We start from the raw sequence: 115,343 nt of genomic DNA on the forward strand, positions 1-115,343 counted from the left end.
TTCTGCAGCACTCGGAATGGCGATTGCTTCCAGTTTAAAAGGTGATTTCGAAAAAGAACACATTGCAGTTATCGGCGACGCATCAATTGCCAGCGGAATGGCTTTTGAAGGCCTCAATCACGCGGGAGTTACCGATGCTAATATTCTAGTGATTCTAAACGATAATGCCATTGGAATTGATCCAAGCGTGGGAGCTTTAAAAAAATATCTGACTTCGGTTAAAACCGGAAAAAATCCGAGGCAGAACAATATTATCAAATCCTTAAATTTTGATTACTCTGGCCCAATTGACGGTCATGATTTACCGCTTTTGATTGAAGAATTAAATCGACTTAAAAAGATAAAAGGCCCTAAATTTCTTCATATTGTAACTACAAAAGGAAAAGGTTTACAGCAAGCTGAGGAAAATCAAGTAAAATATCATGCTCCTGGAAAATTTGATGCTTCAACTGGTGAAATTCATATAAAATATGAAGAAAACCTGCCTCCAAAATATCAGGATGTTTTTGGCCTAACGATTCTGGATTTAGCGCGAAAAAATGAAAAGATAATCGGAATTACACCTGCAATGCCATCCGGAAGTTCTTTAAAATTTATGATGGAAGAAATTCCCGAACGCGCCTTTGATGTCGGAATTGCAGAACAACACGCCGTAACGCTGGCTGCCGGAATGGCAACTCAAGGAATGACGGTTTACTGCAATATCTATTCGACTTTTTTACAGCGTGCCTACGATCAGGTTATTCATGATGTTGCACTGCAAAATCTACCTGTAATATTTTGCCTTGACAGAGCCGGTCTGGTAGGCGAAGATGGTGCGACACATCATGGCGTTTTTGACATTGCATACCTGCGATCAATCCCGAATATGATTATTTATGCACCTATAAATGAAATAGCGCTACAAAATATATTGTACACTGCCCAATTAAGTCTGAATAATCCTATAGCAATTCGATATCCGAGGGGACGTGGAGTCGTTGCAGACTGGGAAGTAAATAATTTCGGACGGTACAAAACCGTTAAAATCGGAGAAGCTTCCTGCTTGAAAAACGGAACAAAAACAGCTGTTTTATCAACAGGAACTATCGGCAATAATGTTATTTCTGCTCTTAACGAATGTTCTAATCCTGAAAACATCGCCCATTATGACTTTCCGTTCATAAAGCCTTTAGATTACAATACATTACATCATATTTTTACAAACTTTGAATCTATTATTACAATTGAAGACGGCGTAAAAAACGGCGGTTTCGGAAGTGCAGTTTTAGAGTTTGCGGCATCAAATAATTATAAAAACAAAATGCAACTTTTAGGTATTCCTGACCATTTCATCGAACATGGAACAGTGAACGAGTTGCAACAAATTTGTAATGTCGACGTTAAAAGTTTAATAAATCTTTTTTCAAACGAAGCAAAATAAGTATTTTGCAGCGCCAAAAAAAAACTAAAATAAGCCTAATGAAATTATTGCGTTCTACCCTTTTGCTTTTATTGCTTCTGTGTACTTCTAATAACTTTGCCCAGATTATACAAACCACTTTAAGTCCCAATCAAGCGCCAAAACCGCCTTCTAACTGGACCAAAAGAAATCAGCTTGGTTTTGATATTTCAGAGATTGCTTTTGTAAACTGGAGCGCGGGGGGAACAAGTTCTATTTCAGGCTTATTTAAGGGAGAATTTAATAGAACCTATGTTAAAGACAATCATAAATGGGTGAACGAACTTATTGTAAAATATGGTTTAAATAAGCAGGACGGAATTGAATTACGAAAAACCGATGATGCCGTTCAGTTTAACTCTACATACGGTTTTAGAAAAGATACTGCTTCAAACTGGTATTATTCATCTAAATTGAATTTCAATACTCAATTTACAAACGGTTACAATTATCCTAACAGAGATATTGCGATTTCCAAACCTTTTGCACCTGCTTATATCTTTCTGGGAGCTGGAGCTGAAAATTCTAACAAACAAAAAAACAGAACTTTCTATTTCTCTCCTATTACGTTAAAAACAACTTTGGTTTTAGATCAATATCTTGCCAATCAAGGAGCATTTGGTGTTAAAAAAGCAACTTACATCTCTGATCCTTTAAATCCAGACACAAAAATTCTGATTGAAGAAGGTCAGAAAGTAAAAGCCGAATTTGGTATTCTTTTTACTGGCTACATGAAAAGCGAGGTTTATAAAAATGTTTTCTACGAAAACCGACTAAGTCTTTATACCGATTACTTAAACAAATTCGGAAATGTAGATATCGATTATGATACGCGCTTGGATTTGGTTGTAAATGCTTATGTAAAAGCAAACATTGGCGTTCATTTGATTTATGACGATGATATTAAAACAAAAAAAGATGTAGTTGACCCTACAACAGGAAGCAAAACACAGGTAAATGACGGACCAAGAATGCAGTTAAGACAAGTACTGGGAGTTGGTTTGGTTTATGCTTTCAAATAATAAATATTTCTGATAAGTTTGCTTATCACAATTCATAAGAAAGGAGCTGTCTTTTTGAGATAGCTCCTTTCTTATATACATTTTTAAGGAATTTAACGCTTCTTGCGTCCACTGATCATTTCGTACAATTCAAGTGCATTTCCGTCTGTCAGAAGCGAAACATAATGACAAATATGAAGCAGGCGCTCGTACAAACTGCCTTTCTCTAAATGATGTTTTTCGGGAAGCATTTTTAGAATCAGCTTATCGTAATTTGACGCGTTCCCATCATATTTATTATTAAACGCTGTTATAAATTTATCTAATAAAGTCTGAATGATTTGATAGCCAACTATTTCTTTCTCAATCACTTCTCTACTCTGGTAGATTTTATCGATACTTAACTTAATAATATCGTCCATCTGCGCTTTGTATTTGCTTTTTTCTGTTAAAGCAAAAGGGAAATTCCCTGCCAAGATTGCTTCTTCATTTTCAATGAAAACATCAACAGCATCATTAATCAAAGCTCCGATGGCCAAAGCACGCAAATAGCTAATTCTGTCTTCTTTGGTTTCTAGCATATTGTATTTCTCAATACCAATATTATCTTTTACCAGTTTAATAAGATATTCAAGAGCATAATCTTCAGAAACCAAACCGAGATTTATTCCGTCTTCAAAATCAATAATAGTGTAACAGATATCATCGGCCGCTTCCACCAAATAAGCCAAAGGATGTCTTTCAAACCCTAAATCACCTTCTTCTTTGTTTGGAATCAAGCCCATATCTTCGGCAACTTCTTCAAAGAAAACTTTGTCTGTCTGAAAGAAACCGTATTTTTTATCTGCAATATTATTGGTCGGTTTTTTAGGAAGACTTTCTTTTGGATATTTCATAAAAGCGCCCAAAGTCGCATACGAAATCCTAAGTCCGCCTTCAATTCCTGGACGACTTGCTGTTAATACCGAAAATCCATTGGCATTTCCTTCAAAATCAATTAAATCCTGCCATTGTTTTGCGGTAAGTTTGTCTTTGTATTTTAATCCTTTTCCACTCGAAAAATACTCTCCAATCGCTTTTTCCCCCGAATGCCCGAAAGGAGGATTTCCTATATCGTGTGCTAAAGAAGCAGCCGCTACAATTGCTCCAAAATCGTTCATATGATAACCGTGAGCTTCTTTCAAATAGGGATATTTTTCGATGATTTTTTTTCCGACCAAACGCCCTAGAGATCTTCCTACAACAGAAACTTCAAGACTGTGCGTCAATCGGGTATGTACGAAATCGGTTTTAGAAAGCGGAATAACCTGGGTTTTATCCTGTAAAGAACGAAATGCGGCCGAAAAGATAATTCGGTCATAATCGACCTCGAATCCTAAACGTGTATCATCTTGTTCTGCACGTAATCTTTTGCTTGTATCGCCTTGTCTTTTTAATGATAAAAGTTGTTCCCAGTTCATTTTTTAATTTTAGATTTCTGATTTTAGATTTTAGATTTTTCATCTAAAGGTCAAAAATACGTTTTATTTTAGGATAATATTCAATAAAAATAGGGCAACAGATTAATTTGAAGCAGAAAATTTACGTTTTCAAAAGTACGTTTTGTCCCGCTATCCGCTATATCTTTTTCTGTCTAAAGAAGCCAGAAAAAGGATATCGCTGCTATCGGGGCTAGACAACAAACTTTAGTTTTCAAAAAATCTTTAGCAAAAAAAAGCGCTACAATTTGAAGCGCTTTTTTTCATGTTTATGTAAAACCTAAGTCTAGAAGTTTTTTGAAAGACCTATTGAAAACGATTGTCCGAAATTGAATCCAAATGTTTTTGTTTTGTAACTACTTCCAGTTGCACTATCACTATCCAAAGACGAATAATTTAATCCGCCAATATTAAAATTCAAACCAAAACCTTTTGAAATATCAATAAAAATTGCGGGAGTTACGCTCGCATAAAATCCATTGCTATCATTATAAGTTTGTCCCACTGCACTTGTAAATGTTTCTTTTCTGTTGCGATAACCAACACCCAAATCTGCATAGGCAGAAAAAATAGAACCTAAAGGCTTGCTATAACGTACAAATCCACCAAAGCCATAAACCTTATCTCTATATTGACTTCCTTCAAAAGAAGTTTGTTTAACATTTATAAAATTACCTTCAATACCTGCTGTCCAGTTTTCATGAAACTGATACCCGATTTTAGGCTGGATACCAAAGCCGTTTTGTTTATTTTCTGAATTGAAACCTGAATTCTTTTGAGAATTGTACGATACATTTCCCATAACCAAAACAGATCCTTTTTGAGCATTTGCGTAACCACATAAAGCTAACGCAAGAATAAGTAACATTTTTTTCATAATTGTATATGTTTAAAATTTTGTAAGTATTTCGCAACAATAATGCCGTTATTCCCTAACTATTCTAAACCACATTTACAAAGTTTTGACTAACAATATTTTAAAAGAAAAGTTTACATATTCTTTAACATAATTCTTACAATAAACAAAAAAGCATCTGCTGATGCAGATGCTTTTCTGAAATTGAATTTATAAAACTTAAGACTAGAAGTTTTTAGAAATTCCGATATTGAATGTTTGACCGAAATTGAAGTAGAAATTACTAACATCAGCACCATTGTTATCGTAGCTTAAAGTTTCGAATCCTAAACCTCCAATGCTGAAGTTAAGACCAAAACCTTTTTTCATGTTGATGAAAAGAGCTGGAGTTACATTTGCGTAAACACCATCTGCTTTAGATTTGAAAAAGCTGTTTCCTGGACCGTACTCTTTGTATTTTTGGTTTTGAGCACCAACTCCCATATCTGCGAAAACAGAGAAAGTTTGGTTCAACGGCACAGAGTAACGTACGAATGCTCCAATTTTGAAACCGTTAAGTTTTTCTTCAACATTTCCGTTATCGTTTGTAGAAGAAGTTACTGCAAATTCACCCCCAACTGTCCAGTTATCGTGGAACTGATAACCTACTTTTGGAGAGAAAGTAAATGAGTTAACTTTTTCTTCGCTAAATTGAAATTCTGTTTTTTCAGAAGCGTAAGAAATGTTTCCACCAACTAAGATTGTCCCTTTTTGTGCATTTGCAAAACTACCGATAGCTAAAAGAGCCATCACTAAAATTTTTTTTGTCATGTTTAATTTATTTTTGTTGAATTTAAGTTTCCTTTAACAATAACGATGCCGTGAATTAAGGGTTTTAAGTTTTTTTTATGATTACTTTAAAATATAAAATACTGTGGTTAGAATTATTTTCTGTTTATTTTTGCAGTAAATAAAAAGTCATGTCGATAGTAGTAAACAACATATCAAAAAGTTACGGAACACAAAAAGCGTTAAACTCAATTTCGTTCTCTATACAAAAAGGAGAAATTGTTGGATTTTTAGGCCCAAACGGAGCCGGCAAATCTACCTTGATGAAAATTTTGACCACTTATTTACTGGCAGACGAAGGTCAGGCCCTTGTAAATGGTCACGATGTCATGACAAATACAAAAGCAGTCCAACAATCAATTGGGTACCTTCCAGAGCATAATCCGCTGTATTTGGATTTGTATATTCGTGAGTATTTGGCTTTTAATGCCGATGTTTATAAAGTTCCGAAATCAAGAATCGAAGAAGTTATACAACTGACAGGACTGACACCAGAAAGCCATAAAAAGATTGGACAATTGTCTAAAGGTTACCGTCAACGTGTAGGACTTGCAAATGCTTTGCTACACGACCCTGAGGTTTTGATTTTGGATGAGCCAACTACTGGTCTGGATCCGAACCAGTTAATGGAAATTAGAAATGTGATTAAAAATGCGGGGAAAAATAAAACTGTTTTTCTCTCAACACATATTATGCAGGAAGTTGAAGCCATCTGCGACCGTGTCATAATTATTGACAAAGGACAAATTGTAGCCGACAATAAATTAGATCATTTAGTTGCCGCAAGCAAAGAGCAGGTTATTGAAGTCGAATTTGACTACAAAGTTGAAGAGCAACTACTGGCTAAACTTCAAAATATCAGTTCATACGTCAATACACATGACATGACTTGGGAACTTACTTTTGTTACCGAAAAAGATATGCGTCCAGCAATTTTTGATTTTGCAAGCGAAAACGGCTTAAAAACCTTGCAACTCAATCAAAAGAATAAAAACCTCGAAGCTGTTTTTAGAGAAATCACCAAATAAACAGCCATTTTACGATATCATTTACATAAAAAAGCGATTTGTTTCTAAACAAATCGCTTTTTTAATAGGTAATTATTTCCTTTTTAAAACTTGCTAAACTCTCTTTTTCAATCGCTTACTAAATAGTATTCAAATTAATTTTATTTTTATTTAGACTTATTATAAATAGTTATTATCTTTGGCATCAGAAACTTCAAAATGCCACGTCATGATTTATATACTCCTTTTAATAAAAAAAGCTTTTTCTGCTATTTTAAATCAACTTCTAAATCTTCGAAAAAGAATTTCAGAAAAACTAGAACAGCTTGTTCTTCAATAATTCTTAAAACTCAGGATTTTATTCTAAACAAAATTTAGGATAGCAAATTAAACAGCATGAAAAATTTAATAACCTCCATTATGCTTGCTTTTTCGGTATATGGATTCTCGCAGGAAGAAAAAGAAAAAGACAGTATCATCGAAACGAGCATAAATGTTTTAGATGAAGTTGTGTTGACAAAAAAGAAAGTGTTGTACACGCAAAAATCAGACAGACTTGTTTTTAATGTAGAAAACAGCATTGTATCTGATGGCGGTACGGCTCTAGATGTGCTTTCGCGCGCACCAGGAGTTGTGGTTTCACAAGATGGCGATTTATCATTGCGCGGACAGCAAGGCGTTGCGGTTATGATTAACGGAAAACTGACACAGCTTTCGCAAAAGGAATTGGCCAATTATTTAAAATCGACCGCTTCATCCAATATTAAGCAAATAGAAGTAATTACAAATCCTTCTGCAAAATATGATGCTGCGGGAAAAGCCGGAATCATCAATATCATTCTAAAAAAACCTAATGCTTCGGGATTAAAAGGAACTGCGTTTGCCAGTTACGGAAGAGGTAGAAAAAACAGAAACAGTGCTGGTTTTAATTTAAATTACAATAAAGACAAATGGGGCGTTTTCGGTAATTACAGTTATACTTTCCGTGGTGAAGAGGAAAAGAAAAAATTCAACCAAACTCAATTTACCGATGCTACGCGCGAAGAAATTGCGACAAAGAATAATCAAACTTCTATCACAGACGAACCTTTGACTTCTAACAATTTTAAAATCGGAACGCAGTATGAAGTTTCACCAAAAACCAATTTAGAGTTTTATGTAGATGCGAAAATCGGTAGCTATCAAAATATGGCCGACGGAACTAATTTCTTAACTGATGCTGCAAATCAACCTATTTTTGACGCCGTAACTTATAATAACAGCAAAGAAAAATGGAATGATTACACCTACGCGTTTTCGGGTCTTCATAAATTTGATAAAGAAGGACAAACCCTAGCATTTGATTTTGAATACGAAACTTCAAAATTTAGATCAAACCAGTTTCAAAGTGCCGATAACACAGCTTCATCTGCAACTGTCAATGATCGTAGAGGCTTTATTCCTTCTCAATTAAAAGTATTTAGCGGAAAAATAGATTTTGTAAATCCGATTAAAGAAAAACAATCGTTAGAATGGGGTTTCAAAGGTAGCATCAAAAACAATGACAACCCTTCTGTTTATGAATACAACGAAAACAATCAGTGGCTAATCGATTTTAATTCGACCAATCATTTTGAATACAATGAACAGATTTATGCAGCTTACATCAATTACAAATATCAGTTGGATAAACTGAATATTCAGGGTGGTTTACGAAGCGAATATACTGCAATTGACATCAATCAGAAGACCTTAAATGAAACACATAAAGACGATTATCTGAACTGGTTTCCGAGCATTTCGTTAAAATACGAATTAACAAGCAGCCATTCGGTTCATGCTTCATACAGTAAAAGAATCAACAGACCTAGCCAGTTTGACCTGAATCCGTTTCGTTTTTATGATGACTCTTTTAATTATTCGCAGGGAAATCCAAATTTAGTTCCTGAAATTACAAACGCAATGGAAATTGGCTACGCTTGGAAAAGCAGTTTTATGGCATCGGTTTATTTTAACAAAACAAAAGATGTTTTTACAGAAGTGTATAATTACGACCCGAACGCCAATACAACCGTTACTACCGAAATCAATGTTAGTAAATCATATAATTACGGCATTAACATTACCAATAGTTCTGAGCTTAGCAAATGGTGGTCTGTAAACACGCTTTTTAATGTATTCGAAAATAAATTTATGGCAAATGTACTTAACAGCTCTACAATTGACCCTATTATGACGGTTAATCTGAATGTTCAAAATTCATTTACTATTACCGAAACCCTTAAAGCCGAGGCAAATGCGCAATACCAGTCGAAATCTAATCTTGGAATTTACCAACGTGATGCCTTCTTTGATTTCAGCATCGGAATTTCGAAACAGGTTTTGGCAAAAAAAGGAACTATCAAACTTAATGTCACTGATATTTTCAACACCAATAATTTTTACATCAAATCTGTAATTGCGCAGACAAGCCTTGATAAAAAATACGATTTGGATAATCGCATTGCAACCATCGCTTTTACCTATAGAATTTAAGATTATTCATTCTTGAATATTGTTTTTTGTTTTTTTTTGTGTTAGTTAAAAAGAGCCTGTTTTTCCTTTCAACAGGCTCTTTTGTTTTTTAAATTAATTCTGAAAACACGGCTTTCATTTCTTCAATTACAATTTTGATATCATTTTCGGTGGTTCTCCAATTTACAAACGAAGCGCGTATTCCTTTTTTATTTTGATAAAAAGTCGGTGTCATAAATACTTTTCCTGTATCGTTTAATTTTACTAGAAAGTCATTTACTTTATCCTGATTTTCGTTTCCTTTCAAAGTAAAACAAACATTGTTTAATCGGATTGGTGCAAGGAGTTCGAAATGATCTTGTTCAATAAGAGCATTTCCGAAATGGAGTGCCAAAAGCGTACTTTTTTCAATCAAATCCTGAAAACCTTCTTTACCGTACGCCACCAAAGAAAACCAAACCGGTAAGGCTCTTAAACGGCGTGAATTTTCTGGAACTACATTCAAGTAATTAAAATTTTCTAAAGCATTTCCTAAATAGGGAGCATTTGAATTCTGAAACGTTTCAATCTGCAGATTTATATGTTGTTTTCTAATTAAATAAAAAGCACTTTCATAAGGAACATTCAACCATTTATGACAGTCAATTGTAATGCTGTCTGCTCCTTCCCAACCCTCTACCAAATGTTTGTATTTTTCTGAAACAGCAGCAAATCCGCCAAAAGCACCATCAATATGCCACCAAAAATTGTGTTTTTCTTTTAGTTTAGAAATTGCCTTAAAATCATCAAAATCGGCTGTATTTACAGTTCCTGCACTAGAAATCAAGATAAAAGGTTTTCCGTTTAAGGCCTTTATTTTTTCTTCTAAATCGGCAATATCCAAAGCTTCACGATTGCCTTCGATTGTTTTTACAACCGTATAATTCTGGCTTCCGATTCCTAACATCGACAATGATTTTACGGAAGAAGAATGCGGAGTCGCTGTTAAAATATTGATGGTTTCAGAGATTCCGTTTTTAGCAAAATCTTTTCCAAACTGTTTTCCAAACCATTGTCTGGCAACTCCCAAACTGGTAAAATTAGACATTGTTGCGCCCGTAACGAATCCGCCCAAAAATGAATCCGGAAGTTCTAATAATTGCAGCAGTAAATTAATCGTTTCAAATTCTATTAAAGCCGAATTTCCTCCCTGAGATGTTACAGACTGTGTATTTTGATCGTAAATCGATGCTAACCAGTCACCAGCGATAGAAGCTGGAGTCGATCCGCCCGTAACAAACCCCCAATAGCGAGGTCCTGGTGATGAAACCAATAAAGGAGCTAATCGTTCTTTAAACTCTTTTAAAGCTTCATCGGAACCTAAACCTAATTCGTTCAAGTTTCGTTTAGGATTAATTGTATTTTTGTTTGAAGTTGAAATATTTTCTAGATTATTCAAAAATTCGACTCCTTGTAGTTTTGCCTTTTCTAAGATATTTTCGAAGTTATTTAAATCGTGTTGTAATATTGAATTCATAGTATAGAGTATTAGATTTCATACTGATTGACTCAGATGAAAACAGATTTTATATAATTTTTTATTTGAAGAACTGCTGATTTGGTCTCGCACAGATTTTGGACTCGAGCGATAGCGAACATGCGGAGCGATTTAAGATTTGGGATTTTTAAAATCTAGTTACCATTTTGTTTTTTCAGAAAATCTGGAAACCATCATAGAACAGATTACATCTCCGTTGGCATTTAACAGAGTAGCAATTGGATCAACCAAAGTTCCAAGAATCATCGCAACCGGAAGCGCTTGTTCCATCGGAAAACCGTAAACTGTTATGGCTAGGATTTCACCAATATAACCTCCGTTCGGAATGCCGCCTTCTACAATCGAAACTACAACTGTAATTCCTAAAGCGAGCAGAATTGTCATAGGATCTGAAAAATCTTTCCCAAACATAGCAAACAAAAAAGTTATTTTTAAGATGGACGACATGCTCGAACCGTCTTTATGTAAAGGAGCTCCAAGCGGAATCACTAGATTGCGTACGTGTGCCGGAATTCCCATTTTTTGTGCTGCTTCTAAATTGGCTGGAATAGTGGCAATACTACTGCAAGTTCCCACTGCTGTTAGAGATGGCGTAATATTGTTGCTCCAAAAAACTTTAAAAGCTTTTTTTCCGCCAGCAACAAACGCATATAAACTAAAGAACACAAAGAAATAAAAAATACAGGCTCCGTAATAAACCGCCATTGGTTTTGCATAAACTCCTAGTAATTGTGGCCCAAAAACTCCAACTTGATAAGCAAAATAAGCTCCCAAACCTATTGGTGCAGATTTCATGATGATATTCAAAAGCTGTTTCATTACCTCGTTTCCTGAATCTAAGAAACTCTTGAAAGCATTCCCTTTTTCTCCTGATTGTAATGTGGCAAAACCAACTAAAAAAGAGAAAATAATCAATGCCAGCATGCTTTTTCGAGACAATAATTCGAAGAAATCATTGGCTGTAAGCAGTTTTGCAATCTGATCTCCAGCTGATCCTGATGTTACTTCTTCAAATGGAACTTTTGCAATAGCAATATCTTCATGAATCGGAAAAAGATAAACGGCACAAATCATTACAATTGCTGAAATCAAAATCGTAGCCAGAAAAACGAGAATCATGATAACAAACAGTTTCCCTAATTTTTCTGTTCGTTCTAAATTAGCAATCGAAGAACCAATAGTGAAAAAAATCAACGGAATAATGGCTGTGAAAAGTAAATTCAGAAAAATATCTCCCAACGGTTTTATGATCAGTACATCTTCTCCAAATACCAATCCGAAAATACTTCCGATTATGATACCGCCAAGAAGCCATAAAATACTGCTGTAACTCTGCAAAAAATTGATTTTCTTAACTTCCATAATTTGAGATCAGAAAAGATTAATAATAAGGAATGAAAGTACTCAAAAAACTGCGAAGATTTTTTTTGCCACAGATTAAAGTGATTTACACAGATTTTAAAATGAACAAATTAATTAGTGGAAATTTGTGAAATTAGTGGCAAAAGAAAAAAATCTTTTTTAATCTGTGTAATCTGTGGCAAAAAAAATCTATTTCTCCAACACAATAGTAGTAAAAGCTCTCTCGACCAATTCGCCGGTTTTGCTTTTTACTTCTTCTGTCTGTGTTTCGGTATAAACGATTTTAAAATCTGATTTTTTGATTAATTCCTGCGCTTTTTCGGTACTGTACAATTCAAATTCGAATTGCGTAAAAGGCAGTTTTTTCATAAAATCTTCTTCGGCAAATGTCAAACAGAAATTCCCGTTTGGTTTTAGAACCCTGTAGATTTCCGAAAGTAATTCTTCGGGTTTCTGCCAGAAATAAATCGTATTTACAGTAAATATTTTATCAAATAATTCGTCTTCAAACGGAACTGCGTTTCCGTCATAAAGTGAAAAGAAAGCCTGTTTTTGAGAAACAAAATTTCGATTGATCTGACGTGCTTCCTGAAACATTAGTTCCGACATTTCCAGACCGTAATATTTTAGTTTTTCGGCTTGTTCAAACAAAAATTCTACGTGGCCTGCGTTTCCGTGGCCTAGTTCCAGAATTCGGTTTTCGTTTGACATATTTAGATTCAGAATCGAATGTTTGGTCATATTGATGTTTGTTTCGTTCATCATATTTCCCATTTCGATTCCTTTTTCTCCCGATGGATGTTTTAATTGAGAGGCTATCGCTTGTAGTTCTTCTTGTTTCATGACTCGAAAATTTAAACTTCTAAATTAAACAAAATCCTTTAGCAATTTGTTATTGCTTGGGGTCAGATTCCAATTAACGTTTGTTTTTGTCATTTCGACGAAGGAGAAATCTCCACGAGAAGCTCGACAAAGATTGGATTCTCTTTGCAGAGTTACTTGCGAAGATTTCTCCTTCGTCGAAATGACAAAACACGCATTATATCAAGTAAAAAACTAAAAAACCTGACTTGCAATCTGGCGGATGTTCTCAGATTTACCCATTGAATAATAGTGTAAAAACGGAACTCCAGCGGCTTTTAATTCTAATGACTGCTGAATCGCCCATTCGATTCCGACTTGTTTGATTTCAGCATTATTTTTGCATTTATCAACAGCATCGATTAAATCTTCTGGTAAATCGATTCTGAAAATCTGTGGTAATACTTGTAAATGCCTTTGAACCGCAATTGGCTTAATTCCAGGAATAATCGGAATTGTAATGCCCATTTCTCTTGCTTTTTCTACGAAAGCAAAATATTTAGCATTGTCAAAAAACATTTGTGTTACGACATAATCAGCACCTGCATCTACTTTTTCTTTTAATCTTTTTAAATCCGATTGTAAAGATGGCGATTCTAAGTGTTTTTCAGGATAACCCGCAACTCCAATACAGAAATCTGCTCTGTTGTCGGTATCGATTACTTCGTGAAGGTATTGTCCGCAGTTTAAATTTTTAATTTGTTTAACCAAATCAATTGCGTAATGATTTCCTCCTGCTTTCGGCACAAAAGACTGCTCATCTTTCATAGCATCTCCGCGAAGCGCCATCACGTTGTTGATTCCTAAATAATGACAATCAACCAACACGTATTCGGTTTCTTCTTTGGTAAAACCACCGCAAAGCAAATGCGGAACCGTATCTACATTGTATTTATGTTTTATAGAAGCGCAGATTCCAAGCGTTCCCGGACGCATACGAGTCAGTTTTTTGTCTAAAAGTCCATTACCTTTATCAATATAAATATACTCTTCACGAGAGGTTGTTACATCAATAAACGGCGGATTAAACTCCATTAACGGATCAATATTATCGTATAATTCCTGAATGCTTTTTCCCTTTTGAGGCGGAATGATTTCAAATGAGAATAATGTTTTTCCTTTGGCGTTTTCTATATGTTCTGTTACTTTCATCTTTTTTTGTTTCAAGTTTTTCTAAGTTTCAAGTTTCAAGTTACGTCCGAACCTGAAACCTGAAACTTGAAACTTTTTCTTTTAATCTGCTATATTAGGATTCAACCATTTCATTGCGTAATCAGTTGGGACATTGCGTCGTTTGGCGTAATCTACAACCTGATCTTCTTTTATTTTTCCGAGTCCGAAATAGCGGCTTTTCGGGTTTCCGAAATAATATCCTGAAACCGATGAAGCTGGCCACATCGCCATGCTTTCTGTCAACGTAACTCCAATTTCTTCGGCTACATTTAAAAGTTTCCAAATCGTTGGTTTTTCCAAGTGATCCGGACAAGCTGGATAACCTGGAGCCGGACGAATTCCTTTATAATTTTCTTTAATCAATTCTTCGTTGGTTAAAGATTCTTCTGAATCATAACCCCAGAAATCTTTACGAACTCGCTCATGAAGATATTCGGCGAAAGCCTCAGCAAAACGGTCCGCAAGCGCTTTAACCATAATTGAATTGTAATCGTCTAGGTTTTTCTCATATTCCGCCGCCCATTCATCTACACCAAAACCAGTTGTTACGCAGAAAGCTCCCATATAATCTTCTATTCCGCTGTCTTTTGGCAGAATAAAATCAGCTAATGCGATGTTTGGTGCACCTTTTGTTTTTTGTGACTGCTGACGAAGCGTTAAGAATTTCTCCAACACTTTTCCGTTTTCATCACGTAACTCGATATCGTCATCATCAACCTGATTCGCAGGAAAAATTCCGTAAATACCTTTTGCTTTTAGTTTTTTCTCTTCCAGAATTACTTTCAGCATTGCCTGAGCATCGTTAAAAACAGATGTCGCTTGTTCTCCCACAACCTCATCCGTTAAAATTGCCGGATATTTTCCGTACAATTCCCAAGTCTGAAAAAACGGCGTCCAGTCGATATATGGAACCAAAACATCCAATTCAACTTCGACAATTTGTTTGCCAATTACTTTAGGCTTAGTTGGTGTATATTCCGACCAATCCAATGGTAATTTATTTTTACGGGCATCTTCAATCGTCAGGAAGTTTTTATCTCTTGAACGATTTAAAAATGTTTCTCTAAAAGAATCATATTCTGCACGAATATCTGCCGCATATATTTTTCTATTATGATCTAACAAGTTTCCTGCAACAGTAACGGCTCTAGAGGCATCGTTAACGTGAATTACAGTTTCTCTATATTGAGGCGCAATTTTCACGGCCGTATGCGCGCGCGAAGTCGTTGCCCCACCAATCATAATCGGGATTTTAATTCCTTGTTTATCTAATTCTTTGGCCAAATACACCATTTCGTCAAGCGAAGGCGTAATCAATCCGCTTAATCCAATAATGTCAACATTATGTTCAATCGCAGCCGAAATAATTTTTTCCGGAGGCACCATAACACCAAGATCTACAATCTCATAATTGTTACACGCCAAAACCACCGAAACGATGTTTTTACCAATATCGTGAACGTCGCCTTTTACAGTTGCCATCAGGATTTTTCCGTTTCCTTGTTTGTCTCCCGCTTGTTTGCTCGCTTCGATAAATGGCAGTAAATAAGCCACCGCTTTTTTCATTACACGAGCCGATTTCACCACCTGAGGCAGAAACATTTTTCCGCTTCCGAATAAATCTCCAACCACATTCATTCCTGTCATCAAATTGATTTCAATAACTTCAATTGGTTTTGTCGCAGCCAAACGTGCTTCTTCAACATCTTCTTCAATAAAAGCATCAATTCCTTTTACCAATGAATGTGTAATACGCTCCTGAACAGTTCCAAAACGCCATTCCTGAACTACTTTTTCATCGCTCTTTGCTTCGCCTTTTACATTTTCTGCAAAATCCAAAAGTCGTTCCGTAGCATCGTCACGTCTATCTAAAATTACGTCTTCAACGTGTTCTAATAAATCTTTCGGAATATCATCGTAAATCGTCAACATTTCTGGGTTTACGATTCCCATTGTCATTCCTTCTTTAATCGCGTGGTATAAAAACACCGAGTGCATAGCTTCACGAACCGTGTCATTTCCTCTAAAAGAGAACGAAACGTTACTCACTCCACCACTGATATGCGCGTGAGGTAAGTTTTCACGAACCCATTTTGTTCCTCTAAAAAAGTCCAAAGCGTTCAAGCGATGTTCTTCCATTCCCGTTGCAACCGGGAAAATATTCAAATCGAAAATAATATCCTGCGGAGGAAACCCAACTTTGTTCACCAAAATATCATACGAACGCTGACAAATCTCCACACGACGATCGTAATTATCGGCCTGACCAACTTCGTCAAAAGCCATAATAATTGCCGCCGCGCCGTAACGTTTGATTAATCTCGCATGATGAATAAAAGCTTCTTCGCCTTCTTTTAACGAAATCGAGTTTACAACGCTTTTTCCTTGTACTACTTTAAGACCGGCTTCAATGATTTCCCATTTCGAACTGTCAATCATAATTGGCACTCTCGAAATATCTGGTTCTGCCGCAATTAAATTCAAAAATTTAGTCATCGCGGTAACACCATCAAGCATTCCTTCATCCATATTAATATCGATGATTTGTGCTCCACCTTCCACCTGCTGTCTTGCAATATCAAGCGCCTCGTCATATTTCTCTTCCTTGATTAATCTCAAGAATTTTCTTGAACCTGTTACGTTTGTACGCTCACCAACATTCACGAAAACACTTTCCGGCGTAATAATCAACGGTTCTAATCCTGATAATACAAGGTCTCTTCTTTTTTCTGTCATTTTTTTCTAAGTTACTAAGATCCTGAGATACTGAGGTTCTAAGTTTTTTTTATTCTATTTCTTTCCTGCGGGGTTTTTAGAACCTTGTAGGTATTTCTTCTTTTTTAATTCAAACCTATCAGAATCGATAGGTTTAAAAAACTATTATTTTTTTAAATATTTTGGGCGTGTCCCTCCGGGTCGGGCTATCCGTTACAAGTCCTCGTCTCGTCAAAAGACGAGACTGCGGGCTTTTCACTTCTATCCCTCACGCGGTCTCGGTTTCACAAGACGATTTATGAATTTTAATTTTTATTATTTTATTCTTCCAGCAATTTATCCAATTGATTCTGAAGCGTTTTTTTATCTGGTAAATACAATTGATATTTGCTCAATAAAACCTTGTTTGTAATACTATCAGTAGCATATTCAACCAAAATATGATTTTTGTGTGCTCCCAATACAATACCAATTGGCTCATTATCTCCTTCAGTTGCTTCTTCTTTTTTGAAATAATTCAGATACAAATTCATTTGACCAATATCCTGATGATCAATTTCGCCTCTTTTCAAATCTACCAAAACAAAACATTTCAATATTCGATGATAAAAAAGCAAATCCAAATAAAAATGTTTTCCCCCAATGCTCATTCGGTATTGTCTGCCAATGAACGCAAATCCTTTTCCCATTTCCATAATGAACTGCTGTAAATTGGAAATGATTTTTTCTTCCAGTTCATTTTCTAAATATTGATGTTGTTCAGGAATATTTAAAAAATCCAATACAAAAGGATCTTTAATTAAATCTTCTGCATTTTCTACAATGTGTCCTTCTTTAGCCAATCTCAAAACGCCTTCTTTGTCTTTGCTCAAAGCTAATCTTTCAAACAATGAACTCTTCATTTGACGTTTTAATTCTCTTACACTCCAACGTTCATGTTGACATTGTTTAGCATAAAAATTAATTTCTAATTCCGAGTCAGCTTTTAAAATTTCAAAATAATGACTCCAAGTCAATAAGTGAGACAGTGTCTCACTTATTGGAAACGATAGATATAACTTACGCATGTATAAAAGATTAGATCTACTAAACCCTTTACCATAGGCTTGTACCAAATCCTTTGAAAGCCTTTCAAATAATTGACTTCCGTATTCAGCTTTTTCATTTCCTTTTTGCTCAAACTCTACAATGTGCTGACCTACGTACCAATAAGTCTGCACCAAAATTGTATTGACTGATTGTACAGCTTGTTGCCTTCCCTGTTGCAACAAACTACCAATTTTATCGATAAGTTCGCTATAAGGTTGTTTCTCTAAACTCATAATTAGCAATTAATACCTTCATTAGATCATCATTCAAAAACCGGCGCAACTCTCGGTTTATAATCCTTTGCAACCTCAGCCATTAATCGAATATGATCCGGAGTTGTTCCGCAACAACCTCCAATGATATTGATTAAATTATCTTCTAAATATTCTTTAATGAAAGCCTGAGTTTGTTCTGGTGTTTCATCGTATTGACCGAAAGCGTTTGGCAATCCTGCATTTGGATGTGCTGAAACATTAAAACTTGTATTATGCGCTAATGTTTTTAAATACGGTTTCAGCAAATCGGCTCCAAGAGCGCAATTGAATCCTACGCTTAATAACGGAATATGAGAAACGGATATCAAAAACGCTTCAACAGTCTGTCCGGAAAGTGTTCTTCCTGAAGCATCTGTAATCGTTCCTGAAACCATGATTGGAATATCAAGATTGCGTTCTTCTTTTACTTCTTCGATAGCGAAAAGTGCTGCTTTTGCATTTAATGTATCAAAAATCGTTTCTACTAAAAGTAAATCACAGCCACCATCCATTAAGGCTTCTGCCTGTTGTTTGTACGCAATTCTCAAATCGTCAAATGTTACGGCTCTGTAACCCGGATCGTTTACATCTGGAGACATACTTGCGGTACGGTTTGTTGGTCCGATTGAACCGGCTACAAAACGTGATTTTTCCGGATTTTTTGCGGTAAACTCATCAGCTACTTGTCTTGCGATTTTAGCCGATTCGTAATTTAGCTCGTAAACCAAATCTTCCATGTGATAATCGGCCATACCGATTGTTGTTCCTGAAAAGGTATTGGTTTCTACAATGTCAGCGCCAGCTTCGTAATACGCAGCGTGAACATCGCGGATCGCCTGCGGTTGTGTTAGAGATAGTAAATCGTTGTTTCCTTTTAACGGATGCGGGAAATCTTTGAAACGCTCTCCTCTGAAATCTTCTTCGGAGAAATTATAGCGTTGCAACATTGTTCCCATTGCTCCGTCTAGGATTAGGATATTTTTTTTTATTGCTTCTTTTATCGTAATTGCCATGTTGTATTTGCCGCTAAGGCGCTAAGGCACAAAGCTTTTTTTATTTTTAATTTTGAAGGCTCTATTTACCTTCGATATTTTTTTACATAAATTCCAAAAGTGCACTATTACTGGCTCATTAGCCCCGATTGAGCCGGTATCCTCGTAATGAAATGGAGAGATATAGGCGAAAGCGGGAACTATTGACTGCAAAAATGCGCCAATGATTCGCTCCTGATACAGCATCTGTTTCAGTAATATTGTATGTTGTCTGGAAAAGTTTTGAGAAATACGAGTATGTATTTGTGTTATCTATCTTTAATACTAGAAAATGTCGTATAAAGTAGAATTTAGCACCTTCTTTATGATAAAGGGTTGCTAAGGTTTCATCGGGTCTATCCCTCCGCCTTTCGTGATAACTGACAATAATTTTAAGAACAGTGCAAAGGTATGAAATAGGGTTTCGATTTGCAAATGTTTTTTTAAAGATGCTGAGACTCTAAGATACTGAGTTACTAAGTTTAAAGTTCGGATCTTATTTTTCAAATATATCCCAGAGTTTTAACCACGGGGAACGTATTGTGATTATGCGTTGCATCTATTCGTTGTGTTCCAGTGGTTGAAACCACTGGCTATGTTTCATATGTTTTGTTTTTTATAAAAAAATTGAGATTTACTTTGCGTTTTTTTGCTTAATCAATAGTTCAGCTTCAGAGGAGCATAATATTTATAGAAAACGATTAACAAACCAAATGAAAGCCCAGCGGAGCGACACATCTATAATATGTCGCTCCGCTGGAGTTTTTTTTGCGTACAGAATTTTTTCTATTCTATTTTTATGCTACTGAGATTTTATGTACGGAATAAAAAAGCCCAAACATTTAAAGTTTAGGCTTTCTATTTTTTACTTTTCCACTCAAAAAATGAATGTATCGTTCAATAAATCAGATGGTTTATTTAAAAACTTCTGTCCCATTTTAGAAATGTATCAATGACTTCCTGATGATCTGTAAATTCCTTATCTGCCATGCTCATCTCATTGTCAATTTTTGCCTCTTCTTCTAGTAGTTTTTCTTCATTCCAATTGTTCATAATAGATAATTTATTTAATACTTTCTTAAAGTTACCACTTTTTAACTGGTTATTCAAATACTGAAAACTATTTTTTCATTTTAATGCAAAGCTACTAAGCTTCTAAATGACTAATATTAACTTGAAGTTGCTAAGATGTTAAGGTTATAAGATGTTTTTACTGAAGATGTTTTAATAATGAAGCCTATTTACTTTGATTAATTACATTTTTCTGATTTATTTAAAATACTAATAATCAACATTAAGCACTCGAAATCTTGTTTGAAATCACGCACAATTTAGAATAAAAAAAGCCCAAACTATAAAAGTTTGAGCTTTCTATATAAAAATCTTAGTGTCTTAGCAACTTAGACTATCGCTTTAACAACGGCTTTTGGTGCTTCTTTACGAGTTCCGTCGAAACCGTCTACTCCTGATACTGTTGTATATTTCAATACGTATTTTTTACCTGGATTGATGATTCCGTATGCCGCCTGGCACATTAAAGTTGCTTCATGAAATCCGCAAAGAATTAACTTTAATTTTCCTGGATATGTATTTACGTCTCCAATAGCAAAGATTCCTGGAATGTTGGTTTGGTAATCTAATGCATTGTTTACTTTGATGGCATTTTTCTCGATTTCTAATCCCCAGTCACCGATTGGACCTAATTTTGGTGTTAATCCGAAAAGTGGAATAAAATAGTCGCAATCAATTTTACGGTGTGCGCCGTTTTCTTCTATATCTAAAGATTCTACGTGCTCTGCTCCGTTGATTCCGATAACTTCTGCCGGTGTGATTAGTTTGATTTTTCCAGCTGATTTTAATTCCTGTACTTTTTCTACAGAATCAAGAGCTCCTCTGAATTCATTTCTTCTGTGGATTAAAGTTACTTCTGAAGCTACATTTGCCAAGAAGATGCTCCAGTCTAATGCTGAATCTCCTCCTCCTGCAATAACAACTCTTTTGTCTCTGAATTTTTCAGGATTTTTGATGAAGTATTTTACTCCTTTATCTTCATAAAACTCGATATCTTCGATAAGTGGTTTACGAGGCTCGAAACTTCCTAATCCTCCTGCGATTGCGATAACCGGCGCGTGGAATTTAGTTCCTTTGTTTGAGGTTACAATGAATGTTCCGTCTTCTTGCTTTTCAACTGTTTCTGCACGTTCTCCTAATGTAAAACCTGGCTCAAATTGTTTGATTTGCTCCATTAATCCGTCAACTAAATCTCCGGCTAAAACTTCTGGAAATCCAGGAATATCATAAATTGGTTTCTTAGGATATAATTCTGAAAGCTGTCCTCCTGGTTGAGGCAATGCATCTAAAATGTGGCATTTTAATTTTAATAATCCTGCCTCGAATACGGCAAATAAACCTGTTGGTCCTGCTCCAATTATAAGTATATCTGTTTTAATCATTATGTTGTTGTTTATAATCATTCTTAATAATACAAAGAAACGAATAATTTATTCTTTAATCAATGATTTTTATCATTCATTTCTTTCGAAATTTCATCCATCGGATTGATTCCGACGTTATTCAATTCTATGTGTCCATCGGGTTAAAACCCGACGCTACAATATAAATCGTTCCTTCGGAACTTTTGTTATTCTTTATTTTTTAATGAAGAGGTAATCTCATTCATTCTTTTAACCTTTTCTTCAAAATTGCCTTTTAAGGTTTTTCGGTATTCATTCAGATTCTCAACCATTTGATTGATATCTTCCGGAATTACTTCTTCGAAAAACTCACGCAATCTCTTTGCCGTTGTTGGCGATTTTCCGTTTGTCGAAATGGCGATTTTCACATTTCCTTTTGTTACGATTCCGCCTAAATAATAATCACATAAATCCGGCGTATCGGCGATATTGCAAATCAAATAACGTTTTCTCGACAATTCGTAAACTCTTTTATTCACTTTCAAATCGTCTGTACAGGCAATTACCATGTGACGTTTTTTAAGCATTTTCTTTTTGAACTTCGCTTCCGTCAATTTAATTGAAGGATGATTTTCGGCTAAAACTTTAATTTCTAAATGAAAATCTGGCGCTACGACCTCAACATTTGCATTTGGACTTGACTTGAGCAAGAATGAAAGCTTTTCCAGACCTACATTTCCTCCGCCTACAATTAATACATTTAAATTGTGAAGCTTTAGAAATATTGGATATAATTCGTTTTGTTCCATGTTAATCTTTTTTCTTCTAATCAAAATTAGAATAACCTACGAGATGTTCCTAACGGAAAATTAATATTAATTGGAAACATTTTTTCTACCGATGAGATGTTCCTAACGGAACATAATTCTATCGAATTTCTTCTTTTGATAGAAATTCTTCGTAGAATCCTTTCAGTTTATTGCTTTCTCTTACAACTTCTCCAAGAACAATAATCGCTGGTGAGCCTAATTCTTTTTGTTTTACAACTTCTAAAATCGAATTTACTGTTCCAACTCCTACTTTTTCTTCTGTGGTTGTTCCGTTTTGAATAATCGCAACAGGCAAATTTCCTTTGTCTTCTTTTTGAAACAAATCGATTATTTGAGGCAATTTGTGCATTCCCATCAAAATCACAACGGTTGCTGATGATTTCGCTGATAAGGCAATATCTGAAGATAATTTCCTATCAGAAGTTGTTCCCGTAATTGCCCAAAAGCTTTCTGAAACTCCTCTTTTTGTGATTGAAATTCCCTGACTTGCAGGAACTGCAACTACAGATGAAATTCCGGGAACTACTATGGTTTCTATTCCGAAACTTTCTGCAAATTCCACTTCTTCGCTTCCTCTTCCAAAAATAAACGGATCTCCGCCTTTTAATCGAACTACATTTCCGTATGTCAAAGCATTATCTACAATCAATTGATTGATTTGATCCTGCGTGTAAGCATGATTTCCGATTCTTTTTCCAACAAAAATTCGGATGGCATTTTTGGGTGCGTAATCCAGAATTTCTTCATTGGCCAAAGCGTCGTACAAAACCACATTTGCTTCAGCCAATGCTTTTACAGCTTTCAGCGTCAGTAAATCGGGATCGCCCGGACCTGCACCAACTAAAGTTATTTTGGGTTTTATATTATGCATTTGCTAATTCCTGTGCTCTGAAAGTTTCGATTTTGTCAAAGAAAACTACTGCCTGAGCAATGTAATCTTTAGCGAAAGCTTCAGATGGTTCATTTTTATTGATTTGGTAAACCAAGTCTTTAAAAGTTGAGTTCAATTCAATTTTACTAGTTTCGATGAAAACAGTATCAAACAAGTCTACAATTCCTGCGTGGTGATTTGTTTTTTGGTTTTCTGACAATAACAATGCTTTTGCTCCATTTACAAATCCAGCATAAGCATGATAGATTGCATCTGACCATTTTTTCTCGTCGAAAGATTCCTGAGCCAAGATCAATTTCTCTTTAGCTTCAAACAATAAAGTCGCAACTAAATCGATCACTACTCCGGCACATTCGCCAACTCCAACTGCTTTTACGTAATTGTCTGCGTTACCCCAATCCACAAAATCGGCTTCTGTTAAATTGGTTACATCTGCAAAAGGTTTTAAGATTTCGTAGAAATATTTTTCTCCTTTTGTATCATAATAATCAAGGAATTTTTGTCCGCTTCCGTTAGCATCAAAATCATTTAAAATGGTACGCAATGCATCTGGACCTCTACGACTAGGCACTTTGATTACTTTATCAGCAAAACGTCCAGCGCCATTTCCTAATCTTCCTCCGCCAAGTAAAACCTGCAGAGCCGGAGCTACCAGTTTTCCTGAGTTGATAGACATTCCTTGGAATCCAATTGCAGACATATTATGTTGTCCGCAGGCATTCATACAACCTGAAATTTTAATTTCGATTTCGCGGTTGTTTAAATACTGAGGGTATTCTGCCGTTAAAACTCTTTCTAATTCTTCTGCAATACCGGTACTACTTGCAATCCCCAAATTACAAGTATCAGTACCCGGACATGCCGTAATATCTCCAACTGAATTATATCCTAGCTGAACAAAATCCAACTTCGCTAATTCTTGATAAAAGAAAGGTAAATTCTCTTCTTTTATGTGACGTATTACAATATTTTGACGCAATGAAAAACGTAATTCATTTGCTCCGTAATTCTTAATTAAATCGGCTAATAATCTCGCTTTATCCGTATAAAAATCTCCTAATAAAACTTTGATTCCGATAGCGTAATAACCGTCTTGTTTCTGCTTGATTACATTCGAATTTTTCCAAGCTTCATACGCTTTTGTATCTTCGATTGTAACTTGCGGAACTTCTAATAATGGTTCTGGAATTGGACCATCAAAAGCAGTTGTATCAATTTCGTATGTCTCAAAAGCAATGGCTTTTTTCTCTTGTTCAACCAAATCAAGGAAAACATCTCTTCCCATTTCTTTGATTAAGAATTTCATACGCGCTTTCATTCTTTTTGCTCGCTCTCCGTATCTGTCGAAAATACGAATGATTCCTTCTGCTGTTGGAATGATTTCGTTTACAGGAACGAATTCTGAAAGCAATTCTGCATGTGCTGGCTGAGATCCTAAACCTCCTCCGAACATGATTTTGAAACCTTTTTGTCCGTCTTTAATTTTCGGAATAAATCCTAAATCGTGCAAGTAACTCAAAGCCGTATCTTCGTCTGAAGAAGAGAACGAAATTTTGAATTTACGCCCCATTTCCTGACAAATAGGGTTTCTTAACAAATATTGAAAAAGTCCGTGTGCATAAGGCGAAACATCAAATGGCTCGTTTACGTCAACTCCAGCTAATTCGCTTCCTGTAATATTTCTAACTGTATTTCCACAAGCTTCACGAAGTGTAATATCATCTTTAGCCAAATCTGCCCAAAGTTCTGGTGTTCTGTCTAAACTCACATAGTGAATCTGGATATCCTGACGCGTTGTAATGTGCAAACGCCCTGTAGAATATTCATCAGAAACCTGAGTAATACGCACCAATTGCTCGCTGGTCACTTTACCGTAAGGCAATTTGATACGAATCATCTGAACGCCTTCCTGACGCTGACCGTAGATTCCACGCGCTAAACGAAGACTACGAAAACGCTCATCATCAATTTTTCCTCCACGGAATAAATGAATCTTTTTTTCTAATTCGATAATCTCCTTCTGAACTACCGGATTTTCTATTTCTGTTCTAAAACTTTCCATTTCTCTTAGTTTGTAGTTAGTTGTTGATTGTTTATAGTTGGTTGTTGACAGTAGAACTATCAACTAAAAATTACAAACTATCTAATGAAACCTACTCCTGCTGTTGTGTTTGTTGCTGTATCAATTAAGATGAAAGCTCCGTTTGATTTGTTTTCGTTGTATGAATCAAAGTATAACGGTTTGCTTAATTTGATCGTTACTTCTCCAATTTCGTTGATTGCCAATTGTGAAGCTTCTGTCGTTCCAGAGTAATCTGTAGCAATTGTATTTTTAATGCTTTCTACTTTTGCTAAAACTCTGTTTGTATTGTGTTGTACCAAATATTTTGTTCCTGGAACCAGTTTTTTGCTGTCCATCCAGCAAACTGTTGTGGTAATATCTTTTTCAATTTTTGGAAGCTCATCTGATTTTACAATCATATCACCTCTTGTTACATTGATATCATTTTCTAATTCGATTGTAATTGAGGAACCTGCAACAGCTTCGTCAAATGATTTATCGAAAAAGTGAATTTTAGATACTTTTGATTCGGTTAAAGAAGGAAGAACCGTTACGGCATCTCCAACTTTGATTGAGTTTCCGTATAATTTTCCAGCGTAACCTCTAAAATCGTGGTATTCTTCTGTTTTTGGACGAATAACGGTTTGAACTGGGAAACGTGCTTTTCCTGCTTCAAAAACATCAGAAGCATGTAATCCTTCTAAATGTTCTAATACAGTTTGTCCGTCATACCAAGGCATATTCTCCGATTTGTCCACAACGTTTCCACCGTTGATTGCACTTAACGGAATGTAACTTACGTTTTGCTCTTTGAAAGTACTTTTTGCATTTAATGCCTGGAAATCGGCTTTGATTTTATTGAAAACTTCCTCAGAATAATCAACCAAATCCATTTTGTTAATGGCAACAATTACCTCTTTTACTCTCAATAAATTATTGATGAAAAAGTGACGGTAAGTCTGCTCAATAACTCCTTTTCTGGCATCAATTAAAATGATAGAAACCTGAGAAGTCGAAGCTCCTGTAACCATGTTTCTTGTATATTCTACGTGACCCGGAGTATCGGCAATAATGTAACTTTTCTTCGCAGTCGAAAAATAAATATGCGCAACATCAATCGTAATTCCTTGTTCTCTTTCTGCTACTAATCCGTCAGTTGCCAAAGAAAAATCAAGATAATCGTATCCTTTTTGTTTACTGCTTTTTTCGATTGCTTCTATTTTGTCAGTCGTCAATGATTTTGTATCGTACAATAATCTCCCGATCAAAGTACTTTTTCCGTCATCTACACTTCCTGCTGTTGCTATTTTTAAAACGTCCATCTTATATATTGTTTCAGGTTTAAAGTTTCAGGTTTCATGTTCTCTCGAAACTTTTAAATCTGTATGTTTTTGTTCTCTTGATTCTAACTTTTAATTTTTAATTCTCGATTTTTAATTGAATTAGAAGTATCCCTGTTGTTTTCTTTTTTCCATCGCCGCTTCAGAACGTTTATCATCGATTCTGGCTCCTCTTTCAGAAATCGTTGATTCTCTGATTTCGCCTACAACTTCTTCAATTGTTGCTGCGTAAGATTCAACTGCTGCGGTACAACTCATATCTCCAACGGTTCTGAAGCGAACAATTCTTTCTTCGATTTGTTCGTCTTCTTCTTGGTACACAAAAGGAGAATGTGACCAGATTAAACCGTCTCTCAAAAAAACTTTTCTTTTATGTGAAAAATAGATTGATGGAATTTCGATGTGTTCTTTTTCGATATAACTCCAAACATCTAATTCTGTCCAGTTTGAAATTGGAAAAACACGAACGTTTTGCCCATTTTCAATTTTTCCATTCAAAATATCAAACAATTCAGGTCTTTGATTTTTTTCGTCCCATTGTCCGAAATCATCACGAACAGAGAAAATACGTTCTTTCGCTCTTGCTTTTTCTTCATCACGACGCGCACCACCAATACAAGCATCAAACTTGAATTCTTCAATTGCATCCAAAAGTGTTGTTGTCTGCAAGCTGTTTCTACTAGAATATTTTCCTGTTTCTTCTACCACTTTTCCTTCATCAATAGCATCCTGAACATTACGAACGATCAACTCTAAACCTAATTCTTCTACCAATTTATCTCTGAAAGCAATTGTTTCAGGGAAATTATGTCCCGTATCAACGTGCAAAAGAGGAAACGGAATCTTAGCAGGGAAAAATGCTTTTTGCGCCAAACGCACTAATGTGATAGAATCTTTTCCTCCTGAGAAAAGTAAAACCGGTTTGTCAAACTGTGAAATTACTTCTCTGAAAATGTATATCGCTTCACTCTCTAAAGCGTTTGTTTTTAATACTGAACTCATTGTTTTTTTGTTTGATATTTTTTAGTTTCAAGTTTTAGGTTTCAGGTTTCAAGTTCCCTGATCTAAAAATCTCCACTCTTTATTCTATTCTCGTTATTCTCTCTTTAACGGATAAAAATCTATTGTTTTTATCCACATCTCCCCCGGATTAAAATCCGGCGTTACAATATGAATCGTTCCTCCGGAACTTTAAATCTATATTCTTTATTCTATTCTCTTTATTCTTTTTTAGCACTGTGAAGCCCGCATTCTTTATGGCTTGATTCCCACCACCATCTTCCGGCTCTGATGTCTTCTCCGGGGAAAATGGCTCTTGTACATGGTGCGCATCCAATGCTTACAAAACCTTCTTTGTGAAGTGCATTTTGAGGAACATTAAACTCCTTCAAATGATTTTCAACTTCTTCTAAAGTCCATTTTAGCAACGGATTGAATTTGATGATTTCGAAGTTTCCGTCGTATTCAAACAAATTTAAATCTTGTCTGTTTTCCGATTGTTCTGCTCTTAAACCTGTAATCCAAACTGAGTTTCCTGCCAAAGCTTTTCTCAGTGGAACCACTTTTCTAATAAAACAGCATTCTTTTCTGTTTTCAACCGAATCGTAAAAGCTGTTTGGTCCTTTTTCCTGCAATAGTTTTTCTACTGATGCCGCTTCTGGAAAATAAACTTCAATCTGCTTTTTATACTTTTTTAAAGTTCTATGAAAGACATCATACGTTTCCTGAAACAATCTTCCGGTATCTAAAGTGAAAACTTTGACTACAATATCATTTTTGAAAATAAAATCAGTAATTACCTGATCTTCTTGTCCAAATGAAGTTGAAAAAGTAACCTGATTTGGATATTCCTCAGCTAAAAAATGCAAAGTTTCTTCCAAAGAGAAGTCTTTTGTTTTTTCTAATAAGGTCTGTACTGTTGCTAAACTCATTTTAATATTTTTACTCTAAAAACCTATTATCCTATCGGCTTAGTAGATTACTATGCAAAAATAATACTTATTTATAAATTACAAAGCGATTTATGGATTTTTTTAGTCTAAAAAACTACTGAAACCCAAACAATTAATACAAAACTTACATTTTAGCATTAAAAATAGCTTAATATCAAAAAACATATTAATAAGTAATCTACTGATAAACATTACCTTAAAGAGCTTATTCAAAATATTTAACAAATAGTCTACCAAATCGATAGGATTATTATAAATTACTTCCTATTTTTGGCAAAAATTTTATCATATGGATTTTCAAATAGGACTAGTAATCGCAGGTTTAGTTGTCGGATTTATTGTTGGTTTAACTGGTGTAGGCGGCGGTTCGCTTATGACTCCTATTTTATTATGGTTTGGTATTCCTCCAACAAAAGCTGTTGGGACCGATTTGCTTTATGCAGCATTTACAAAAGCTGGAGGCATATTTGTACACAACAAAAAAGGAAATATCAATTGGAAAATTACAGGCTGGCTAACTTTAGGAAGCGTTCCGGCAGCCCTTATAACTTTATGGATTTTAAACAGCATCAAAACAGATATTGAAACTATAAATCGTGTAATAAAAGTTAGTTTAGGATGGGCTTTATTGTTTACGTCTGTCGCAATTATCTTTAAAAAGAAACTTTTAAATTTTTCTCAGAAACACGCTGGTGACAAGTTTCATAGCGAAAGCACCACTCAAAATATGCTGACTATCGGAATTGGTGTTTTGTTAGGAGCTACCGTAACATTGACCTCTATCGGAGCTGGAGCACTTGGAACCGTAACTTTATTTTTCCTTTATCCGCTTTTACCGACACCTCGTTTGGTTGGAACCGAAATTGCGCACGCCGTTCCGTTAACACTTGTTGCGGGAGTTGGACACGCTTCTATGGGAAATCTGGATTTAATTTTATTGGGACAATTATTATTAGGATCACTTCCAGGAATCTTCATCGGGAGCTTATTGAGTGGTAAAGTTCCAGATCAATTTCTTAGAAATGCAATTGCCATAATGCTTTTTATGGTAGGATATAAATTGATATTTTAAGACATTTTTTTAAACCATATAAGTTCATTTTAGACTTTGCGCAAAGCTTGAAAAATGAACTTATATTACTTATGTGGTTTATTTTTTTTAAAAAGCGATATCTGCTAAAGAATTGCTTTCTAATATCTTAAGTGTATTATCGCGAACTTCGGTCATTAAGCGTCTTGCCGCGCAAGTTGTTTCATCATCGCAATCATCGCATCTTTCGTAGAAATTATGACTTGCACATGGCAATAATGCGATCGGTCCTTCAAGAATTCTGTAGACTTTTGCCATACTGATATCTTTCGGGTCTTTAATTAGATAATAACCGCCTCCTTTTCCCTTTTTGGCTCCAAGAAAACCGGAATTTCGAAGCAACAGCAAAATACTTTCCAGAAATTTGATTGAAATATGTTCACTTTTAGCGATTTCAGCAATTTGTACAGGTTCATTATTTTCTCGTCTGGCCAGATAGGTTAAAGCTTTTATTCCGTATTTCGTTTTCTTTGAAAGCATTTTTACATTTTAGATTGCCGTTCCCTCAACTATCGGGATAGATTTCGGATTATTCCTTAATCAAACTAACACAAATTATTAGAGAACAAAAATAGACTTTTTAAATGAGAAATGACAGAATTAAAAGTTAAATTCTACTAATCCTATCAAATTACTTCATTTTGTCCAATTAAATTAAATTCTTTAAATATTTTAACTTCTTCCGCCAAAGCTTTTTTGTTAACTACATAAGTTCCTGAAATCGAATCATGCCAACCTCTGCTTGAGCTTGATAAAAAAGTAAGCGCATCAAAAGGAATTATCCTGCAAAGACTTCTTTTAAAAATTGTTCCAAAAGATGGCCTTTCTCCATTTTCATCAACGACAATTGTACCTGTAATAAGCTTACCAAAAGACTGTCCCATAAGACCTTCTGTAACCGTGTAATAAACAACTGCAAGTAATATAAAAATTACCCTGCCTTCTAAATCGCCAATCGTATCAAGCCAAATTAATAATCCATTCATATCAAAAAGACTCGCTACGATTGCCATAACAAAGCCAAAAATGAACACCAGTATAAGGATAAAAATATTATCTAATAGGTAGTTTAGAAATCGAACTGCTCCTGACACCAGCAGTTTCTGATCCAGAATATAAGTAGATTTATTCATGTTTTATTTATAATTTTAAAGGTTAAAAATAATTTATTTTGGTTCTTTTTTTGACAAAAATATACTTTTTATATATACGAACAACAAAACAAAAAAAACGATTTTTAACAGTAATAAATCTACAGTTAAAAATCGTTTCCTACACTAAGTGATTGAAAATCTAAAACTAACTAAGTGCTTGCTTCAAATCAGCAATAACATCTTCTACAGTTTCTAAACCTACTGAAACACGGACCAAACCTTGTGTGATTCCTACTGCCAATTGATCTTCTTCAGACAATTTGCTGTGTGTTGTAGATGCCGGATGCGTAACTATCGTTCTCGTATCTCCAATATTTGCAGAAAGCGAACAAAGCTTGATTGCATTCAGGAATTTTCTTCCTGCCTCGATACCGCCTTTAATTTCGAATGCGATAATATTTCCACCTGCTTTCATTTGCTTTTTAGCGATTTCATATTGCGGATGCGATTTCAAGAACGGATATTTTACGCTGTTTACATTAGGATGGCTTTCTAAAAACTCAGCTACTTTTAAAGCATTTTCGCAATGTCTGTCTACACGAACTGCCAATGTTTCTAAGCTTTTTGAAAGAACCCAAGCATTAAATGGCGCTAACGCTGGCCCCGTATTTCTAGAAAACAAATAAATCTGTCTGATTAATTCTGCATCTCCAACTGTTACTCCGCCTAAAACACGCCCTTGTCCGTCTATTAATTTAGTAGCAGAATGAATCACTAAATGTGCTCCAAATTTAATTGGCTGTTGTAAATAGGGTGTTGCAAAGCAGTTGTCGATTATCAAAATCAAGTTGTGTTTTTTAGCAATATTCCCTAACAATTCTAAATCGATTACATCTACACCAGGATTTGTCGGAGATTCAGCGTATAATATTTTAGTGTTTGGCTTAATGAAACTCTCGATTGTTTCCGGTTTATTGATTTCGAAATACGAAGTTTCGATATTCCATTTTGGAAAATAGGTCATAAACAAAGCGTGAGTCGAACCAAAAACACTGCTCGCAGAAACAATATGATCTCCAGAATTTAATAATGCTGCGAAAGTAGAATACACCGCGGCCATTCCGGTAGCAAAAGCATAACCAGACTCGGCACCTTCCATTTTACAAATCTTATCTACAAATTCTGTAGTGTTCGGATTGCTGAAACGGCTGTAAATATTTCTTTCTTTTTCTTCTGTAAAAGAAGCTCTCATGTCCTCTGCATCCTCAAAAACAAAGCTTGATGATAAGTATAATGGAACGGAGTGCTCTAAATATTGTGATCTTTCTAATTGTGTTCTGATGGCTTGTGTTTCAAAACCAAATTCTTCTGTATTCATTGTGTTGTTTTGTTTTTGTTTTTTTTGTTTCAAGTTTCAGGTTTAACGTTTCAAGTTGCTACTATGTGTTAAAATCAAAACTCAAACAGTAAAGAATTGTTCATTTTCTAATTATCTAATTTCCTAATTGAACAGTTCTCTAATTAACTCATTTTCTAATTTTACAAAGCTTCGTTATTCAGGACAACTTTGTAGCTAATGGTTGCTGTTGGCTCAACTGTTTTGGCAACTGAACAGTATTTCTCAAAAGAAAGTTGCGCTGCTTTTTTTGCTTTTTCCGGATTGATTTCTCCTTCTAAATAGAAAATCACATCGATTTCTTTAAAAGGTTTTGCTTCTTCAATCTGAACTCGTGTTCCTTCAACCTCAGCGTTAAAAGAAGTGATTTCCTGACGCTGTTTCTTTAAGATTGAAATCATATCAATAGCACTGCATCCTGCAACACCCATTAACACCAATTCCATTGGACTTGCACCTAAATCGCTTCCGCCAAATTCGGCTCTGCTGTCAACGTCAACTATATGGCCGCGCTCATTTTTTACTTTGAAATGAAATGCGTCGTTTACTCTGTTTAAAGTTACTTTCATGGTATTTATTCCTAAGTTATTTGTCTTTTTTGTCTAATTTATTCCAATATTCTAAAACCTGTTTTTTCGATTCTCCATCTAATGTTTTAAAATTATCAGAGAACTTATCCGTTTTAAAATCGTCTGAAACACTTGCTTCTATAGTATAAAATTGATCTTTTTGCGAAAAAATCAAATGAACAGATTGTTGCTTAAAATCTTTGTCATAAAGTCCGTAAATAAAAAGACCGTCAATGCTTTTGTCTTTATTGCAATCCCAAAATGCTTTTCTGCTACCCCAAGCAGAAATGATTCCGTTATGATTTACTTCCATAATAGATTTTACAATCCATTTGCCATTGACTTTTGTAAATCTTTGAAAATACATTTTGTCAGGAATAGCATTCTTTTCGATTTTTGAAAAGATAAACACATTGTCCTCATTCCCAACCGAACTGACTTCATCTATTTGAATTGCTCGAATTCCTTTATAAGGAAAAACTTCCTGTGTATAACTGTCTTTATTTCTAACAACATTAGAAATTTGAGCAGTCAAAATATTTGAAAACAATAACAAAATGAAGATCTTTTTCATACTTTATATTTAATTATTAAAAATGTAAAGTTAAGATTTTTCTTTCTTCCTATTTATCAACAAATCGTTTTTACTCTTTATCGGACAATCTCAAAATATCTCCAAAAACTCCTCTTGCCGTTACCGCAGAACCAGCACCAGCTCCTTGAATAACGATTGGTCTATCTCCGTACGATTCTGTGTAAATTTCGAAGAACGAATCAGAACCTTTTAAGCCTCCTAAAGCTGTATCTGATGGAACCGAAACTAATTTTACTTCCAAATTTCCTTTGTCGTTCTGCAAATCTCCAGACAATTCACCAATATATCTTAAAACATGGTTTGGCTTTTGTTCTGCTTTTATTTTCTCATAAATTGGATCAAATTCTTTTAGTTTCGATAAGAAATCTGCAACATTTCCTTCACGCAAGTGTTCCGGAATTAAATTCTGAATTGAGATTTCTTCAAACTCATTTTGCAAATCTAATTCTCTAGCCAAAATCAATAATTTTCTTCCAACATCATTTCCGCATAAATCTTCACGCGGGTCTGGTTCTGTATATCCGTTGTCAATAGCTTCTTGCAAGATTTCGCTGAAAGGCGCGTCTTTTGCAGAGAAATTATTAAACAAATAACTCAATGTTCCAGAGAAAACTCCTTTGATTTTAGTGATGTTTTCTCCTGAAAGATGCAATAGTTTAATTGTGTCGATTAACGGCAATCCAGCACCAACGTTGGTTTCGTACAAATAATTCTTTTGGTTTTCTTCCAAAGCTTTTCTGATTTCTTTGTAAAAACCATAGCTCAATGTATTGGCTACTTTATTAGAAGAAATCAAATCGAAGCTGCTTTCTATAAGCGAAATATAATTTTCTACAAACGATGCACTTGCCGTATTATCAATCGCAATCAAGTTTTCTAAATGATGCTCATTCGCGTAGGCGATAACATCATTAATAGTATATTCTCTTCCTTCTTTCTGAATTTCATTTTTCCAGTCAGCAGTTACTCCATTTTTATTTAAAAGCACTTTTTTAGAATTTGCAATCGCAAAGACATTCAGTTTTACTCCTTTACGTTTTTCGATTGCTGCTTCAGATTCCAAAATCTGATTGATTAAAGTACCACCAACTAATCCGTGACCGAAAACTGCAATATTAATCTTTTTAGAAACTCCGAAAATTTCTCCGTGAATTACGCTTAAAGCTCTATTTAGTTCTGATTTTTTAACTACCAAACTCACGTTTTTTCCTGTAACGGTATTGTTGAATAAAATCGGGACAATTTTATTTTTAATCAAAGCAGTATAAGGCTTGTGGAAAGTGCTCAAATCTTGGCCAATAATCGAAATTACCGAAACATTATCGGTAACTGTAATCTGGTTTACATCTTTAGAATAAAAATCATTTTCGAATTCTTTTTCTAATTCAACCATTGCCGTTGTTGCTTTTTCTGTAGCCACAACCAAACCGATTCCTCTTTCTGAAGAGCCTTGCGAAATAATACTTACCGAAATATTATTGTCTCCCATAACCTTAAAAATACGGGCATCAACTCCGGCTTTCCCAAGTAATCCGCGTCCTTCTAGATTTACAAGCGAAACATTTTCTAAAACAGAAAGCGTTTTGATTCCTTCTTTTGTTGAATCTGAAGTAATTAAAGTTCCTCTGTTTTCGTGGTTGAAAGTGTTTAAAATTCGAAGCGGAATATTTTTTTCTAATAACGGAATAATCGTTTTGGCATGAAGGATTGTTGCCCCAAAATTCGCCAATTCGTTTGCTTCGTTAAAAGATAAAAATTCGATTTTCTTCGCATCTGCAACCAAATCAGGATTTGCAGTGTAAATTCCGTCAACATGCGTGAAGTTCTGTAACTCTTCCGCATTTAAATAATTTGCAATTAGAGAAGCGGTGTAGTTACTTCCGTTTCTCCCTAAAGTTGTGGTGTCGTTGTTGTTGTTTGAACCAATGAAACCTGTTACAATATTTACGGTTTTCCCGTTATGTTCTTTAAAATAATTAATTACGTTTTTCTTAGAAAGCTGTTCCAAAGGCTGTGCATCACCAAACTTCGAGTCGGTTTTTAGCAAATGCCTAGTATCCACAAAATTGGCTGGAATTCCTTTTTCAACCAAAATAGCAGTCAATAATTTAGCCGAAAGCAATTCTCCTTTAGACAAAATCTGATCTTTGATTTTGTTGCTGTAATCTCCGATAAGACTTACACCTTCAAAAAGCTTATCCAATACATTGAACTCTTCCGACAAATCTACCTGCGGATAATCTGAAATCTGGTATTTTTTAAAGTTTTCAAGCAATTCTTTGTAACTACCGTTTTTTGCAGCAATACTCAAGATGAACTCCAATTCGTCTGTAGCATTTCCGCGTGCAGAAACCACAACGGCAATCTGTTCGCCTTGATTTACTTTATCTGTAATGATTGAGACAACTTTGTTAAGCCCTTCTCCGTTTGATAATGATTTACCTCCAAATTTTAATACTTTCATTTTATTTTTTTATGGTTTCTGCCTTAAAAATGCCGGCAAGTAAATAGTCTAATTGTTTGTACTCGATTAAAAAAGCGTCATGTCCGTGAACCGAATCAATTTCGCTGTAAAAAACATTGTCTTTAAACTTCTTCAATTCCACGTAGGTTTCTTTGTTTTCTTTTGCTGTAAAAAACAAATCTGAATTGATTCCGATAATATGAATTGAAGCTTTGGATTTAGATAATAGATTTTCGAAATTCTGCGTATTTCTAGTAATATCAATTGTTTTAAGAAGCTGATTCATGAGCTTATAAGACGAAAGCTGATATCTTTGCTGCAGTTTTTTTCCATGATGCGCCAACCAGCTTTCGATATTAAAAATCAAAAGATCCTGATTTATGGTGCGCTGAAATTTTTCTTTGAATGATTCAGGAGAACGGTAACACAACATTGCATGAATTCTAGCATCTTCAATAGGTTTAGAAGAGTTGTTAAGAATCTGCTCCTGAAGAAAACAGTTTGCAATAAGCCAGTCTGTCGATTTCCAGTCGCTCGCAATCGGAATTAAATGTTCTGTGATATTTGGCGCTAAAGCTAAAGTTTCCCAAGCAATGCCACCACCGACAGATCCGCCAATAATGGCAAAAAGTCTTTCTATATTCAAGATTTTCAATCCTTCAATAAAAATCCTTGCCACATCTCTAGCCGTAAAATCAAGATGATTTTCTACAATAAAAGAAGTGTTTCCGTTTCCAGGAACATCAAAAGCCAGAATCGTATAAACAGCAGTATCAATCGTTTTTCCTTCGCCAATTAAATCGCTCCACCAGCCATTTTCGCCAGTCACTTCTGCATTTCCAGTTAATGCGTGATTAACCAAAACAATAGGTGCGCTGTGCAGAGGCTGTCCGGCAAGCGTAAAATTTAAAGGCAGGGAATGAAAAACTGCACCACTTTCTGTGATGAAATCTTGAATTATAATGGGACTTGGTCTATTTTCCAATTTTCAAATCTATTTTTTTTGATTTGTATGTGGAAATATTAGAAAGAAAGTCTAGAGTAAAACTAGAAAAATTCTTGTTGTTATCTTTCCACGTTGGGCGTGGTAGAATGCAGCACCTTCTTCGAATTAACGAAGGGTTGCTAAGGATTCATCGGGTCTAATCCCTCCTCCTTTCTTTATAACATTTTCAATACGTTTTTGAACTTAACGGTGCAAATTAACTACTAATTTCTCAAACAAGCAAATTTTATCGAAACTGATTGATCGATTTCTTAAATATAATTCAACGAGAAACTGTTGTATGCAAAAAATTACCGAACAATTTGCCCAGTAAAATTAAGCAGGTTTTACCCTAATTTATGTCACTTTCTATTTTAAATAAAAAGCGTTTCATTTTCTTTTGAATACATCAAAAACAATAAAGAATTCGGTGTTTTTTTGGTCGCATTTTCAGCTGTTCCATTCATGCCAAATCTTGGGTGCGCCAATTCTTCTGTAGGCGGCGGATTGTTTCTTTTTGTCCTTTTGTTTTTCAAATTAGAAATCTTTTTTGCTAAGTAGTTCAATGTGCTCATGATATTTAAGTTTTAGTAGTTGTTTTATAATCTTTATTTCTATTTTATGTTTTTGTTAAATCCGTTTCGGGAATAAAAAAACCCTTTTGGAATTTCAGATACCAAAAGGGTTTAAGTTTTTAAACTCATTTATACTTTTAGTATCATCAGACGGGTGCGCAAATAAATGCGACAGCAAACATCTTGTTCACCTGTACGGATTTGTTCATCTGTGATTTATACTTTGTTATTTTTAAAAAATTCTGCATTTCTAATAATTTAAAAAGCCTCTCAAAATTATTTTGGGAGGCTTTGCATATAAAATTTGTTTCTTACAATTCTTTTAAGCAATAGACACCCCTACCTCGGTAATAACCGAAATGGCATAAAACATTTTGTTGACTTTCAAGTTCATTTGATTTCTAGTAGTTTTTGGGTATAACAAATATGCAAATATTTTTTTTATTATACAAATGAAATTCAGGAATTTAATTACAAAAATCGTTAAAAAGTGCTTTTTATCGTTAAAAAACATCTTACAAAATTCAAAAAATGGCAACTAAGAGTAAAAAACCTACAAAAACCAGCGTTTCATAAGCAATCCAGTATCACTCTGTCAAAGAACAATCTTAAAAACATTTACACTTTTAAAGCCACACGGCTTCTTTATTCTTTATTTTTTCGGCAATTTTCAAAATATCTGTTATGATTCCTCTCGAAATTGCCTGTTTACATGGAGACGCACTTCGAATCACAATCGGAATATCGGCATATGATTGCGTATAAATTTCAAAAACCGTATCACCTCCGTTTAGTTTTCCTATTGCAGAATCTACCGATTCAGAAACCAGCTTGGCTGTAAGAGAATTCTTTTCGGCATCAAATTCTCCTATATAGCGAAGCACATGATTTTCTGCTTGTGTAATCTTGGCGATTTTAAAAGACTTATCGAGTGCATCTTTATTCAGTACTCCATTTTTCTCCAAATGATTTTCTGTTATAAAAGGAAGAATTTCGACATCAGAAAGTTCAAAATCTTTTCCTATTTCTCTCGCCAGAATCAAAAGTTTTCGCGCTGTGTCGTTTCCTGATAAATCTTCCTTAAAAGTGGAGCGCATTAAACCGAGCAAGCTTGCATCTTTCAATACAGAAGAAAACGAAACATCTTCTTCAGAAAACCTATTAAAAACATAACTCAGATTATCTGAAAAAACGCCTCTGATTTTTGTGATTTTCTCGCCAGCGTAATACAAATCCCTTAAAGTCTGTAAAATCGGAATTCCGGTGTCTACCGATGTTTCATACAAAAACTCTTTGTCGTGTTTTTTAAGATTTTCACGAATTTCTTTGTACAAATCAATCGGAAGCGTATTTGCATTTTTGTTGACTGCCACAATATTAAATCCGTTTTCAATCAAAGTATTGTAATGGCGAACCAACTCATTGCTGGCAGTAGCATCGACGGCAATCAGATTTTCGAACTCGTTTTCTTTGGCAAATTCTATAATATCCTCCACTTTAAACGGCACGGCCAATTGCAGAAAATTGGTTTCCCAAGAATATCCCACTCCTTCTTTTTCAAAAAAAGCAACCGTCGAATTGGTTATTATTGGAAAATGAAAGTCGACGTTTTTACTCTGAAGAAAAAACTCCTGACTTTCAATAATCTGATTAATCAAAGTACTTCCGATATTTCCAATTCCGAAAAGAATGATATTTATTTTAAGCTTTGACATAATTTTTAATTTTTTTCAACCATATAAATAATGTAAGTTCATTTTTGAAAAAATGTACTGTAGAGACGCACCGCAGTGCGTCTGGCTTTGTAACGCAAAAAATATTTAAATGAACTTACATTACTTATATGGTTTAATTTATAATGGTGTCTTTCATAAAAAATTACCTTTAGCAAAACCACTCGCTAAAGGCAATCTTTCAAACAAAAAACAAAAAAACCTAGTTTTTATTTATGCTGTACTGCGATTGCGTTACGCTTACAAATACAGCTTCAAGATCAGCAATCAAATCTTCGAGATCTTCAATTCCGACAGAAAGGCGAATCAAATCTTTTGAAACTCCTGTTTCGATTTGTTCCTCATCTGTCAATTGCTGATGCGTGGTGCTGGCTGGATGAATAATCAGTGATTTAGTATCACCAATATTGGCGAGCAAAGAGAATAATTTCGTCTCGTCTACCACTTTTTTAGCGGCATCAAAACCTCCTTTTAATCCAAAAGTGATAATTCCACTTTGTCCTTCTGGCAGATATTCTTTAGCTAAATCGTAATATTTATTTGATTTCAGTCCTGGATAATTTACCCAAACAACCTCATCTTGTTTCTCTAGCCATTCAGCCAAAGCCAAAGCATTTTCGCTATGCTTCTTGATTCTAATTGGAAGTGTTTCCAATCCTTGAATAATCTGAAAAGCATTAAACGGACTCAAAGCAGCACCAAAATCACGTAAACCTTCAATTCGTACTTTTGCAATAAAAGCCGTATTTCCTAAAGCTTCATGATATACCAATCCGTGGTAACCTGCCGATGGCTCAGTAAATTCAGGGAATTTTCCGTTTGCCCAATCAAAATTTCCAGCATCAATGATAACGCCTCCTAATGAAGTTCCGTTTCCAGCGATATATTTAGTTAAGGAGTGAATTACAATATCGGCACCGTATTTAATTGGGTTCAATAAATAAGGCGTCGCAACTGTATTATCTACTATAAATGGCACTTTGAATGCTTTGGCTTGCGCCGAAATTCCTTTTAGATCCAAAACATCTAATTTTGGATTCCCAAGAGACTCCACAAAGAAGGCTCTCGTATTCTCTTTTGCAGCTTTAGTAAAATTCTCTGGATTTGAAGGATCTACAAAAGTGGTTGTAATTCCTAATCTTGGAAGCGTAACTTTTAAAAGATTATAAGTTCCTCCATATAAACTGTTCGATGCTACAATATGATCTCCAGCCTTTAGCAAAGTTAATAAAGTAGTCGAAATGGCCGACGCTCCAGAAGCCGTTACTACAGCTCCGATTCCGCCTTCAAGTGCTGCGAGGCGCTGTTCTAAAACATCGTTTGTCGGATTATTTAATCTTGTATAAATAAATCCCGCTTCTGCAAGTCCGAACAAATTAGCCGCATGATCGGCATTATTAAAAACATACGATGATGTCTGATAAATAGGTACTGCTCTAGTTCCTGCATTTTTAGTAACATCGTGTCCTGCGTGAAGTGCGTTTGTTGAAAATTTTGGTGTGCTCATGATTTCTTAGTTTTTTAGGTATTGTTAATACGTTTATATATTGATATTGATTTACGAATCTGATTTAAGCAGAGAGATCTTCCGCTTCTTCTTCAAGATCATACAAATGAAACAGTAATGATTTTTGAGTTTTAATGCGCTGTTCTGGATTGTATTTTACTGTTTCTGCTGATTCTTCAGCATTATTATTTAAAGAATTATTTCTTAATAAGTATTGAAATGCGATTGTATTTATATCTAGTGTTTTCATGATTTTAATTTTTTAAGTAATGAAATAAAAAAAGCCCTTTCGGATGGCTTACCAAAAGGGCTTATAGTTGAAACTATAACAAAGATTCTATCTTTCACTTTCGGCAACAGCAGGACGGGATACACATTGGCATCTTACAACACATCATCATTTTATTTGCTGCTGAATTTTTCATTTTGATACTTGATTTATTATTTTGATTACATAAAAAAACCTCTGCTGTTGGGCAGAGGTCTTATTGTTATTTTTAGATTTAATTACTAAACAATAGCGCGCTCTGCGGATAAATCCGACATCATACAGCACATATTTTTAATAATTAGATTCATTTTTCTTATTCGTTTGTTTGGCAAATTTGAGAACTTTTTTTGAAACCACCAAACAAAAATCAAAATAATTTCTATTACCCCATCAAAATACTATGCTAATGTTAAATTTCTGCTATAAAAAATAAAAAAAGTTGAACTTTAATTTGCAAATCAAAATGGTTTTATACCTTTGCACGCGAATACAGAGGAAAAATTTGAACTGATTGCAACCTCTTCATAATGAAATGGTTCGTTATGAGTACTGGAAAGTTTTAGTTTCGGTATTAAAAAATGCTAAAGCAGCAACTCTCCTTTAGCCTTTTTTGCAATTTTTCTCCTCGCTTAATTTTAATTTTAATCATTATTATGGCTTATTTATTTACGTCAGAATCTGTTAGTGAAGGGCATCCAGACAAAGTTGCAGATCAAATTTCGGATGCATTAATTGACAACTTTTTGGCATTTGACGCTGATTCAAAAGTAGCTTGTGAAACTTTAGTTACAACTGGTCAGGTAATTTTGGCAGGTGAAGTAAAATCGAATACTTATCTTGATGTTCAGCAAATTGCACGTGAGGTAATCCGTAAAATTGGATATACTAAAAGTGAATACATGTTTGAGGCGAATTCTTGTGGAATTCTTTCAGCAATTCACGAGCAGTCTGCAGATATCAATCAAGGTGTTGACAGAGCTAAGCCAGAAGAGCAAGGTGCTGGTGACCAAGGAATGATGTTTGGTTACGCTACAAACGAAACTGAAAACTTCATGCCATTGGCACTTGATTTATCTCATAAATTATTACAAGAATTAGCAATCTTAAGACGTGAAAATAACGAAATAACTTATTTACGTCCAGATGCTAAATCTCAGGTAACTTTAGAATACAGCGACGATAACAAACCAACTCGTATTGATGCGATTGTTATCTCGACGCAACACGATGATTTTGATGAAGAAGCTGCAATGTTGGCTAAAATCAAAAAAGACATCATCGAAATCTTGATTCCAAGAATTATCGCTAAAAACCCAGAGCACGCTCATTTATTTAACGATAAAATCAACTACCATATTAACCCAACAGGAAAATTCGTTATCGGAGGACCTCACGGAGATACTGGTTTAACAGGAAGAAAAATCATTGTTGATACTTACGGTGGAAAAGGTGCTCACGGCGGTGGTGCATTCTCTGGAAAAGACCCTAGTAAAGTAGATAGAAGTGCTGCTTATGCTACACGCCATATCGCTAAGAACTTAGTTGCTGCTGGTGTTGCTGACGAAATCTTAGTTCAGGTTTCTTACGCTATTGGAGTTGCTGAGCCAATGGGAATTTTCATTGAAACTTACGGAACTTCTAAAGTAAACTTAACTAACGGTGAAATCGCTAAAAAAGTAGAAGCTATCTTTGATATGCGTCCTTACTTTATTGAGCAAAGATTAAAATTAAGAAATCCTATTTATAGCGAAACTGCTGCTTACGGACACATGGGACGTAAACCAGAAACAGTAACTAAAACTTTCTCTGCTCCAGGCGGAAACGAAAAAACTGTTACAGTTGAATTGTTTACATGGGAAAAACTTGATTTTGTTGACCAAGTAAAAACTGCATTTGGATTGTAATTCAGTCTAAATTCAAAATATAAAAAGGCTGTCTATTATTTTTAGACAGCCTTTTCTATTTAAAATCTATACATATTGAACGCTGATGAAACAGATTTACTTCGTAAAGATGCGGATAAAAACGGATTTTTTTATTAGTTTATTTTTACAATTATTATGATTATTTATATCCAAAAAAAGGCTTTCTAAAAATCTTAGAAAGCCTTTTTATCTAGTATAAATTTGATTGAAATATTTAAAAATCCGGTTTTATCCGCGTTTTCGCGATAGCGAGTCCGTTTTATCCGCGTCTTAAATTAGAATCAAATTAATATTTTCTATCGTTCCAATTTTACATTTGGCAACGTTTTAGGACGGCCAGGATCGTTAGATAAAATCCATCCTGTGCGATACATCCATTCTGTCATTTTGTGAAGTTTTACGTAATCAATGTTTTCAGATTCATCCATTGGAGTGTGATATTGACTATGAAGTACGCTGGTGTAAAAAACAGACGGAATTCCTCTTCTCGCATAAGGAAGATGATCAGAACGGAAATAAAAATACTCCGGATGTTCTGGTCTGTCCCAAAGCTTATCCAATTCAAATTTAGGGCCTTCGTCATTGGCTCTTTTTGCAATCGCTACTAAATCTGATGAATTTTCGTGAGGAGAACTAGACCCTAATAATGCTGCCTGATTTACATCATTTCTTCCAATCATATCACCGTTTAAAACCGCAATAATATCTTTTTCAGGAACTGTTGTATGTGCAGAATACCATCTTGAACCTAATAAACCACGTTCTTCTGAGCCATGAAACACAAACAAAGCTGTTCTTTTTCCTGGCTGTTTTTTATAGGCTCTTGCAATGGCCAACATAGCCACGCAAGTACTTGCATTGTCGTCGGCTCCATTATAGATAGAATCCTGACCGTATTTTTGGCGTACTCCGTCATGGTCTTGGTGTCCGCTGAAAAGCACATATTCATTTTTCAATTTTGGATCAGTTCCAGTAATTGTTCCCACAATATTAACCGAAGGATATTTATATGTTTCTGAAAAAACCTGTGCCACTAAATTTTCTTTCGTGTTTTTCAGAAAATCCAGCTGGTCGTTATGCAACCAAAAAACGGGCATAGTTTCAGTCAATTTATCACGAAATCCTTCTATTCCGTAAATACCTCTTGTCATTTGAGGCTCTACCTGAGACCAGCTTTTTTCGGCCAATTCATCTGTAACCATAATCAAGGCTGCAGCGCCTTTTTTAACTAATAAATCATAATATTTATTTCGTACCAAACCTGGATAACGTCTGTCAAAAAGGGAAATGTCATCGGCAATTCCTTCTTTAGAAGCCAAAAGCACTACCGCTTTTCCTTTGATATCTGTTTTTTCAATAGACTCCTTAGTTGCTGCTCCCAAATAAATTAGTGGAGCATTTACTGAAGTATTAGTAGTTTCTGCAACCAAAACTTCTTTCCAAAGTTTAAATTCTTTTTGGCCGATTTTAAATTTGGTGTTATTGGTCACCTGATGTCTGTACATATCAAAAAACTGAAAAAAAGTACCATCATCACCAGCTGGCGACATTCCGGCTTCTTTAGCTTTATTGGCCAGCCACATCGAAACTTTTAATTCGTCTAATGTACCTGCTTCGCGGCCATTAAAGTGGTCGCCAGCCATTTGGTACATATCTGTTCTAAGATCTTTTTCAGTTATTGCCGTAACTAATGGTTTTTTAACCGCTTGAGCAAAAGCAAAACTGCTCGAAACAAGTAAACCAAGGATCAATTTGTTTTTCATAAGTTTAAATTTTAGTATTCAAACTTAAGCAATTTTCGCAAAAAAACTCACTTTAATCCTTATTAAAACTATAGATTTTAAATCAAAATACTGTTTTTACTTAGAAATTTTCAAGAACAAAAATCAATTATCTCTATTTGTTTTTTAAATGAATTTTAATTTCCTTTATCCGAAATAACCTAATAAATAAATGAGTCGATTCCCCTCCATCAAAAATGTATTAAAAGCAGCTCAAAAAACAGTATTCAGATTTCCATTAGAAATCGTAACTGCGATTACAGGAACTGTTTTTGCTATTATTCTCAACGAATTAAAATACAGCGATCCTGACAAAGAATTTTATATAAAAGCCTTAATGAGCTGCTGTTTATGTTTGGTTTTATTTCTATCTGTTAGTTTATTTTTTTCGGCAGCAAAAAAGAATATTCTTTTGCGCTATGCAACTAGTCTAATACTTGGCGGTCTTACCACGCTTTTTATTTTCAGCTTTCATAAGGACTTTACAGATGTAGAGGTACAACAGTTTTTTGTGCTTAATATTGCTTTCCACTTATTGGTCTCGTTTGCAGGTTTTTTACCAAAAGCTTATAATCAGGACGAATTTTGGGAGTTCAACAAACAACTTTTTCTTAGAATACTTACGTCCGTTTTATACAGCATTGTTTTGTATTGCGGTCTGGCACTTGCAATTTTAGCGGTTGACAAGCTTTTTAATGTGGAATTTTACAAAAACATCTACGTACACGTATTTTTGGTTATCACTGGGATTTTTAACACTACTTTCTTTTTAAGCGGTGTTCCAGAAACGGCTAACAACGATGCACCTTTGGTCTTAAATTATCCTAAAGGACTTAAAAACTTTACTCAGTATGTGCTACTGCCTTTAATAAGCCTTTATCTTGTTATTTTACTTTGCTACGAAACAAAAATCCTAGTAACCCTTTCGCTTCCTGTTGGCTGGGTTTCTTATCTTGTTCTGGTATTTGCCATTTTCGGAATTCTTTCTTTTTTACTAGTTCATCCTATTGCAGGAGAAAACAGCAATTTATGGATGAGAAGCTTTAACCGTTGGTTTTACTTTCTTCTGATTCCATTGTTGGGATTGCTTTTCTGGGCGATTTTATACAGAATAAACCTTTACGGATTTACGCATGAACGTTACTACGTTTTCTTATTATCGATATGGCTAACAGTTGTTGTTGGTTATTTTTTAATTCAAAAAAATCCAAAAATAAAATTCATTCCAATCAGTATGTGTCTCGCGGGATTGTTGTCTATTGCCGGACCGCAGAGCGCTGATTCTGTTTCTAAATACAGTCAACTTTCTCGATTTGAAAGTTATATGAAATTTCCGGCCTCGAAAAAACTAACTTTTGAAGAAGAAAAAAATTTAAGCAGTATCGTAGACTTTCTCAATGAGAATTATGGTGTCGAAATCATGATTCCGCACGCCAAAACAAAGCTTGAAGCGCTTCTAAAAAAAGAAAAAACTCCTAGTGATGATCTAATAATGGAAGCTTTAGGTTATACTTATGTTCCGTATTATGCTACAAAAGCAACCGAAGACAATCAAATCTATTTTGCTTATTATGAAGACTCAGATAAGGTCGAAAACATTCATGGTTATGATATCTCTTTTAGAACTTCGAGCAATAATGATTTTGACTGTGAAAAATGTACCGAAATAGAAGGTAAAACGTATTCGATTTCGACAAAAGGAAAAGAATATGGAATTGCCTTGAAAATCAATGGCGAGTTAATTAAGCTGCCGATTATTGATTTTATAAATAAAAACGGGGCTTTTTCAGTCAATTCTACTGATGAGAAAGTAACTCAAGTGGTAGAAAACACCAAATACAAAATTTTAATTACCTATCTAAATGTGAATGGTGAAGTTAAAAAAGGAAAAAAGATTATAGATGATTATCAAATAAAATTAATGATTGCTATTAAAAAGTAAAAAAGAACCCGGCAGAATTTGAATCCTGCCGGGTCTTTTTTTATGAACTAGGGATTTTAGTAAGTCCCTTTTTTCATTTTTTCCAATGTATTTCTAATATCATCAGCCGTTTGGAAATCAACATCTACATTCAAGAATTTTACAGCCAGAGTCTGCGTTTCTAACGCTTTTTCTTTTTGTCCGTCCTTAAAATAAAGCTGCGCCAAAGTATCTAAATAATAAGGATTGTTTTTAGTTACAACCAAACTATATTCAGACCATTTAATTGCGCTTTTTAAGAAAACACTATTTTGAGGCTTCAACACCACCGACCATGCCGCAGTATTACATAAACTAGAATTGTAATCCTTAAACGAATTCCATCCATCATAAGAATAACTTGAAGAAGAATCCAAATTTGTAAAAAGAGCATCGAGCCTTTCTATCGGACTTTCTTTTTCTGAAGTAAGCTGTGTGTCAAAATAAGCGCTGAACTCTTTTAAGAAAGCGGTATTTGAACCGTCTTTTTCTTCGATTTGGCTCATAAAGTCAAAATAATTTCGGTACGAATCAAAATTTCCATTTCCTGAACTTACTATCTTTTTATAAATCGAAACTACTTTATCCTTGTTGATTTCTCCTGAAACTCCATCTTTAGATACATACAAATTTTGTTGTAAGGCAGAAGAAATCTCTGTATAGATATTTCCTAAATAATGAATTTCATCTTCTTTAGAAATAAACTCTTGACGTTTTTCTTCAATGCCAACTGCGTGTTTCAACAAATAATCTATCGCTAAGAAATCAGTGTCATTCAAAATCCTATCTTCATTAAAAAGTTGTTTTGTAAACCCTTGATTTTTGATTTCTTTTACAATAGTTTCTACCAAATACATGTCTGGCTTAGTATCTTTTTGATGCGCCTCTATCAGCTTTTTCCAAGCTTGCGAGACTTCTTTTTTATCCAAAGTAACTTTAGTCATTGCAAAATCTGCTTCATTACTATTTTCTAAATCATATTCTGACAATAACTCTAAAGCAGCAGTAAAACTAAAAGCTTTAATTAAATCTGCATCTGAAGCTTTTTGATTCTTAAAGGTGTTGTTAAGTACAACTAAAGCATTAACACGTTGAAGCTTACGATAGAATTCTCCATAATAATAAAAATCGTATTGCCTGTTCGAAAGTGTAGATTTTGCTTTTGCCAAAATATCTCCATTGCTGTTTACAACTACAATACTTGGCTCGCTGTCAATCTTATTGCTTTTCAACCATTTTTTATCCTCTTTTCCAGCTAAGTAGTAATTAAAACGATCGAACATTGCATTGTATTTGTCATACATATTATAAGAGACCTCTTTTTCCTGATTTTTTATAAAAGCGTCAAATTCGGTTTTTGCAGCAGCATTTTGACTATCCGTATAAATTACTAAATATTTATTGTCACTTTTTTTGGTAGATGTCAAAGCGCTTTTTAAATTGTTTTCAATCTTTAATTTAAAATCAATTTGGCTTGGCGCGTATGAATCTACAACGGTAGTTGTGGCAGTGTCGCTGTCTATAATTGGACTGTTCCCAAAATCCTCATTTAATAAAGTTGTTTCTTTTCCTGGATAAGTCCAGTTCGTTAAAACCTGACTCTCAAGCGGTATTACTTTGGATTTTTTTTCTGGCTTTACATCTTTTTCATTTATAAATACCAACGGATTTCTTCCTGCTTTTTCAGATATGTTAAGCTGATTTGTTGTTTTATCAAAAACTCCTGTAAGATTCAAACTTCCCATTAAATTCGGATTGTAAGCAATTTTAATCTCAGAAACATCTTTTGGAAGTTCAAATTTAGAAAGTGTAGTTTTTTCACCATAATAACCTTCATTTACTAAATATAAAAAGTCGGCTCGATCAATTTCAAAAGTCAAATCAATCTGCTCATAATTCGGATTAACCTTACTTTGAATGTCTGAAAGTTTTTGATACGAAACTGGCTGTGTCCCGTTCTGTGTCCCGATGTAAAGTGAATAATAAGAAGGGTCTAAAAATGTAACTTTAATATTTTTTGCTTTTTTATCAACTTTAAAATCCAAGTCAAAAACATTTTTATCAGTTTCTTTATTAACGAACAAAAGCGAATCTCCTTTTATTTCATATTCTCCAGAAAAGAAAACCAATTCAAATTTATGATTCTCCAATAAGTTTAATTTAACCTGCTGTCCTTTCTCAGTAGTAATGTAAGTCCCTTTTTCGATAGTCTGAGAAAAAGAAATGAATACAAATGAAAAGAACATTAAAAAACTCCATACAAAACTGCGCATAATAAATATTTTGGTGATTAATAACGGTTGTAAAGATATTTCATTCAAACCGAAATCAATCAGAAAATCGCAAAATACATGTAAAGAAAATACTATAAATTATATTTCATAGAGAAAATTATATACCGCGGCTGTACTGTGTACTGTGAAACTCTGGTAGAAAACTGCGTAAAGTTGTCATCGTTAAGATATCTTGTATTCAGAAGATTTGTGGCCGAAATTTTGTATTCCCATTTGCTGTCTTTTTTTTGATAAATCAAGCTTGCGCTCAAAAAATCGTACTCATTGTCAACGGATTTGTTTCCATTGTAATAATGATAAAATTCATACTCCGAAACAAAAGCAAAACTGTTCAGGAAATAATAATCCAACCTTGCAAAAGGCTTGTCTGTATAAAAAGTCGAACCGCTATACTTATTGATCATGAGATTATATCCAAACTCAATATTAGGGAGATTTTTATAATTTGTAGACGCCTTTACGGTATAATTCTGAACAAAACTTTCGGTAGTGGCCAATTTTTCATTTTGAATATTATTGAATTTTGACCAATTAACACTCGCAGTTGCAGATGCTTTATAATTTTTCAAGAAAGAACGTCCGTAACTTCCCATTCCGATAAAAGTTTCATCAGCCAGATTTGAGTTGTATGGAACAGAAGTTTGGTTAATTCCGTCAAAATCAGCTTTGGTTTTTATAGCATCCACTTTTCGAGTGTAAGTCGCATTGGCAAAAATATTTTCAAAATTAAACATATTGTATTTGAAATATCGAAGCGTATGCACCTGTGATGTAGCATTTTCTAAAAAACGATTTCCATGAAACAAACTACTGTAATCTGACAAAACTTTTCCTGCCGCCAATTGGTTGATGTCAGTAAAATCATTCGTAAGCGAAAAATTATAGGTTAATGTTTCTGATTTTTTAATCTGATACAATGCAAAGAAATCAGGAAGCACTTTTACAAAATTCTGAGAAAAATCGGTTCCGAGTTGTGCATTTGTCATTTGGTATGAATGCACGCTTACTCCTGGAGTCAAAGTAAATTTTCCGGTAAGGATTTTATAATGAAATCCTAAAAAAGCATCGTTAAAACGATAATCAACATCATTGTTATTTTCTGAGTCATCAAGGTCGTTTCGGTTTCCGTTATCCAAAATCTGAAAAATATGTGAATTAAAGTTTTGGTATGAATAAGTATTTCCTACCGTAACATTAATGTTGCTTTTTGGAGTTACCATGTAATAGTAATCCAATTTGGTGTCTATTTTATTGGTTTTTACAAATCGATCCTGATTAAGGTCATTACGTTGCTGACCTAAAACATAATCCGTCAACACAAAGGGTAATGTGCGCAGATTGGCATTGTAAAAAGGATTTTCATCTTGATACAAATGCTGCATTTCAAATGCAAAAATATTTTTACTGCTTTGTGTATAATACAAACTCAGATTTTGATTAATCGAGGTTGGATTTTGTTTTTTTGTCGTAAAAATTGTTTCTGAACCAGAAACACTGTTTACAATCTGCTCACGAAGTAAGTCTGAATCTTCTTCCTGTTTGGTCAGTTTGGTAAGAACATCATAATCAAACTGAAACTTTTCGTTAGGTTTGTAGGTTGAACTTAATTTAAAAAGCCCTAAATTATTTTTCTGATGCGTCTCTTCCTCTCGTCTCTGCTGGTCGCCAGAATCTAAAATGGTCGTCTGTGATTTGGTTTCTAAATCTGTTTTTGAAGTCGATAGAATTCCAAAACCGCTTAAAGTCCATTTTTTTGTGGGAGAATACGAAAAATTTGTAGCTCCGAATTTGGTTTCAATTTCTTTGGCGCGGTTATTTCGCAGAAGCGAAATTCCTAAATCATTTGAGGAAACATTAAAATTACTGCCTCCTTTTTTCATCATATTCTTAAAGCCTCCTGTAAATTTAAAATAGTCTTGTGCCGTTAGAGGAAGTTCGCCAATATTATTAAAATTGGTAATTAAATTGATGCTGTATTTTGGACTGTAATAAAATAACTTCGGATTGATAATATATCGACTGTCCAATTCTCCTACTCCAGTTCCGGCTGTCACATCTCCAAACCAAAAGTTTTTCTTTCCTTCTTTTAATTTGATGTTCATTGCCAGATTATCCTGGTCGTTTTCTAAACCTTTTAGCTGGCTTATTTCGTTGTAATTTCTTAAAACCTGAATTTTATCAATAGCATCTGCAGGAATGTTTTTAACACCTAATTTAGTATCTCCGTCAAAAAAATCCTTTCCTTCGACCATCAATTTGCTGACTTTTTTGCCTTCAACTTCAATTTCTCCGTCGGCATTTACCTCAACTCCAGGAAGCTTTTTAAGAACATCTTCCAGCTTTCTTTCGGTTCCCGATTTAAAAGAATCTGCATTGTAAACTATAGTATCTCCTTTTATAGAAACAGGCATTTCCCGAACAATTTCTACACCTTCCAGTTCTATTCCTGTGCCGTCGAGCACGATATTCTGAATCATGTTTTCACCTTTGGTAGAAACCTGAATTTCCTTAGACTTCATTCCGAGGTAACTTACTTTTATTGTATAAGCAGTATTTGGTTTTAAAGTCAGCTGAAATTTGCCTTTGTCATTGGTGATTCCGTACGAATCCATTGCTTTTGTACCGTTATTAATCGCCATGATATTGGCCATCTCCAGCGGATTTTTTTGTTCGTCTTGAATAAAACCATCAAAACGGATGCTTTGGGCAAAAGTCATACTCGTCATTAGGAAAACAACGAAAGCAAATATATTTTTCATGGAAAAAACTAAAAGATGAAATGCTAAAAATTAACGTCTGATCATTACTGGACCGCCATCACGTCCACGGTTCATTTCTCTAAACTCTTCCATTTTTTTGATTACCGTTTCGTCGTAATCTTTCTGAGAAATCACTTTTCCTTTTGTTGGCGCTTTAATTGTGGCTTTGTCTTTAGCGTTCAAAACAATTTTCGAACATAAAATAGTCGTTCTACCGTCGTTTACTTCCAAAATTAGCCCAGGAAGTCCCCAGTAGTTCTCTGGCCCTTGATTAATCGGGATTTCTGGCGAATACCAGGCCGTAATTACAATTTCTTTTGGTAGTTCAAAATTATCCTGAAAATTGGTTTTGGTTTCTCCAGATGTTTTCTTCGGATCTTCTTTTTTGTCTTCAGGTTTTTTATCGTCGTTGTTTTTAGGTCTTAAATTTCTAAAATCAGTTTTACTTGCTTCTTTTACCGCCGTTGCTTTATAACAAGTGTAACCGCCAATCTGCTTGGTTTCCTGTTCCAGTTTCCAATTCAGTTTTGGCAGGGAATCGACAACCAAAAACTCTTTTCCCATAAATTCTTTATCAACTGTATAGGTTTTGGCTTTTACATCTTTATAAAATGTGCCACCGCCGCCCATAAACGAATTCATCATAATACGCATTCCGCCTTGCTGGCCAGGAGCATCAAGTTTTTCTTCTTCTTTATAAATTGAAGAGGATTTATCAAAATTGAGAATAAATGTTTTTTCGAGCATTTGTTTCATACGCTCTTCCATATTTTTCTGCATTTCGGGTGTTATATCACGATTAGCACGCATTCCTTCAAATTTAGGTGCCTGCGTTTTTGATTCGTAAACCGCCATTCCCTGAAAATCTTTCTGAGCCTGAACCTGTATTCCTGTAAAAACCAAAGTCAGGAAAAAATATATCTTTTTCATTTTGCTGTTTTTTTAATTTCGTAAATTCAATAAAACCTACACTCAAATGTATTATTAATTTTACAATCGTAAAAATTAAATATATCAATAGGTATAAGACATAGACAAAACTGTCTACAATTTAGACTATTACGATTGAAAAAGGTTTAAGCCTCAAAAAACAATTTCTAAGGCGGTTTTTTGTAATTTGGTTCTCCAGAAAACCGATTCAAGATGCGTTTTACATCATCCAAAATTTTAGTACAGATATTTCTTTTCCTGACCTCTGCAATCTCACAATCGCAAAACTCAGGCATAAGTCCGGTTCTTATTTCTCATGAAGCCATTACTGCAGATGTATTTTGCGGTTATGATTCTTTCGGCTATTTGTATCAGATAAAAAACAATGTTTTCAGTAAAATAAAAGGAAAAGAAGTTTTTGAATATAAAAATGTTTCTTTAGGAAAAATTACAAGAGTCGATTTACAGAATCCTTTGAAGATTGTGTTGTTCTATGAAGATTTCAACAGTATCGTCTTATTAGACAACCAATTAAACAAAATAAGCGAAATCAATTTTTCGCAAAACCCAAATCCGATTGATGCCAGCGCCGCCGGAATGTCGACTCAAAACCAATTGTGGATCTACAATACGCTTAACCAGCAAATTGGCCTTTTTGATTATTTAAAAAATGAATACAAGATTGTTTCTATTCCGCTAACAGAACCTATAAAATATTATCAGACCGATTTTAATACTTTTTATTGGATTGACAAGAAAAAACAATGGTATTCTTGTGATATTTTCGGAAAAATTACGACTTTGGGCAAAATTCCTGAATTTGACAAAATTGAAATCGTAAGTTCCTCTCAATATCTCTTCAGCGTTGGCAATAAAATCTATTTTTCGACTAATACGAAAGCGGATTCTGACACATTTTATGAAATTAAAATTTTAGAAAAATCGTTTGACAAATTCTATTACAAAGACCAAATTTTATCTATTTTTACATCTGCAGATATCACAAATTATAAAATCGTAACACCGTAATGCACATAGCAATAGCAGGAAATATAGGCGCAGGAAAAACAACTTTGACTAAATTATTAGCCAAACATTTTAAATGGGAACCTCATTATGAAGATGTAGTTGACAACCCTTATCTTGATGATTTTTACCATCAAATGGAGCGCTGGTCTTTTAATCTTCAGATTTATTTCCTCAACAGCCGTTTCCGTCAGGTACAGCAAATTCGCGAGAGCGGTAAAAAAGTTATTCAAGACAGGACTATTTACGAGGATGCCTATATTTTTGCGCCCAATTTGTATTCGATGGGTTTGATGACAAACAGGGATTTTGAAAATTACACTTCTTTGTTTGAATTAATGGAATTACTTGTAAAACCGCCAGATTTGCTGATTTATCTGCGCAGTACAATTCCTAATCTTGTTGGGCAGATACACAAACGCGGACGCGAATATGAAAACTCTATTTCTATCGATTATTTAAGCCGTTTGAACGAAAGATACGAAGCCTGGATTCAAACCTACACAAAAGGAAAATTATTAATTATTGATGTTGACAATATTAATTTTGTTGATAATCCTGAAGATTTAGGAAACATCATTAATAAAATTGATGCCGAATTGAACGGGTTGTTCTAAAATATTAATTTCACATTTACACTAAATAAGAAATGCCTCTAAAATTTTAGAGGCATTTTTCGTTTTAAGAATCTTTGTCAAAATTTTAAACTTTGACAAAGCTGTTATTTCGCAGCTTCAACTTTTGCTAGAACTTCTTCTTCAGTTCCTTCAAAAACTTCTGTGGTTGTTTTACCATTTTCTGTTTTAGTAACAGTTCCAGTAGTTTTTCCGTTTATATTTTTAACCTCAACACGAACAGATGCTTTTTCATATTTGCTCGTATCAAAACAATCTGTTTTTTGGTATTTTCCAGTAGTATCGAAATGAGCTAAACATTTAGCCGTTTCTTCTTCAGAACAGCCTTTTTCTTTACACATTTTAATGCATTCTTCTTTTGTCATTCCAGACATATCTCCGCATTTAGAAATTCCGGCATGCATCTCTGTTTTGGCACAACAAGAAGCTTTTGCAGCGATATCTGACGGCGCATGACCTTCTCCTAAAATGGGAGCAATAACCAATCCGATTAAACAGGTTAATTTAATTAAGATATTCATTGAAGGCCCAGAAGTATCTTTAAATGGGTCACCAACAGTATCTCCAGTAACCGCTGCCTTATGCGCATCAGAACCTTTGTATGTCATTTCACCATTGATCATCACACCTGCCTCAAAAGATTTTTTTGCGTTGTCCCAAGCACCTCCTGCATTGTTTTGGAAAACTGCCCAAAGAACGCCAGAAACTGTAACTCCTGCCATATATCCTCCCAACATTTCAGCAATTAACTGATTGTTATGCGGGTAAACCAATTTCCCTAAAAGAACAATAGCGATTGGAAAACCGATAGTTAATATTCCGGGAAGCATCATTTCGCGTAAAGCGGCTTTGGTTGAAATCTCTACACATTTCCCATATTCTGGTTTTCCGGTTCCTTCCATAATTCCTGGAATTTCTTTGAATTGGCGACGAACTTCATAAACCATGTCCATTGCCGCTTTTCCAACAGAATTCATCCCTAAAGCAGAAAAAACAACTGGAATCATTCCACCGACAAAGAGCATTGCCAAAACTGGAGCTTTAAAAATATTGATTCCATCAATTCCTGTAAAGGTTACATAAGCTGCAAATAAAGCTAATGACGTTAAGGCGGCAGAAGCTATAGCAAAACCTTTTCCTGTCGCTGCAGTTGTATTTCCTACCGAGTCTAAAATATCGGTTCTCGTACGCACTTCTTTTGGTAATTCGCTCATTTCTGCGATTCCTCCAGCATTATCAGAAATTGGTCCGAAAGCGTCGATTGCCAATTGCATTGCTGTTGTTGCCATCATGGCTGAAGCTGCTAATGCTACTCCATAAAACCCTGCTAAAGCGTAAGAAACCCAAATGGCAATAGCAAATAATAATACCGTTGGAAAAGTAGAAATCATTCCGGTCGCCAAACCTGCAATCACATTTGTTCCAGCTCCTGTAGATGATTTTTGAACAATTGCCAAAACTGGCTTTGTTCCTAATCCTGTATAATATTCGGTTACAGACGAAATAGCGCCACCGACTACTAGACCTACTAATGTAGCGCCAAAAACGCGTAGTGAAGAAATCGCCTTAGTTCCTTCTCCAAAAAACGTCATTTGCATTGTTTCTGGCAACATATAGTCAACCAAAAAGTAACATGCAAAAGCCGTCAAAACAATCGAAACCCAGTTACCTATATTTAGTGCTTTTTGTACTTGTGCTTCTCGGGCATTATCATCTGAGATTTTTACTAATGTTGTTCCGATTATAGAAAATAAGATTCCGAAACCAGCGATTGCCATTGGAAGCAAAATTGGCCCGATTCCTCCAAAAGCATCATTAATGCTTCCGCCCATATCTTTAATCACGTAGTTTCCAAGAACCATCGCTGCTAAAACTGTTGCTACGTAAGAACCAAATAAATCGGCTCCCATACCTGCAACGTCGCCCACATTATCTCCCACATTATCTGCGATTGTTGCTGGATTACGAGGATCATCTTCTGGAATTCCAGCTTCTACTTTACCTACTAAATCGGCACCAACATCGGCCGCTTTTGTGTAAATTCCTCCTCCAACTCTAGCAAATAAAGCGATTGATTCTGCTCCTAATGAAAATCCTGCCAAAGTTTCTAAAACAACGGTCATCGTCTCAGTATCTTTCCAAACTCCATCAGAAAAAAGATTAAAGAAAATGATAAAGAAGCTTGTTAAACCTAAAACAGCTAAACCAGCTACACCCAAGCCCATTACAGTTCCTCCGCCAAAAGATACTTTTAAAGCCTGAGGTAAACTTGTACGTGCAGCTTGAGTAGTTCTAACGTTTGTTTTAGTTGCTATTTTCATTCCGATATTTCCAGCATAAGCTGAAAATAATGCACCAAAAATAAATGCAATTACGATTAATAAATGTGTTTTTACACCTGGAATAAAAGTGATTCCTGCCAAAGCTAAACTAGCAATAATTACAAATATGGTTAATAGTTTGTATTCGGCTTTGAGGAAGGCTAAGGCTCCTTCGTAGATGTAATCTGAAATCTCTTTCATTTTACCGTCTCCAGCATCTTGTTTTAAAACCCAAGTCCTTTTTATTCCCATGAAAAGTAATCCTAAAACTGCCATAATTATTGGCAGGTAAATCATAAATGCATTCATAATTATTAATGGTTTTGGTTAATAGTCAACAATCTAACTGAAACGAATTTAAACAAAAAAGCAATACTCCTGACGGAGTATTGCTTTTTTTATAATAAAATGCTGTCTAAATTATTTAATGCTAAATAATCCTGCTGGTTTATTTTCAATATCATCAAAACGTTTCGTACACTCAGCAATAATGTCGTAAGCTTCCTTAACGTCTCCCCATCCTTCAACATCTACTTTTTTGTTTTCAAGATCTTTATAAACTTGAAAGAAATGCTCGATTTCTTTTACCAAGTGAGGATTGATATCAGAAAGATCATTTAATGAATTCCAGATTGGATCTGAAACTGGCACACAAATGATTTTCTCGTCTGGACCTTTGTCATCTGCCATGTGGAAAACACCGATTGGCTTAACTTCCATTACACATCCAGGAAAAGTTGGTTCGTTTACCAAAACCAATACGTCAAGTGGATCACCGTCTAAAGCAAGAGTTTCAGGAATAAATCCGTAATCTGCAGGGTACATCATTGAAGAGAATAACATTCTATCAAAACGCATTCTTTTGATTTCAAAATCGTATTCGTATTTATTTCTGCTTCCTCTTGGTATTTCGATCAATACGTCGAAAGTCGTTAATTTGTCTGCGGTCATTTTCGTTTTTTATTGTTTCTATAATTTCGGTTGCAAAAATAACTAAAGAATCTATTTTTACAATAAAAAACAAGGTTAAATTATCTGTATAAGATTTAAAAAACAAGCATTTAATAGGTAATATTTCTATTTCTTTTTTTCAGGTAATAATGCCAGAGCAAATAAGTCGCATAAGAACGATAAGGGCTCCATTGTTCTGTATGATTTTCCATTTCTTGTTTATCATAAATATTCAATAATTCTTTTATTGTATTTATAACTGCTATATCTCCAAGCGGAATCAAATCAGGCTCTTGCAGGCAAAACATCAAATAAATATCTATTGTCCAATTGCCAATACCTTTTAGCTTGATCAGTTCTTGACGGACCTGTATTGCTGTTTTTGATGCGAGACTTTCAATATCCAAATCTTTGTTTAAGACTGATTCTGCTAAAATCTTGATGTATTTCGTTTTCTGACGGCTTACTCCCAGATTTCTAAATTCTTCATCAGACAAGATTACCATCGTTTCTGGATTGCAGGTTGTATAGGCTTTGATTTTCATGAAAGTGGCTTTCGCCGAATCTATTGAAACTTGCTGCTCCAATATCAACAAAACCAGAGTCTCAAAACCTTGCGGACGTTTCGGAATTGGAGGTAAGCCATATTTTTCGATTATTTCGAGAAATATTGGACTTTTAGACGAAAGAAAATCAATAGCTTCTTGCATGATGATTATTTTTAAAGTAATCAAAATTAAGAAAATGTAATTAGTTCTCGCAAAGGCGTAAAGTTTTAGTTTCACGCAGATTTTGCAGATTTAAGCTGATTTAATTTTATTATTCATCTGTCTTAAAATTCAGAAAAAGCTCTCGCAAAGGCGTGAAGGCGCAAAATTTATCTCTCGCAGATTTTGTAGATAAAGCAGATTATTTAAATCTAATTCATCAGCTTAAAATTGTAAAATCTACGTGAAAATTTAATAAGAAACAAAACTTAGCGAATTGGCGTCTTTGTGGCAATAAAAAAAGCCGCAAAGAATATAAACCTTTGCGACTTTGTTACTTTGAACCTTTGCAACTCTTATAATCAAATAATCTCGCAAAGACATAGAGACGCAAAGTTTTTTTATCTCTCGCAGATTTTGCAGATAAAGCAGATTATTTAAATCTAATTGATCAGCTTAAATCTGTAAAATCTGCGTGAAAATTTAACAAGAAACAAAACTTAGCGACTTGGCGTCTTTGTGGCAATAAAAAAATCGCAAAGAATCTAAACCTTTGCGACTTTGTTACTTTGAATCTTTGCAACTTTTAAGAATTAAAAATAAAACCCAAAAGACCCTTTAATTGCAAATTTATGAGCGTCTGGCATATCCAGATAATTTCCTCTCCAAGAAAAATCAATACGGAAAACTTTGAAGATGTTTCCAATTCCTGCGTGGTATTCCCAGTAGACTTTTTCAGGTGCATTATACGGCAAACCCGAAGCGTTTATAGCACGATTGGCATCAGAAATTGTTCCGTGAACCGCTCGTACGCCTACAAATTCTCTCCAGTTTAATTTTCTCATAAATGGAACTCTGGCGAATAATCTTCCTCCAAAATCATGATTCCATTGTAGCGTTGTATATTGATCTGTAACGAATTCGTAAAAATTAAGATTACTGAATGTATTTTCTATCGTAAAATACGTTTGGTTACCCGGAATTACACTCATTAATCCTAACGGAATCGTACCAAAAGTTTTCCCGGTTTCGATTGTAATATTGGTTCTTCCCAAAGGCCCGATGATAATTGGCTGTCTATAGAAAAGCTGAATTTTTTCGTATGCAAAATCACTTTCAAAAACACCTTTAAGTCCGTAGCTGAAATTTACAAAGAAATGACTAAATGGACTGTCAACTAAATCTCTTTCGACACCATAACCAATTGTTTTTCGGTTTGGCATATATTCAAACTGAATGTTGGCTTCTGACTGCTTAACATCACTTTTTACAACTCCCGTCGGATTTGCAGTGCTCGGCAATGTGGTGTAATAATCTAAACTAAATGTTGGTGAAGCCGATTCTAATGTTCTATAAGAAAATCCAGCCTGAACGATAAAATTCTTTTTAGGCTCCATTTCGATAGAAACGTTACTTAAATTAATATTCGTCAGTTTTCCGTTGCTTCCTGTTGTAAACAATGCCGACGAAGCAAAACTTCTTCCTAAAATATCGTTTGTAGTGGTTAAACTGGCACCAATCTGTTCTATATCACGTCTATTTCCTCCCGAAATAATAAGACGTCTTTTCTTGTCAAGCATCCATTTTCCTGAAACACCATATTTGAATTTATTATCATCAAATCCATATGCAGTGTAAGCCTGAAGACGCCAAGGATCATTTGGTCCGAAATAAGTTCTTCCTCCTACTCTTAACCGAAGACCTTCGACTTCGTTATAACCAAAAGTGGAGAAAATAGGTCCAAAATCAAAATTCTTAAATTCGACATAACCGCTCCCTAAAATCGAGACAATATTGTACAACTGTTTAAACCGCTTGACGGTCTGGAGCGTGTCGAGCATTTTATAAATACCCGCTTCATCCTTATTTAATTTTTCAAAACGATTTTCTTCCCAGAATTCGGGCGGTCGCTCATAAACAGCATTATCTATAAAGTTGACTTCTTCTTTATAAAATTTCTCTGGTTTCTGAATATTGAATTTATGATTACGATATAAAGTTGTTCTTTTTCCATAAACTCCTTTAGATTTTTCTTTTTTATTCAAAGCAAAATCAGACATCATATAGTCGCGTGTGAGAAGAAAAACCGAATCATTTTCTACTTCAAATTCCTGCTCTATATAAATATCTTTTACCCAGTTAATATTGGCGCTTTTGGTTACGCCCATATTAATTTTCTTAATTGCAAAAGTAGTATCGTTTACCCAGAAATCTCCTTTAAAAGTCAATTCGTTCTTTCGTCTCGGATAAAAAACAATATTATAGCACCATTTCTTATCAACAAATGCACTGTCTTTCAAGACATAATTGTACACATCAATCCCTGTTCTCGAAAGCGGACTGGTAAAACTCTTGTCAAAAAACTTAAGGTGATTGTCGTAAATATTATAGTCGGAATAAAGATCTTTTACGAAAGATAAAATCTGTTGGTTTCCGTTAAAACCAGACATTTTATTTCCTGTAATGTTTTCTTTTACTTTCTTCAATTTATTATCGCCATAAACATCATAAACCGATTCGTTGATGAAAATCGGAAGATAGGTTTTTCCGGTAACATCAGAAGTATCAACATGATTAAAGACAAACTCCATTCCTTTAAAAAGTTTGTTTTTCATGAAAGCACTATCGATTGTGTTCATATCAAACTCTACTTTTTCATACTTCTGCATTTGATATTGATTGAATTGGTAAAGTCCGTTTTTACGTTTTCTTTCCCAAATTTTTCTCAAAATATCCAATGCTGGATTATTCTTTTTAGAGGTTTTTCCGGTGTAAATTACAACTTCATTTAAGGCTTCTGCTTCACCTAAAACAATTTTAAAATTATAATTTACTGCTTTTTCCAGCGGCACTTCTTTATCTGAAAAACCAGCAGAACTTACAACTAAAGCAGTATAAGTGTTAGGAGATTCCAAATAAAAACGTCCGTCTTCATTAGAAACAATTCCGGTATTCGAGCCTTTAAAAACTATATTCGCAAAAGGTATCGGCTGATTAGATTTGTCCAAAACAATTCCACTCACCTTAGTTTGTGCAGTAACAACATTTGCAAAAGCAAATACGATATATAAGAGAAGCAGCGTTAATTTGTTCATTTTGAAGAAAAAAAAAACTTCACCAATCCAAAGTTGTCTGATGAAGTTTTATGAATATTTTGTTTGCGTATTATTTATACAATACTTTCTTAACTGCTTTTACTACATCACCAGCATTTGGCAACCATTCTTTTAGTAAAACAGGAGAGTAAGGCGCAGGAGTATCTGCAGTTGTAATACGTTGAATTGGCGCATCTAAGAAATCGAAAGCCTGTTCTTGTACGATATAAGTGATTTCAGAAGAAATACTTGCAACTGGCCAAGCTTCTTCAAGAATCACTAAACGGTTTGTTTTCTTAACCGATTTTAAGATTGCCTCTTTATCCATCGGACGAACTGTTCTTAAGTCGATAATTTCACAAGAAACCCCTTCTTTAGCTAATTCATCAGCAGCGATAAAAGCTTCTTTTATGATTTTTCCGAAAGAAACGATAGTTACGTCTGTTCCTTCACGTTTAATATCAGCAACACCTAATGGAATTGTATATTCTCCATCTGGCACTTCACCTTTGTCACCGTACATTTGCTCAGATTCCATAAAAATAACTGGATCGTTATCACGGATAGCAGATTTTAATAATCCTTTTGCATCGTAAGGAGTTGAAGGAACCACAACTTTAAGACCTGGAGTATTTGCAAACCAGTTTTCTAAAGCTTGTGAGTGAGTAGCTCCTAATTGACCAGCAGAAGCTGTTGGTCCGCGGAAAACGATAGGCACATTAAATTGTCCTCCTGTCATTTGGCGCATTTTAGCAGCATTATTTATAATTTGATCAATACCAACTAAACAGAAGTTGAATGTCATATATTCTACAATAGGGCGGTTTCCGTTCATGGCAGAACCTACTGCAATTCCTGAGAAACCAAGCTCAGCAATTGGAGTGTCGATTACTCTTTTTTCACCAAACTCAGCAAGCATTCCTTTTGAAGCTTTGTAAGCTCCGTTGTATTCTGCAACCTCTTCTCCCATTAAATATATGGATTCATCGCGACGCATTTCTTCGCTCATCGCTTCACAAATGGCCTCTCTAAATTGTATTGTTCTCATATTTTTTATTGTATGTTGAATTTTCTGAAGAGCAAAAATAAATATTTTAAATAACTTAAAAGCAAAAATTGAATTTAAAATCGCACGAACTGCTGCACATCTTTAGCTTTTAACTTTTTTATGTTTATTTTGATATTTACGAAATCGATATAATAACGTGTAATCCACACTTAAACCCCTAAAAATATTTTTTAGACAAACTTTTATTTATTTGTGTAATTCTTGTTTTTCCAAAATTCATTCATGAAAACGTACAAAATCAAAAAATAGTATTTTTTATACAAAACTACAATCTGTGTCAACGGTTCAATTATTGAAAAATTCCTAACAATCAGATAACATGAGTGCTTTTTCATTTTTAGATTCCGATGAAAATCATTCAAAACCACACAATCTGCGAAATCGTAATAGTTTTGAAAAAATATTATGCATGCATAGTATAATTATTCCAAATTAAATTCTAAATTTGTAAAAGCATATTAATAAATTCAAAATATATACTTATGAAAATACTAGTTTGCATCAGCCATGTACCTGATACTACTTCAAAAATCAACTTTACCAACGGTGACTCAGAATTTGACACTAACGGTGTACAATATGTAATTAATCCTAACGACGAATTCGGTCTTACACGAGCTATTTGGTTCCAAGAGCAACAAGGAGCAAATGTAACGGTTGTAAACGTTGGAGGTCCTGATACTGAACCAACATTGCGCAAAGCTTTGGCAATTGGAGCTAACGAAGCAATTCGTGTAAATGCAAATCCAACTGACGGATTTTTTGTTGCTAAACAATTAGCAGAAGTAATTAAAAATGGTGGCTACGATTTAGTAATTGCTGGAAAAGAATCTTTAGATTACAACGGAGGAATGGTTCCTGGAATGATTGCGGGTATTTTAGGTTCAAACTTCTTAAACTCTTGCACAAACTTAACTGTTGACGGAAATAACGTAAAAGCAGTACGTGAGATTGACGGCGGAAAAGAAACTGTAAGCACTACTCTGCCTTTAATTATCGGCGCTCAAAAAGGTCTTGTTGAAGAAAAAGATTTACGTATCCCGAACATGAGAGGAATTATGACTGCTAGAACTAAAGCGCTTACTATTCTTGAGCCAGTTGACGCAGCAATAAACACAAAAGCGGTAAAATTCGAAAAACCAGCTCCTAAATCAGCAGTAAAATTAATCTCTGCAGATAATTTAGACGAGTTAGTTAATTTATTACACAACGAGGCTAAGGTGATTTAAGATTGTAGATTTTAGATTGCAGAACGCAATACTAAATCTAAAATCAACATTTGATTCACTTCAAAATCTAAAATCAATAATCATTTTTAGATTTCAATTTTCAAAAATCTGAAATCTAAAATCTAAAATCTGAAATTATTATGTCAATATTAATATATGCAGAATCTGCAGAAGGAAAATTTAAGAAAGTTGCTTTCGAATTAGCTTCTTACGCTAAGAAAGTAGCAGAATCACTAGGAACAACTGTTACAGCTTTGACTGTAAACATTAGCGATGTAAGCGAATTAGCAAAATACGGCGTTGATAAAGTTCTAAAAGTTAGCAATGACAAATTAGCTGGTTTTAACGCAAAAGCTTACGCTGATGTAATCAAACAAGCTGCTCAAAAAGAAGGAACAAAATTGGTTTTACTTTCTTCAACTACAGACAGTATTTATCTTTCACCACTTGTAGCGGTAGCTTTAGAAGCTGGTTTTGCATCAAATGTGGTTGGGTTGCCAGTTGGTACTTCTCCGTTTCAAGTAAAAAGAAATGCTTTCTCAAACAAAGCTTTCAACATTACAGAAATTAGTACAGATGTAAAAGTTCTTGGTTTGGCTAAAAACTCTTACGGACTTGTTGAAAGTGCTGGAGCTGCGACAGCAGAAGATTTTAACCCAACAATTGGCGATGCTGATTTTGGCGTAAAAGTAGAATCTGTAGAAAAAGTATCTGGCAAAGTTTCTATCGCTGACGCGGATATCGTAGTTTCTGGCGGACGTGGATTGAAAGGTCCTGAAAACTGGGGATTAATCGAAGATTTAGCATCTGTTCTAGGCGCCGCAACTGCATGTTCTAAACCAGTTTCTGACTTAGGATGGAGACCTCACAGCGAACACGTTGGACAAACAGGAAAACCAGTTGCGACGAATTTATATATTGCAGTTGGAATTTCTGGAGCTATTCAGCACATTGCAGGTATCAACTCTTCTAAAGTAAAAGTGGTTATCAATAATGACCCAGAAGCTCCTTTCTTTAAAGTTGCTGATTACGGGGTTGTTGGAGACGCTTTTGAAATCGTACCTAAATTAACAGAGAAATTAAAAGCTTTTAAAGCACAACATTCTTAAGAATTTCTCTTCAAAAATATTGCTGCCTAAAAACAAGATGTTGTATCTTTGTTTATAGGCAGCTTTTTTGTTCCATATTTTTTGATTAAAATTGCAGCTTTATTTTCCAATCAAAAAAAGTATCAAAATGAGGCGCTAAGTGCCTTTTTTACAAACATATATGAGTCTAGTAAAATTATCCATAAAAGGAATTTCATACAGTCAAACTCAAAATGGCGCTTATGCCTTAATTTTGAATGAAGTTGACGGAGAAAGAAAATTACCAATTGTTATTGGCGCTTTTGAAGCTCAGTCGATTGCTATTGCCTTAGAAAAAGAAATAAAACCACCACGTCCGTTAACACACGATTTATTTAAAAATTTCGCCGAAAGATTTGATATCGTTGTCAAACAAGTCATCATTCACAAACTTGTTGATGGTGTTTTTTATTCCAGTTTGATTTGCGAGAGAGATAAAATCGAAGAAATCATCGATGCAAGAACTTCAGATGCTATTGCTTTAGCTTTAAGATTCAATGCTCCCATTTTTACTTATAAAAACATTCTTGACAAGGCGGGGATTTATCTAAAATCAAATACAGCCGAAACAGATTCAGGTGCACAAGAAATAGATGATGTACTTTCTAATCCTGAAACTTTTGGAAGAGAAGAAGAAAGTAATCAATCTGGGGATTTATATTCAAAACATTCTTTACAGGAATTGAATGAGCTTCTAGACCAAGCAGTCTCTCAGGAAGACTATGAAAAAGCCGCCAAAATCAGAGACGAAATTTCAAAAAGATAATTTTATGTTTTATCGTTAAAACCGCTAAACGACAAAACAATTAACAGAACAACAGAATAATGAAACAGTACTTAGATTTAGTAAAACACGTTTTAGAAAACGGCAATCAAAAAGGCGACCGGACAGGAACCGGAACAAAAAGTGTTTTTGGCTACCAGATGCGTTTTGATTTAAGTGAGGGTTTCCCAATGGTTACAACAAAAAAACTTCATTTAAAGTCAATCATTTACGAATTGCTTTGGTTTTTAAAAGGAGACACTAATATCAATTACCTAAAAGAAAACGGAGTAAAAATCTGGGATGAATGGGCTGATTCAAACGGAGATCTTGGTCCTGTTTACGGTCATCAATGGCGTAACTGGAACAGCGAAGAAATTGACCAGATTTCTGAATTGATTACCGAATTAAAAACAAATCCGAACAGCAGAAGAATGCTGGTTTCTGCGTGGAATCCTTCGGTTCTGCCAGATACAAAGAAATCTTTTGAAGAAAATGTTGCCAACAACAAAGCCGCATTGCCTCCATGTCATGCATTTTTCCAGTTTTATGTTGCCAGTCCTGATTCTGAAAAAGGAGAAACCAAAGGAAAACTTTCCTGTCAGTTATATCAACGTAGTGCCGATATATTTTTAGGCGTTCCGTTTAATATTGCCTCGTATGCATTATTAACCATGATGATTGCACAAGTTTGCGATTTAGAACCTGGTGATTTCATTCACACGTTTGGAGACGCACATATCTACAACAATCATTTTGAACAATTGGAACTACAATTGACGCGAGAGCCAAAACCATTGCCAAAAATGATTTTAAATCCAGAAATCAAAAACATTTTCGATTTCGATTTTAACGATTTTACACTTGTCGATTACGACCCGCATCCTGCCATTAAAGGAAGTGTTGCAGTATAAATAAAAAAATCCGCTTATTATTTAAAGCGGATTTTTTATACCACTACTACTCCGTTTTCGCTTCCAGCATAATCATTCCATTTGTAGAAATCGGCTTCAGGATCATTTACATAATTTCCGTCAATTACGTATTTAAATTCGTAAATCCCGTCTTTTATCAAATCGTAAGTTGCTTTAAAAGTTCCGTTTTTCAACTTGCTCAAAGTCCCTTCTATAACGTTCCAGTTATTAAAATCACCAACAACTGCAGCCGAATCGGCATCTTTGGCATCAATAGAAAAGGTTACTTTACAAACCGGTTTAGTTTTAATAAATTGTTTTTTCAAAGACATAACTACTTAATTTTTAGATTCGTAAGTTAAAATTAAACAAATTCAGCCGAACATTGAACACCTCTTTGCCGATTTACGATTATGCGAAAAACAGTGCGTAATTTTAGTCAATTCGACAATTAAACCTGTGCAAAATTTTGTATTTCAAATTCTTACCCGTTTTTTAGCCAAATATTCTAGCTTCAAAATGATGAGTTTTCAAAATAAATTTTAACTTTATAATCTCATTTATATCTTTATGGAAAGAGAAGTTCACGAACAATACGAGTACGCCAGAAGACGACTAAGGCAAAAAAAAGTGCTATATTTTCATTTTGTACTTTTTCTGATAGGAAGTTTATTTTTGTTTGTTGCCAACCGATTTTTTGGTTTTGGCGAAAGAACAACTCAGAACTGGTGTATTTGGGGAATTACAATCTGGTTTTTTTTATTCATTCTACATTTTATCAAGGTGTATATTACAGACCGTTTTATGAATAAAAAATGGGAAAGAGAACAAATTGACCGATTGGTTGCCCTGCAGCAAAAAAGAATCAGTCAGCTTGAATCGAAAGTGAATGCCGAAAATGAAAGTAAAATTTAGTTCCAGAATACGATGATTATAATGATAGCAGCGACGGGCGAAAATAATGAGCTCGGAAAAAACAATAAATTGGTATGGCACCTGCCAAATGATTTTAAAAGATTTAAATCACTCACTACCAATCATCATATTATTATGGGGAGAAAAACTTTTGAAAGTTTCCCAAAACCATTACCAGATCGTGTGCATATTGTAATCAGCAGACAGAACGACTACAAACCAGAAGGATGCATTGTAACAGACAGCATTGAAAACGCCATTGCACTTTGTCCAGAAAATGAAGATTCTTATGTTATCGGTGGAGGAGAAATTTATAATCTAGCGCTTCCTTTTACCGATATTATCGAATTAACAAAAGTTCATCATTCTTTTGAAGCAGACGCTTTTTTTCCAAAAATCAGCAAAAATGAATGGCAACTGGTAGAATCTGAAGAGAATCTTAAAGATGAAAAGCATCTTTACGACTACACCTACGAAACTTACATTAGGAAATAAAATAAAAAACATCCTCTTTTGGAGGATGTTTTCGCAAACGATTGATTTTTTTAGGCCTGACCTGCTCCAGAAATAGTTTTGTTAAAAATCACAAATGTTTAAAAAACACTTGAAATAACTGAATAACATTTAATGTAAATTGAGATAAATCTCAAAAGCCTTTAATAACAAATACCACTAAGATATTAAAGGCAGAAAATTAAAATTTCCAAAAACAAATTTAATCCTAAGAACGTATTTCGCACTTTATAAATAGTATTTCCCCCAAGAACAATACTTTCAAAACTACCAGCTAGAACAAATGATTATCAGTGCAAAAAAAATACTCATTTGATTAGGTCTCAGCTTGTTTATCAATCATTAAACTTTAATCATTTTTACTTTAGCAAAGTTGCCAATAAAAGCTTTATCGCGCAATCCCTAGATTTAGGGATTTTGTAAATATCCCTAAATTTAGGGATGCCGAAACTTAAGTGTCTTATTACCTCTTGAGGCCTAAAAAAAACATTTCATTTATCAAATAAAAAACTCAATTACAGTTACAATAGATTGTTTATATTTGCGTAAATTAAAAAAATGTCTGAAAAAATAACTCCGTATAAAGAATCTGCCCTAGGCAAAAAAGAGCAAGTAACCCAAATGTTTGACACCATTTCTGGGAATTATGATAACCTAAACCGTGTCATTTCGTTTGGAATAGATATTAAATGGCGTAAAAAAGTATTAAAAATAGTTTCAGACAAAAAGCCAAAAGTAATTCTAGATATTGCTACAGGAACCGGCGATCTTGCCATTTTACTAGCACAAACCAATGCGGAAAAAATTATCGGCTTGGATATTTCTGCTGGAATGCTAGAAGTTGGCAAAAAGAAAGTAGCAGAAAAAAAACTGTCAAATGTAATTGAACTCGTTTTAGGCGATTCTGAAAACATGCCTTTTGAAGATAATTATTTTGATGCCATTACAGTAGGTTTTGGAGTTAGAAATTTCGAAAATCTAGAAAAAGGTTTTGCCGAAATCTTAAGAGTGCTAAAACCAAATGGTGTCTTTGTTATACTTGAAACCTCTGTTCCTGATAAATTTCCATACAAACAGGGATATAAATTTCACACTAAATTCATTCTTCCGTTAATCGGAAAAATATTTTCTAAAGACAATAATGCCTATGGCTATTTGTCTGAATCGGCTGCGGCATTTCCGTATGGAGAAGCTTTAAACAATATTTTGCGAAAAATCGGGTTTATAGATGTCGTGGCAATGCCTCAAACTTTTGGTGCCGCAACCATTTATTCTGCCTCTAAAAAATAGTATGAAAAAAGCTGTAATCTTAATTTTATTGGTCTTAACGACAAAAGGACATTCTCAATTTGCTAAAAGCATGTTTAGCAAAGATCCTATTATTAACCTCGAAAACTGGCAAAAACAACGTGTTTATTTTGGCTACTATTTAGGTTTTAACAGTTTTGATTTTAAATTCGATTACAAAACTCCAGCTCAAGGCGGTGATATTCAGGTAAAAAAAACTACTGGATTTAACGTTGGTGTTGTTGCAGATTTGAGATTGCAGGAATATTTCAACTTGCGTTTTGAACCTGGTTTGTATTACACAAAACGAGATTTGTATTTTCCGGGAGACTGGGATTCTGAAAACGACTATCTTAGAGAGGTAAACAGTACTTATATACATTTCCCGCTTTTGCTAAAATATTCTGCATTGCGCACCGGAAATATCCGTCCGTACTTATTGGGCGGTATGTCTACGACTTTAAACCTATCTAGCAACGCAAAGTCTCAAGATGATAATTTCCAGCAGAAATTTAGAGTAAAACAATGGACTGCAGCTTACGAATTAGGTTTCGGAATTGATATTTTTACAGAATACTTTATATTTTCTCCTTCTGTTCGCGGCATGTTCGGAATTACCGACGAATTAATCCGTGATAATCCTGCAAATGGCGCAAGTCCCTGGACAGATAATATAGATTCGATGAAATCAAGAGCTATTTTAATAAATTTCACATTTCATTAAAACAAAATCTTAACTCTTTCGTTTAAATTCACTAAGAATAATTGCTGTCGCAGTGGCTACATTTAAACTTTCAGTTTTTTGAAGTTCGCCAAATCTCGGAATTGTAAGACGGGTTGTGACTGTTTTTTCGATTTCTGATGAAATTCCATTGGCTTCATTACCCATAATAATGATTCCGTTTTGGGGTAAATCAGACTGATAAATATTGTCGCCATTCATAAAAGTTCCAAAAACAGGCAATTGTGTTTTACTCAAAAAATCGTTTAGATCTAAGTAATTTACATTTACTCTGGTGATAGACCCCATTGTAGCCTGAACAACTTTTGGATTGAAAATATCGACCGTTTCTTTGGAACAGATGATTTGTTTTATGCCAAACCAATCGCACAAACGCAGAATGGTTCCTAAATTCCCAGGATCGCGAATGTCGTCTAAGGCTAAAATCAAATCAGAATCGATGATTTCATTTTCGGCCGGCATTTTAAAAACCGCAAGACACGTATTTGGAGTCGACAAAGCACTTATTTTCTTAAGTTCCTGATCGTTAATAAGCGTTCGTTTTGAAGTTTTAACTTCTTCAAAATCATTTAATGTCGTAAATAAATGCTCTAATTCAAAATTGGATTGCAATAATTCTTGAATTACTTTTACTCCTTCGGCAAAAAATAATTGATTAGCAAAACGGTGCTTTTTTTGATGTAAACTTGAGATAAGCTTTATTTGGTTTTTACTAACCATAAAATAATGTACTTTTGAATTAAATATTTTAAAAAACTTGAAAAATAATTCCACAAAAATAATAGCATTTATTCTAATGGCAATATTAATTTGCGCCTGTAATGCTGTAAAAAGAGTTCCTGATGGAAAAAACCTTCTCGTAAAAAATAATATTCTTGTAAATGGAAAACTGACAAACGACGAAACGGCTGATAATCAAATGTACCAAAAACCAAACGGAACGCTGCTTGGTTATCGTCTACGTCTAAACCTTTACAATTTAGCTAACTTAAATCCGGATTCTACTTATCAGACAAAATTCAAAAAAAAACCTGGTAAATATGAGCGCATGTCAAAAATCTATTCGGCCAAACAAGTAGACCGTCTTGGGCAGTCTTTTTATTACAAGGGAATTCACGAATTTTTAAAAAATACAGGAGAACCACCTGTAATTATCGACACATCAAAGACCAAAAAATCATTACTTCGTTTAAAATATTATTATTTCAACAATGGTTTTTTTGATGTTAAAACCGATTACACAATTGACAGCATCGGAAATAAAAAGGCCGAAATAAACTACAATATTACAACTGGTCCAGCGTATATTATCGATACGATCAGCACTAAAATTATGTCTCCTGCGCTGGATTCGCTGTATAAAACCAACACCGAGCCTTCGTTTGTAAAATCTGGCAATCAGTACAAGACTTCTGATTTTGAAGAAGAAAAAAACAGAATCACTACCTATTTCAGAAATCACGGAGCATATTTTTTCCAGCCAACCTATGTGACTTTTGACATTGATACAATCAGCAAAAAAAACAAGGCCAATGTTACCTTGGTTATCAACAATAACAACATTCAGGAAAGAGATTCAAGCCGCACGGAACCTTTTAAACTATATACAATCAGCGATGTAAACATCTATACCGATTATTCTTCTGCCAACGCTAAGAAAAAACCTTCTGACAGCACTTCTTACAACAATTTTAATCTTTATAGTTTTAAAGAATTAAAATATAAGCCAAGAGCAATAACCGATGCTATTTTTATTTCTAAAGGAAGTACTTTTGCCGATTTCAGAACAACACTTTCTTCAAGATATTTGAATAATCTAAAGATTTTCAATTATCCTTCTATTCAGTATGAAGTAGACAAGCGAGATCCGACAGCGCAGTCCTTGATTGCAAATGTTTATTTGACTCCAAGAAAAAAATACAGTTTCGGAACCACTTTTGACGTTACCCACTCCAATATACAAGATTTCGGAATCGGAGCCAGTATTTCTCAAACCATCCGAAATGTCTTTAACCGTGCCGAAACTTTAGAAATTTCTGCCCGTTTAAATATCGGGTCATCTCGAGATATGGCCAATCCTAACGATAATTTCTTTAATGTTTCGGAATATGGACTGGATATGAAATTAAATTTTCCAAGAATATTACTTCCATTCGGAACAGAGAAAATCATTCCGAAGAGTATGATTCCGTCTACCCAAATAACATCAGGTTTTTCTAAACAAAGAAATATCGGTCTTGACAAAGAGAATTTTACTGGTGGTATATCTTACAACTGGTCACCAAAACGCCACAATACAGCAAAATTGGAATTATTGAATGCGCAGTTTGTACGTAACTTAAATCCTGGCAACTATTTTAATGTATATACTTCTTCTTATGATGATTTGAACGATATCGCAAGTACTTATAATACAAACGCCGAGGTTGATGGCAATAACAACCTGACGATTCCAAAAGGAACAACTCAATTTACCAATCAGGTTCTAACGCAGCAGACAACATTAAGACCTGGCGACGCACAATATCAGGAAGTAGAAAGTATTGAAGAAAGAAGAATTCGTCTGACTGAAAACGATTTTATTCTGGCAACAAGCTACACTTTTACCAAAACCACCAAAAAGGATTTGGCCGACAATAATTTTTATCAATTTAGAACAAAAATCGAATCTGCAGGTTCATTATTATCTGCTGTTTCAGCTATTGGAAATCTTCCTAAAAACTCAAGAGGGAATTATGAGATTTTCAATTTAGAATATTCAGAATACATTAAAACCGAATTCGATTACATCAAACATTGGGATTTTGGTAAAGAAAAAGTTTTGGCAGTGCGTAGTTTCTTCGGAATTGCAATTCCGTTTGGAAATTCTAATTATATTCCGTTTTCACGAAGTTATTATTCGGGAGGTTCAAACGATAACCGTGCATGGCAACCGTACGCGCTAGGTCCCGGAAGCACGAATGCCGTAAATGATTTTAATGAGGCAAATATGAAAATCGCATTAAGCGGAGAATTTCGTTTTAAAATCTTCGGAGATGTCAAAGGAGCCATCTTCGCAGACGCCGGAAATATCTGGAATGTGCTCGATAATGTGATAGACGAGAAAGCAAAATTCAACAACTTAAACGATTTAGATGAAATTGCTTTAGGAACAGGATTTGGTTTACGATACGATTTAAGCTTTTTTGTTATTCGTTTAGATTTAGGCTTTAAGACTTATAATCCGGCGCATGCGAAGGGAGACCGATGGTTTAAAGAGTACAATTTTGGACACTCGGTTTTAAATTTTGGTATAAATTATCCGTTCTAATGCTAATTAATTCTTATTTTTGCAACCTAAAAACTAAAAACAACTATAAAAAAAATTAAAATGGCACACAACATCAAACCGGGAGTAGCTACGGGAGATCAGGTTCAGGAGATCTTTAATTATGCGAAAGAAAAAGGGTTTGCTTTACCAGCAGTAAATGTTACTGGATCAAGCACAATCAATGGAGTTCTTGAAACTGCAGCGAAATTAAATGCACCAGTAATTATTCAGTTTTCTAATGGTGGAGCACAATTCAACGCTGGAAAAGGATTATCTAATGCCGGAGAAAAAGCAGCTATCGCTGGTGGAATCGCTGGAGCAAAACACATTCACACATTAGCAGAAGCTTACGGTGCAACTGTAATTCTTCATACTGACCACTGCGCAAAAAAATTATTGCCTTGGATTGATGGTTTATTAGATGCTTCTGAAAAACACTTCGCAGAAACAGGAAAACCATTATTCAGTTCTCATATGATCGATTTGTCTGAGGAGCCAATCGAAGAAAATATCGAGATCTGTAAAGAATATTTAGCTAGAATGAGCAAAATGGGCATGACATTGGAAATCGAACTTGGAATTACAGGTGGAGAAGAAGATGGTGTTGACAACTCTGATGTTGACAGCTCAAAATTATATACACAGCCAGAAGAAGTAGCTTACGCTTACGAAGAATTATCTAAAGTAAGTCCTAAATTTACAATTGCTGCTGCTTTCGGAAACGTTCACGGTGTTTACAAACCAGGAAACGTAAAATTAACTCCAAAAATCTTAAAAAATTCTCAGGATTTCGTACAAAACAAATTCAACACAGGACACAATCCAGTTGATTTCGTTTTCCACGGAGGTTCAGGATCTACACTTGAAGAAATCAGAGAAGGAATTAGCTACGGAGTTATCAAAATGAACATCGATACAGATTTACAATTTGCATACACTGAAGGTATCCGTGATTATATGGTTAAAAATCTTGACTATTTGAAATCACAAATTGGTAACCCAGAAGGTGCTGATGCTCCAAACAAAAAATATTATGACCCAAGAAGATGGGTTCGTGAAAGCGAAGTAACATTCAACGCAAGATTGGAGCAAGCTTTTGCTGATTTAAACAATGTGAATACACTATAATTTTAGATCTCTGATTTTAGATTTCTTTCTGGAATCTAAAATCTAAAGTCTAAAATCTTAAATCTTAAATTTTAAAAAATGGCTTGGTTTAAAAGACAAGAAAAAGGGATTACAACCGCGACAGAAGATAAGATGGACGTTCCGAAAGGATTGTGGTACAAATCTCCTACTGGAAAAATTATTGATGCTGACGAATTAGCAAGAAACTTATTCGTAAGCCCTGAAGATGATTTTCACGTTCGAATTGGAAGCGCAACCTATTTTGAAATTTTATTCGACAACAACGAATTTGTTGAGTTAGATAAAAACATGACCTCTAAAGATCCTCTGCATTTTGTTGATACAAAAAAATATGCAGAGCGTTTGAAAGATGTAATGGAAAAAACGCATCTTAAAGACGCTGTACGTACGGGAGTAGGAAAATCTAAAGGAAGAGAACTTGTAATCTGTTGTATGGATTTCGCTTTTATTGGCGGATCTATGGGGGCAGTTGTAGGTGAAAAAATCGCAAGAGGTATTGATCACGCAATCAAAAATAAATCGCCTTTTGTAATGATTTCTAAATCTGGTGGAGCTCGTATGATGGAAGCTGCTTATTCTTTAATGCAATTAGCAAAAACTTCTGTAAAACTGGCTCAATTAGCTGAAGCTAAATTACCTTACATCTCTCTTTGTACAGACCCAACAACTGGAGGAACAACCGCATCTTACGCAATGTTAGGAGATATCAATATCTCTGAGCCGGGCGCTTTGATTGGTTTTGCTGGTCCTCGTGTTGTTCGTGATACTACAGGAAAAGATTTGCCGGAAGGTTTCCAAACTGCTGAGTTCTTATTAGAGCACGGTTTCTTAGACTTTATCACGCCGAGAAAAGAATTGAAAGATAAGATCAACTTATATATCGATTTGATTCAAAATAATGATATTAGAAAATAGTTTTTAAGACTATTTCGAAACATAAAATCCCAAAAGTAAATTTTGGGATTTTTTTATTAGATGAAATATGCATAAATATCCAATTTTCCATAAACATTTCGTTCTCCTCCGGAACTCATGCACTATTTCCCTCAATTTTTCAACGGATTAAAATCCGTTGCTACAAAATGAGTCATTCCTACGGAATTCTTGTCTTGATATGCAATATAAATCTTAACTCAACTAATAAATTCAGTTGCTATCAATATATTTTATTTCTGCGGAATTTATATTTTCAAAACAAAGATTTTACAAAAAACTTAAAATCTCAGCAACTTAGAATCTCTAAGAAAAAACCTTTGCCACTTTGCCCCTCTGAACCTTTGCACCTAAAAACTTAGAATCTAAGCACCTCAGAACCTTAGCAACTTTAAAAAAAACTACATCCCTGTTCTAATTGCCTCAACCGGATCTAAGTTTGCTGCAGAAATCGCTGGCAGAATTCCGGAAATCAATCCTATAATTGCGGCTAATACAGTTCCCAAAAGTATATTTCCAAAACTCAATACAAATTCAAAATCAAGGAGTTTAGTCAAGCCGAATGCGATTCCCCAAACCATTAGTAAACCAATAATACCTCCAATTACAGAAAGAATTATGGCTTCAAATAAAAACTGGAACAGAATAAATTTATTCTTTGCTCCCAATGATTTTTGAATCCCGATTAAGTTGGTTCTTTCTTTTACAGAAACAAACATAATATTCGCAATTCCGAAACCTCCCACCAAAAGAGAAAAACCACTAATGATCCATCCCACAACATTCATCTGACCAATGATTCCATCAATAAAATCGGTAAAACCAGAAAGAACATTAATGAAGAAATTATCCATTTCTCCCGCTTTTATACCGCGGATAGCACGAAGTTTTTGAGCTACTTCAGCTTTGTAAGCGTCCATGTCAACACCTTTTGTGGGCTTCAAAACGATAACCGGTGTCATGGCATCACTATCACCATACATTCGACGCAAAAAATTAGCCGGCAGATAAACCGATGTATCGTTGCTATCTCCAAAAAAACCTGCTCCTTGTTTGGCCATTACTCCAATAACTGTAAAACGCTGGCCATATAATCGAATATTTTTCCCAATAGGATCACTTCCCGCAAAAAGACCTTCGGCAATTTCATATCCTAAAACAATAACAGGAGTTCCAGAATTCGATTCAGATTCATTGTAAAATCTTCCTTTATCAAAAGTCAATCCATCGATATCTACCATTTCAGAAGATGAAGGAATAATATTTACATCACCAACAGTTCTTGAATCATATTTCAGTGTTTCATGCTTCACAAAAAGCTGATATCCGACCTGATCGGTATTATTCATCGAATTTTTCAATCCGACATACTCGTCATATTTCACATTTGGAAACTGTTCTCTCTTCCATTGTGGAATTTCTGAAGGCCCAAAATTGAATTTCATTAAATAAATTGTATTTTTATCTAAACTGCTCAAATCTTTAGAGATTTTTTTATCTAAAGAATCAACAGCCGCCAAAACTGCAATAATCGAAAAAATACCAATTGTAACGCCCAACAGCGACAATAAAGTTCGGAGTTTATTATTGCGCAAAGCATTAATGGCAAAGCCTAAACTTTCTTTTAATAATCTAAGATAAAGAAGCATATTTTTGTATTTTTCAATAAAGTAAAATTCAATAATTTAGAAATAAAAACCTAATAAAAGTTAACTTACTCATCAGTAGATTTTTTTAGCATTTTGTTACATTAATTCCTTTAAAATAATATATAAAAAAACTACTTTTGCAGACTGAAAAACATAACTACACAATGAGTACAACTAAAACAATACAATCAGCATTAATTTCGGTTTTTTCTAAAGATGGCTTAGAGCCGATTGTTAAGAAATTACACGAACAAAATGTGACCATTTATTCGACTGGAGGAACTGAAGATTTCATTAAAAACCTTGGGATTCCTGTAGTTCCGGTTGAAGATATAACTGCTTTTCCAGAAATTTTGGGCGGACGAGTAAAAACACTTCATCCAAAAATTTTCGGAGGTATTTTGAACCGTCAAGATAATGAAAGCGATGTGCAGCAAATGAAAGAATTTGACATTCCGCAAATTGACTTGGTGATTGTAGATTTGTACCCATTTGAAAAAACAGTTGCTTCAGGTGCTGGTGAGCAGGATATCATTGAAAAAATTGATATTGGAGGAATTTCTTTAATCCGTGCTGCCGCAAAAAATTTCAAAGACACTGTAATTGTTCCTTCTATGAACGAGTACAAATTGTTTTTGGACTTGATCACCGAACAAAATGGCGCTACCACTCTTGAGAACAGAAAATTATTTGCTTCAAAAGCTTTTAATGTTTCTTCTCATTATGACGGTGCTATTTTTAATTATTTCAACACAGACGAAACAATTTATAAAGAAAGCATTTCTAACGGACAAGTTTTAAGATATGGTGAAAATCCTCATCAAAAAGGTTTTTTCTTTGGAGATTTTGACGCAATATTCAACAAACTTCACGGAAAAGAATTATCATACAACAACCTTTTAGATGTTGATGCTGCTGTTAACTTAATTGCTGAATTTAAAACTGACGGACCAACTTTTGCTATTTTAAAACATAACAATGCCTGCGGTCTAGCTTCAAGAAAAACAATCAGCGAAGCTTATTTGGCTGCTTTGGCTTGTGATCCAACATCGGCTTTTGGAGGAGTGCTAATTTCGAACACAAAAATCGATTTGGAAACTGCGGAAGAAATCAACAAATTATTCTGTGAAGTTGTTATCGCTCCAGCATATGATGATGAGGCAGTTACAGTTTTACAAGAAAAGAAAAATAGAATCATTTTAGTTCAAAACGAAGTTGAATTACCATCAAAACAAGTAAGAACTTGTCTTAACGGATTGTTAATTCAGGACAGAAATAACATTACGGATAATAAAGAGCATTTAAAGACCGTTACTATTACTGAACCTACTGCTCAGGAAATAGAAGATTTAATTTTTGCTTCTAAAATTTGTAAAAACACAAAATCAAACACCATTGTGTTTGCAAAAAACGGAACCCTAATTTCATCAGGAACAGGTCAGACTTCAAGAGTAGATGCTTTAATACAAGCTGTAGATAAAGCAAAAGCATTTGGATTTGATTTAAACGGAGCTTCAATGGCAAGTGATGCATTTTTCCCATTCCCTGACTGCGTAGAATTGGCAAAAAAAGCTGGAATAACAGCTGTAATTCAGCCGGGAGGTTCAATAAAAGACGAATTGAGTATAAATTATTGCAATGAAAATAATCTTGCGATGGTATTTACTGGAACACGTCATTTTAAACATTAATTTGTTTAACTTTGTTCAAAATAATTTATAACATTTTAAACCCCTAACAAATATATGGGATTTTTTGATTTCATGACCGAGGATATTGCGATAGACCTTGGTACCGCAAACACTTTAATCATTCATAATGATAAGGTTGTCATTGACAGCCCTTCTATCGTAGCACGTGATAGAGTTTCAGGCAAAATCATCGCTGTTGGTAAAGAAGCCAACATGATGCAAGGTAAAACGCATGAAAACATTAAAACCATAAGGCCTCTGAAAGATGGTGTAATTGCCGATTTTGATGCTTCGGAAAAAATGATCAACATGTTCATTAAAAGTATCCCTGCATTAAAAAAGAGAATGTTTACGCCAGCTTTAAGAATGGTTGTTTGTATTCCGTCTGGAATTACTGAGGTTGAGATGCGTGCCGTAAAAGAGTCTTGTGAGCGAGTAAACGGAAAAGAGGTCTACCTGATTCACGAACCAATGGCCGCTGCAATCGGTATTGGAATCGACATCATGCAACCAAAAGGAAACATGATTGTAGATATCGGAGGAGGTACAACAGAAATTGCCGTAATAGCATTAGGAGGTATTGTTTGCGACAAATCTGTAAAAATTGCGGGTGACGTTTTCACAAACGACATTGTATATTATATGCGTACACAACACAACCTTTTTGTTGGAGAAAGTACTGCAGAGAAAATCAAAATTCAAATTGGAGCGGCTATCGAAGATTTAGACGGACCGCCAGAGGATATGTCTGTTCAAGGTCGAGATTTGCTTACTGGTAAACCAAAACAAGTAGATGTTTCGTACCGAGAAATTGCAAAAGCCCTAGATAAGTCTATTCAGCGTATTGAAGACGCTGTAATGGAAACGTTATCTCAGACTCCTCCGGAATTGGCTGCAGACATTTACAACACTGGTATTTATTTAGCTGGTGGAGGTTCTATGCTTAGAGGTCTTGACAAACGTATTTCTCAAAAAACAGATTTACCTGTTTATATCGCAGAAGACCCATTAAGAGCTGTTGTAAGAGGAACTGGAATGGCGCTTAAAAATATTTCAAAATTCAAAAGTATCTTAATCAAATAAGCTTTAAGATCAAAAACATAGTTTTTTATTAGAGTTAAATTTAAACGTTTAACTCTAATAAAATTTGAAACCAAAAGCATATCCTGAAACAAAATAACCAAACAAGAAATGCAGCAAATTTTTAATTTTATTATACGAAACAGCAATCGATTGCTGTTTTTGCTGCTTTTAGGTATTTCGTTAGGTCTCACAATCCAATCCCATTCATTCCACAGAAGCAGAGTAATCAATTCGGCTAATTTTTTAAGTGGAGGCGTTTACGAAAAGATTAATCGTGTGAACGAATATTTGAATTTGAGAGCCGAAAACGACGAACTTGTACTTGAGAACGCAAGATTAAAAAGCTTATTATTTAACAAGGAAGACACTTCAAAAATGCCTCTTCCAGATACAATCAAAGGAGTAAAACCTGCGGATATTATTGTTTCTAAAGTAATTCATAACTCTTACAATTCACACGAAAACTTTATTACCTTAAATTCTGGAAGAAACGAGGGAGTAAAACAGGATATGGGAGTAATAAACAGCTTAGGAATTGTTGGTGTTGTCGACAACACATCGGCAAACTATTCTACTGTTGTGAGTATCTTAAACATGAAATCTCAGATTAATGCCAAAATAAAAAAATCAAATCATTTTGGATCTTTAACCTGGAATGGAAAAAACACCGGATTTGTACAGCTTGAAGATGTTCCTAGACTAGCTTCTATAAGAAAAGGCGACACCATTGTAACCGGGGGACAATCTGTAATTTTTCCTGAAGGAATTAACATTGGTACAGTAGATAAAATTTTCATTAAAACAGGAACCAGCTATTACGTTATAAATGTTAAATTGTTTAATGACATGACCAATCTGGGCCATGTTTATATCATCAAAAGCGAAGGCAGAGAAGAACTTATTAATTTAGAAAACAAAAGCAAAGAAAAAAATGAGTAGCGCTTTGTTGGTAAATATTTTTCGTTTCATTATACTTCTGGCGATTCAGGTTGTTATTTTCAACAACATGAATTTTCTAGGATATATAAGCTCTTTTCCTTATATTTTATATATCATATTGTATCCTGTAAACAGCAATAAAACAGGATTGATTATCTCAAGTTTTTTACTGGGAGTTTCAATGGACATGTTTTGTAATTCGGGCGGAATACATGCAACTGCCTGTGTTATACTAGCTTATTATAGGCCTTATATATTTAAATTTTCTTTTGGTTTAAGTTATGAATATCAGACAATAAAATTAAACGAATCGCTGACACCAGAAAGATTTTCTTTCATATTGGTTTCGGTACTGCTGCACCATATAGTGCTGTTTGTTCTTGAAGCGTTTCAGTTTAAATTTATATGGGACATTTTGCTCCGAACCTTATTCAGTACCATTTTCACTATAATCACTTCGATAATAATAATTTATCTTATTAAGCCTAATAAACGATGAGAAAAGTTCTGCTGCCCACTTTAATTATTATTGCAGCATCTTTGCTAGTGATTCGAATTTTCTTTCTTCAGATTATAGATGATTCATTCAAACTGAAATCAGAAAACAATGCAATAAAAAAAGTCTACGACTATCCAGAAAGAGGATACATTTATGATCGCAACGGAAAATTATTGGTAGCCAATCAGGCTTCTTATGATATCATGGTAATTCCACGCGAAATAAAAAAAGACTTAAATGTCACCGAATTCTGCGCATTATTAAGCATCACTCCCGAAGAATATCATAAGAGAATTGAGAAGGCAAAAGTTTACAGCCCACGTCTTCCTTCGGTATTTTTAGCTCAGCTTAACAAGAATGAGTTTGCAGCTTTTCAGGAGAAAATCAGAAAATACGAAGGTTTTTATTTCCAAAAACGTTCTCTTCGTGATTACGAAGCAGATTACGGCGCAAATATCTTTGGTTTTATTACTCAGGTAAATGAAAAACAGATTGAGCAGAATCCGTACTACAATAGTGGAGATTTAATTGGAAAACAAGGTGTAGAAGAAAGTTATGAAGAAATTCTACGCGGTATAAAAGGAATAAAATACATCCAGAAAGATAAATACAACCGTGAAATCGGCGCTTACAAAGAAGGAAAATACGATACAATTGCCGTTGCTGGAGAAGATATTAACCTGACGATTGAAGCCGAGCTTCAAAGGTATGGAGAAGAATTAATGATCAATAAACGAGGTGGAATTGTTGCAATCGAGCCAAAATCGGGCGAAATTCTAGCATTGGTAACTGCTCCATCTTATGATCCAGGTATTTTGGTCGGAAGACAAAGATCAAAAAACTATACTTTATTATATCACGATTCTATCGCGAAACCTCTTTACGACAGAGGGCTGTTAGCTGAATACCCTCCTGGCTCTCCTTTCAAAATTTTGACAGGATTGATTGCTTTGCAAGAAGGAGTGATAAACGAACAAACCACTTTTATGTGCCACCACGGATTTAGTTATGGAGGAGGTCGTTTTATGAAATGTCATGGTTTTGGACCTCATCAGCTTCATAACGGCATCTATAATTCTTGTAACACTTATTTCGGACAGGCTTATATGTTAACAATTAACAAATATGCAGATCCGGGAAAAGCAGTAGATGTGTGGAGTGACCATGTAAAAAGTTTCGGTTTAGGACAATTTATGGGTTATGACTTACCAACAGGTAAACGAGGAAATATTCCGACATCCAAAACCTATAAAAGAATTTATCCTAACGGAGGATGGAGAAGTTCTACAATCGTATCTAACGCAATTGGACAGGGAGAGGTTCTAATGACTCCGATTCAGCTTGCCAATATGATGGCTACAGTTGCAAATCAAGGTTATTATTATACGCCTCACATCATAAAAAAGATAGAAGGCCGAAATATTGACCCGAAATACACGACAAAACACGAAACAACAATAGACAAAAAATATTTCCCTCCTGTTATCAGCGGTTTGTTTGATGTATACAACAGAGGAACGGCTTACGCGCTTAGGGTAAATGGAATTGACATTTGCGGAAAAACTGGTACAGCTGAAAATTACGCCAAAATTAACGGCAAAAGAGAGAAACTTAAAGACCACTCGATATTCGTAGCTTTTGCGCCAAAAGACAATCCAAAAATTGCTATTGCAGTAATGATTGAAAATGGAGGTTTTGGAGCTACAGTTGCAGGACCAATTGCCAGCTTGATGATTGAGAAATATTTAAGACATAAAATTACTAGAACCGATCTTGAGACAAGAGTTTTAAACAAAAGTTTAGCTGCTGAATATGCTAAATTAGGAGGAATGAATGAAGCAAGCAAAATCGAATCGGTACCAAAAGATTCTATTTTACAGGCTAAAATCGTTAAACCTAAAGCAACAGCACCAGAACCAGCAAAAACCGAAGCTAAAAAGACAATAATAGACACTACTAAAAAGAACTAAGAAAGATTATTTCAAATGAAAAATCAAAGTGTAAAAAATAATATCGATTGGATAAGTGTCTTTATCTATATTGCGCTGGTTACTTTGGGCTGGCTCAATATCTATTCGTCTTCTTTGCTATCAACAGAAGGAACCTACCAAAAGCAGCTTATATTTATTGGCTGTACAATTCCGTTGATTTTTGTAGTGCTTTTTGTTGATGGAAAATTTTATGAAAAATATGCCAGTATTATTTTTGGAGTCTCTCTCCTATCGCTAATTGGTTTATTTGCTTTCGGAAAAACAATTGCGGGACAAAGATGCTGGTATGCAATAGGAAGTTTTACATTACAACCATCAGAATTCGCAAAAGCGGCCACTTCTCTTGCTTTGGCAAAATATCTTAGCGACACCCAAATCAATCTAAAAGAAGTAAACAGGCAGGTACAGGCATTGGCTATAATGCTTTTACCCGTTTTACTGATTCTACCTCAACCAGATCCGGGAAGTGCACTTATTTACAGTGTTTTCATTATAGTATTATACAGAGAAGGATTGCCTTCATGGTATGTCTGGACAGGATTTATAACTATTGTCCTGTTTGTTTTGACCTTGATTTTAGAACCTTATGTGGTAATTTTAATTGCATTTGCCGTTTTGGCCATTATTCATTTTAAAGGAAGGGCCGTCGACAGAAATATAATTCTAAGCACAATCTTACTGGTTGTTATTTCAGCATTTGTATTTTCTGTTGATTATGTTTTTGACAACGTATTCAAACAGCACCACAGAGACCGTTTTAATATTCTTCTAGGAAAAACAGTTGACATGAAAGGGATTGGATACAACACCAACCAGTCTGAAATCGCAATTGGCTCGGGAGGATGGCTTGGAAAAGGTTTCCTTGAAGGAACTCAAACCAAAGGAGGTTTTGTACCTGAACAGCATACCGATTATATTTTTACAACTGTTGGAGAAGAATGGGGATTTGCAGGTTCTCTAACTGTAATCGTACTTTTTACCTGTTTGTTATTAAGAATTATTTATCTGGCAGAAAGGCAAAAAACAAAATTCAGTCGAGTCTACGGACATTGCGTCGCCGGAATTTTATTCATTCACTTCTTTGTGAATATTGCAATGGTAATCGGGATTTTCCCTACAATCGGTGTACCTCTTCCCTTCTTTTCATACGGAGGTTCGGGACTCTGGGGCTTTACAATACTATTGTTTATTTTCTTGAAAATGGATGCAAATAAGGTTAATGAATGGTAAAAAACTACAGAAACTAATGTTTTTTCCGTAGCCGTTTTCAAATAACATTTAAATCTCATTATTGATTTTAATCGAAAAAGCCTGAAGTTATCACTTCAGGCTTTTCATTTTAAGGCCATTTGCTTAGTCAAAAGAGTAAAACCAGATACGAGATTACATTGACCGTTTTAAGGCAAATCAGAATCCGTTAAAAGGCAAAAAAAATCCGAAGCAATTAACTTCGGATTTGTATTTCTATATTTATTAGATATTTTCTTTTGGACGTTTCTTTAAAAGCTTTAATAAAACCGGAAACGTTGAAATGATAACAATGATAATAATAATGTATTCGATGTGTTTTTTAAGATCGATTCCCTGTTTTAAAAACACTCCATATAAATAATGTCCTGCAAAGATTAAAACAAAAGACCAAAGGAAAGAACTCAAAACATTATAAAACATAAACTTTTTCTTGTCCATCGACACTATACCAGCAATGATTGGTGCAAAGGTTCTGAAAATTGGCAGAAAACGAGCATAAATAATAGCTTTTCCTCCATACTTTTCAAAAAAGTCTTTAGACTGAAGTAAGTATTTCTTTTTAAACCAAAAAGTATCTTCTTTTTTAAATAAATAATAACCGCTTTTAGCTCCAAACCAATATCCGGTCATATTACCCAAAACTCCCATAACCGCAACTGCCGTCGAAAGCAGAAATACATTTATAAAATCCCCTGGAATATAAACGACATTCTCAATTAAATCTCTGCTGTAAATACCTGCTAAAAAAAGCAAACTGTCACCTGGAAGAAAGAATCCAGCAAAAAGTCCAGTTTCAGCAAATACGATAAACAAGACAATAAAGAGACCAATCTGCACACCTCCAACGCTTAAAGTAATATAAAATTCAGGGTTAATTAATTGGGTCCAGTCGAAATTATTCATAAAATGATTTTGGTTGCTTTATAAGTGTGTGAAAGTAACAATAATTTACTTTAACCACAATAAAATGCGATTTTTTAAACATAAATTAACTATTAAAAAAGCCCAAGTTCAGACTTGGGCTTTAAAAAATTATTGTTGTCTTTCGTACTTGCAGCAACTGTGAAGATTATCGTAAGCTTCTTTGGTTGCTTTAACTTCCTTGGTATCATGACCAACCTTTGCAATCGCATTATTCAAATCTGTTGTCGATGATTTTTCTTCATTCATAACTACAGATAATTTATGCGAATCTATATCCCATGAAGCCATTTTTACTCCCGGTACGGCAAACGCTGCTTTTTCAATACGTTTTTTACATTGTTCGCAATTACCGTTTACTTCAGTATCATATTTTAAATTTTTACTTTTTTTAGTTTGTGCCTGGGCAGAAAATCCTAAAAAAACGAACATTACAATTAAAATTAAATTTCTCATCTTATTTATTATTATAGTTTTTAAAATTGTTATTTTATTTTAAATCTTAATCCGGCATAATACATTTGCCCAAAAATAGGTGCGTATGCCATTGATGCATCAAAATTTGGTCCAAACGGATTTCCGGCTCCTAAAACAGCTTTTTCCTGTTTGTAATTTCCAATGTTTTCTCCTCCTAAATAAACCTCAAAAACCGAAGAAAAAACTCGTGTTACCTGTGCATTCATAACGGCGTAAGAAGGCGAAAAATCAGGAAACTGGTCTTCTGTAGGATTAGATGCCGTATAAGGCAATTGCTGTTTTCCTGTCCAGTTGAATGTAAAATCAAATCGCCATAATTTATCATCTACAGTATTGGTTTCGTATTCTAAATTTCCTAGAAAACGATGTTTTGCCTGAAGCGGACGTTGGTAGGTACCACGAAGGTAATCGGTCTGAATATCGTAAAATTTATAAGCCGTTCTTAAATTAAGATTATGAATGAGCTCATAGTTAAATTCTACCTGAAGACTGTTGGCAAACGAGTTTCCTTTCAAATTATAAAACACAACTTCCTGCGGACTCTGCATTAAATCTACAACCGCTTGATTCTGAAAATCGGTTCTGTAAAAATCGAATCCAGCTTCGGCATTTTTATTGAAAATTTTGAATTTCTGAGAAAAACTCAAGCCGTAGTTCCATGCAATTTCAGCATTTAAGCCATATATTTTTCCGTTGTTGTCTAATATTGAGAAAGTTCTCGAGCTTGCAAATAACTGCTGATTTTCTGCAAAAATATTGGCAGAACGTTTTCCTCTTCCAGCAGAAAAACGAATTACTCCATTTTTCCACGGATTATATCTCATATGTAATCTAGGCGTAACAAAAACACCAAGTCTGTTATGATTGTCAACTCTTCCGCCTAAAATTAGACTAAAGTTATCGGTATTATCGTAAGTATATTCAAAAAAGGCTCCAACAGAATTATCAATTCGACTGTAATCGTTGGTATTTACAAACTCCTGATATTGATCGTATGAGAAATTCAGTCCCGTTGTGAATTTATTCATTGTATTGCTGATGATCGAGTTGAAAATCAAATTCGAATAAAAACTATTTTGTTTGATGTCGTATTGGTTTAATCCAAAATATGAGTCTTGTTTATGGCTGTTGAAAGCATTCTGAAATCCAATGCTCTGATACGGCATATCCTTAAAAACATAACCAATTTTGGTAGAAACATCAAAACGTTCTGTATTGATTTCAGAACCCCAGTAACTTGTAGTTCCTCTGTCGCGATCTTTATCAAAATCAACTTCACCAGTTTGTTTTTTATCATTCATATATCTGAAATTGATAAAACTTACAATACCGCTTTCTGGATCGTAATATTGATAACGATTCAATACATTAATTTGTTTTCCTAAAGGATTATCCAAAAAACCGTCGTCATTCATGTCGTTTTTCGCTACACGTGTATTTCCGTGAACAAAAAGACTTGTCGCCCATTTATCAGATAATTTTTTATTGAAATGGGTATTCAACTCAAAACGAGCATCGGTAGAACCATAAACATTCAGAAAAAAAGGAATGTCATTTAAAGGTTTTAAAAGTTCTGTGTTGATTTGCCCCGAAATACTCTCATAACCGTTTACAACGCTTCCGGCTCCTTTTGTGATTTGAACGCTTTCAATCCAAGTTCCGGGAGTAAAAGACAGCCCATATGCCTGTGAAGCTCCTCTTACAGAAGGAATATTTTCTTCGGTTATCATTAAATATGGACTCGTTAGTCCCAGCATTCTAATCTGTTTAGTACCCGTCAGCGCATCCGAAAAATTGACATCAATCGAAGGATTGGTTTCGAAACTTTCGGCAAGATTACAACAAGCCGCTTTAAGAAGTTCTTTACTGGTTATTACAGATGTATTTGCTGTAAGCGTATAGGATTTTTTTATTCCTTTTTGCTTTTTCGTGATTTTTACTTCCTCCAAATCTTCCTGAGAAAATACAGAAACAGAAAGCATAAACATCACAAAAAGCATGATATTTTTTTGCATAAAAAAGATTTTAATAATTTAGAAAATACTGTTTCATGTTCGTTATAAAAAACAGAAACAGTTCAGCGCAAGCTAAAAAAGCTTGATTCTAAACATTAAAATCAGGAATAAAATAGGTATTGATTGTATAATTTGAATAAAGGAGGCGCATTCGCATCAGAATAATACGAAATAACTTCTTTGTTTTTAAAGTTGGATACAGCAGCAAAAACAAACGGTTTGTAATCCTGAATTACAGCTGGAAACTCAAACTGGAAAAAGAAAAATTTAAGAGTCGCGTCATCAGACTTTTTCTCAATCTTAACTAATTTATCTTTACAGCAAGAATTCTTTTTTTCTTTAGAACCGCAGCATTTTTTTTCAGGTTCTGCTTTTACGGTTGTATTTAAAGAAACTGAGGCAATTTTTCCACCACAGTAGTGCACATCAATTGCAAACCCAATATTGGAAACCAATAGCAGGAAAGCCAGAAGTAATACGGTGCACTTTTTAAATTTCATAATGCAAAATTATTAAAAATGATGCCAGAAAAAAACAAAAATAAATGTTATTTTTTAGAATACTGAAGCTGGTAATAAAATGCTGGAATAAAAATCAGTACAAAAATGGGTTGAATGATGAATCTTCTCACATAAAAAAGCAACCAATTTGCATCTGAAAAAAAATACAGTGTTGTGTAGAAAAAAACAAAAAGTAGCAAGCCGAAAAAGACATACAAAAACAGGCTAAAACTAAGTATTTCTTTATCTAAAAATAGATAATAGATCAAAACCAAAGATAATCCAGAATTTAACATGTATCGCAGCAATAATCCGAAGAATAAAGGAAAAGCATCAAATTCAGGAAAAGGCCTATCTTTAAAATCCGATTCAAAATATTCCAGAAAAGGATCGTAAAAAAGCGTATTCTCGAAAGCACGAATTACTGCAAAACCCATTACGACGGCAATTGCAGTTATGATTTTAAATTTATTTTGTCTGATTTTTTGCAGCATATTTCGAAAACTTATTAATCCATATCAGCCATAAAACAAAGACGAAACCGTAAATAATGAGCGGAAAAACAACCCCATGAAGAAAATGAGAATGTTGCGGATAGTAGTAAATAAGTACTGTAAGCAACGCAATTCGGATTACATTTAAAACATGAATCGACAAAATTCCAAACAATATAAAAAGAAGTGTTGTTTTGAGTTTTCCCGAAAACGCTGCAATAAACGAAACAAATAAAACAATCACACTTACTGCATTACAGCCTTCAATAATCCTGACTATATATTTTCCTTTAAAAATCACTTCAAGCCATGGCTCAGAAATGCTCTTCTGAATTGTAATCTCATAATTTAAAAGACTTAAAAGTTGCCCAACATTATGCCCTGCAAAAGTCGTAATTCCATCCAAATCATTTATTCCATAATTATTCAGATAAAATTTATAGAGTATTGTCAGAACAATGTAGACCAAAAAGAAAGTGCCTACAAAATTAAGAAAGGGTTTAAACTGAATCAGATACTTTTTCAAAAGATTTTTTTTTCAAATTTATGTATTTTTTGACTTCAGCTTTAAATACTTTTGTATAAAATTTTTATATCATGACATTTCAAGAACTACAGCCAAGAGTAAGCGCGATTATCGCTGCTGCTGATACAAATAGAGACGAAAAACTACAGGCAGTATGCCAGCTTTTAAACGCAAATGTAGAATATTACAACTGGGTTGGATTTTATTTTGCCAATCATGAAGCCAAAACACTCCATTTAGGACCTTATGTTGGTGCCGAAACAGATCACACCGTAATTCCGTTCGGGAAAGGAATCTGCGGACAGGTAGCTGAAAGCAATGCTAATTTTGTGGTGCCTGATGTTAAAGCACAAGACAATTATATAGCTTGCAGTCTTACGGTTAAATCTGAAATTGTGGTTCCGTTATTCGTAAATGGAGTTAATATCGGTCAGATTGATATCGACAGTCATGTTATTGATCCTTTTACAGAAGCCGACGAGCGTTTTTTAGAATTTGTAAACCAAGAAGTTGCTAAATTATTCTAAAAAAACGTATTTTTACTGTAATAGATAGTTTCTAAATGAAAAAAAGCATTTTCTTATTACTGTATTTTTTAGTTTCGGTTAGTCTATCTGCGCAAATCAATATTGTTTCAAAAAAAATCTTCCTTGACTCTTTAAATCAGGAAACAACTCCAGACAAACATGTCTACACGAGGGTAATTACCAATTATTCTCAAAAAAGCGCGCGCTATGTTGTAACTGATTTTTACAAAAACGGGAGAAAAAAAATGACCGGATGCACTTTGGACAGGGATGTTTTAAAAAAAGACGGAGAGTTTATCTATTATTTTAAGAACGGAACAAAAGAGTCTGTTGTAAATTACACAGAAGATCATAAAAACGGCAAAGAAATCAGCTGGTACGAAAATCAGAGCAAAAAAGCTGAGAAACAGAATTCTTGGGATCCAAAAACAAAAAAATCTAAAACCCTGATTCTTAATTACTGGAATGAAGATAAAACGCAAACAGTAACTGACGGAAATGGCGAATATGAAGAGAGTGATGGGTTTATAATCCAAAAAGGAGAAATAAAAAATGGCTTAAAACAAGGCGTCTGGCAAGGCAATGATTCCTTTAAGAATATTTCCTTTACCGATAACTATGATAAAGGTGTTTTAATTTCTGGAGTGAGTGTAGATGCAAACAATGTAAAAACTCCTTATTCATCTTTAACAGAAAAACAGACTGGCAAAAAAAGTCTAAAATTAAAATGACAAACAATTGCATATAAATCTGTAAGTGTTATTTTTACTACAAAAAAAATAATACCTATGAAAGAAAAATTATTCTTTGTTATTTTAGTTTTTATCTCTCTAAATAGTACCGCTCAGAAAAACCAATCAAGAGCTGTTTATCTAGACTCGATGTATCGCGAGACATCAGAAGAAAATCACAAGTACAAAAGAGTTATAGAGGATTATTATGTAGACAAAGACAGCTATAAAGTGATAATACTTTACAAATCTGGTGCTAAAAAAATGATAGGGACAACCTTAAACAAAGATGTTCTTAAAAAAGATGGTACGTTTATTCACTTCTACGAAAATGGTGTTAAAGAAGCTATTATTACTTATTCTGCAGATTGGAAAACTGGAAAAGAATACAAATGGTATGAAAATGGAAATCCAAAATTTGAGAAAGAAAACTTTTTTGACCCAAAAGCCAAAACTTCTAAAACACTACTCTTAAAATTCTGGAATAAAGAAAATCAATTGACCGTAATTGATGGAAATGGAGAATGCGATGATACTGATGAAGACTTTCAAGAAAAAGGAATAATAAAAAACGGTTTAAAAGAAGGTATTTGGCAAGGAAACAATTCAAAAAGCAAAATCACATTTACAGAATCCTATAATCAAGGAAATCTGGTTTCGGGAATTAGTACGGATAAAAACGATGTAAAATATTCCTATTCAAAATTGTATGAAAAACCAGCTCCTATGACAGGAATGGATAACTTTTACAAAGAAATTGCTCGTAATTACAGAACTCCAGATGAAGCGTTTAAAAACAAAGTTGTAGGCAAAATTTATGTCACTTTTGTTGTTGATGAAACGGGAAAAATCACAAAACCTATAATTATACAAGATTTAGGTTATGGAACTGGACAAGAAGCTGTAAGAGCTATATACGCTGCTGGAAATTGGATTCCTGGAAAATTTAGGGGCATCAAAAGATCTGCTCTATTCTCTTTACCAATAACAATAAGTAGCAGATAATGATAAGTGCATAAACGAAACTAAATCATTAAAAATAAATTTATTACGTCTTATTTTCAGATTCTTTTATTTTTTTTTGATTTTTCTGTTTTTTTAATCTAATTTTGCACCCGTCTTACAAAAGCTGTATGACATACATAAAAATCATTAAATAATATTGGAATGTATTTAACTAAAGAAAAGAAAGAAGAGATTTTCGCACAACACGGTGGTGCAACAAACACTGGAAGCGCAGAAGGTCAAATTGCATTGTTCACTTACAGAATTTCACACTTAACTGAACACTTGAAAAAAAATCGTCACGATTACAACACTGAGCGTTCTCTTGTACTATTAGTAGGTAAAAGAAGAGCTTTACTTGATTACTTGAAAAAGAAAGAAATCAACAGATATCGTGAGATTATCAAAGTATTGAATATCAGAAAATAATCAATATAGAAAAGAGGTGCGAAAGTGCCTCTTTTTGTTTTTACATTACACGCATATAAAAAAGTTTGGTTTTTCATTGGGTTTTAGATAACAACAACTACACACAACAACAACTACAACACAACTAAAACCCATTGTATAATCAATAAGGAAAAAATTTATGATTCCACAATTATTTGTAGAAAAAATCGATTTAGGTGATGGCAGAAGCATCACAATCGAGACAGGACGTTTAGCTAAACAAGCAGACGGTTCTGTAGTAGTAAGAATGGGCGACACAATGATTCTTGCAACAGCAGTTTCAGCTCGCACATCAAACCCAGGCGTAGACTTTTTACCATTAACGGTAGATTACCGCGAAAAATTTGCCGCAGCAGGTCGTTTCCCTGGAGGTTTCTTTAAAAGAGAAGCACGTCCAAGCGACAGCGAAGTATTGACAATGAGATTAGTTGACCGTGTTTTGCGTCCGCTTTTCCCAGACGATTACCATGCTGAAACACAAGTTATGATTCAATTAATGTCTCATGACGAAACTGTTATGCCAGATGCTTTAGCTGGTTTAGCGGCGTCAGCAGCATTAGCAGTTTCAGATATTCCTTTTTATAACTTAATTTCTGAAGTACGTGTAGCACGTATTGACGGAAAATTAGTAATCAACCCAAGTAGAGAAGAATTAGAAAAATCTGATATCGATATGATGATTGGAGCTTCTATGGATTCTGTTGCAATGGTTGAAGGTGAGATGAAAGAAATCTCTGAGGCTGAAATGATCGAAGCTATTAAATTTGCTCACGAGGCTATCAAAGTTCAAATTCAGGCTCAATATCGTTTACAGGAAGCTTTTGGTAAAAAAGAAATCCGTACTTACGAAGGTGAGAAAGAAAACGAAGAAATTTACAAAAAAGTAAAAGCTGCAGCATACGATAAAATTTATGCTATTGCAAAAGTTGGTTCAGCTAAACACGAAAGAGGCGCTGCATTTGCTGAAGTAAAAGAAGAAGTAAAAGCTTTATTTACTGAAGAAGAATTAGCTGCTGATGGTGATTTAGTTTCTAAATATTTCTACAAAACAAATAAAGAAGCTGTTCGTAATGTAGTATTAGAATTAGGTGTTCGTTTAGATGGTAGAAAAACTACAGACATCAGACCAATCTGGTGTGAAACTGATTATTTACCAAGAGTTCACGGTTCTTCTTTATTTACACGTGGAGAAACTCAAGCTTTGGCTACAGTAACTTTAGGAACTTCTAGAGAAGCAAACCAAATCGATTCTCCATCTGAGCAAGGTGAAGAGAAATTCTACTTACACTATAACTTCCCTCCTTTCTCTACTGGTGAAGCAAAACCATTAAGAGGAACTTCAAGAAGAGAAGTTGGTCACGGTAACTTAGCTCAAAGAGCATTAAAAAATATGATTCCTGCTGATTGTCCTTACACAATTCGTATTGTTTCTGAGGTTTTAGAATCTAACGGTTCTTCTTCTATGGCAACAGTTTGTGCTGGAACAATGGCTTTGATGGATGCTGGAGTTCAAATGGTAAAACCAGTTTCTGGAATTGCTATGGGATTAATTACTGACGGAGAGAAATTTGCTGTATTGTCTGATATTTTAGGTGATGAAGATCACTTAGGAGATATGGACTTTAAAGTAACTGGAACTGCTGACGGTATCACTGCTTGTCAAATGGACATCAAAATTGATGGCTTACGTTATGACATTATGGAGCAAGCATTAGCTCAGGCTCGTGATGGACGTTTACACATTTTAGGAAAATTAACTGAGACTATCGCTGCTCCAAGAGCTGATGTAAAAGCTCACGCACCAAAAATCATTACCAGAACTATTCCTGGAAACTTTATTGGAGCATTAATTGGACCTGGTGGAAAAGTAATTCAAGAATTACAAAAAGCTACGGGAACTACAATTGTAATTAATGAAGTTGACGAGCAAGGTGTTATTGAAATTTTAGGTACAGATCCTGCTGGAATTGAAGCAGTATTAGCAAAAATTGCTTCTATTACTTTCAAACCGCAAATGGGAGAAGCTTATGAAGTTAAAGTAATCAAAATGCTAGATTTTGGAGCTGTTGTAGAATATACTGCTGCACCAGGAAACGAAGTATTGCTTCACGTATCTGAACTAGCTTGGGAACGTACTGAAAACGTTGCTGATGTCGTTAAAATGGGAGATGTTTTTCAAGTGAAATACTTAGGAGTTGACCCTAAAACTAAAAAAGAAAAAGTGTCTAAAAAAGCACTTGTTCCAAGACCTCCGCGTGAGGACAAAAAAGAGTAATCAGATCTTAGTTTACTAAAGGTTTATTTATAGAAAACCCCAATTCATTTACTTGAATTGGGGTTTTTAAGTTTTACTCTTCTTGTTTTCCCATTTTATGTAAATGTTTAAAATGCGAAAACATCATTTCTAATAAAGTTTTATGGTGATACGGTTGTTTGTATTCTTTTGTCGTTTCTTCAATTATATTATTGATTTCGCTATAATTGGTATGGCAGATATTCGGAAAAAGATGATGCGCTGCATGACAGTTGGATCCACCACTTAAGAATCTCGCCCAGCCTTTATCGGCATTCCAGTCGCAACTCGTATAAAGCTGATGCACTGCCCATGTATGTTCTAAAAATTCACCTTCAGGTTGTGGATAATCTGCTCCATCAAAAAAATGTGTTCCAACGAGCATAATAATAAAAACCATAGAAGTAAATGCGCTGGCCGTTAAATAAGTCAACACAATAAAAGTCCATGAAAAGTGAGCATATAGTAAAGGAAATACTAAAACCAAAGAAAAATAAAACACTTTGTACAACAAGAATCTAAAATACAATTCGCCTTTAGGAACACCTCTTTTCATCCAATCGTATTCATTTGAAAATAAATAAACCCAATCACTCATGAAAACAGAATGCAACAAGGTAAACATGTAAACAAATGGTGCATAATACGCTTGGTATTTATGTTTAGGTTTCCACGCATGCGTTGGACTTAATCTCAAAAATGGATTTTTATCAATATCAATATCGCTTCCTTCAACATTTGCGTATAAATGATGCGAACGAATATGTCTCAATCCCCAAAGCAATGGATCTATTCCTACCGTTAAAAAACTAAAAAAATGCAATACCGAATTCGCCTTTTTATTTTTGAACGCTGTATTGTGAGAGGCATCATGACCAAAACTAAATCCGATCAGCAATCCAGCCAATTGAAAAACGACATAAAACATCCAAAAACTTATTTTACCTGTAGAATCCAAAAAAAGTAACGAATAAGAAAAATAGCAGATGAGCGTCCAGAACAATCCTTTAAACCAAAATCTGGTGTCTCCATGAGAAATGGTCTTACCCTGAAGTTGTTCGTGAACTCGTTGTTTTAATGTAGAAAAAAATAGCTTTTCTTCTTCAGATTTATTAAAATATTTAGCTTTCATAAATTATTATATTTTTAAAATGGGGTTTAAGTTTAATTAAAAAGTTTATTCTTTTTAAAAGGAATATTATTACGAATCAAATAGGCATGATAAGAGCTGGGTACATCAAATGTCCATTTCGGAAGAATTAAAACTATCAGCAAAACATCTATATGACCAATTATTCCAAAGATAATTGCTAAAGAAAAAGTAATTCCAGAATATCCAAAACCAATCATTCCAACAAAGGCAAGCAATAGAGTTATTCCCCATAATTTAGAAAGAAATGCATGTGTACAAGTTTCTTTTCCAAATTTTATAAAGCTGAAAACATAAGTCAATGCTTCCATTATAAAAATTACTGCAATTGGAGATACATTTTCAATTATTATCTCTGGATTTAAAAGCCATGAGCACCAGGCAACACATAACCAAAAAACCAGATCGGTCTGACTATCCATTCTTCGAAGTTTTTCTGAAGAAATCCCTATTTTACGGGCAATAATTCCATCAAAAATATCAGATAGCAATCCACAGAAAATCAATACAATTAATTCTATTCTTATTGCATCACCAAAATTATAAGTAAGCAATATTAAAATTGGACCTAATAAAAGTCTAAATACGATGAGTAAAACAGGTGTTTTTTTCATTTGTTACTTTTTTTATTTCTTAAACTGCCAGTTAATAAGAGGAAGTTTCCGTTTTCCATTTGTATTCCAAAGACCAAATTGCATTCCTCTTAAATCTTTGGAATTATTAAACAATCCTATTTGAATTCCATTATGTCTTCTAGAAACATTCGATGAACCAATCTGAATTCCATTTCCTGAATCAGACAAATTCGCTAAACCGGAAATAGTCACACCAGAAAAACTTTTAGTATTCAATATACCTCCAATAGAAAATCCATTCATTTTATTCATCCCTGAAATTACCGAAATATTTATACCTCGTAATTCCGCACCACCTGTAAATCCTCCAGAACTAATATTTAAACCATTTATCTTGATATTGGTATCAACTTCTGCATAAAAGAAAGCTACATTCTTAATAACATTATCATTTATTCCAACCAAAATAGACTCAAACGGAACATTAATCGAAATCGTAAAAAGAACCAATGACGATGGACTGGCTTCAACATTTAACCCATTAATTGTTTGAAGTTTGATTTTCTGATTTTCATAATGACCAACTCCAAGAGCAAAACCATTTACCTTGTTTACTCTTCTAGATATCGGAGACAAACTAAAAACCTTAATACTGTCATTTCTTAAATTAACTTCAGACTTCCATTTAGAATAATGGAGATCAACTTCTTTTCCATCAAAAACCATTGATGGGCTAAATGGAATATTACCAACTAAAGTATCAACAACTTGGGATGCTTTATCTTGTCCGAAACAAAATCCTGAAAACAATAAAATGCCAATAAATAACATCTTGTGAAAATCTTCCAAAGATTTGACTCTCATAATTTGATTGATTCTTTTCATATTATTTCTTTTAAAATTACAGGACAAACCTATTGCAATTTTCACATATCCATTTGTGCTAATCAATAAAATAATTTTATAAATTTGCGATTATCACAAAAAATATGAAGTCGCAAGAATTATTTTTAAAAGCAATAAGACAGCAAATTTCTAAATCAGTTTCTTTAATAGATGAGATTGCAGGAGTTTTAGAAATCAGTTATGATGCCTCACACCGAAGGATTTCAGGAAAAAGCAAGTTTTCGATAGACGAAACAGTTAGACTGGCCAATCATTTCAGTATATCATTGGATAGTTTATTTTCGAATAAAGAAAAAGTGATTGTCGAAAAAACGATTGAGATTGAAAATCTAAAAGACATGCTTCAATATTTCAAATCGTCAGCTGAAAATATCGAAACGTTAACAAAAAACGAAAAAACGATTCTGTTTTATTCCGCAAAAGACATTCCGCTGTTTTATTTTATGGATGGCACTATTTTATCAAAATTCAAGGCTTTTGTCTGGCTTAACCTTTTAAATTCAAACCAAAAGGAAGTGTCTTTTGAAAATTTTGTAATTGATGAATCTTTTACAGAATACATGCAGAAACTAAAAAAGATTTATGAAAACACTTTTGTGAATGAAGTGTGGAACGACACGACCATTAACAGCAGTTTACAGCAGATTCTCTATTTCTACGAAGCAGGCCTGCTCAATATCAACAGTGCAAATGCACTTTGCAAAGACTTAAAGAGAATCATTTCGTTGATTCAGGAAAAATGCAATAAACCCAATACAAACTTTGCAATTTATTATAACGAATTGATACTATTGAACAACAATATGCTGATTGAGTCTGAAGAAAAACTAACGATGTTTGTTCCTTATACCCTTTTAGGATATTTTATTACTAACAATGAAGAAAGCTGTAAAAATGTACATCAGTTTTTCAAACAGCAAATCATCAATTCAAAACCTTTAGGGCAATCTGGAATTAAGGAAAGAAATTTATTTTTCAACAGAGCCATTCGAAAAATAGATTATTATCAGGAAAAAATTAATTCTCAAGTTGATCTTTTGTTTTAAAAACAAATGCACCAAGCCATGAAACGTTAGAATTTCGAAATTTAGGAAATTACTTTTTGTTCTTTTCGAAATTTTGAAATCAAACCATCTTTTTATTATAAAAAAATACAGATTTTATTACAATTTAACAGTACTAAGTGATATCAGTAACATTTTTTAGTTACTTTTGGCTCTAACCAAAACCGAACTTATAAAATCTCAATCTGTTGAAAAATTTACAAAAAAAATCCATATTCATTCTAATAATTGGATTATTACTAAACAATCACCGCATTCAGAGTCAAAATCCTAAAGAAACAGAAATCTACAAATGGTTTGATAAAAATTTAGGCATAGAGTCTCTGGATATCAAAAATGGCGCAGCTCATCTTAATTTTGATAAAACTATAAATAACGAAAATCGTTACCTCGTTGATAATTTTAGAAGAGGAAATATAGTTTATAATAATCAGAATTATTATGACTTGCTTTTAAAATACGACATTTATAGGGATGATTTGATTTTAAATCCATATGACGAAGCAAATAGCACAAAAATCAACCTGCATAAGGAAAACATAAAAAGTTTTACAATTAGCAATGAAAAATTTGTTAACCTTACAGACCTTCCAACTATTTTTAAAGGTGGTTTTTACGAAGAAATAATTCTAAAAAACGAAACAACTCTCTATATAAAATATCTAAAGGAGAAAAAAAAGATCAATCGAATAGAAAGCGATCTAATTAGCTATGTTCCTGCTTATGAATTTATTCTCTTTAAAGACAATAAATTCAACCTAATAAACGACAAAAAAAATCTCATTGTATTATTTCCAGAAAGCAAAAGAAAAATAAATGATTACTTTTTTGTGAATAGGGAATTGAGAAAAGAAAACCCTTCCTTATTCATGAAAAAACTCATCAACTATATTAACAATTAAAGCTTGAAAATTACGCAATGAGAATACTTACAATCCTTTTACTATTTTTTGGCTTTAGTTTTTTAGCGCATTCACAAAATCAGCAAAATACAGTTAGCATAAAATTCAGCAACATCAACAGAATTGAAGTCTTAAAGAAAATTGAAACCGCTGCCAATTGCAAATTTTACTTTCAGGAAGAATGGTTTGACAAAAGTGTTTTGATTTCTGGCGACTACGAAAACAAATCTGTTCAAGATATTTTGGCTAAGGTTTTACAAGATACCGATCTTAATTTTTTTGTTGACAGAAACAAAATCATTCTAACCAAAAACAGCATTATTTACAGCAAACTGAATAATTCTAAAAATGTAAATGCGCCTATATTCTTTCAACAGTATGATACGGTTCAAAAAAATCAAAAAACGGTTGCAGCTCCTGTGGAATTAATCGGAAAAGAAACAACAGAAACAGATTCTGACTTATACATTCTTTCTGGACATATTACAGATTTGAAAGATCAGAAACCTCTTTCAGACATCACTGTGAAGGTAAAAAACACTCCTATCAGCACGATTACAAATGCTGAAGGTTTTTACAGCTTAAAAATTCCGACTGGCCTTAGTACTATTGAAGTTGGATCTGCTTTGTATAATGCTGCCTCGCGAAAAATCATGATTTACAGTAACGGAACATTAGATTTTACGATTATTGAAAAAATCAATCAGCTTGATGAAGTTTTGGTAAAAAGTAAAAACAGCCAAAATGTACGAACTGCTATAACCGGAGTTACAACTATTGAAGCAGAAGGAGTTAAAACAATTCCATTAGTTTTAGGAGAAAGAGATGTCCTTAAGGTTGCGCTGACTATTCCTGGAGTTAAAAGTGCTGGAGAAGGCTCTTCTGGATTTAATGTGCGTGGTGGTAAAGAAGATCAGAATTTAATGCTGCTAGATAACGGAACTATTTACAATCCGTCGCATCTTTTTGGCTTTTTCACTGCTATAAATCCTTATACAATTAACCGAGTGGATATTTACAAAGGCGGAATTCCACCTGAATACGGCGGAAGATTATCTTCTGTTTTTGATATTGTTACAAAAAATGGCGATACAGAGAAATTTTCTGGCGAAGGAGGTATCGGACCTGTTACAAGCAACCTGACAGCTTCTATTCCTGTTGTAAAAGAAAAAGCTAGCTTACTTGTTGCAGGAAGAGCAACCTATTCTGACTGGATTCTTAAATCTCTAGATGATGAGAATCTAAAAAACAGCCAAGCTTCATTTTATGATTTATATGCAAAATATACTCATAAGATAAACAAAAACAATTCGCTTGAAGGTTCTGGCTATTATAGTAAAGACACCTACAACATTACTCCAGATTCACTATATAAATATAGCAACAGGCTGGTTTCCTTAAAATGGAAACACGCGTTTAATGAAAAAAATAACAGCGAGTTGAATTTCACCAACAGTGAATACAAATTCAGCCTTGATTACAATTCTATCAATCAGGAATCATTTCTTTTAAAATACAAAATAAACGAAACACAGGGATATTTAAAGTTTAACAGCGAACTTAGCAATCACAAATTTACTTACGGATTGTCCAGCAAGATGTATAAAATAAATCCTGGACAATTATATCCGAAAGGATCAGAATCTATAATTATTCCCGTCGAAATTGACAGAGAAAAAGGATTAGAATCTGCTGTATTTTTCTCAGACAAATTTAAGATTTCCGAAAACTTGCTGCTTGATTTTGGTGCTCGTTATTCGATGTTTGCTGCTTTAGGCCCATCAACTCAAAAAGTTTATGAAGATGGGGTTCCAAAAACGCAATCAACTGTTGTTGAAGAAAAAACTTATGGCAACAATGAAACCATTAAAACTTTTGGCGGATTTGAACCAAGAGTTGGCCTTCGATATATTATTGATGAAAGCCTTTTTGTAAAAGCAGGTTTTGACAAAAACTATCAGTACATACACCTTCTTACGAATAACACAACACAGTCTCCAACTGACACTTGGAAATTATCAGACTTAAATGTAAAACCTCAAAGCGGTTTGCAATACTCTTTGGGTGTATTCAAAAAACTTGACTATAAAGATCTCGAAATTAGCCTTGAAGGTTATTACAAAACATCAAAAAATGTACTAGATTATAAAACGGGTTCTCAGATACTTTTAAACCAAGATTTAGAAACCGAATTACTTCAAGGTGACGGAAAAGCGTATGGAATTGAATTTTTATTGAAAAAATCGATAGGAAGACTTAATGGCTGGGTTGGCTATACTTACTCGAGAAGTTTTATAAAGCTTGACAGTCAGTTTAATGATGAAAAAGTAAACAACGGAAAGTTTTTTCCAACCAATTTTGACAAACCTCATGATGTAAGTGTGGTTATGAACTACAAAATTACGCATCGATACAGTTTTTCATCTAATTTTGTATATCAGACAGGAAGACCTATCACTTATCCAATTGGAAAATATTACTATAACGGAGCCGAATACACGCTTTACAGCGATCGTAATAAATTTAGAATACCAGATTACTACAGATTAGATGTTGGATTAAATATTGAAGGAAATCATAAAATAAAAAAATTAGCTCATAGTTTTTGGAATATTTCAGTTTATAACCTTTTAGGAGTAAACAATCCATATTCAATCTTTTTTGTGACAAACAACGGCGAAGTTAAGGCTTATAAAACCACTATTTTCGCTGTTCCGATACCAACAATTACTTACAATTTTAAATTTTAAATAGTTATGAAAAAAATCATACTCTTTAGAGTTCTTGTTATATTATTAGTAACATCAATTTTTGGATGCACAACTCCATACTCTTATCAGACAAATGAATTTGAAGACCTGCTTGTTGTAGAAGCGACAATCACGAACCAACTAAAAAACCAGACCATTAAAATCTCCAGAACTTATACGCTTGAAGAAAGCACACCAAAGTTCGAAACAGGTGCTACTGTATATGTAACAGATGATTTGGGTAACCGATATGATTTTCAGGAAGCATCCAGTGAGTACAAATCAGTAAATCAGTTTCAGGCTGGTACAGGAAGAGAATACCAACTTCATATAACAGCAAAAGATGGCAAAAGTTATGTTTCAAGTACAGAAAAACTCCCACATGAAACCCAAATTGACAATTTACAGGCAAATGCTGTCACTAAAAAAGGTCAATTAGGTGTAGAAATTACAGTAAATAGCACAGATCCCACCAATTCATCAAAATATTATAGATATGAATATGACGAAGCTTACAAGGTAGTGGTTCCTAAATACTATCCTCAAAAACCTGTTGTTATAAACAAAAGAATTGAGTTGATAGATCGTACAGTAGAAGCAAGAACTTGTTATATGTACCAAACATCAAATGAGTTACTCATAACCAATACAAGCAAACTGAATGATGATAAGGTAATTGATTTCCCTATCAAATTTATAGATGTTAAAAATTCAATCATAAGAACCAGATACAGCATTTTGGTAAAACAATATGTGCAGAATTTGGCGGCACATACTTATTTTGAAACCCTTCAGGAAATTTCTAATTCGGGAAGTCTTCTATCTCAAACACAACCAGGTTTTAATTATGGCAATTTGAAATCGGTAGACAATCCAGGCGAAAAAGTAATTGGTTTTTTCGATGTTTCTTCTTATTCTGAAAAACGTTTGTTTTTTAGTTTTACAGATTTATTCCCAAGAGTACCTATACCAGAATTTCCATTTGAATGTCCATCTCCTGTCCCTGATGATATGGCGGATCAATACATTTTTCCATCATTCTCATCCCCAACTGCTGTATTACTGGTAGAATCAGGAACTAGAAGTTACTTCCCTACAGAAGGTCCATCGTTTATTTTATATGATATTCAATGCGGTGACTGTACTTCCTTTGCGTCAAACATAAAACCTTCATTTTGGATAGATTAAAACACATCGTACTTTCTGCCTTATTAATCAGTTTCGGACAGATTTTAACTGCTCAGAACCTTAATTCGTCAACAGAACTGAATAGAATCGACAAAAACTTAAATGAGTCAATTTATATCAGTACAAATGCCGGTTCTTATTTAACTGGCGAAACTTTATTGTACAACCTTTTCTGTGTAGACAACAATACTCAAAGCACAAAAACAAAAAGCAAAACTGCTTATATACAACTCGTCGACAGCAATAAAAAAAGTGTTTTTACGCATAAAATATTCCTCAAAGACGGAACAGGAAATGGCGATTTCTTTCTGCCTACAACTCTGGAATCGGGGAATTATAAATTAATTGGATATACTAAATGGATGCTGAATAAAGAAGCTGAAAATTTTTTCAATATCGACCTTTACATCTTAAATCCATACAAAGAAGCTCCTAATCAACCGATTTTACAAACTGAAAACACTGCTTCCTCTCCCATGACTAGCAGTTTTATTTCTTTTGATTTAAAAAACAAAACATACAGCGGTCGTCAGGAAGTTTCTCTTGCCATAAAAAGCGAATCTGCTGATTTTTTAAACGGAAAATACAGTCTTTCTGTGAGAAAAACAGATGGTTTTGTGATTCAAAACAAAAACGGATTTGCTCAGACAAAAAACAACAGAAAAGACATTGTTGCAGCATCTTTTAAAAATAATGATCTCATATTGCCAGAATTAAGAGGTGAATTGATTACGGGAAAAATCACTTCTTCTTCCGCTGACATTAAAAACAAAAAAATCGCCCTTTCAATAGTCGATAAGAATTCTGAATTAAAATTCACAAAAACTGACGACCAAGGAAGATTTATTTTTAATCTTGAAAAACCAAACCCAAGCGCAAACATTGTCGTTCAGGTAGTTGAAGATAACAAAGAAGATTACACAATTGAAGTAGAAAAAGACTTTTCGGTAGACTTTTCGAAACTGCAATTTGCAAATCTTCAATTCAACTCAGATTTTAAAAAGAATATTACAGACAGACTCGTTTCAAGTCAAATTGAAAATGCCTATTACAATGTCAAAAAAGACAGCATTATTAATTTAAAAAACAGTTTTCCTTTTTTTGGCAGTTTATCTACGGAGTTTGTTTTAGATGATTATACCAGATTTAAAACAATGGCGGAAACTATTACAGAAGTTGTAAAAGGTGTTTATTTTACAAAAACTAAAAACAATTACAGTATTCATATTTTTGACAATGATCCAAATTACGAATCTACATTGCCTGCACTTGTAGTTGTTGACGGACTTGTAATTGAGGATTTAAATGAGCTTTTTGCTTACAATCCTAAAAATATTGAAAAGGTAAATGCTGTTAAGGGTATTTATTATTATGGCGCGAAATCATTTAACGGACTTTTGATTTATACTTCTAAAGAAGGAAATTATGACACAAAACTAAAAGGCCGTTTTATTACTAGACCACAATTGTTAAGACCCGAAATGAAAAAAGAATATTTTCGTCCTGATTACAGCACAGACAAAAACGATAGGATTCCTGATTACAGGCATCAATTGTTATGGAGTCCGAATATAGATATCAAAAATCAGAAATTTAGCTTTTATACTTCTGATATTTCTGGGCAATTCGAAATTATTCTCGAAGGATTTTCAGAAAGTGGCAAATCTGTTTATATCAAAGAATTTATCACTGTCACTGATAATACTGTGAATTAGCATTTTACAAAAAAAACAAACCTGAAATCCGATACTTTTTGACAGTATCGGATTTTTTTTAAATATTTTTCAAACTAATTGTAACTTTTCCGCATCTTATTACGTATAACCATCTGTACACTTTAAATTGAGGAGACAAAAACATGAGACAACTTAAAATCACCAAGCAGGTAACTAATCGTGAAACTGCGTCGTTAGATAAATATCTGCAAGAAATTGGAAAAGTTGACCTAATTACCGCTGATGAAGAGGTAGAATTAGCACAAAGAATAAAGGCTGGTGATCAAAGAGCTTTAGAAAAACTTACAAAAGCCAACCTTCGTTTCGTTGTATCGGTGGCTAAACAATATCAAAATCAAGGATTAACTCTTCCTGACTTAATTAATGAAGGAAACTTAGGTTTGATTAAAGCGGCGCAACGTTTTGATGAAACTCGTGGTTTTAAATTCATTTCTTACGCTGTATGGTGGATTCGTCAATCGATTCTTCAAGCTTTGGCTGAACAATCACGTATTGTACGTTTACCATTAAACAAAATTGGTTCTATCAATAAAATCAACAAAATGTATGCTTTATTAGAACAATCTAACGAGCGTCCACCTTCTGCTGAGGAAATTGCAAAAGAACTAGACATGACTGTAAATGACGTAAAAGAGTCTATGAAAAACTCTGGACGTCACTTATCAATGGATGCACCTCTTGTTGAAGGTGAAGATTCTAACCTTTATGACGTATTGCGTTCTGGAGAATCTCCAAACCCTGACAGAGAACTTATACACGAATCTCTTCGTACTGAAATCGAGCGTTCTTTAGAAACATTAACTCCAAGAGAGGCAGATGTTGTACGTTTGTATTTTGGTCTTGGCGATCAGCACCCAATGACTCTTGAAGAAATTGGAGAAACTTTCGACCTAACTCGTGAGCGTGTTCGTCAGATTAAAGAAAAAGCAATCCGTAGATTGAAACACACTTCTAGAAGTAAAATCCTTAAAACTTATTTAGGATAACAATATTAAATTTCAATATCTGAAATTCCAAATTCCAAACAACAATTGGAATTTAGATATTTTAAAATTGGGATTTTACCCCAAACAACAGTTTGATTGACTGTTCGTTTTTTGATTGATGATTGAAACTCCGGCTGATTACCGGAGTTTTTTATTTTGTTTTATTTTGCCACAGATTACAGGATTAGAAAAGATTAATCATTTTAATCCTGTAATCTGTGGCAAAAAAACTTTGCGAACTTTACGTAATTCTTTGCGCACTTAGCGGTTAAAATCTACCTTTGTACAAAACAACACACAACTACACAATGAAAAATACACTTATTGCTCCCTCTGTTCTTGCAGCAGATTTTGCCAATTTACAACGCGATATCGAAATGATTAATAACAGCCAAGCCGATTGGTTTCACATTGACATTATGGATGGCGTTTTTGTTCCTAATATCTCTTTTGGAATGCCTGTTTTGGAAGCAATTACAAAACATGCCAAAAAAACAATCGATGTTCATTTAATGATTATTGATCCAGATCGTTATATAAAAACTTTTGCTGATTTAGGAGCTAACAATTTAACTGTGCACTATGAGGCTTGCACACATTTACATAGAACTTTGCAAGCAATTAAAGCCGAAGGAATGAAAGCTGGTGTTGCCATCAATCCGCATACAAATATTGATTTATTAGAAGACGTAATAAACGATATTGATTTGGTTTGTATCATGAGCGTAAATCCTGGTTTTGGCGGGCAATCTTTTATTGAAAACACTTATGCAAAAGTAAAAAAGCTAAAAGGTTTGATTACGCGAAAAAATGCTTCAACCTTAATCGAAATCGACGGAGGTGTAACAAGTAAAAATGCAAAACAATTGGTAGAGGCTGGTGCCGATGTCCTTGTTGCAGGAAGCTTTGTTTTTAAAGCCGAAAATCCGACAACGACTATTGCCGATTTAAAAGTCCTTACTGCTTTGTAGATTTTTCAGATTAGGAAAAAAATCAATTCCAGTCATTTTTTCTAACGTTTCAATAGGAACAACAAAATCATAAATAGATTTTTCACTGCCTTCATTAGGAACCAAAAAAGCAATTGCTTTATGTTCTTTTCCTGATTTAGCCAAAACTATTTTATAAAAATATGTAGGGACAGAGACTTTTTCTGTTCCTATTTTTTTATCCGAATCTTTCAAAACTCCTCCTGTAACAACATAAATATCATTGTATTTTCCTGCCCAGTAGCGAGTCTTCTGCTCTATCTTATTCCAAATTCCGGCATTAAATTCTTTTTTCTGAGGAGAAATGTTAGATGTATAAAAAGTATCATCATAAGCATCTTTACTAAATTCCATATCACCTGCTGGACAAAGATGGCCTTTGTCATAGCCTGATTTTTTGTAGTTTCGCCAATCAGCAGAGCCAGTTGTCACCTTAGGATCTTGAATAAAATAAGGTCTTTTGTAGTCATTGTTTTTTAAGTATTCTTTTTTCAATTCGTAAGCTACCCACTCTGCTTGCTCAAATTTTTCATTATAAGACAATGTATAATATTGATGTTTTACAATCTGTTTTGTTGTCGAAGTCGGCAAATAAGCAACGGTATACAAAGAACCAGCAGAAGTAGAATTCTCTTTAAAAGAAACGACTTCATTATTGCTTGTATTTTCTTTTTCTAAGTTTTCTTTCTTGCAAGACAATAATACAAAACTCATCAAAAACAGACCAATCAACCTTTTCATAAAAATTTTTTTTTTAGTGCTAAACATACAAAAAACGCTCCATAAATATAAAAATTTATAGAGCGTTTTTAAACAAATTAAATTCTCTTGAACTTAAGACTTAACTAGTTTATCCTTTTTCATTTTAGGAGAAACCGAAGCTTTTACCAGACCTTTTGTTTGCAGATCATCCAATACATTTAAAGCTTCCTCAACATAAACATCTTTAGAAAGTGCCTGATGCCAAGCTTCTCTCTTTTCTTTCAAAGCAGCATCAGCTTTCATTTCAGCTTCTTCGTAAGGAAGTGATTTAAACACTAGATTGTTTTTGTAATCTGAGATTGGTTTGTATTTTTTACCCTCGTTTTCAACTTGCTCCTGAGTTGCTTTAAAACTCTGAATGTTTAAACTATAGGTGTTTTCTTTATTTTTAACATCAATCCATTTTGCATTATCCTCAATTAATTTAAACTGAGAGTTTTGTGCAATTCTGTTTCGGCTGTTTTCAATAGCTCTTCCAAAGTTTTGGTTTGAAGTCCAAGTGCTATAATCAGCAGGATCAATTTTATCCCAAGGCATTGCATTATCGATATCGCGTTCTCCCATTTTTAGGTAAGCATAACGATCCGGCATAACCACATCACTATGAACACCTTCTAGCTGAGTAGAACCACCGTTGATTCTATAGAATTTTTGACCTGTAATTTTCAAAGCTCCTAAATCTCCGTAATTTACATTACGAACAAACTGATTCAGATCAAGTACGTTTTGCACGGTTCCTTTACCATAAGTTTGTTTACTTCCGATAATTACACCACGCTTGTAATCCTGAATAGCTGCAGCCAAAATTTCTGATGCCGATGCAGAAAAACTGTTTACCATGATTACAAGAGGACCATCCCATTCGATTTTTTTATCCTTATCGTACATAACTTCTTTCTTTTTTCCAGCAGATTTAACCTGAACAATTGGTCCTTCTTCTATAAATAAACCAGCAATATCAACAACAGTAGTAAGAGATCCTCCTCCGTCATCACGTACGTCAAGAACAATACCGTTGATGTTCTCTTTTTTCAGTCTTTCAACTTCAAGCGCAATATCTTTTCCAGCATCACGACCGTCTTTATTTTCAAAATCGATGTAAAATTTAGGTAGGTAAATCACACCATATTTTAGTCCGTTTTTCTCAACAATACTAGATTTCGCATACGTTTCTTCGATTTCAACCACATCTCTGACAATAGAAATCACCTTAATGCTTCCGTCAACCTTTTTTACGGTTAGCTTAACAATTGTTCCTTTATGTCCTTTGATTTTTTTCACAACATCATCAAGACGCATTCCTACAACATCAACAGCTTCTTCATTTCCTTGAGCAACTTTCAGAATTAAATCTCCAGCCTCAAGTTCTTTTCCTTTCCATGCAGGACCGCCTGAAATCAATTCGTCAATTTGAGTAAAATCATTTTTCTTAGTCAATCTTGCTCCGATTCCTTCAAGTTTTCCGCTGATGTTTACATCAAAACGATCTTTTTCTTCTGGCGCAAAATAGCTTGTATGCGGATCAAAACGAGCCATAATCGAATTCAAATAAACAGAAAACCAATAATCTCTGTTCAAATCTTTAATAACGCTGAAGTTATCATCTAAAGATTTTAAAGAACTCTCTCTAGTTTCTTTTTCTAATTCTTCAAAAGGCTTCATTTTATATGCAGGATCTTTCTTTTTCTTTTCGTCCTCTATTTTCTGTTTGGTAACCAAAGAAGAAAGTGTAGAAAGCTTAATCTGCTTTCTCCATCTTTCGTTAATTTCAGCCAGATTTTTAGCATACGGAATTTTTTCATAATCGGCATTAAAAGTCTCATCAACTGTGTAGTTGAAAGGCTGCGCTAAAATAGCCTTATAACGTTTTTTGCTTTCTTCCATACGTTTCATCAATCTCGCATAAGTAAGATTAAAGAAAGTGATATCTTTGTTTAAGAATGAATCATCAAGCATTAATTCATATTGCTTGAACTCATCAATATCAGACTGAAGGAAAAATCTTTTTGAAGGATCTAGTGCTTCGATATAATCTTTAAAAATTCCTTTAGAAAACTCATCATTAATTTCTGCAGGATTATAATGTCCTTTTTCAATAACAAACGCAAGTAGTTCTAAAAGCGTCTTATCTTTATTGGGATCCGGATCAACTGTCTTATCAGCATTCATCTTAAAAGCAAACAAGGTCAGAGACAAGCATAATACGGCTATGAGTATTTTATAATTTCTTTTCATAAACTTTATAATAGCATTCATCAATTTTTTTATCTAAGTTACGGTAAAAACTATGCCACTAAAGCCAAGTCTACTATAATTTTTTGTTAAAGATATAAAAATGTTTCTTGCACCAAAAAGTTCTTTACATTAGTTGACAAAATTTGTTTTTTTTGTGAACTATCTACTAAAATCTGTCACTACATTTGTGTTAAATTCAAAACACTTCAAAGCAAAAATCCTTTTAATTAATTATGAAAAATGAAAAGCCCTTAATCTTAGTTACCAACGATGACGGCATTCTTGCTCCAGGCATCAGAACTTTGATTAGTATAATGGAAACAATCGGAGACGTAATTGTAGTTGCTCCAGATAAACCGCAGAGCGCAATGGGACACGCTATTACCCTAAACAATACCTTATTTTTAGATAAAATTTCCAAAGAAGGCGATACTGTCGAAGAGTACAGTTGCTCTGGAACACCAGTTGATTGCGTAAAACTGGCTGTAAATGAGATTTTAAAAAGAAAACCCGACTTATGTGTTTCTGGAATTAACCACGGATCTAATTCTTCTATAAATGTAATTTATTCCGGAACCATGAGTGCCGCTGTAGAAGCTGGAATTGAAGGGATTCAGGCAATTGGATTCTCATTACTTGATTTTGACTGGAATGCTGATTTTGAACCTATTAAATCTTATATCAGAAAAATAGTGCTGGAAACCCTTAGCAACAAACTGCCTCCCGGAGTGGTTTTGAATGTAAACTTCCCGAAACTGAAAGAAAACGAAATCAAAGGAATTAAAGTCTGTCGTCAAGCGAAAGCTTATTATGCACAGAAATTTGACAAACGACAAACTCCTTTTGGCAAAGACTATTACTGGTTGACAGGAAAATTTGTCAATGAAGATCAAGGCGAAGACACCGACGAATGGGCTCTTGAAAACGGATACATCTCTGTGGTTCCCGTTCAGTTTGACCTGACAGCACATCATACTATGCAACAACTTAACACTTGGAAATTAAATGACTAAAGACATACTAATCGGCTTTTTAATCGGAATTTTTACTTCTCTTCTCGGAAGCTACTTATTCATTACATTTTTCACAAATTTTGACATTTCATCAGGAATACAAATAATAAAACAACAAGGTTACCTTGGAAAAATCATAACACTGGGAACCCTTTTAGATCTTGCCGTTTTTGGAATACTCCTAAAACGAAATGAGGAATACATGGCAAGAGGCGTTATTTTGGCCGTTGTTGTTCTGGCTGCCTCAACTTTACTTTTTTAATTCTATCTTTGTGAAACAAAATCTGCTGCACAATAAAAAACAGCATTTTTAAAATTACGACATGAAATACTACATCATTGCCGGCGAAGCCTCTGGAGATTTACACGGATCCAATTTAATGAAAGCCTTATACGAAGAAGACCCTCAAGCAGAAATCCGTTTTTGGGGAGGCGATCTTATGCAGAAAGCTGGCGGTACATTGGTGAAACATTATCGTGATTTGGCATTTATGGGATTTGTTGAAGTTATTTTCAACCTCAAAACCATTTTAAATAACATCAAAATCTGTAAAAAAGACATTGCAAATTTTAAACCAGATGTCATTATTTTTATTGATTACCCAGGATTCAACATGCGTATTGCCAAATGGGCCAAAGCACTTAATTATAAAACGCATTATTATATTTCGCCACAAATCTGGGCGTGGAAAGAAAACCGCATTAAAGCCATCAAACAAGATGTAGACAAGATGTTTGTGATTCTTCCGTTTGAGAAAGATTTTTACGAAAACAAACATAATTTTTCAGTAGATTTTGTTGGACATCCGTTAATTGACGCTATTCAGAATCAGCCTGCCTTTAATGAAGCTTCGTTTCGTCAAGAAAATCAACTTGGAGACAAACCTATTATTGCTGTTCTACCAGGAAGTCGCAAACAAGAAATTACAAAAATGCTTAGTGTAATGCTTAGTGTTGTTGATGATTTTCAGGATTATGAATTTGTAATTGCTGGTGCTCCAAGTCAAGATTTCGAATTTTACCAGCAGTTTATCAGCAACAAAAACATCAAATTTGTTTCGAATAAAACGTATGATTTGCTTCGTTCTTCTACAGCCGCATTGGTTACATCGGGAACCGCTACGCTTGAAACAGCTCTTTTTAAGGTTCCAGAAGTAGTGTGTTATAAAGGAAGCGAAATTTCATATCAGATCGCCAAAAGAATTATCACCTTAAAATACATTTCGCTTGTCAATTTAATTATGGATCAAGAAGTGGTGACCGAATTGATTCAAGGTGAATGCAATACAAAACGCATTAAAGAAGAACTGCAAAAGCTCTTGGATTCAGAATATCGCGAAAAACTACTTAAAAACTATGATATTCTGGAACAAAAACTGGGCGGTGCCGGAGCGAGTAAAAAGACTGCAAAACTTATAACTGCAGATTTAAAATCGAATTAAAATTATTACTTTGAAAAAATTAGCATCTTTTCTGGTTCTTTTAATTGTTTTTGCTTCTTGTAAATCGACTTCGTCGGTTACTGGAACAAAAGAATCCAAAAAAGAAAACAAGTATATCGTAAACAATCTCATCAATACAGCTTCCGAAAATTTAGGCGTTCGCTATAAGGCTGGAGGCACTAACAAAAATGGTTTTGATTGCTCGGGACTTGTGTTTACAACTTTTGAAAGCCAAAGCATAAAACTGCCAAGAAGTTCTTACGACCAAGCTAAAATCGGAAAAGTGATTCCGCTCAACGATGCTCAAAAAGGAGATTTAATTTTCTTTAAAACCAATAAAAGCAACCGAATTAATCACGTTGGCCTTATTACTGAAGTATTACGCGATGAAATAAAGTTTATTCACTCCTCTACTTCAAAAGGAGTCATAATTTCTTCAACAAAAGAAACTTATTATAAAAATGCCTTTGAACAAGTAAACAGAATTCTCAATTAATTCTAATTTTTAATACTTTTCTTACATTATTTTTAATACTTTTAGCAGATGAAAGTATTAGATTTTCCATTGGTGAAAGTCACCATTGGTTTTATTGCGGGAATAATTATTGCATATTGTCAGAATTTTTCTGTGTTCTGGGTTCAGATTGCTTTATTCAGCAGCTTGATGGTTTTCTGCGTTGCTTATTTTATTAGTCGAAATCAAAAAAAGCAGACTTTCTTCTTCGGTTTTGCTGTTTATTTAATTTCAGTCACAGTCGGATCCGCATCCCTTTTATTTCATACCGAAAAATTCCAAAAAGACAACTACATTCATTACGAAACCGCATTTCAAAAGCCACAGGAAATCACTTTACTACTTAGAGAAAAAATCAAAAGCAACGACTATAATGACCGTTATATTGCTATTCTAAATAAAATTGAAAATAAAACTGTAACCGGCAGAATTTTATTGAATGTACAAAAGGACAGTTTAAAAAAAGTTCTTTTAATTGGAAACATTCTTAAAATAAAAGCCATATTGCTGAAAAATACCGCAAACAAAAATCCGAACCAGTTTGATTACAGTCGGTATTTAGCAGACAGACAAATTTACGCACAGCTGTATTGCAGTAAAACAGCAATCAAAATCAGTCCGATCATTCAAAAAGACATTTGGTATTATACTGGGAAATTTCACTCTAGAATTATAAAAAACCTAGAAAAAGCAGGTTTTAGCAAGGCCGAAATGAATGTAACATTAGCCTTAATTTTAGGGCAACAGCAGGAAATCTCATCAGAAATTATTCAGGATTATCAATACTCAGGCGCAACGCATGTACTCTCTGTATCGGGACTTCATGTAGGCTTTATAATGTTGTTTATAACCTTTATTTTAAAACCAATTCCTAACACAAAAAAAGGATCTGCCATCAAATTAGCGGCTATATTAATTTCGCTTGCAGTTTTTGCAGTCATTTCAGGTTTATCTCCAGCAGTACTGCGTTCGGTAGTCATGTTCTCGTTTGTTGCTTGCAGCACTCACCTCAGAAGAGGCACGAATATTTATCATACCTTATTAGTATCAATTTTGTTGATTCTGCTTTTTCAGCCTTATTTCCTCTTTGATGCCGGATTTCAATTAAGCTATCTCGCCTTATTTTTTATTGTTTGGCTGCAACCAGAATTCAAAAAATTATGGAGTCCAAAAAATAAATTTATAATTTATATCTGGGATGCTCTCACCGTTTCGTTTGCCGCACAAATAGGAACGTTGCCATTGTGTTTGTACTATTTTCATCAATTTCCGGGTTTATTTTTTGTAACCAACATCATTATACTTCCGTTGCTCTCCTTTATTATGATTGCTGGAATCATCGTCATATTGCTTGCCATTTTTATTGTCCCTCCAGATTGGATGATTTTTATTTTTGAAAAAAGCATCTTTATCCTTAACCAAATGGTTCATGCCGTTGCTTCATTAGAATCGTTTGTAATTAGAGACATCAGTTTTAATTTCTCTTATTTAACCCTTTTTTACCTGATTATCTTTTTTTCTGTTTTATGGATTAAAAAACCGAATTACAATAATCTAATTATGCTTTTATCCTTTATAAGCATCCTGCAGCTTACATTTATTTATACGAAAAAAGAAACGGAAGATCTAAACGAATTTATAGTTTTTAATGTTTCAAAAAATACTTTAATAACAGAAAAAACAGGCAAAAATATCCGTGTTTTTTCAAATAACGAAAACCTAAAAAGCAAAGCATTACAGTCTTATGTCACAGCAAATTTTGGAATTTTGAAAAAGACAGAAAAATTAAAAAACCTACTCTTTTTTAACGGACGCAAGATTTTAATAATAGACAGTACAGGAGTTTATCCGAACGAGAAACCTGATATTGTAATTGTAACGAATTCACCAAAAATAAATGCAGAGCGTATGTTGCAGAAAATAGCTCCTAAATTAATAATTCTAGATGCAACAAACTCAAAAAACTTTGCTGCTTATTGGGAGGAAAGTTGTTTGAAAAAAAATATCCCTTTTCATTTTACAAAGGAAAAGGGATACTTCAAATTAAATTTTATTACTCCGGATTTAAAATCAGATTAGACTGCGAAATCCATGATTTTGCGCCTCCTGGTTTATATGGCATAAGACCTAATTTATTGAAAGTCGTTTTTCCTTTCTTTACGCTCGCAATTGCAAAACACACCTGAGGAAGTTCTTCTACACCAAAAGCAGTTTTCAGTCTTACATTCTGCTCCATGGCAGTGCTAGAAATATTCTGATCAGATAAATCTAATCTTACTAGAATGACATTGTCACGAGACCAGACCGCAAAATCTGGCGTCGAAAAAATCTCGTTCTGTATATTCTGCGGCATTCCTGCAGCAGTAAAAAAAATCAATAATGGCTTTTTTTGTTCAACACCCAGCATAATAGCATCATTCATATCAGTTTTCCAAACTAAACTCTGTGCATGGGCAAAAGGTGAACCTAAAAAAAGCAGTAGGATAAGTAGTTTTTGGGTCATAATTTCATGGTTTGATTAAGTTTACGCGCCTAAAATAGCATAAAATTATTAGCAAATTGCACAAATCATTGGCAAAAATTCAACAAAACCCAAAGAAAATAGGATTTGACAATTAAAGAAGTTTTTTTTATCAAAACCAAAAAAAAAAGCACGAAAAAAAACACAATCCTTTGCGGTAATTTTAAAAAGATGCTAAAAAAATATCCCTTTTCATAAAAACGAAAGGGATATCATCAATTAAATAGAAACCTAAATTTTAATTATTCAACTGGATGCAAAATCAAATTCGATTCTGCAATCCATGCTTTTGCGCCGCCTGGTTTATAGGCTATTTTTCCAAGTGCGCTAAAAGTGGT

The 115,343-nt window shown here is 34.2% G+C and carries 97 protein-coding genes and 2 riboswitches (2 of these 99 running past the window's edge); of the genes, 43 read left to right on the forward strand and 54 right to left on the reverse strand.

The genetic code is table 11. From position 1 onward, the window contains the following. A protein-coding gene (locus ACFFLS_RS15245) for a 1-deoxy-D-xylulose-5-phosphate synthase (protein WP_379684633.1) crosses the window boundary here: on the forward strand, positions 1-1,423 show its 3' portion. The gene continues 365 nt to the left of window position 1, outside the view; only the last 1,423 of its 1,788 coding nucleotides appear in the window; its start codon lies beyond the left edge, outside the window; the stop codon is at positions 1,421-1,423. Between the two features lie 38 nt (positions 1,424-1,461). Further along, a complete protein-coding gene (locus ACFFLS_RS15250) occupies positions 1,462-2,463 on the forward strand; it encodes a DUF3078 domain-containing protein (protein WP_379684632.1) in 1,002 nt (333 codons plus the stop codon). Positions 2,464-2,555: 92 nt separating this feature from the next. On the opposite strand, the gene ACFFLS_RS15255 is transcribed toward ACFFLS_RS15250, so the two are convergent. The 3 genes from ACFFLS_RS15255 to ACFFLS_RS15265 all read right to left on the reverse strand — a co-directional run bounded on the left by ACFFLS_RS15255 (position 2,556) and on the right by ACFFLS_RS15265 (position 5,586). Then, complete coding sequence (locus tag ACFFLS_RS15255) at positions 2,556-3,902, reverse strand: deoxyguanosinetriphosphate triphosphohydrolase (protein WP_379684631.1); 1,347 nt, start codon at positions 3,900-3,902, stop codon at positions 2,556-2,558. 304 nt (positions 3,903-4,206) lie between these two features. Further along, positions 4,207-4,797: an outer membrane beta-barrel protein gene (locus ACFFLS_RS15260; protein ID WP_379684630.1), complete on the reverse strand. Its 591-nt coding sequence runs from the start codon at positions 4,795-4,797 to the stop codon at positions 4,207-4,209. A 204-nt stretch (positions 4,798-5,001) separates the two neighbouring features. Continuing rightward, a complete protein-coding gene (locus ACFFLS_RS15265) occupies positions 5,002-5,586 on the reverse strand; it encodes an outer membrane beta-barrel protein (protein ID WP_379684629.1) in 585 nt (194 codons plus the stop codon). 149 nt (positions 5,587-5,735) lie between these two features. Between ACFFLS_RS15265 and gldA the strand changes: the two genes are divergently transcribed. Further along, entirely contained in the window at positions 5,736-6,632 is an 897-nt protein-coding gene (gene gldA, locus ACFFLS_RS15270; RefSeq protein WP_379684628.1) for a gliding motility-associated ABC transporter ATP-binding subunit GldA, read from the forward strand. A gap of 375 nt (positions 6,633-7,007) precedes the next feature. Beyond that, positions 7,008-9,125 (forward strand): TonB-dependent receptor domain-containing protein, encoded by a 2,118-nt coding sequence (locus ACFFLS_RS15275; protein ID WP_379684627.1) that lies wholly within the window; start codon positions 7,008-7,010, stop codon positions 9,123-9,125. Between the two features lie 88 nt (positions 9,126-9,213). On the opposite strand, the gene ACFFLS_RS15280 is transcribed toward ACFFLS_RS15275, so the two are convergent. The 15 genes from ACFFLS_RS15280 to ACFFLS_RS15350 form a co-directional block, all read right to left on the reverse strand. Next, positions 9,214-10,620 carry a pyridoxal phosphate-dependent decarboxylase family protein gene (locus tag ACFFLS_RS15280; protein ID WP_379689509.1) on the reverse strand — a complete coding sequence of 469 codons (1,407 nt, stop codon included), beginning with the start codon at positions 10,618-10,620 and terminating at the stop codon, positions 9,214-9,216. Between the two features lie 159 nt (positions 10,621-10,779). Beyond that, positions 10,780-12,003, reverse strand: coding sequence for a dicarboxylate/amino acid:cation symporter (locus ACFFLS_RS15285; protein WP_379684625.1), 1,224 nt, complete (start codon positions 12,001-12,003; stop codon positions 10,780-10,782). 189 nt (positions 12,004-12,192) lie between these two features. Then, a complete protein-coding gene (locus ACFFLS_RS15290; RefSeq protein ID WP_379684624.1) occupies positions 12,193-12,846 on the reverse strand; it encodes a class I SAM-dependent methyltransferase in 654 nt (217 codons plus the stop codon). Between the two features lie 213 nt (positions 12,847-13,059). Beyond that, positions 13,060-14,016: a methylenetetrahydrofolate reductase [NAD(P)H] gene (gene metF, locus ACFFLS_RS15295; protein ID WP_379684623.1), complete on the reverse strand. Its 957-nt coding sequence runs from the start codon at positions 14,014-14,016 to the stop codon at positions 13,060-13,062. An 81-nt stretch (positions 14,017-14,097) separates the two neighbouring features. Further along, positions 14,098-16,773, reverse strand: a complete 2,676-nt coding sequence (metH, locus tag ACFFLS_RS15300) for a methionine synthase (protein WP_379684622.1) — start codon at positions 16,771-16,773, stop codon at positions 14,098-14,100. Positions 16,774-17,072: 299 nt separating this feature from the next. Next, a complete protein-coding gene (locus tag ACFFLS_RS15305; RefSeq protein WP_379684621.1) occupies positions 17,073-18,074 on the reverse strand; it encodes a PDDEXK nuclease domain-containing protein in 1,002 nt (333 codons plus the stop codon). Between the two features lie 29 nt (positions 18,075-18,103). Continuing rightward, positions 18,104-19,108, reverse strand: coding sequence for a homocysteine S-methyltransferase family protein (locus tag ACFFLS_RS15310; RefSeq protein WP_379684620.1), 1,005 nt, complete (start codon positions 19,106-19,108; stop codon positions 18,104-18,106). A gap of 284 nt (positions 19,109-19,392) precedes the next feature. Further along, a riboswitch (SAM riboswitch) is annotated at positions 19,393-19,509 on the reverse strand. Positions 19,510-20,044: 535 nt separating this feature from the next. Next, positions 20,045-20,179 (reverse strand): hypothetical protein, encoded by a 135-nt coding sequence (locus ACFFLS_RS15315; protein WP_379684619.1) that lies wholly within the window; start codon positions 20,177-20,179, stop codon positions 20,045-20,047. 347 nt (positions 20,180-20,526) lie between these two features. Next, positions 20,527-21,579, reverse strand: a complete 1,053-nt coding sequence (locus ACFFLS_RS15320; protein ID WP_274252254.1) for an NAD(P)/FAD-dependent oxidoreductase — start codon at positions 21,577-21,579, stop codon at positions 20,527-20,529. Between the two features lie 188 nt (positions 21,580-21,767). Beyond that, complete coding sequence (locus ACFFLS_RS15325) at positions 21,768-22,349, reverse strand: precorrin-2 dehydrogenase/sirohydrochlorin ferrochelatase family protein (RefSeq protein WP_115888196.1); 582 nt, start codon at positions 22,347-22,349, stop codon at positions 21,768-21,770. Positions 22,350-22,467: 118 nt separating this feature from the next. Then, complete coding sequence (cobA, locus tag ACFFLS_RS15330) at positions 22,468-23,241, reverse strand: uroporphyrinogen-III C-methyltransferase (RefSeq protein WP_379684618.1); 774 nt, start codon at positions 23,239-23,241, stop codon at positions 22,468-22,470. After that, complete coding sequence (locus tag ACFFLS_RS15335) at positions 23,234-25,324, reverse strand: ferredoxin-like domain-containing protein (RefSeq protein ID WP_379684617.1); 2,091 nt, start codon at positions 25,322-25,324, stop codon at positions 23,234-23,236. Before ACFFLS_RS15335 ends, cobA begins: the two co-directional genes overlap by 8 nt. Before the next feature lie 77 nt (positions 25,325-25,401). Then, the gene (locus ACFFLS_RS15340; protein WP_379684615.1) at positions 25,402-26,646 is read right to left on the reverse strand and encodes a sulfate adenylyltransferase subunit 1; all 1,245 of its coding nucleotides are present in this window, start codon (positions 26,644-26,646) and stop codon (positions 25,402-25,404) included. Positions 26,647-26,766: 120 nt separating this feature from the next. Then, positions 26,767-27,666: a sulfate adenylyltransferase subunit CysD gene (gene cysD, locus ACFFLS_RS15345; protein WP_035645595.1), complete on the reverse strand. Its 900-nt coding sequence runs from the start codon at positions 27,664-27,666 to the stop codon at positions 26,767-26,769. 218 nt (positions 27,667-27,884) lie between these two features. Next, positions 27,885-28,595, reverse strand: a complete 711-nt coding sequence (locus ACFFLS_RS15350; RefSeq protein ID WP_379684613.1) for a phosphoadenylyl-sulfate reductase — start codon at positions 28,593-28,595, stop codon at positions 27,885-27,887. 310 nt (positions 28,596-28,905) lie between these two features. Here ACFFLS_RS15350 and ACFFLS_RS15355 point away from each other — a divergent pair, with 310 nt between their 5' ends. Then, positions 28,906-29,688, forward strand: coding sequence for a sulfite exporter TauE/SafE family protein (locus ACFFLS_RS15355; protein WP_379684612.1), 783 nt, complete (start codon positions 28,906-28,908; stop codon positions 29,686-29,688). Positions 29,689-29,775: 87 nt separating this feature from the next. Here the strand turns inward: ACFFLS_RS15355 and ACFFLS_RS15360 are convergent, their stop codons facing one another. From ACFFLS_RS15360 to ACFFLS_RS15410, 11 genes are all read right to left on the reverse strand, one after another. Then, complete coding sequence (locus tag ACFFLS_RS15360) at positions 29,776-30,186, reverse strand: RrF2 family transcriptional regulator (protein WP_125722103.1); 411 nt, start codon at positions 30,184-30,186, stop codon at positions 29,776-29,778. Positions 30,187-30,332: 146 nt separating this feature from the next. Then, positions 30,333-30,839 (reverse strand): RDD family protein, encoded by a 507-nt coding sequence (locus ACFFLS_RS15365; protein ID WP_379684611.1) that lies wholly within the window; start codon positions 30,837-30,839, stop codon positions 30,333-30,335. 166 nt (positions 30,840-31,005) lie between these two features. Beyond that, the gene (locus ACFFLS_RS15370; protein WP_379689511.1) at positions 31,006-32,178 is read right to left on the reverse strand and encodes a trans-sulfuration enzyme family protein; all 1,173 of its coding nucleotides are present in this window, start codon (positions 32,176-32,178) and stop codon (positions 31,006-31,008) included. 161 nt (positions 32,179-32,339) lie between these two features. Continuing rightward, a complete protein-coding gene (locus ACFFLS_RS15375; RefSeq protein WP_379684610.1) occupies positions 32,340-32,765 on the reverse strand; it encodes an OsmC family protein in 426 nt (141 codons plus the stop codon). Positions 32,766-32,781: 16 nt separating this feature from the next. After that, positions 32,782-33,339: a hypothetical protein gene (locus ACFFLS_RS15380; RefSeq protein WP_379684609.1), complete on the reverse strand. Its 558-nt coding sequence runs from the start codon at positions 33,337-33,339 to the stop codon at positions 32,782-32,784. 70 nt (positions 33,340-33,409) lie between these two features. Then, the gene (gene thrA, locus ACFFLS_RS15385; protein ID WP_379684608.1) at positions 33,410-35,824 is read right to left on the reverse strand and encodes a bifunctional aspartate kinase/homoserine dehydrogenase I; all 2,415 of its coding nucleotides are present in this window, start codon (positions 35,822-35,824) and stop codon (positions 33,410-33,412) included. A gap of 1 nt (position 35,825) precedes the next feature. Continuing rightward, complete coding sequence (locus ACFFLS_RS15390) at positions 35,826-36,809, reverse strand: alpha/beta fold hydrolase (RefSeq protein ID WP_379684607.1); 984 nt, start codon at positions 36,807-36,809, stop codon at positions 35,826-35,828. Positions 36,810-36,886: 77 nt separating this feature from the next. Beyond that, a riboswitch (SAM riboswitch) is annotated at positions 36,887-36,994 on the reverse strand. 189 nt (positions 36,995-37,183) lie between these two features. Next, positions 37,184-37,384, reverse strand: coding sequence for a hypothetical protein (locus ACFFLS_RS15395; RefSeq protein ID WP_379684606.1), 201 nt, complete (start codon positions 37,382-37,384; stop codon positions 37,184-37,186). Between the two features lie 626 nt (positions 37,385-38,010). After that, positions 38,011-39,099 carry a homoserine dehydrogenase family protein gene (locus ACFFLS_RS15400; RefSeq protein ID WP_379684605.1) on the reverse strand — a complete coding sequence of 363 codons (1,089 nt, stop codon included), beginning with the start codon at positions 39,097-39,099 and terminating at the stop codon, positions 38,011-38,013. A 220-nt stretch (positions 39,100-39,319) separates the two neighbouring features. Beyond that, positions 39,320-40,624 (reverse strand): O-acetylhomoserine aminocarboxypropyltransferase/cysteine synthase family protein, encoded by a 1,305-nt coding sequence (locus ACFFLS_RS15405; protein WP_379684604.1) that lies wholly within the window; start codon positions 40,622-40,624, stop codon positions 39,320-39,322. A gap of 64 nt (positions 40,625-40,688) precedes the next feature. Continuing rightward, positions 40,689-40,874 (reverse strand): hypothetical protein, encoded by a 186-nt coding sequence (locus tag ACFFLS_RS15410; RefSeq protein WP_379684603.1) that lies wholly within the window; start codon positions 40,872-40,874, stop codon positions 40,689-40,691. A 674-nt stretch (positions 40,875-41,548) separates the two neighbouring features. On the opposite strand from ACFFLS_RS15410, the gene metK reads away from it, so the two are divergent. Further along, positions 41,549-42,799: a methionine adenosyltransferase gene (metK, locus tag ACFFLS_RS15415; protein ID WP_243236019.1), complete on the forward strand. Its 1,251-nt coding sequence runs from the start codon at positions 41,549-41,551 to the stop codon at positions 42,797-42,799. A 317-nt stretch (positions 42,800-43,116) separates the two neighbouring features. On the opposite strand, the gene ACFFLS_RS15420 is transcribed toward metK, so the two are convergent. Further along, a complete protein-coding gene (locus ACFFLS_RS15420) occupies positions 43,117-44,583 on the reverse strand; it encodes a M28 family metallopeptidase (protein WP_379684602.1) in 1,467 nt (488 codons plus the stop codon). A 190-nt stretch (positions 44,584-44,773) separates the two neighbouring features. Between ACFFLS_RS15420 and ACFFLS_RS15425 the strand changes: the two genes are divergently transcribed. Beyond that, entirely contained in the window at positions 44,774-46,543 is a 1,770-nt protein-coding gene (locus tag ACFFLS_RS15425) for a DUF4153 domain-containing protein (RefSeq protein WP_379684601.1), read from the forward strand. A gap of 56 nt (positions 46,544-46,599) precedes the next feature. Here ACFFLS_RS15425 and ACFFLS_RS15430 read toward each other — a convergent pair whose 3' ends face one another. The 3 genes from ACFFLS_RS15430 to ACFFLS_RS15440 all read right to left on the reverse strand — a co-directional run bounded on the left by ACFFLS_RS15430 (position 46,600) and on the right by ACFFLS_RS15440 (position 52,544). Then, the gene (locus tag ACFFLS_RS15430) at positions 46,600-48,834 is read right to left on the reverse strand and encodes a hypothetical protein (protein WP_379684600.1); all 2,235 of its coding nucleotides are present in this window, start codon (positions 48,832-48,834) and stop codon (positions 46,600-46,602) included. Between the two features lie 92 nt (positions 48,835-48,926). Beyond that, the gene (locus ACFFLS_RS15435) at positions 48,927-51,614 is read right to left on the reverse strand and encodes a carboxypeptidase-like regulatory domain-containing protein (protein WP_379684599.1); all 2,688 of its coding nucleotides are present in this window, start codon (positions 51,612-51,614) and stop codon (positions 48,927-48,929) included. Positions 51,615-51,644: 30 nt separating this feature from the next. Next, the gene (locus tag ACFFLS_RS15440) at positions 51,645-52,544 is read right to left on the reverse strand and encodes a GLPGLI family protein (RefSeq protein WP_379684598.1); all 900 of its coding nucleotides are present in this window, start codon (positions 52,542-52,544) and stop codon (positions 51,645-51,647) included. 213 nt (positions 52,545-52,757) lie between these two features. On the opposite strand from ACFFLS_RS15440, the gene ACFFLS_RS15445 reads away from it, so the two are divergent. Continuing rightward, complete coding sequence (locus tag ACFFLS_RS15445; protein WP_379684597.1) at positions 52,758-53,573, forward strand: hypothetical protein; 816 nt, start codon at positions 52,758-52,760, stop codon at positions 53,571-53,573. After that, on the forward strand, positions 53,573-54,187 hold the full coding sequence (locus ACFFLS_RS15450; protein WP_379684596.1) for a deoxynucleoside kinase: 615 nt from the start codon (positions 53,573-53,575) through the stop codon (positions 54,185-54,187). Before ACFFLS_RS15445 ends, ACFFLS_RS15450 begins: the two co-directional genes overlap by 1 nt. Positions 54,188-54,291: 104 nt before the next feature. Here the strand turns inward: ACFFLS_RS15450 and ACFFLS_RS15455 are convergent, their stop codons facing one another. The 5 genes from ACFFLS_RS15455 to ACFFLS_RS15475 all read right to left on the reverse strand — a co-directional run bounded on the left by ACFFLS_RS15455 (position 54,292) and on the right by ACFFLS_RS15475 (position 62,327). Then, positions 54,292-56,835 carry a sodium-translocating pyrophosphatase gene (locus tag ACFFLS_RS15455; protein WP_379684595.1) on the reverse strand — a complete coding sequence of 848 codons (2,544 nt, stop codon included), beginning with the start codon at positions 56,833-56,835 and terminating at the stop codon, positions 54,292-54,294. A 111-nt stretch (positions 56,836-56,946) separates the two neighbouring features. Beyond that, positions 56,947-57,477, reverse strand: a complete 531-nt coding sequence (locus tag ACFFLS_RS15460; protein ID WP_111288276.1) for an inorganic diphosphatase — start codon at positions 57,475-57,477, stop codon at positions 56,947-56,949. A gap of 110 nt (positions 57,478-57,587) precedes the next feature. After that, on the reverse strand, positions 57,588-58,187 hold the full coding sequence (locus tag ACFFLS_RS15465) for a DNA-3-methyladenine glycosylase family protein (protein WP_379684594.1): 600 nt from the start codon (positions 58,185-58,187) through the stop codon (positions 57,588-57,590). Between the two features lie 590 nt (positions 58,188-58,777). Beyond that, positions 58,778-61,279: a DUF5686 and carboxypeptidase-like regulatory domain-containing protein gene (locus ACFFLS_RS15470; protein ID WP_379684593.1), complete on the reverse strand. Its 2,502-nt coding sequence runs from the start codon at positions 61,277-61,279 to the stop codon at positions 58,778-58,780. A 70-nt stretch (positions 61,280-61,349) separates the two neighbouring features. Continuing rightward, a complete protein-coding gene (locus ACFFLS_RS15475; RefSeq protein WP_379684592.1) occupies positions 61,350-62,327 on the reverse strand; it encodes a pyruvate dehydrogenase complex E1 component subunit beta in 978 nt (325 codons plus the stop codon). A 503-nt stretch (positions 62,328-62,830) separates the two neighbouring features. On the opposite strand from ACFFLS_RS15475, the gene ACFFLS_RS15480 reads away from it, so the two are divergent. From ACFFLS_RS15480 to ACFFLS_RS15495, 4 genes are all read left to right on the forward strand, one after another. Beyond that, entirely contained in the window at positions 62,831-63,577 is a 747-nt protein-coding gene (locus ACFFLS_RS15480; RefSeq protein ID WP_379684591.1) for an electron transfer flavoprotein subunit beta/FixA family protein, read from the forward strand. Positions 63,578-63,717: 140 nt separating this feature from the next. Beyond that, the gene (locus tag ACFFLS_RS15485; protein ID WP_379684590.1) at positions 63,718-64,686 is read left to right on the forward strand and encodes an electron transfer flavoprotein subunit alpha/FixB family protein; all 969 of its coding nucleotides are present in this window, start codon (positions 63,718-63,720) and stop codon (positions 64,684-64,686) included. Between the two features lie 160 nt (positions 64,687-64,846). Continuing rightward, complete coding sequence (locus ACFFLS_RS15490) at positions 64,847-65,470, forward strand: bifunctional nuclease domain-containing protein (RefSeq protein ID WP_379684589.1); 624 nt, start codon at positions 64,847-64,849, stop codon at positions 65,468-65,470. Positions 65,471-65,529: 59 nt separating this feature from the next. Further along, entirely contained in the window at positions 65,530-66,381 is an 852-nt protein-coding gene (locus ACFFLS_RS15495) for a thymidylate synthase (protein WP_379684588.1), read from the forward strand. A gap of 35 nt (positions 66,382-66,416) precedes the next feature. On the opposite strand, the gene ACFFLS_RS15500 is transcribed toward ACFFLS_RS15495, so the two are convergent. Beyond that, the gene (locus tag ACFFLS_RS15500; RefSeq protein ID WP_379684587.1) at positions 66,417-66,713 is read right to left on the reverse strand and encodes an isoamylase early set domain-containing protein; all 297 of its coding nucleotides are present in this window, start codon (positions 66,711-66,713) and stop codon (positions 66,417-66,419) included. Between the two features lie 238 nt (positions 66,714-66,951). Here ACFFLS_RS15500 and ACFFLS_RS15505 point away from each other — a divergent pair, with 238 nt between their 5' ends. The 4 genes from ACFFLS_RS15505 to porT all read left to right on the forward strand — a co-directional run bounded on the left by ACFFLS_RS15505 (position 66,952) and on the right by porT (position 69,820). Further along, positions 66,952-67,296, forward strand: a complete 345-nt coding sequence (locus ACFFLS_RS15505) for a 2TM domain-containing protein (protein WP_379684586.1) — start codon at positions 66,952-66,954, stop codon at positions 67,294-67,296. A 12-nt stretch (positions 67,297-67,308) separates the two neighbouring features. Beyond that, positions 67,309-67,791: a dihydrofolate reductase gene (locus tag ACFFLS_RS15510; protein WP_379684584.1), complete on the forward strand. Its 483-nt coding sequence runs from the start codon at positions 67,309-67,311 to the stop codon at positions 67,789-67,791. A 576-nt stretch (positions 67,792-68,367) separates the two neighbouring features. After that, positions 68,368-69,099, forward strand: coding sequence for a bifunctional demethylmenaquinone methyltransferase/2-methoxy-6-polyprenyl-1,4-benzoquinol methylase UbiE (ubiE, locus tag ACFFLS_RS15515; RefSeq protein WP_379684583.1), 732 nt, complete (start codon positions 68,368-68,370; stop codon positions 69,097-69,099). Position 69,100: 1 nt separating this feature from the next. Then, entirely contained in the window at positions 69,101-69,820 is a 720-nt protein-coding gene (porT, locus tag ACFFLS_RS15520; protein ID WP_379684581.1) for a type IX secretion/gliding motility protein PorT/SprT, read from the forward strand. A gap of 9 nt (positions 69,821-69,829) precedes the next feature. On the opposite strand, the gene ACFFLS_RS15525 is transcribed toward porT, so the two are convergent. Continuing rightward, positions 69,830-70,558, reverse strand: coding sequence for a TrmH family RNA methyltransferase (locus ACFFLS_RS15525; protein ID WP_379684580.1), 729 nt, complete (start codon positions 70,556-70,558; stop codon positions 69,830-69,832). A 37-nt stretch (positions 70,559-70,595) separates the two neighbouring features. Here ACFFLS_RS15525 and tamL point away from each other — a divergent pair, with 37 nt between their 5' ends. The 3 genes from tamL (at position 70,596) to accD (ending at position 75,212) form a co-directional block, all read left to right on the forward strand. Continuing rightward, on the forward strand, positions 70,596-73,148 hold the full coding sequence (tamL, locus tag ACFFLS_RS15530) for a translocation and assembly module lipoprotein TamL (RefSeq protein WP_379684579.1): 2,553 nt from the start codon (positions 70,596-70,598) through the stop codon (positions 73,146-73,148). Positions 73,149-73,208: 60 nt separating this feature from the next. Beyond that, the gene (gene fbaA, locus ACFFLS_RS15535; RefSeq protein WP_035645669.1) at positions 73,209-74,276 is read left to right on the forward strand and encodes a class II fructose-bisphosphate aldolase; all 1,068 of its coding nucleotides are present in this window, start codon (positions 73,209-73,211) and stop codon (positions 74,274-74,276) included. Between the two features lie 78 nt (positions 74,277-74,354). Beyond that, entirely contained in the window at positions 74,355-75,212 is an 858-nt protein-coding gene (gene accD / locus ACFFLS_RS15540; RefSeq protein ID WP_379684578.1) for an acetyl-CoA carboxylase, carboxyltransferase subunit beta, read from the forward strand. Between the two features lie 419 nt (positions 75,213-75,631). On the opposite strand, the gene ACFFLS_RS15545 is transcribed toward accD, so the two are convergent. Further along, positions 75,632-76,879 (reverse strand): ABC transporter permease, encoded by a 1,248-nt coding sequence (locus tag ACFFLS_RS15545; protein ID WP_379684577.1) that lies wholly within the window; start codon positions 76,877-76,879, stop codon positions 75,632-75,634. Between the two features lie 164 nt (positions 76,880-77,043). On the opposite strand from ACFFLS_RS15545, the gene purH reads away from it, so the two are divergent. The 6 genes from purH to rodA all read left to right on the forward strand — a co-directional run bounded on the left by purH (position 77,044) and on the right by rodA (position 84,312). Next, the gene (gene purH, locus ACFFLS_RS15550) at positions 77,044-78,570 is read left to right on the forward strand and encodes a bifunctional phosphoribosylaminoimidazolecarboxamide formyltransferase/IMP cyclohydrolase (RefSeq protein WP_379684576.1); all 1,527 of its coding nucleotides are present in this window, start codon (positions 77,044-77,046) and stop codon (positions 78,568-78,570) included. A gap of 54 nt (positions 78,571-78,624) precedes the next feature. Then, positions 78,625-79,653 carry a rod shape-determining protein gene (locus tag ACFFLS_RS15555; RefSeq protein WP_135221323.1) on the forward strand — a complete coding sequence of 343 codons (1,029 nt, stop codon included), beginning with the start codon at positions 78,625-78,627 and terminating at the stop codon, positions 79,651-79,653. A 108-nt stretch (positions 79,654-79,761) separates the two neighbouring features. Then, positions 79,762-80,592 carry a rod shape-determining protein MreC gene (gene mreC / locus ACFFLS_RS15560; RefSeq protein ID WP_379684575.1) on the forward strand — a complete coding sequence of 277 codons (831 nt, stop codon included), beginning with the start codon at positions 79,762-79,764 and terminating at the stop codon, positions 80,590-80,592. Then, positions 80,585-81,091, forward strand: coding sequence for a rod shape-determining protein MreD (locus tag ACFFLS_RS15565; RefSeq protein WP_379684574.1), 507 nt, complete (start codon positions 80,585-80,587; stop codon positions 81,089-81,091). Before mreC ends, ACFFLS_RS15565 begins: the two co-directional genes overlap by 8 nt. Next, the gene (gene mrdA, locus ACFFLS_RS15570; RefSeq protein ID WP_379684573.1) at positions 81,088-83,061 is read left to right on the forward strand and encodes a penicillin-binding protein 2; all 1,974 of its coding nucleotides are present in this window, start codon (positions 81,088-81,090) and stop codon (positions 83,059-83,061) included. The genes ACFFLS_RS15565 and mrdA overlap by 4 nt, the downstream gene beginning before the upstream one ends. A gap of 15 nt (positions 83,062-83,076) precedes the next feature. After that, the gene (gene rodA, locus ACFFLS_RS15575) at positions 83,077-84,312 is read left to right on the forward strand and encodes a rod shape-determining protein RodA (protein ID WP_379684572.1); all 1,236 of its coding nucleotides are present in this window, start codon (positions 83,077-83,079) and stop codon (positions 84,310-84,312) included. A 243-nt stretch (positions 84,313-84,555) separates the two neighbouring features. Here rodA and ACFFLS_RS15580 read toward each other — a convergent pair whose 3' ends face one another. The 6 genes from ACFFLS_RS15580 to xrtF form a co-directional block, all read right to left on the reverse strand. Further along, positions 84,556-85,236, reverse strand: a complete 681-nt coding sequence (locus ACFFLS_RS15580; RefSeq protein WP_379684571.1) for a DedA family protein — start codon at positions 85,234-85,236, stop codon at positions 84,556-84,558. 129 nt (positions 85,237-85,365) lie between these two features. Further along, positions 85,366-85,710, reverse strand: coding sequence for a heavy-metal-associated domain-containing protein (locus ACFFLS_RS15585; RefSeq protein WP_379684570.1), 345 nt, complete (start codon positions 85,708-85,710; stop codon positions 85,366-85,368). Positions 85,711-85,739: 29 nt separating this feature from the next. Further along, positions 85,740-87,746 carry a TonB-dependent receptor plug domain-containing protein gene (locus ACFFLS_RS15590; RefSeq protein WP_379684569.1) on the reverse strand — a complete coding sequence of 669 codons (2,007 nt, stop codon included), beginning with the start codon at positions 87,744-87,746 and terminating at the stop codon, positions 85,740-85,742. Positions 87,747-87,847: 101 nt separating this feature from the next. Then, a complete protein-coding gene (locus tag ACFFLS_RS15595; RefSeq protein ID WP_379684568.1) occupies positions 87,848-88,246 on the reverse strand; it encodes an HYC_CC_PP family protein in 399 nt (132 codons plus the stop codon). A gap of 47 nt (positions 88,247-88,293) precedes the next feature. After that, positions 88,294-88,740, reverse strand: coding sequence for an exosortase F system-associated membrane protein (locus tag ACFFLS_RS15600; protein WP_379684567.1), 447 nt, complete (start codon positions 88,738-88,740; stop codon positions 88,294-88,296). Then, positions 88,715-89,266 (reverse strand): exosortase family protein XrtF, encoded by a 552-nt coding sequence (gene xrtF, locus ACFFLS_RS15605; protein ID WP_379687762.1) that lies wholly within the window; start codon positions 89,264-89,266, stop codon positions 88,715-88,717. Before xrtF ends, ACFFLS_RS15600 begins: the two co-directional genes overlap by 26 nt. A 71-nt stretch (positions 89,267-89,337) precedes the next feature. On the opposite strand from xrtF, the gene ACFFLS_RS15610 reads away from it, so the two are divergent. The 5 genes from ACFFLS_RS15610 to ACFFLS_RS15630 all read left to right on the forward strand — a co-directional run bounded on the left by ACFFLS_RS15610 (position 89,338) and on the right by ACFFLS_RS15630 (position 94,254). Then, positions 89,338-89,793: an XrtF-associated fRMsr-like GAF protein gene (locus ACFFLS_RS15610; protein WP_379687761.1), complete on the forward strand. Its 456-nt coding sequence runs from the start codon at positions 89,338-89,340 to the stop codon at positions 89,791-89,793. Positions 89,794-89,828: 35 nt separating this feature from the next. Continuing rightward, positions 89,829-90,524, forward strand: a complete 696-nt coding sequence (locus ACFFLS_RS15615) for a toxin-antitoxin system YwqK family antitoxin (RefSeq protein ID WP_379684565.1) — start codon at positions 89,829-89,831, stop codon at positions 90,522-90,524. A gap of 57 nt (positions 90,525-90,581) precedes the next feature. Continuing rightward, complete coding sequence (locus ACFFLS_RS15620; protein ID WP_379689515.1) at positions 90,582-91,529, forward strand: energy transducer TonB; 948 nt, start codon at positions 90,582-90,584, stop codon at positions 91,527-91,529. Positions 91,530-91,691: 162 nt separating this feature from the next. Next, positions 91,692-91,958 (forward strand): 30S ribosomal protein S15, encoded by a 267-nt coding sequence (rpsO, locus tag ACFFLS_RS15625; RefSeq protein ID WP_007804772.1) that lies wholly within the window; start codon positions 91,692-91,694, stop codon positions 91,956-91,958. A 160-nt stretch (positions 91,959-92,118) separates the two neighbouring features. Beyond that, positions 92,119-94,254 carry a polyribonucleotide nucleotidyltransferase gene (locus ACFFLS_RS15630; protein WP_379684562.1) on the forward strand — a complete coding sequence of 712 codons (2,136 nt, stop codon included), beginning with the start codon at positions 92,119-92,121 and terminating at the stop codon, positions 94,252-94,254. A 73-nt stretch (positions 94,255-94,327) separates the two neighbouring features. Here ACFFLS_RS15630 and ACFFLS_RS15635 read toward each other — a convergent pair whose 3' ends face one another. The 3 genes from ACFFLS_RS15635 to ACFFLS_RS15645 are packed head-to-tail and all read right to left on the reverse strand — an operon-like array spanning position 94,328 to position 96,882. After that, complete coding sequence (locus ACFFLS_RS15635) at positions 94,328-95,404, reverse strand: fatty acid desaturase family protein (RefSeq protein ID WP_379684561.1); 1,077 nt, start codon at positions 95,402-95,404, stop codon at positions 94,328-94,330. 32 nt (positions 95,405-95,436) lie between these two features. Further along, positions 95,437-96,036: a CDP-alcohol phosphatidyltransferase family protein gene (locus ACFFLS_RS15640; RefSeq protein WP_379684560.1), complete on the reverse strand. Its 600-nt coding sequence runs from the start codon at positions 96,034-96,036 to the stop codon at positions 95,437-95,439. A 12-nt stretch (positions 96,037-96,048) separates the two neighbouring features. After that, positions 96,049-96,882 carry an LA_2272 family surface repeat-containing protein gene (locus tag ACFFLS_RS15645; protein WP_379684559.1) on the reverse strand — a complete coding sequence of 278 codons (834 nt, stop codon included), beginning with the start codon at positions 96,880-96,882 and terminating at the stop codon, positions 96,049-96,051. A gap of 104 nt (positions 96,883-96,986) precedes the next feature. On the opposite strand from ACFFLS_RS15645, the gene ACFFLS_RS15650 reads away from it, so the two are divergent. The 7 genes from ACFFLS_RS15650 (at position 96,987) to rpe (ending at position 106,500) form a co-directional block, all read left to right on the forward strand. After that, positions 96,987-97,949: a hypothetical protein gene (locus tag ACFFLS_RS15650; RefSeq protein ID WP_379684558.1), complete on the forward strand. Its 963-nt coding sequence runs from the start codon at positions 96,987-96,989 to the stop codon at positions 97,947-97,949. A gap of 206 nt (positions 97,950-98,155) precedes the next feature. Then, on the forward strand, positions 98,156-98,869 hold the full coding sequence (locus tag ACFFLS_RS15655) for a hypothetical protein (RefSeq protein ID WP_379684557.1): 714 nt from the start codon (positions 98,156-98,158) through the stop codon (positions 98,867-98,869). Between the two features lie 17 nt (positions 98,870-98,886). Further along, complete coding sequence (locus tag ACFFLS_RS15660; protein WP_379684556.1) at positions 98,887-101,619, forward strand: TonB-dependent receptor; 2,733 nt, start codon at positions 98,887-98,889, stop codon at positions 101,617-101,619. Positions 101,620-101,625: 6 nt separating this feature from the next. After that, on the forward strand, positions 101,626-102,807 hold the full coding sequence (locus ACFFLS_RS15665; RefSeq protein ID WP_379684555.1) for a DUF4249 domain-containing protein: 1,182 nt from the start codon (positions 101,626-101,628) through the stop codon (positions 102,805-102,807). Beyond that, a complete protein-coding gene (locus ACFFLS_RS15670; RefSeq protein WP_379684554.1) occupies positions 102,795-104,522 on the forward strand; it encodes a hypothetical protein in 1,728 nt (575 codons plus the stop codon). Before ACFFLS_RS15665 ends, ACFFLS_RS15670 begins: the two co-directional genes overlap by 13 nt. A gap of 143 nt (positions 104,523-104,665) precedes the next feature. Next, positions 104,666-105,529 (forward strand): sigma-70 family RNA polymerase sigma factor, encoded by an 864-nt coding sequence (locus ACFFLS_RS15675; protein WP_007804760.1) that lies wholly within the window; start codon positions 104,666-104,668, stop codon positions 105,527-105,529. A gap of 308 nt (positions 105,530-105,837) precedes the next feature. Further along, a complete protein-coding gene (gene rpe, locus ACFFLS_RS15680) occupies positions 105,838-106,500 on the forward strand; it encodes a ribulose-phosphate 3-epimerase (RefSeq protein WP_379684553.1) in 663 nt (220 codons plus the stop codon). Here the strand turns inward: rpe and ACFFLS_RS15685 are convergent. Beyond that, complete coding sequence (locus tag ACFFLS_RS15685; protein WP_379684552.1) at positions 106,477-107,259, reverse strand: DNA/RNA non-specific endonuclease; 783 nt, start codon at positions 107,257-107,259, stop codon at positions 106,477-106,479. The genes rpe and ACFFLS_RS15685 overlap by 24 nt on opposite strands. A 93-nt stretch (positions 107,260-107,352) precedes the next feature. After that, entirely contained in the window at positions 107,353-109,536 is a 2,184-nt protein-coding gene (locus ACFFLS_RS15690; protein ID WP_379684551.1) for a carboxy terminal-processing peptidase, read from the reverse strand. Between the two features lie 212 nt (positions 109,537-109,748). On the opposite strand from ACFFLS_RS15690, the gene surE reads away from it, so the two are divergent. The 5 genes from surE (at position 109,749) to ACFFLS_RS15715 (ending at position 114,563) form a co-directional block, all read left to right on the forward strand. After that, positions 109,749-110,528 (forward strand): 5'/3'-nucleotidase SurE, encoded by a 780-nt coding sequence (gene surE, locus ACFFLS_RS15695; protein ID WP_379684550.1) that lies wholly within the window; start codon positions 109,749-109,751, stop codon positions 110,526-110,528. Then, positions 110,521-110,790, forward strand: coding sequence for a hypothetical protein (locus tag ACFFLS_RS15700; protein ID WP_379684549.1), 270 nt, complete (start codon positions 110,521-110,523; stop codon positions 110,788-110,790). Before surE ends, ACFFLS_RS15700 begins: the two co-directional genes overlap by 8 nt. A 61-nt stretch (positions 110,791-110,851) precedes the next feature. Continuing rightward, positions 110,852-111,970, forward strand: coding sequence for a lipid-A-disaccharide synthase (lpxB, locus tag ACFFLS_RS15705; protein WP_379684548.1), 1,119 nt, complete (start codon positions 110,852-110,854; stop codon positions 111,968-111,970). Between the two features lie 10 nt (positions 111,971-111,980). Further along, complete coding sequence (locus ACFFLS_RS15710; RefSeq protein ID WP_379684547.1) at positions 111,981-112,466, forward strand: C40 family peptidase; 486 nt, start codon at positions 111,981-111,983, stop codon at positions 112,464-112,466. A 48-nt stretch (positions 112,467-112,514) separates the two neighbouring features. Then, the gene (locus tag ACFFLS_RS15715; RefSeq protein ID WP_379684546.1) at positions 112,515-114,563 is read left to right on the forward strand and encodes a ComEC/Rec2 family competence protein; all 2,049 of its coding nucleotides are present in this window, start codon (positions 112,515-112,517) and stop codon (positions 114,561-114,563) included. Here the strand turns inward: ACFFLS_RS15715 and ACFFLS_RS15720 are convergent. Both ACFFLS_RS15720 and ACFFLS_RS15725 read right to left on the reverse strand, forming a co-directional pair. Next, positions 114,538-114,987: a thioredoxin family protein gene (locus tag ACFFLS_RS15720; RefSeq protein WP_379684545.1), complete on the reverse strand. Its 450-nt coding sequence runs from the start codon at positions 114,985-114,987 to the stop codon at positions 114,538-114,540. The genes ACFFLS_RS15715 and ACFFLS_RS15720 overlap by 26 nt on opposite strands. 260 nt (positions 114,988-115,247) lie before the next feature. Further along, positions 115,248-115,343, reverse strand: the 3' portion of a protein-coding gene (locus tag ACFFLS_RS15725; protein ID WP_379684544.1) for a thioredoxin family protein. The gene runs 357 nt beyond the window's last position; the window shows 96 of its 453 coding nt (coding positions 358-453); its start codon lies off the right edge, out of view; its stop codon occupies positions 115,248-115,250.

Origin of the sequence: Flavobacterium procerum, assembly GCF_042431625.1 — a bacterium.
GTDB lineage: Bacteria > Bacteroidota > Bacteroidia > Flavobacteriales > Flavobacteriaceae > Flavobacterium > Flavobacterium procerum.

Coding starts and splice junctions, on each gene's coding strand:
- ACFFLS_RS15690 (WP_379684551.1), bottom strand. CDS start 109,536: ATGAATGCTATTATAAAGTTTATGAAAAGAAATTATAAAATACTCATA.
- ACFFLS_RS15400 (WP_379684605.1), bottom strand. CDS start 39,099: ATGTCAAAGCTTAAAATAAATATCATTCTTTTCGGAATTGGAAATATC.
- surE (WP_379684550.1), top strand. CDS start 109,749: ATGAAAAATGAAAAGCCCTTAATCTTAGTTACCAACGATGACGGCATT.
- ACFFLS_RS15650 (WP_379684558.1), top strand. CDS start 96,987: ATGAAGTCGCAAGAATTATTTTTAAAAGCAATAAGACAGCAAATTTCT.
- ACFFLS_RS15665 (WP_379684555.1), top strand. CDS start 101,626: ATGAAAAAAATCATACTCTTTAGAGTTCTTGTTATATTATTAGTAACA.
- ACFFLS_RS15610 (WP_379687761.1), top strand. CDS start 89,338: ATGACATTTCAAGAACTACAGCCAAGAGTAAGCGCGATTATCGCTGCT.
- rodA (WP_379684572.1), top strand. CDS start 83,077: ATGAAAAATCAAAGTGTAAAAAATAATATCGATTGGATAAGTGTCTTT.
- ACFFLS_RS15260 (WP_379684630.1), bottom strand. CDS start 4,797: ATGAAAAAAATGTTACTTATTCTTGCGTTAGCTTTATGTGGTTACGCA.
- lpxB (WP_379684548.1), top strand. CDS start 110,852: ATGAAATACTACATCATTGCCGGCGAAGCCTCTGGAGATTTACACGGA.
- ACFFLS_RS15555 (WP_135221323.1), top strand. CDS start 78,625: ATGGGATTTTTTGATTTCATGACCGAGGATATTGCGATAGACCTTGGT.
- ACFFLS_RS15505 (WP_379684586.1), top strand. CDS start 66,952: ATGGAAAGAGAAGTTCACGAACAATACGAGTACGCCAGAAGACGACTA.
- ACFFLS_RS15370 (WP_379689511.1), bottom strand. CDS start 32,178: ATGAATACAGAAGAATTTGGTTTTGAAACACAAGCCATCAGAACACAA.
- ACFFLS_RS15275 (WP_379684627.1), top strand. CDS start 7,008: ATGAAAAATTTAATAACCTCCATTATGCTTGCTTTTTCGGTATATGGA.
- ACFFLS_RS15340 (WP_379684615.1), bottom strand. CDS start 26,646: ATGGACGTTTTAAAAATAGCAACAGCAGGAAGTGTAGATGACGGAAAA.
- ACFFLS_RS15475 (WP_379684592.1), bottom strand. CDS start 62,327: ATGAGAACAATACAATTTAGAGAGGCCATTTGTGAAGCGATGAGCGAA.
- porT (WP_379684581.1), top strand. CDS start 69,101: ATGAAAAAAGCTGTAATCTTAATTTTATTGGTCTTAACGACAAAAGGA.
- ACFFLS_RS15630 (WP_379684562.1), top strand. CDS start 92,119: ATGATTCCACAATTATTTGTAGAAAAAATCGATTTAGGTGATGGCAGA.
- ACFFLS_RS15720 (WP_379684545.1), bottom strand. CDS start 114,987: ATGACCCAAAAACTACTTATCCTACTGCTTTTTTTAGGTTCACCTTTT.
- ACFFLS_RS15585 (WP_379684570.1), bottom strand. CDS start 85,710: ATGAGAAATTTAATTTTAATTGTAATGTTCGTTTTTTTAGGATTTTCT.
- ACFFLS_RS15635 (WP_379684561.1), bottom strand. CDS start 95,404: ATGAAAGCTAAATATTTTAATAAATCTGAAGAAGAAAAGCTATTTTTT.
- ACFFLS_RS15420 (WP_379684602.1), bottom strand. CDS start 44,583: ATGAAAAACAAATTGATCCTTGGTTTACTTGTTTCGAGCAGTTTTGCT.
- ACFFLS_RS15675 (WP_007804760.1), top strand. CDS start 104,666: ATGAGACAACTTAAAATCACCAAGCAGGTAACTAATCGTGAAACTGCG.
- ACFFLS_RS15500 (WP_379684587.1), bottom strand. CDS start 66,713: ATGTCTTTGAAAAAACAATTTATTAAAACTAAACCGGTTTGTAAAGTA.
- ACFFLS_RS15685 (WP_379684552.1), bottom strand. CDS start 107,259: ATGAAAAGGTTGATTGGTCTGTTTTTGATGAGTTTTGTATTATTGTCT.
- ACFFLS_RS15430 (WP_379684600.1), bottom strand. CDS start 48,834: ATGCGCAGTTTTGTATGGAGTTTTTTAATGTTCTTTTCATTTGTATTC.
- ACFFLS_RS15395 (WP_379684606.1), bottom strand. CDS start 37,384: ATGAGCACATTGAACTACTTAGCAAAAAAGATTTCTAATTTGAAAAAC.
- ACFFLS_RS15510 (WP_379684584.1), top strand. CDS start 67,309: ATGATTATAATGATAGCAGCGACGGGCGAAAATAATGAGCTCGGAAAA.
- thrA (WP_379684608.1), bottom strand. CDS start 35,824: ATGAAAGTATTAAAATTTGGAGGTAAATCATTATCAAACGGAGAAGGG.
- ACFFLS_RS15355 (WP_379684612.1), top strand. CDS start 28,906: ATGGATTTTCAAATAGGACTAGTAATCGCAGGTTTAGTTGTCGGATTT.
- ACFFLS_RS15310 (WP_379684620.1), bottom strand. CDS start 19,108: ATGGCAATTACGATAAAAGAAGCAATAAAAAAAAATATCCTAATCCTA.
- ACFFLS_RS15460 (WP_111288276.1), bottom strand. CDS start 57,477: ATGACCGCAGACAAATTAACGACTTTCGACGTATTGATCGAAATACCA.
- ACFFLS_RS15495 (WP_379684588.1), top strand. CDS start 65,530: ATGAAACAGTACTTAGATTTAGTAAAACACGTTTTAGAAAACGGCAAT.
- purH (WP_379684576.1), top strand. CDS start 77,044: ATGAGTACAACTAAAACAATACAATCAGCATTAATTTCGGTTTTTTCT.
- ACFFLS_RS15660 (WP_379684556.1), top strand. CDS start 98,887: ATGAGAATACTTACAATCCTTTTACTATTTTTTGGCTTTAGTTTTTTA.
- ACFFLS_RS15360 (WP_125722103.1), bottom strand. CDS start 30,186: ATGCTTTCAAAGAAAACGAAATACGGAATAAAAGCTTTAACCTATCTG.
- ACFFLS_RS15440 (WP_379684598.1), bottom strand. CDS start 52,544: ATGAAAAAGATATATTTTTTCCTGACTTTGGTTTTTACAGGAATACAG.
- ACFFLS_RS15580 (WP_379684571.1), bottom strand. CDS start 85,236: ATGAATAATTTCGACTGGACCCAATTAATTAACCCTGAATTTTATATT.
- ACFFLS_RS15470 (WP_379684593.1), bottom strand. CDS start 61,279: ATGAACAAATTAACGCTGCTTCTCTTATATATCGTATTTGCTTTTGCA.
- ACFFLS_RS15285 (WP_379684625.1), bottom strand. CDS start 12,003: ATGGAAGTTAAGAAAATCAATTTTTTGCAGAGTTACAGCAGTATTTTA.
- ACFFLS_RS15600 (WP_379684567.1), bottom strand. CDS start 88,740: ATGCTGCAAAAAATCAGACAAAATAAATTTAAAATCATAACTGCAATT.
- ACFFLS_RS15445 (WP_379684597.1), top strand. CDS start 52,758: ATGCGTTTTACATCATCCAAAATTTTAGTACAGATATTTCTTTTCCTG.
- cysD (WP_035645595.1), bottom strand. CDS start 27,666: ATGAGTTCAGTATTAAAAACAAACGCTTTAGAGAGTGAAGCGATATAC.
- ACFFLS_RS15590 (WP_379684569.1), bottom strand. CDS start 87,746: ATGCAAAAAAATATCATGCTTTTTGTGATGTTTATGCTTTCTGTTTCT.
- ACFFLS_RS15365 (WP_379684611.1), bottom strand. CDS start 30,839: ATGAATAAATCTACTTATATTCTGGATCAGAAACTGCTGGTGTCAGGA.
- ACFFLS_RS15375 (WP_379684610.1), bottom strand. CDS start 32,765: ATGAAAGTAACTTTAAACAGAGTAAACGACGCATTTCATTTCAAAGTA.
- ACFFLS_RS15490 (WP_379684589.1), top strand. CDS start 64,847: ATGAGTCTAGTAAAATTATCCATAAAAGGAATTTCATACAGTCAAACT.
- ACFFLS_RS15320 (WP_274252254.1), bottom strand. CDS start 21,579: ATGATTAAAACAGATATACTTATAATTGGAGCAGGACCAACAGGTTTA.
- ACFFLS_RS15290 (WP_379684624.1), bottom strand. CDS start 12,846: ATGAAACAAGAAGAACTACAAGCGATAGCCTCTCAATTAAAACATCCA.
- gldA (WP_379684628.1), top strand. CDS start 5,736: ATGTCGATAGTAGTAAACAACATATCAAAAAGTTACGGAACACAAAAA.
- ACFFLS_RS15335 (WP_379684617.1), bottom strand. CDS start 25,324: ATGGAAAGTTTTAGAACAGAAATAGAAAATCCGGTAGTTCAGAAGGAG.
- ACFFLS_RS15595 (WP_379684568.1), bottom strand. CDS start 88,246: ATGAAATTTAAAAAGTGCACCGTATTACTTCTGGCTTTCCTGCTATTG.
- ACFFLS_RS15250 (WP_379684632.1), top strand. CDS start 1,462: ATGAAATTATTGCGTTCTACCCTTTTGCTTTTATTGCTTCTGTGTACT.
- cobA (WP_379684618.1), bottom strand. CDS start 23,241: ATGCATAATATAAAACCCAAAATAACTTTAGTTGGTGCAGGTCCGGGC.
- ACFFLS_RS15305 (WP_379684621.1), bottom strand. CDS start 18,074: ATGAGTTTAGAGAAACAACCTTATAGCGAACTTATCGATAAAATTGGT.
- ACFFLS_RS15410 (WP_379684603.1), bottom strand. CDS start 40,874: ATGAAAACACTAGATATAAATACAATCGCATTTCAATACTTATTAAGA.
- ACFFLS_RS15485 (WP_379684590.1), top strand. CDS start 63,718: ATGTCAATATTAATATATGCAGAATCTGCAGAAGGAAAATTTAAGAAA.
- rpe (WP_379684553.1), top strand. CDS start 105,838: ATGAAAAATACACTTATTGCTCCCTCTGTTCTTGCAGCAGATTTTGCC.
- ACFFLS_RS15565 (WP_379684574.1), top strand. CDS start 80,585: ATGAGTAGCGCTTTGTTGGTAAATATTTTTCGTTTCATTATACTTCTG.
- ACFFLS_RS15645 (WP_379684559.1), bottom strand. CDS start 96,882: ATGAAAAGAATCAATCAAATTATGAGAGTCAAATCTTTGGAAGATTTT.
- ACFFLS_RS15280 (WP_379689509.1), bottom strand. CDS start 10,620: ATGAATTCAATATTACAACACGATTTAAATAACTTCGAAAATATCTTA.
- fbaA (WP_035645669.1), top strand. CDS start 73,209: ATGGCACACAACATCAAACCGGGAGTAGCTACGGGAGATCAGGTTCAG.
- ACFFLS_RS15715 (WP_379684546.1), top strand. CDS start 112,515: ATGAAAGTATTAGATTTTCCATTGGTGAAAGTCACCATTGGTTTTATT.
- metK (WP_243236019.1), top strand. CDS start 41,549: ATGGCTTATTTATTTACGTCAGAATCTGTTAGTGAAGGGCATCCAGAC.
- ACFFLS_RS15465 (WP_379684594.1), bottom strand. CDS start 58,187: ATGCAAGAAGCTATTGATTTTCTTTCGTCTAAAAGTCCAATATTTCTC.
- ACFFLS_RS15265 (WP_379684629.1), bottom strand. CDS start 5,586: ATGACAAAAAAAATTTTAGTGATGGCTCTTTTAGCTATCGGTAGTTTT.
- ACFFLS_RS15640 (WP_379684560.1), bottom strand. CDS start 96,036: ATGAAAAAAACACCTGTTTTACTCATCGTATTTAGACTTTTATTAGGT.
- mreC (WP_379684575.1), top strand. CDS start 79,762: ATGCAGCAAATTTTTAATTTTATTATACGAAACAGCAATCGATTGCTG.
- ACFFLS_RS15480 (WP_379684591.1), top strand. CDS start 62,831: ATGAAAATACTAGTTTGCATCAGCCATGTACCTGATACTACTTCAAAA.
- metH (WP_379684622.1), bottom strand. CDS start 16,773: ATGACAGAAAAAAGAAGAGACCTTGTATTATCAGGATTAGAACCGTTG.
- rpsO (WP_007804772.1), top strand. CDS start 91,692: ATGTATTTAACTAAAGAAAAGAAAGAAGAGATTTTCGCACAACACGGT.
- ACFFLS_RS15615 (WP_379684565.1), top strand. CDS start 89,829: ATGAAAAAAAGCATTTTCTTATTACTGTATTTTTTAGTTTCGGTTAGT.
- ACFFLS_RS15350 (WP_379684613.1), bottom strand. CDS start 28,595: ATGAGTTTAGCAACAGTACAGACCTTATTAGAAAAAACAAAAGACTTC.
- ACFFLS_RS15700 (WP_379684549.1), top strand. CDS start 110,521: ATGACTAAAGACATACTAATCGGCTTTTTAATCGGAATTTTTACTTCT.
- mrdA (WP_379684573.1), top strand. CDS start 81,088: ATGAGAAAAGTTCTGCTGCCCACTTTAATTATTATTGCAGCATCTTTG.
- ACFFLS_RS15325 (WP_115888196.1), bottom strand. CDS start 22,349: ATGGAACAAAACGAATTATATCCAATATTTCTAAAGCTTCACAATTTA.
- metF (WP_379684623.1), bottom strand. CDS start 14,016: ATGAAAGTAACAGAACATATAGAAAACGCCAAAGGAAAAACATTATTC.
- ACFFLS_RS15435 (WP_379684599.1), bottom strand. CDS start 51,614: ATGAAAAATATATTTGCTTTCGTTGTTTTCCTAATGACGAGTATGACT.
- ACFFLS_RS15455 (WP_379684595.1), bottom strand. CDS start 56,835: ATGAATGCATTTATGATTTACCTGCCAATAATTATGGCAGTTTTAGGA.
- ACFFLS_RS15405 (WP_379684604.1), bottom strand. CDS start 40,624: ATGAGCACACCAAAATTTTCAACAAACGCACTTCACGCAGGACACGAT.
- ACFFLS_RS15545 (WP_379684577.1), bottom strand. CDS start 76,879: ATGCTTCTTTATCTTAGATTATTAAAAGAAAGTTTAGGCTTTGCCATT.
- ACFFLS_RS15255 (WP_379684631.1), bottom strand. CDS start 3,902: ATGAACTGGGAACAACTTTTATCATTAAAAAGACAAGGCGATACAAGC.
- ACFFLS_RS15380 (WP_379684609.1), bottom strand. CDS start 33,339: ATGAAAAAGATCTTCATTTTGTTATTGTTTTCAAATATTTTGACTGCT.
- ACFFLS_RS15425 (WP_379684601.1), top strand. CDS start 44,774: ATGAGTCGATTCCCCTCCATCAAAAATGTATTAAAAGCAGCTCAAAAA.
- ACFFLS_RS15620 (WP_379689515.1), top strand. CDS start 90,582: ATGAAAGAAAAATTATTCTTTGTTATTTTAGTTTTTATCTCTCTAAAT.
- ACFFLS_RS15450 (WP_379684596.1), top strand. CDS start 53,573: ATGCACATAGCAATAGCAGGAAATATAGGCGCAGGAAAAACAACTTTG.
- accD (WP_379684578.1), top strand. CDS start 74,355: ATGGCTTGGTTTAAAAGACAAGAAAAAGGGATTACAACCGCGACAGAA.
- ubiE (WP_379684583.1), top strand. CDS start 68,368: ATGTCTGAAAAAATAACTCCGTATAAAGAATCTGCCCTAGGCAAAAAA.
- ACFFLS_RS15525 (WP_379684580.1), bottom strand. CDS start 70,558: ATGGTTAGTAAAAACCAAATAAAGCTTATCTCAAGTTTACATCAAAAA.
- ACFFLS_RS15315 (WP_379684619.1), bottom strand. CDS start 20,179: ATGAACAATTGGAATGAAGAAAAACTACTAGAAGAAGAGGCAAAAATT.